The sequence below is a fragment of the Pseudomonas sp. AL03 genome, from assembly GCF_029960815.1.
Taxonomy (GTDB): Bacteria; Pseudomonadota; Gammaproteobacteria; order Pseudomonadales; family Pseudomonadaceae; genus Aquipseudomonas.
Genome location: NZ_JASBRE010000009.1, coordinates 57672 through 172316 on the forward strand (window position 1 = coordinate 57672; position 114645 = coordinate 172316).

107 protein-coding genes, 2 tRNA genes and 5 pseudogenes (2 of these 114 running past the window's edge) are annotated in these 114645 nt (G+C 58.9%); 48 read left to right on the forward strand and 66 right to left on the reverse strand.

The features are described 5' to 3' along the window. Positions 1–121, reverse strand: the 5' portion of a protein-coding gene (locus tag QK293_RS11180) for an OFA family MFS transporter (RefSeq protein WP_282377344.1). It extends 1544 nt beyond the left edge of the window; only the first 121 of its 1665 coding nucleotides appear in the window; its start codon is at positions 119–121; its stop codon lies beyond the left edge, outside the window. 223 nt (positions 122–344) lie between these two features. Here QK293_RS11180 and QK293_RS11185 point away from each other — a divergent pair, with 223 nt between their 5' ends. From QK293_RS11185 to QK293_RS11205, 5 genes are all read left to right on the forward strand, one after another. Beyond that, a complete protein-coding gene (locus tag QK293_RS11185; RefSeq protein WP_282377345.1) occupies positions 345–749 on the forward strand; it encodes an acetyl-CoA sensor PanZ family protein in 405 nt (134 codons plus the stop codon). Positions 750–827: 78 nt separating this feature from the next. After that, positions 828–3053 (forward strand): AsmA family protein, encoded by a 2226-nt coding sequence (locus QK293_RS11190; RefSeq protein WP_282377346.1) that lies wholly within the window; start codon positions 828–830, stop codon positions 3051–3053. Beyond that, positions 3050–4117, forward strand: a complete 1068-nt coding sequence (mutY, locus tag QK293_RS11195) for an A/G-specific adenine glycosylase (protein ID WP_282377347.1) — start codon at positions 3050–3052, stop codon at positions 4115–4117. The genes QK293_RS11190 and mutY overlap by 4 nt, the downstream gene beginning before the upstream one ends. Continuing rightward, entirely contained in the window at positions 4114–4386 is a 273-nt protein-coding gene (locus QK293_RS11200; protein WP_145309172.1) for an oxidative damage protection protein, read from the forward strand. The genes mutY and QK293_RS11200 overlap by 4 nt, the downstream gene beginning before the upstream one ends. Before the next feature lie 103 nt (positions 4387–4489). Continuing rightward, positions 4490–4565: transfer RNA gene (locus QK293_RS11205), tRNA-Phe, on the forward strand. A 65-nt stretch (positions 4566–4630) separates the two neighbouring features. On the opposite strand, the gene QK293_RS11210 is transcribed toward QK293_RS11205, so the two are convergent. After that, positions 4631–5080: a carboxypeptidase regulatory-like domain-containing protein gene (locus QK293_RS11210; protein ID WP_282377348.1), complete on the reverse strand. Its 450-nt coding sequence runs from the start codon at positions 5078–5080 to the stop codon at positions 4631–4633. A gap of 327 nt (positions 5081–5407) precedes the next feature. Here QK293_RS11210 and QK293_RS11215 point away from each other — a divergent pair, with 327 nt between their 5' ends. The 5 genes from QK293_RS11215 to vapC all read left to right on the forward strand — a co-directional run bounded on the left by QK293_RS11215 (position 5408) and on the right by vapC (position 8119). Continuing rightward, positions 5408–6382 carry an alpha/beta fold hydrolase gene (locus QK293_RS11215; RefSeq protein WP_282377451.1) on the forward strand — a complete coding sequence of 325 codons (975 nt, stop codon included), beginning with the start codon at positions 5408–5410 and terminating at the stop codon, positions 6380–6382. A 37-nt stretch (positions 6383–6419) separates the two neighbouring features. Then, entirely contained in the window at positions 6420–6836 is a 417-nt protein-coding gene (locus QK293_RS11220) for a hypothetical protein (protein ID WP_282377349.1), read from the forward strand. 6 nt (positions 6837–6842) lie between these two features. Beyond that, on the forward strand, positions 6843–7295 hold the full coding sequence (locus QK293_RS11225) for a hypothetical protein (RefSeq protein ID WP_282377350.1): 453 nt from the start codon (positions 6843–6845) through the stop codon (positions 7293–7295). A gap of 186 nt (positions 7296–7481) precedes the next feature. Continuing rightward, positions 7482–7712 (forward strand): type II toxin-antitoxin system VapB family antitoxin, encoded by a 231-nt coding sequence (gene vapB, locus QK293_RS11230; protein ID WP_282377351.1) that lies wholly within the window; start codon positions 7482–7484, stop codon positions 7710–7712. Then, complete coding sequence (vapC, locus tag QK293_RS11235) at positions 7712–8119, forward strand: tRNA(fMet)-specific endonuclease VapC (RefSeq protein ID WP_282377352.1); 408 nt, start codon at positions 7712–7714, stop codon at positions 8117–8119. Before vapB ends, vapC begins: the two co-directional genes overlap by 1 nt. Before the next feature lie 74 nt (positions 8120–8193). On the opposite strand, the pseudogene QK293_RS11240 reads toward vapC, so the two are convergent. Next, a pseudogene (locus tag QK293_RS11240) lies at positions 8194–8588 on the reverse strand (hypothetical protein); the annotation flags it as partial. A 316-nt stretch (positions 8589–8904) separates the two neighbouring features. On the opposite strand from QK293_RS11240, the gene QK293_RS11245 reads away from it, so the two are divergent. The 7 genes from QK293_RS11245 (at position 8905) to QK293_RS11275 (ending at position 14854) form a co-directional block, all read left to right on the forward strand. After that, a complete protein-coding gene (locus QK293_RS11245) occupies positions 8905–9678 on the forward strand; it encodes an ABC transporter ATP-binding protein (protein ID WP_007897462.1) in 774 nt (257 codons plus the stop codon). 13 nt (positions 9679–9691) lie between these two features. Next, positions 9692–10438, forward strand: a complete 747-nt coding sequence (locus tag QK293_RS11250) for an ABC transporter substrate-binding protein (RefSeq protein WP_282377353.1) — start codon at positions 9692–9694, stop codon at positions 10436–10438. A 78-nt stretch (positions 10439–10516) separates the two neighbouring features. Further along, on the forward strand, positions 10517–11212 hold the full coding sequence (locus QK293_RS11255; protein WP_282377354.1) for an ABC transporter permease: 696 nt from the start codon (positions 10517–10519) through the stop codon (positions 11210–11212). After that, positions 11209–11898, forward strand: coding sequence for an ABC transporter permease (locus QK293_RS11260; RefSeq protein ID WP_282377355.1), 690 nt, complete (start codon positions 11209–11211; stop codon positions 11896–11898). Before QK293_RS11255 ends, QK293_RS11260 begins: the two co-directional genes overlap by 4 nt. Next, positions 11879–13108 carry a methyltransferase gene (locus tag QK293_RS11265; RefSeq protein ID WP_282377356.1) on the forward strand — a complete coding sequence of 410 codons (1230 nt, stop codon included), beginning with the start codon at positions 11879–11881 and terminating at the stop codon, positions 13106–13108. Before QK293_RS11260 ends, QK293_RS11265 begins: the two co-directional genes overlap by 20 nt. A gap of 298 nt (positions 13109–13406) precedes the next feature. Further along, positions 13407–14648, forward strand: a complete 1242-nt coding sequence (locus tag QK293_RS11270) for a nucleoside deaminase (RefSeq protein ID WP_282377357.1) — start codon at positions 13407–13409, stop codon at positions 14646–14648. A 130-nt stretch (positions 14649–14778) separates the two neighbouring features. After that, positions 14779–14854 (forward strand) — tRNA-Thr (locus QK293_RS11275). 65 nt (positions 14855–14919) lie between these two features. Here the strand turns inward: QK293_RS11275 and QK293_RS11280 are convergent. Then, positions 14920–15630, reverse strand: a complete 711-nt coding sequence (locus QK293_RS11280; protein ID WP_282377358.1) for an SDR family oxidoreductase — start codon at positions 15628–15630, stop codon at positions 14920–14922. 152 nt (positions 15631–15782) lie between these two features. Then, the gene (locus QK293_RS11285) at positions 15783–16004 is read right to left on the reverse strand and encodes a 4-oxalocrotonate tautomerase family protein (RefSeq protein ID WP_282377359.1); all 222 of its coding nucleotides are present in this window, start codon (positions 16002–16004) and stop codon (positions 15783–15785) included. Positions 16005–16252: 248 nt separating this feature from the next. On the opposite strand from QK293_RS11285, the gene QK293_RS11290 reads away from it, so the two are divergent. Continuing rightward, positions 16253–17410 (forward strand): AAA family ATPase, encoded by a 1158-nt coding sequence (locus QK293_RS11290; protein ID WP_282377360.1) that lies wholly within the window; start codon positions 16253–16255, stop codon positions 17408–17410. Between the two features lie 58 nt (positions 17411–17468). Here the strand turns inward: QK293_RS11290 and QK293_RS11295 are convergent, their stop codons facing one another. Further along, a complete protein-coding gene (locus QK293_RS11295; RefSeq protein WP_282377361.1) occupies positions 17469–17702 on the reverse strand; it encodes a hypothetical protein in 234 nt (77 codons plus the stop codon). Positions 17703–17720: 18 nt separating this feature from the next. Then, positions 17721–18392 (reverse strand): annotated as a pseudogene (locus QK293_RS11300) (DsbA family protein). Between the two features lie 254 nt (positions 18393–18646). Here QK293_RS11300 and QK293_RS11305 point away from each other — a divergent pair. Next, entirely contained in the window at positions 18647–20737 is a 2091-nt protein-coding gene (locus tag QK293_RS11305) for a TonB-dependent siderophore receptor (RefSeq protein ID WP_282377362.1), read from the forward strand. Positions 20738–20967: 230 nt separating this feature from the next. Here QK293_RS11305 and QK293_RS11310 read toward each other — a convergent pair whose 3' ends face one another. The 4 genes from QK293_RS11310 to QK293_RS11325 all read right to left on the reverse strand — a co-directional run bounded on the left by QK293_RS11310 (position 20968) and on the right by QK293_RS11325 (position 26653). Further along, the gene (locus QK293_RS11310; protein WP_046045525.1) at positions 20968–21180 is read right to left on the reverse strand and encodes a hypothetical protein; all 213 of its coding nucleotides are present in this window, start codon (positions 21178–21180) and stop codon (positions 20968–20970) included. A 244-nt stretch (positions 21181–21424) separates the two neighbouring features. Beyond that, a complete protein-coding gene (aguA, locus tag QK293_RS11315; RefSeq protein ID WP_282377363.1) occupies positions 21425–22531 on the reverse strand; it encodes an agmatine deiminase in 1107 nt (368 codons plus the stop codon). Positions 22532–22536: 5 nt separating this feature from the next. Beyond that, positions 22537–23415: an N-carbamoylputrescine amidase gene (aguB, locus tag QK293_RS11320; RefSeq protein WP_282377364.1), complete on the reverse strand. Its 879-nt coding sequence runs from the start codon at positions 23413–23415 to the stop codon at positions 22537–22539. A 325-nt stretch (positions 23416–23740) separates the two neighbouring features. Next, the gene (locus QK293_RS11325) at positions 23741–26653 is read right to left on the reverse strand and encodes an aminotransferase (RefSeq protein ID WP_282377366.1); all 2913 of its coding nucleotides are present in this window, start codon (positions 26651–26653) and stop codon (positions 23741–23743) included. Between the two features lie 197 nt (positions 26654–26850). Between QK293_RS11325 and rfbC the strand changes: the two genes are divergently transcribed. From rfbC to QK293_RS11345, 4 genes are all read left to right on the forward strand, one after another. After that, on the forward strand, positions 26851–27396 hold the full coding sequence (rfbC, locus tag QK293_RS11330; protein WP_282377367.1) for a dTDP-4-dehydrorhamnose 3,5-epimerase: 546 nt from the start codon (positions 26851–26853) through the stop codon (positions 27394–27396). A gap of 73 nt (positions 27397–27469) precedes the next feature. Next, positions 27470–29278, forward strand: coding sequence for an ATP-binding protein (locus QK293_RS11335; RefSeq protein ID WP_282377368.1), 1809 nt, complete (start codon positions 27470–27472; stop codon positions 29276–29278). After that, positions 29275–30663 (forward strand): sigma-54 dependent transcriptional regulator, encoded by a 1389-nt coding sequence (locus tag QK293_RS11340; RefSeq protein WP_282377369.1) that lies wholly within the window; start codon positions 29275–29277, stop codon positions 30661–30663. The genes QK293_RS11335 and QK293_RS11340 overlap by 4 nt, the downstream gene beginning before the upstream one ends. A gap of 40 nt (positions 30664–30703) precedes the next feature. Continuing rightward, on the forward strand, positions 30704–31159 hold the full coding sequence (locus QK293_RS11345) for a thioesterase domain-containing protein (protein WP_282377370.1): 456 nt from the start codon (positions 30704–30706) through the stop codon (positions 31157–31159). Positions 31160–31257: 98 nt separating this feature from the next. On the opposite strand, the gene cysQ is transcribed toward QK293_RS11345, so the two are convergent. Next, on the reverse strand, positions 31258–32085 hold the full coding sequence (cysQ, locus tag QK293_RS11350; RefSeq protein WP_282377371.1) for a 3'(2'),5'-bisphosphate nucleotidase CysQ: 828 nt from the start codon (positions 32083–32085) through the stop codon (positions 31258–31260). Continuing rightward, positions 32082–32648: an ADP compounds hydrolase NudE gene (gene nudE, locus QK293_RS11355; protein WP_033058385.1), complete on the reverse strand. Its 567-nt coding sequence runs from the start codon at positions 32646–32648 to the stop codon at positions 32082–32084. Before nudE ends, cysQ begins: the two co-directional genes overlap by 4 nt. Before the next feature lie 89 nt (positions 32649–32737). Between nudE and yrfG the strand changes: the two genes are divergently transcribed. Both yrfG and QK293_RS11365 read left to right on the forward strand, forming a co-directional pair. After that, the gene (gene yrfG, locus QK293_RS11360; protein ID WP_129439346.1) at positions 32738–33400 is read left to right on the forward strand and encodes a GMP/IMP nucleotidase; all 663 of its coding nucleotides are present in this window, start codon (positions 32738–32740) and stop codon (positions 33398–33400) included. A gap of 256 nt (positions 33401–33656) precedes the next feature. Then, positions 33657–34091: a thiamine pyrophosphate-dependent enzyme gene (locus QK293_RS11365; RefSeq protein ID WP_282377376.1), complete on the forward strand. Its 435-nt coding sequence runs from the start codon at positions 33657–33659 to the stop codon at positions 34089–34091. A gap of 72 nt (positions 34092–34163) precedes the next feature. On the opposite strand, the gene QK293_RS11370 is transcribed toward QK293_RS11365, so the two are convergent. From QK293_RS11370 to QK293_RS11390, 5 genes are all read right to left on the reverse strand, one after another. After that, complete coding sequence (locus tag QK293_RS11370; protein ID WP_282377377.1) at positions 34164–34958, reverse strand: SDR family oxidoreductase; 795 nt, start codon at positions 34956–34958, stop codon at positions 34164–34166. Between the two features lie 82 nt (positions 34959–35040). Continuing rightward, positions 35041–36510 (reverse strand): efflux transporter outer membrane subunit, encoded by a 1470-nt coding sequence (locus QK293_RS11375; RefSeq protein ID WP_282377378.1) that lies wholly within the window; start codon positions 36508–36510, stop codon positions 35041–35043. Continuing rightward, complete coding sequence (locus QK293_RS11380) at positions 36507–37583, reverse strand: HlyD family secretion protein (protein WP_282377379.1); 1077 nt, start codon at positions 37581–37583, stop codon at positions 36507–36509. The genes QK293_RS11375 and QK293_RS11380 overlap by 4 nt, the downstream gene beginning before the upstream one ends. A gap of 25 nt (positions 37584–37608) precedes the next feature. Then, positions 37609–39129, reverse strand: coding sequence for an MFS transporter (locus QK293_RS11385; protein ID WP_282377452.1), 1521 nt, complete (start codon positions 39127–39129; stop codon positions 37609–37611). Between the two features lie 262 nt (positions 39130–39391). Beyond that, the gene (locus tag QK293_RS11390) at positions 39392–40306 is read right to left on the reverse strand and encodes a LysR family transcriptional regulator (protein ID WP_129439381.1); all 915 of its coding nucleotides are present in this window, start codon (positions 40304–40306) and stop codon (positions 39392–39394) included. Between the two features lie 179 nt (positions 40307–40485). On the opposite strand from QK293_RS11390, the gene QK293_RS11395 reads away from it, so the two are divergent. Both QK293_RS11395 and QK293_RS11400 read left to right on the forward strand, forming a co-directional pair. Next, on the forward strand, positions 40486–40716 hold the full coding sequence (locus QK293_RS11395) for a universal stress protein (protein ID WP_282377380.1): 231 nt from the start codon (positions 40486–40488) through the stop codon (positions 40714–40716). Beyond that, on the forward strand, positions 40713–41444 hold the full coding sequence (locus QK293_RS11400) for an enoyl-CoA hydratase (RefSeq protein ID WP_282377382.1): 732 nt from the start codon (positions 40713–40715) through the stop codon (positions 41442–41444). Before QK293_RS11395 ends, QK293_RS11400 begins: the two co-directional genes overlap by 4 nt. Positions 41445–41498: 54 nt before the next feature. On the opposite strand, the gene lysM is transcribed toward QK293_RS11400, so the two are convergent. After that, positions 41499–41939, reverse strand: coding sequence for a peptidoglycan-binding protein LysM (lysM, locus tag QK293_RS11405; RefSeq protein WP_282377383.1), 441 nt, complete (start codon positions 41937–41939; stop codon positions 41499–41501). Positions 41940–42079: 140 nt separating this feature from the next. Between lysM and QK293_RS11410 the strand changes: the two genes are divergently transcribed. The 4 genes from QK293_RS11410 (at position 42080) to QK293_RS11425 (ending at position 47011) form a co-directional block, all read left to right on the forward strand. Beyond that, on the forward strand, positions 42080–42967 hold the full coding sequence (locus tag QK293_RS11410; RefSeq protein ID WP_282377385.1) for a LysR substrate-binding domain-containing protein: 888 nt from the start codon (positions 42080–42082) through the stop codon (positions 42965–42967). A 92-nt stretch (positions 42968–43059) separates the two neighbouring features. Next, positions 43060–43914, forward strand: coding sequence for a formate dehydrogenase accessory sulfurtransferase FdhD (gene fdhD, locus QK293_RS11415; protein WP_282377386.1), 855 nt, complete (start codon positions 43060–43062; stop codon positions 43912–43914). Further along, the gene (locus QK293_RS11420) at positions 43911–46259 is read left to right on the forward strand and encodes an FdhF/YdeP family oxidoreductase (RefSeq protein ID WP_282377387.1); all 2349 of its coding nucleotides are present in this window, start codon (positions 43911–43913) and stop codon (positions 46257–46259) included. The genes fdhD and QK293_RS11420 overlap by 4 nt, the downstream gene beginning before the upstream one ends. A 266-nt stretch (positions 46260–46525) precedes the next feature. Next, positions 46526–47011, forward strand: a complete 486-nt coding sequence (locus QK293_RS11425) for a glycine zipper domain-containing protein (RefSeq protein WP_282377388.1) — start codon at positions 46526–46528, stop codon at positions 47009–47011. Between the two features lie 68 nt (positions 47012–47079). Here QK293_RS11425 and QK293_RS11430 read toward each other — a convergent pair whose 3' ends face one another. The 4 genes and pseudogenes from QK293_RS11430 to QK293_RS11445 all read right to left on the reverse strand — a co-directional run bounded on the left by QK293_RS11430 (position 47080) and on the right by QK293_RS11445 (position 51433). Continuing rightward, the gene (locus QK293_RS11430; protein WP_282377389.1) at positions 47080–47499 is read right to left on the reverse strand and encodes a thioesterase family protein; all 420 of its coding nucleotides are present in this window, start codon (positions 47497–47499) and stop codon (positions 47080–47082) included. A gap of 156 nt (positions 47500–47655) precedes the next feature. Beyond that, complete coding sequence (locus QK293_RS11435; RefSeq protein WP_282377390.1) at positions 47656–48882, reverse strand: 3-hydroxyacyl-CoA dehydrogenase; 1227 nt, start codon at positions 48880–48882, stop codon at positions 47656–47658. Positions 48883–48987: 105 nt separating this feature from the next. Further along, on the reverse strand, positions 48988–50922 hold the full coding sequence (locus QK293_RS11440; RefSeq protein ID WP_282377391.1) for an ATP-dependent DNA helicase RecQ: 1935 nt from the start codon (positions 50920–50922) through the stop codon (positions 48988–48990). A 249-nt stretch (positions 50923–51171) separates the two neighbouring features. Then, positions 51172–51433 (reverse strand): annotated as a pseudogene (locus tag QK293_RS11445) (hypothetical protein). 310 nt (positions 51434–51743) lie between these two features. Here QK293_RS11445 and QK293_RS11450 point away from each other — a divergent pair. Further along, complete coding sequence (locus QK293_RS11450; RefSeq protein WP_282377392.1) at positions 51744–52037, forward strand: hypothetical protein; 294 nt, start codon at positions 51744–51746, stop codon at positions 52035–52037. A gap of 389 nt (positions 52038–52426) precedes the next feature. Here the strand turns inward: QK293_RS11450 and QK293_RS11455 are convergent. After that, positions 52427–53315, reverse strand: a pseudogene (locus QK293_RS11455) (AAA family ATPase); the annotation flags it as partial. 304 nt (positions 53316–53619) lie between these two features. Between QK293_RS11455 and QK293_RS11460 the strand changes: the two are divergent. The 4 genes from QK293_RS11460 (at position 53620) to QK293_RS11475 (ending at position 61196) form a co-directional block, all read left to right on the forward strand. Beyond that, positions 53620–54723, forward strand: coding sequence for an efflux RND transporter periplasmic adaptor subunit (locus QK293_RS11460; RefSeq protein ID WP_282377393.1), 1104 nt, complete (start codon positions 53620–53622; stop codon positions 54721–54723). Continuing rightward, the gene (locus tag QK293_RS11465; RefSeq protein WP_282377394.1) at positions 54720–55787 is read left to right on the forward strand and encodes an efflux RND transporter periplasmic adaptor subunit; all 1068 of its coding nucleotides are present in this window, start codon (positions 54720–54722) and stop codon (positions 55785–55787) included. Before QK293_RS11460 ends, QK293_RS11465 begins: the two co-directional genes overlap by 4 nt. After that, positions 55784–58849: an efflux RND transporter permease subunit gene (locus QK293_RS11470; RefSeq protein ID WP_282377395.1), complete on the forward strand. Its 3066-nt coding sequence runs from the start codon at positions 55784–55786 to the stop codon at positions 58847–58849. The genes QK293_RS11465 and QK293_RS11470 overlap by 4 nt, the downstream gene beginning before the upstream one ends. Before the next feature lie 97 nt (positions 58850–58946). Next, positions 58947–61196, forward strand: a complete 2250-nt coding sequence (locus QK293_RS11475; RefSeq protein WP_282377453.1) for a glycoside hydrolase — start codon at positions 58947–58949, stop codon at positions 61194–61196. A gap of 40 nt (positions 61197–61236) precedes the next feature. On the opposite strand, the gene QK293_RS11480 is transcribed toward QK293_RS11475, so the two are convergent. From QK293_RS11480 to QK293_RS11535, 12 genes are all read right to left on the reverse strand, one after another. Further along, positions 61237–61866 (reverse strand): class I SAM-dependent methyltransferase, encoded by a 630-nt coding sequence (locus QK293_RS11480; RefSeq protein ID WP_282377396.1) that lies wholly within the window; start codon positions 61864–61866, stop codon positions 61237–61239. Between the two features lie 90 nt (positions 61867–61956). After that, positions 61957–62601: a methionine ABC transporter permease gene (locus QK293_RS11485; RefSeq protein ID WP_282377397.1), complete on the reverse strand. Its 645-nt coding sequence runs from the start codon at positions 62599–62601 to the stop codon at positions 61957–61959. After that, entirely contained in the window at positions 62591–63712 is a 1122-nt protein-coding gene (locus QK293_RS11490; RefSeq protein ID WP_282377398.1) for an ATP-binding cassette domain-containing protein, read from the reverse strand. Before QK293_RS11490 ends, QK293_RS11485 begins: the two co-directional genes overlap by 11 nt. Before the next feature lie 2 nt (positions 63713–63714). Continuing rightward, positions 63715–64524: a MetQ/NlpA family ABC transporter substrate-binding protein gene (locus tag QK293_RS11495; RefSeq protein WP_282377399.1), complete on the reverse strand. Its 810-nt coding sequence runs from the start codon at positions 64522–64524 to the stop codon at positions 63715–63717. Positions 64525–64643: 119 nt separating this feature from the next. Continuing rightward, a complete protein-coding gene (locus QK293_RS11500; RefSeq protein ID WP_282377400.1) occupies positions 64644–66002 on the reverse strand; it encodes an LLM class flavin-dependent oxidoreductase in 1359 nt (452 codons plus the stop codon). Then, positions 66002–67195 (reverse strand): SfnB family sulfur acquisition oxidoreductase, encoded by a 1194-nt coding sequence (locus QK293_RS11505; RefSeq protein WP_282377401.1) that lies wholly within the window; start codon positions 67193–67195, stop codon positions 66002–66004. Before QK293_RS11505 ends, QK293_RS11500 begins: the two co-directional genes overlap by 1 nt. A 23-nt stretch (positions 67196–67218) precedes the next feature. Further along, the gene (locus QK293_RS11510) at positions 67219–68460 is read right to left on the reverse strand and encodes an SfnB family sulfur acquisition oxidoreductase (RefSeq protein WP_282377402.1); all 1242 of its coding nucleotides are present in this window, start codon (positions 68458–68460) and stop codon (positions 67219–67221) included. A 379-nt stretch (positions 68461–68839) separates the two neighbouring features. After that, complete coding sequence (locus QK293_RS11515) at positions 68840–69604, reverse strand: hypothetical protein (protein ID WP_282377403.1); 765 nt, start codon at positions 69602–69604, stop codon at positions 68840–68842. Positions 69605–70080: 476 nt separating this feature from the next. Next, positions 70081–70836, reverse strand: coding sequence for an L-cystine ABC transporter ATP-binding protein TcyN (gene tcyN / locus QK293_RS11520; RefSeq protein ID WP_282377404.1), 756 nt, complete (start codon positions 70834–70836; stop codon positions 70081–70083). A gap of 4 nt (positions 70837–70840) precedes the next feature. Next, positions 70841–71506: a cystine ABC transporter permease gene (gene tcyL / locus QK293_RS11525; RefSeq protein WP_282377405.1), complete on the reverse strand. Its 666-nt coding sequence runs from the start codon at positions 71504–71506 to the stop codon at positions 70841–70843. Continuing rightward, positions 71506–72300, reverse strand: coding sequence for a cystine ABC transporter substrate-binding protein (gene tcyJ / locus QK293_RS11530; protein WP_282377406.1), 795 nt, complete (start codon positions 72298–72300; stop codon positions 71506–71508). Before tcyJ ends, tcyL begins: the two co-directional genes overlap by 1 nt. A 225-nt stretch (positions 72301–72525) precedes the next feature. Beyond that, positions 72526–73518: a D-cysteine desulfhydrase gene (locus tag QK293_RS11535; RefSeq protein WP_282377407.1), complete on the reverse strand. Its 993-nt coding sequence runs from the start codon at positions 73516–73518 to the stop codon at positions 72526–72528. 192 nt (positions 73519–73710) lie between these two features. Here QK293_RS11535 and epsC point away from each other — a divergent pair, with 192 nt between their 5' ends. Both epsC and betT read left to right on the forward strand, forming a co-directional pair. Beyond that, positions 73711–74637, forward strand: coding sequence for a serine O-acetyltransferase EpsC (gene epsC / locus QK293_RS11540; RefSeq protein ID WP_282377408.1), 927 nt, complete (start codon positions 73711–73713; stop codon positions 74635–74637). A 373-nt stretch (positions 74638–75010) separates the two neighbouring features. Beyond that, on the forward strand, positions 75011–76966 hold the full coding sequence (betT, locus tag QK293_RS11545) for a choline transporter BetT (RefSeq protein WP_282377454.1): 1956 nt from the start codon (positions 75011–75013) through the stop codon (positions 76964–76966). Between the two features lie 27 nt (positions 76967–76993). Here betT and QK293_RS11550 read toward each other — a convergent pair whose 3' ends face one another. Beyond that, on the reverse strand, positions 76994–77254 hold the full coding sequence (locus QK293_RS11550) for a hypothetical protein (RefSeq protein ID WP_282377409.1): 261 nt from the start codon (positions 77252–77254) through the stop codon (positions 76994–76996). A gap of 90 nt (positions 77255–77344) precedes the next feature. Further along, positions 77345–77470 (reverse strand): annotated as a pseudogene (locus QK293_RS11555) (3-ketoacyl-ACP reductase); the annotation flags it as partial. Positions 77471–77625: 155 nt separating this feature from the next. Here QK293_RS11555 and mgrA point away from each other — a divergent pair. Then, positions 77626–78663: an L-glyceraldehyde 3-phosphate reductase gene (mgrA, locus tag QK293_RS11560; RefSeq protein WP_282377410.1), complete on the forward strand. Its 1038-nt coding sequence runs from the start codon at positions 77626–77628 to the stop codon at positions 78661–78663. Between the two features lie 94 nt (positions 78664–78757). On the opposite strand, the gene QK293_RS11565 is transcribed toward mgrA, so the two are convergent. The 9 genes from QK293_RS11565 to QK293_RS11605 all read right to left on the reverse strand — a co-directional run bounded on the left by QK293_RS11565 (position 78758) and on the right by QK293_RS11605 (position 88907). Then, positions 78758–79960 carry an XRE family transcriptional regulator gene (locus tag QK293_RS11565; protein WP_282377411.1) on the reverse strand — a complete coding sequence of 401 codons (1203 nt, stop codon included), beginning with the start codon at positions 79958–79960 and terminating at the stop codon, positions 78758–78760. A 3-nt stretch (positions 79961–79963) separates the two neighbouring features. After that, on the reverse strand, positions 79964–80641 hold the full coding sequence (locus tag QK293_RS11570; RefSeq protein ID WP_282377412.1) for a hypothetical protein: 678 nt from the start codon (positions 80639–80641) through the stop codon (positions 79964–79966). 112 nt (positions 80642–80753) lie between these two features. Continuing rightward, complete coding sequence (gene tauD / locus QK293_RS11575) at positions 80754–81590, reverse strand: taurine dioxygenase (RefSeq protein WP_282377413.1); 837 nt, start codon at positions 81588–81590, stop codon at positions 80754–80756. A 55-nt stretch (positions 81591–81645) separates the two neighbouring features. Beyond that, entirely contained in the window at positions 81646–82485 is an 840-nt protein-coding gene (tauC, locus tag QK293_RS11580; protein WP_282377414.1) for a taurine ABC transporter permease TauC, read from the reverse strand. Further along, the gene (gene tauB / locus QK293_RS11585; protein ID WP_282377415.1) at positions 82482–83276 is read right to left on the reverse strand and encodes a taurine ABC transporter ATP-binding subunit; all 795 of its coding nucleotides are present in this window, start codon (positions 83274–83276) and stop codon (positions 82482–82484) included. The genes tauC and tauB overlap by 4 nt, the downstream gene beginning before the upstream one ends. Before the next feature lie 16 nt (positions 83277–83292). After that, positions 83293–84270 carry a taurine ABC transporter substrate-binding protein gene (gene tauA / locus QK293_RS11590; RefSeq protein ID WP_282377416.1) on the reverse strand — a complete coding sequence of 326 codons (978 nt, stop codon included), beginning with the start codon at positions 84268–84270 and terminating at the stop codon, positions 83293–83295. Positions 84271–84437: 167 nt separating this feature from the next. Then, complete coding sequence (gene gshA / locus QK293_RS11595) at positions 84438–86021, reverse strand: glutamate--cysteine ligase (RefSeq protein ID WP_282377417.1); 1584 nt, start codon at positions 86019–86021, stop codon at positions 84438–84440. Positions 86022–86199: 178 nt separating this feature from the next. After that, positions 86200–86583: a PaaI family thioesterase gene (locus QK293_RS11600; protein WP_282377418.1), complete on the reverse strand. Its 384-nt coding sequence runs from the start codon at positions 86581–86583 to the stop codon at positions 86200–86202. Beyond that, the gene (locus QK293_RS11605) at positions 86583–88907 is read right to left on the reverse strand and encodes a Tex family protein (RefSeq protein WP_282377419.1); all 2325 of its coding nucleotides are present in this window, start codon (positions 88905–88907) and stop codon (positions 86583–86585) included. Before QK293_RS11605 ends, QK293_RS11600 begins: the two co-directional genes overlap by 1 nt. Positions 88908–89268: 361 nt before the next feature. Here QK293_RS11605 and ompR point away from each other — a divergent pair, with 361 nt between their 5' ends. Next, positions 89269–90009, forward strand: coding sequence for a two-component system response regulator OmpR (gene ompR, locus QK293_RS11610; RefSeq protein WP_008149284.1), 741 nt, complete (start codon positions 89269–89271; stop codon positions 90007–90009). A 103-nt stretch (positions 90010–90112) separates the two neighbouring features. Further along, a complete protein-coding gene (locus tag QK293_RS11615; protein ID WP_282377420.1) occupies positions 90113–91426 on the forward strand; it encodes an ATP-binding protein in 1314 nt (437 codons plus the stop codon). Between the two features lie 44 nt (positions 91427–91470). On the opposite strand, the gene rimK is transcribed toward QK293_RS11615, so the two are convergent. Genes rimK through QK293_RS11630 form a run of 3 tightly spaced genes read right to left on the reverse strand, consistent with a single transcriptional unit; the run spans position 91471 to position 93648 of the window. Next, positions 91471–92376 (reverse strand): 30S ribosomal protein S6--L-glutamate ligase, encoded by a 906-nt coding sequence (gene rimK, locus QK293_RS11620; protein WP_134419496.1) that lies wholly within the window; start codon positions 92374–92376, stop codon positions 91471–91473. Then, on the reverse strand, positions 92373–92834 hold the full coding sequence (locus QK293_RS11625) for an ATP-dependent zinc protease (protein WP_173860444.1): 462 nt from the start codon (positions 92832–92834) through the stop codon (positions 92373–92375). Before QK293_RS11625 ends, rimK begins: the two co-directional genes overlap by 4 nt. A 34-nt stretch (positions 92835–92868) precedes the next feature. Next, positions 92869–93648 (reverse strand): EAL domain-containing protein, encoded by a 780-nt coding sequence (locus tag QK293_RS11630; RefSeq protein ID WP_282377421.1) that lies wholly within the window; start codon positions 93646–93648, stop codon positions 92869–92871. Positions 93649–93764: 116 nt separating this feature from the next. Here QK293_RS11630 and QK293_RS11635 point away from each other — a divergent pair, with 116 nt between their 5' ends. From QK293_RS11635 to QK293_RS11645, 3 genes are all read left to right on the forward strand, one after another. Beyond that, complete coding sequence (locus QK293_RS11635; RefSeq protein WP_282377422.1) at positions 93765–94172, forward strand: S4 domain-containing protein; 408 nt, start codon at positions 93765–93767, stop codon at positions 94170–94172. 165 nt (positions 94173–94337) lie between these two features. Next, entirely contained in the window at positions 94338–95240 is a 903-nt protein-coding gene (gene hslO / locus QK293_RS11640; protein WP_282377423.1) for an Hsp33 family molecular chaperone HslO, read from the forward strand. 182 nt (positions 95241–95422) lie between these two features. Then, the gene (locus QK293_RS11645; RefSeq protein WP_282377424.1) at positions 95423–96964 is read left to right on the forward strand and encodes a phosphoenolpyruvate carboxykinase; all 1542 of its coding nucleotides are present in this window, start codon (positions 95423–95425) and stop codon (positions 96962–96964) included. A 128-nt stretch (positions 96965–97092) separates the two neighbouring features. Here QK293_RS11645 and QK293_RS11650 read toward each other — a convergent pair whose 3' ends face one another. The 7 genes from QK293_RS11650 to QK293_RS11680 all read right to left on the reverse strand — a co-directional run bounded on the left by QK293_RS11650 (position 97093) and on the right by QK293_RS11680 (position 102832). Continuing rightward, entirely contained in the window at positions 97093–97458 is a 366-nt protein-coding gene (locus QK293_RS11650; RefSeq protein WP_282377425.1) for a DUF1493 family protein, read from the reverse strand. A gap of 50 nt (positions 97459–97508) precedes the next feature. After that, positions 97509–98123: a Fic family protein gene (locus QK293_RS11655; protein WP_282377426.1), complete on the reverse strand. Its 615-nt coding sequence runs from the start codon at positions 98121–98123 to the stop codon at positions 97509–97511. After that, on the reverse strand, positions 98123–98293 hold the full coding sequence (locus QK293_RS11660) for a YhfG family protein (protein WP_282377427.1): 171 nt from the start codon (positions 98291–98293) through the stop codon (positions 98123–98125). The genes QK293_RS11655 and QK293_RS11660 overlap by 1 nt, the downstream gene beginning before the upstream one ends. A gap of 594 nt (positions 98294–98887) precedes the next feature. Further along, positions 98888–99670, reverse strand: coding sequence for a MetQ/NlpA family ABC transporter substrate-binding protein (locus QK293_RS11665; protein ID WP_282377428.1), 783 nt, complete (start codon positions 99668–99670; stop codon positions 98888–98890). Between the two features lie 163 nt (positions 99671–99833). After that, positions 99834–100766 (reverse strand): sigma 54-interacting transcriptional regulator, encoded by a 933-nt coding sequence (locus QK293_RS11670; RefSeq protein WP_282377429.1) that lies wholly within the window; start codon positions 100764–100766, stop codon positions 99834–99836. A gap of 60 nt (positions 100767–100826) precedes the next feature. Next, positions 100827–101408 carry an alpha/beta hydrolase gene (locus QK293_RS11675; RefSeq protein ID WP_282377430.1) on the reverse strand — a complete coding sequence of 194 codons (582 nt, stop codon included), beginning with the start codon at positions 101406–101408 and terminating at the stop codon, positions 100827–100829. Between the two features lie 350 nt (positions 101409–101758). Then, positions 101759–102832 carry a fatty acid desaturase gene (locus QK293_RS11680; RefSeq protein WP_282377431.1) on the reverse strand — a complete coding sequence of 358 codons (1074 nt, stop codon included), beginning with the start codon at positions 102830–102832 and terminating at the stop codon, positions 101759–101761. Positions 102833–102932: 100 nt separating this feature from the next. Here QK293_RS11680 and QK293_RS11685 point away from each other — a divergent pair, with 100 nt between their 5' ends. After that, a complete protein-coding gene (locus tag QK293_RS11685) occupies positions 102933–103937 on the forward strand; it encodes an AraC family transcriptional regulator (RefSeq protein ID WP_282377432.1) in 1005 nt (334 codons plus the stop codon). Positions 103938–104097: 160 nt separating this feature from the next. On the opposite strand, the gene QK293_RS11690 is transcribed toward QK293_RS11685, so the two are convergent. Both QK293_RS11690 and QK293_RS11695 read right to left on the reverse strand, forming a co-directional pair. After that, complete coding sequence (locus QK293_RS11690; protein ID WP_282377433.1) at positions 104098–104463, reverse strand: response regulator; 366 nt, start codon at positions 104461–104463, stop codon at positions 104098–104100. Between the two features lie 70 nt (positions 104464–104533). Beyond that, the gene (locus QK293_RS11695) at positions 104534–105220 is read right to left on the reverse strand and encodes a Crp/Fnr family transcriptional regulator (protein ID WP_282377434.1); all 687 of its coding nucleotides are present in this window, start codon (positions 105218–105220) and stop codon (positions 104534–104536) included. An 84-nt stretch (positions 105221–105304) separates the two neighbouring features. On the opposite strand from QK293_RS11695, the gene QK293_RS11700 reads away from it, so the two are divergent. Beyond that, positions 105305–105829 carry an Mpo1-like protein gene (locus QK293_RS11700; protein ID WP_282377435.1) on the forward strand — a complete coding sequence of 175 codons (525 nt, stop codon included), beginning with the start codon at positions 105305–105307 and terminating at the stop codon, positions 105827–105829. 107 nt (positions 105830–105936) lie between these two features. Here QK293_RS11700 and QK293_RS11705 read toward each other — a convergent pair whose 3' ends face one another. The 6 genes from QK293_RS11705 to dibA all read right to left on the reverse strand — a co-directional run bounded on the left by QK293_RS11705 (position 105937) and on the right by dibA (position 112036). Then, positions 105937–106926: a sulfate ABC transporter ATP-binding protein gene (locus QK293_RS11705; protein ID WP_033058553.1), complete on the reverse strand. Its 990-nt coding sequence runs from the start codon at positions 106924–106926 to the stop codon at positions 105937–105939. Positions 106927–106929: 3 nt separating this feature from the next. Further along, positions 106930–107802, reverse strand: a complete 873-nt coding sequence (cysW, locus tag QK293_RS11710; protein WP_282377436.1) for a sulfate ABC transporter permease subunit CysW — start codon at positions 107800–107802, stop codon at positions 106930–106932. Positions 107803–107814: 12 nt separating this feature from the next. Then, positions 107815–108633, reverse strand: a complete 819-nt coding sequence (cysT, locus tag QK293_RS11715) for a sulfate ABC transporter permease subunit CysT (RefSeq protein ID WP_282377437.1) — start codon at positions 108631–108633, stop codon at positions 107815–107817. Positions 108634–108704: 71 nt separating this feature from the next. Then, positions 108705–109718 carry a sulfate ABC transporter substrate-binding protein gene (locus QK293_RS11720; protein WP_282377438.1) on the reverse strand — a complete coding sequence of 338 codons (1014 nt, stop codon included), beginning with the start codon at positions 109716–109718 and terminating at the stop codon, positions 108705–108707. A gap of 60 nt (positions 109719–109778) precedes the next feature. Beyond that, complete coding sequence (gene oscA, locus QK293_RS11725; protein ID WP_282377439.1) at positions 109779–109961, reverse strand: sulfur starvation response protein OscA; 183 nt, start codon at positions 109959–109961, stop codon at positions 109779–109781. A gap of 149 nt (positions 109962–110110) precedes the next feature. After that, positions 110111–112036: a phosphodiesterase DibA gene (gene dibA, locus QK293_RS11730; RefSeq protein ID WP_282377440.1), complete on the reverse strand. Its 1926-nt coding sequence runs from the start codon at positions 112034–112036 to the stop codon at positions 110111–110113. 147 nt (positions 112037–112183) lie between these two features. On the opposite strand from dibA, the gene desA reads away from it, so the two are divergent. Continuing rightward, complete coding sequence (gene desA / locus QK293_RS11735; protein WP_282377441.1) at positions 112184–113368, forward strand: delta-9 fatty acid desaturase DesA; 1185 nt, start codon at positions 112184–112186, stop codon at positions 113366–113368. 139 nt (positions 113369–113507) lie between these two features. Then, on the forward strand, positions 113508–114497 hold the full coding sequence (locus QK293_RS11740; protein ID WP_282377442.1) for a sensor domain-containing diguanylate cyclase: 990 nt from the start codon (positions 113508–113510) through the stop codon (positions 114495–114497). Between the two features lie 40 nt (positions 114498–114537). On the opposite strand, the gene QK293_RS11745 is transcribed toward QK293_RS11740, so the two are convergent. Continuing rightward, a protein-coding gene (locus tag QK293_RS11745; protein ID WP_282377443.1) for an HDOD domain-containing protein crosses the window boundary here: on the reverse strand, positions 114538–114645 show its 3' portion. It continues 1107 nt past the right edge of the window; only the last 108 of its 1215 coding nucleotides appear in the window; its start codon lies off the right edge, out of view — the gene reads right to left on this strand; the stop codon is at positions 114538–114540.

Consider the following 114645-nt stretch of genomic DNA (forward strand, 5'->3'; position numbering starts at 1 on the left):
TGGCCAGGGCGGCCGGTGGTACCAGCCAACGGTTGAAACCGGGCTTGGCGATGATGCGTTCCTTGGACAGGAACGAGGGCTGGTCAGCCGTGAGGCCGTCCGCCGTGATGCTCGTGGTCATTGTGTATCCCCCAATTATTAGTATTGTTCGCCTGCCACTCTTCACCCTCAGCCTTTATGCGCACGCACGACTGTTTTCTCGGGGTGAAGCTCCATTTTGCTGTGACATCAAGTCGCAGAAGGACGGACGAACCGGCAGAGGTTACCATCTGTACGTGACAGAAAAACCAAAGTGACATCACCTTTTGTACGTTGTCTGTTCTCGTACCACCGAAGGAGCCGCCATGCCGATCACAGTCGAGCCGCTTACCGAAGCCACTTACCAGGACCAGCAAGATCTACAAAAGATCTACCGCGATGCGCCGGAGTGGCTGTTTGCGCCGTTTGCCGGGGATGTGCAGTTGATCGCAGGCTGCCTGCTTGAGGGTTCGCTGATTGCCGGCCGCTTCAACGATCGCCTGTTGGGCGCAGCTCGTCTGCAACGTCATCAGGATGTCTGGCATCTGTCCCAACTATGCGTACGAAAAATCACCCGTCGTCGTGGCGTGGCCGAGCGCCTGGTGCACGAAGCGCAGAAAATGGCGTCGCAATCAGGCGCGACTTTGCGTCTGCTTGTGCCTGCCGGGCACCTGGAGGCACAAGCGCTGGCGGCCAAACTGAAAGTGCCGCTGGATGTGTTGCCGACGTGATCGCTGACCGGTCGTGCGCTGCGGAGCGCTATACTCCCCGGCTAAATTTCGAATTCGACTAACTACAAGGACTCGCCCATGAAAGCGTTCGGCAAAATCCTGGGTCTGGTACTTCTCGGGCTGTTGCTGATCATTGTGGCGCTGGGCTTTGCCCTGACCCACCTCTTTGATCCCAACGACTATAAAGACGAGATTCGCCAGATTGCCCGCGACAAAGCCCACATCGAGCTGACGCTCAATGGCGATATCGGCTGGAGCCTGTTCCCTTGGCTGGGACTGGAATTGCACGAAGCCAGTGTCGCGACCCTGGCCAAGCCCACCGAACCGTTCGCCGACTTGCAAATGCTCGGTCTGTCGGTTCGCGTGCTGCCGCTGCTGCGCCGTGAAGTGCAGATGAGCGATGTGCGCGTCGAAGGCCTGAACCTGCGCCTGAACCGTGACAAGGACGGTCACGGTAACTGGGAAGACATCGGCAAAGCTCCGGCCCCGGCCGCACCAGCCACACCGCCCGCGACCACCGGCGAACCAGCGCCTGAGGCCACTGCCCAAGCGGAAAAACCGGCCCAGCCGATCCGCCTGGACATCGACAGCCTGACCGTCAACAACGCCCGTGTTGAATACAGCGACGAAAAAACCGGCAAGCAGTTCAGCGCCGAAAGCATCCAGCTGAGTACCGGCCCGGTGCATGACTCCACCAACATCCCGGTCAAACTCACCGCGTTCTTGAGCACCAACCAGCCGGTCCTGCGCGTGCGTACCGAGCTCAACGGCGAACTGCGTTTCGAGCGCGCACTGCAGCGCTATAAACTCGAAGACATGAAACTCTCCGGTGAAGTCGCCGGCGATCCGCTGCAAGGCAAAACCATGACCTTCGCCGCCCAGGGCCAATTGCTGCTGGATAAAGCGGCGAACGTCGCCGAATGGAGCGGTATCAAGATCTCTGCCAACCAGCTGCGCGCATTGGGTGAGCTGAAGGTCAACGACCTCGACAAGACCCCGCAAATCAACGGCGGCCTGTCGATTGCCCAGTTTGATCTGGCGAAATTCGTCGACAGCATCGGCCAGAAACTTCCGGCCATGGCCGAAGGCAGCCTGAGTAAAGTCGAGCTGGTCAGCCGTCTTGCGGGAACGCCTACCAGCCTGTCGTTCGATCACATCAACCTGAAAATCGACGACAGCACCTTCAGCGGCCGCATTGCCGTCGAGGACTTCGCCAAGCAATCGCTGCGGGCGAACCTCAAGGCCGACACCTTTAACGTCGACCGTTACCTGCCGCCAAAATCTGCCGAAGCCAACAGCGCAACGCAGGTCCGTCAGGCCGAAGTCGCCAGCACCGAAGCCGATGCCATGGCCGGTGCGGGCAGCACACCGCTGCCGCAAGCACCGACCAAAGACGCGTGGAGCAACGAACGTCTGTTGCCAGTGGAACGGCTGAGCAAACTCGACGTGGACGCTGACCTCACCTTCGGCCAGTTGACCCTCGATAAACTGCCGATCCAGAACGCGGCGCTCAAGGCCACAGGCCAAGGCGGCCTGCTGACACTGGAAAACCTTCGCGGCGAGTTGTACGACGGTAACTTCGACGCCAAAGGTACGCTCGACGTGCGCCAACAGGTGCCGACGCTGAGCATGCAGACACAGATCAACAAAGTGCCGGTGGAAAAAATCCTCGAAAGCCAGGGTAAAAATCCGCCGATCAAAGGTCTGGTGACGCTCAACAGCAACCTGACCGGCAGCGGCAACAGCCAGAAAGCGCTGATCGAAAGCCTCAACGGCAACGCCAGTTTCGTCATCAACAACGGCGTCCTGCTCAATGCCAACCTCGAACAACAGTTGTGCAAAGGCATCGCCACCCTGAACCGTAAATCCCTCAGCGGCGAGCCACGGGGCAAGGACACACCGTTCCAGGAGCTCAAGGGCAACCTGACCTTCCGTAACGGCGTGGCCAGCAACCCGGACCTGAAAATGCGCATCCCGGGCATGACCGTCAACGGCGACGGCGATGTCGATTTGCGGGTGCTGGGCATGGATTACCGCGTGGGCATTATCGTCGAAGGCGACAAGAGCGACATGCCGGACCCGGCCTGTCAGGTCGGCGAGAAGTTCGTCGGCATCGAGTGGCCGCTGCGCTGCCGTGGCCCGCTGGAGCTAGGTGCCAAGGCTTGCCGCCTCGATAACGAACGCATGGGCCAGGTCGCGAGCAAAATGGCCGGCGAGCGGATCAGCGAAAAAATCGACGAAAAACTCGGCGACAAGGTCAGCCCGGAACTGAAAAATGCGCTGAAGGGGCTGTTCAAGCGATGAGAGCCGAGCAGTTTTCAACGGCGGTGCTGGACTGGTACGACCGCCACGGCCGTCACGACTTGCCCTGGCAACAAGGCATCACGCCGTATCGGGTGTGGGTGTCAGAAATCATGTTGCAGCAAACCCAGGTCAGCACCGTACTGAACTACTTCGACCGCTTCATGGCCTCGTTGCCGACCGTCGAAGCCCTGGCCGCCGCGCCGGAAGACGAAGTCCTGCACCTGTGGACCGGCCTCGGTTACTACACCCGCGCACGCAATCTGCAGAAGACCGCGAAAATCGTCGTCGCCGAGTACGGTGGCGAGTTTCCGTGCAATGTGGAGAAGCTCACTGATCTACCGGGAATCGGCCTGTCCACGGCGGGCGCCATCGCCAGCCTGAGCATGGGCCTGCGGGCGCCGATCCTCGACGGCAACGTCAAACGAGTCTTGGCGCGCTTTACCGCGCAAGAAGGCTATCCGGGCGAGCCCAAGGTCGCCAAACAGCTGTGGGCGAACGCTGAACGCTTTACGCCGCATGATCGGGTCAACGCCTACACCCAGGCGATGATGGATCTGGGCGCTACGCTCTGTACACGCAGCAAACCGAGCTGCCTGCTTTGCCCGCTTGAAAAGGGTTGCGAGGCGCACATGCTCGGCCTCGAAACCCGCTACCCGATCCCCAAACCGCGCAAAGCCGTGCCACAGAAGCGTACGTTGATGCCGATGCTCGCCAACGGCGAAGGCGCGATTCTGCTTTACCGTCGCCCTTCCACGGGCTTGTGGGGCGGTCTCTGGAGCCTGCCGGAACTCGACGACCTCGACGACCTGCAACATCTGGCTTCGCAGCATTCGCTGGAACTGGGCAGCCAACAGGCGCTGCCGAGCCTGGTGCACACCTTCAGTCACTTTCAGTTGTCCATCGAACCCTGGCTGGTTCAAGTTCAGGAGGTTGGCCATCACGTGGCCGAGGCCGACTGGCTCTGGTATAACCTCGCCACCCCGCCGCGCCTGGGCCTTGCCGCCCCGGTCAAAACCTTGCTCGAACGCGCGGCCGCCGTATTGAACGCAGGAGAGTCGTCATGACCCGCACCATCATGTGCCGCAAGTACAAAGAAGAATTGCCCGCCCTGGAACGCGCCCCATTCCCGGGTACAAAAGGTCAGGACATTTTTGACCATGTCTCGGCCAAGGCCTGGGCCGACTGGCAGAAACACCAGACCCTACTGATCAACGAAAAACGCCTGAACATGATGAACGCCGAAGACCGCAAATACCTTCAGGGCGAGATGGACAAGTACTTCTCCGGCGAGGAATACGCCAAAGCCGACGGCTACGTTCCGCCGGCTGAATAATCCCGATTTATCGGGGGGCGGAACGTAAGCGACGGTAATAATTAAAATTTTTTTGAAAACTTTCTTGACGACCCCCTGAAAAACCCGTTTAATGCGCCCCGTTGCCCAGATAGCTCAGTCGGTAGAGCAGGGGATTGAAAATCCCCGTGTCGGCGGTTCGATTCCGTCTCTGGGCACCAAATACCGAAAACCCTGAATCGCAAGATTCAGGGTTTTTTTATGCCTGCGATTTAGTAACGCCCAACTACTCATCAACATTCCAGTGAAAAACCAGATTGCGGGCGGTGCCGCTTCCGACATCCGTTGTGTCATGTTTCGCTTCACCATTACGGGTCGCGACAACGGAGTACTTGCCGGGAGGTAGCTGAACGTAAACCAACGGGCCAGCCTGGCTCAGCGTCAGTACCGTCTGCCCCGGTGCTTTCTGAATGACCACATCTACGTCGGGAACGTATTTATTTTCCGGCCCGATAGAGAAGGTCATGTGCAGGTTGTATCCAGTGGTTTGCTGGATAGCCTTCGACTCATCCTCGCCAATACCGCCGGACAGGTAAGTAATCCCGTTTTGCTCTTGCCTCTGGACTTGCACGCCCGAGTTGTCGATGGGCTCGAGGCTGCCAGCGCTCAGCATGACGGGAAACATCAATACGCCGACAGTGGCGATGGGCAACAGGAGTGAATGGAGGTACTTCATAGTGGCGACTCCCCGGGCTGCGAAGAACCCAATCGTTCTCCTGTTAGATTTCCTGCTGAATGGGCAAGTTTTAGATTGATTAGTACTTGGGCTCACTGCGAATCGGACTACACGTTGTATTCCTCAAGCGCGTATTGCCGTCGGCTTGATCCCGCAAAACCAATCGGACTTTCCTTCGGATTTACCAGCCGCGCCCGGCTTCGTCGACCACCCTGCCCCTGCAATCCTCTTCTGCCTGTTCAACCAGATCCCCAGATAATCATGGATGGATTGTTCATGGGCAGCGTGAAGACTATTGTTGGCAGCTACCCGCAAAGGTCAAAACCGATGAATTTGCAGGACATGTCCTCGTTGGCCTCCGCTCAAATGGAGTTGCCGCTGCCAGCCTACGCCCCCGGCGAGCCGTTCAAGGAAACCGCCGCAGACGGCTTCATGCTTGGCGGATTCACTTGGCGGCAGGCTCTATCGGACTCAACGCGCCCAGTCGTCATCATCAACGCCGCCACTTCCGTCCGCTGCCGTCATTACTCGCGTTTCGCCGATTACCTGTTTGCCAACGGCTTCGACGTGATCACTTTTGATTACCGCGGCATCGGCGAGTCGCGTCCGGCATCGCTGAAAGGGCTTCAGGCCTCATGGTCCGATTGGGGCGCGCTGGATTTTGAGGCGATGCTCAAGCGCGCTCAGCGGGAATTCCCCGGCCAGCCCATCGACGTCGTCGGTCACAGCTTCGGAGGCTGTGCAGCGGGGCTGGGAGCCTCCGGGCAGGTTATTCGGCGCCTGGTCACCGTAGGTGCTCAGTTCGCTTACTGGCGCGATTACGCCCCTGCCCATCGCTGGCGAATGTTCGGCAAGTGGCACCTGATGATGCCGTTGTTGACGATGATTTACGGCTACTTCCCCGGCAAACGCCTCGGCTGGCTGGAAGACACGCCCGCCGGTGTGGTCTGCGACTGGAGCACGCCCACCGCCCGCTACGAGAAACGCCCAAGCGGGCGCGTCATGCACGCAAAAAACGACCGACTGCCCTTCGCCGCCGTCACCGCGAAAACCCTGGCCATCAGCATCAGCGACGATCCTTACGGCACGATTCCAGCCATCGAACGCCTGCTCGGTTACTTCACCGGCGCAACGACCAGCCATCTGCGAATCGCCCCCGAAGACATCGGCGAACAAGAAGTCGGACATTTCGCCTTTTTTCGTAGCCCATACCAAGCCACACTATGGCCCATTGCATTGTCCTGGTTGCAGACCGGCGAACTGGCCCCCGACACACCCGGGCGGCTCGTGCCACGCTGCTGATTGACTTGCCCACTCAACGAAATACGGAACGACGCCCATGGCCTCCGCCAACAAGCAGAACAAACGCGCCACACGCGCCAAAGCCAAGGCCAAGCAGAACCGCACCCAACGGGCTGCCGCGCCGGTAGAGCTGGATCCGAACGACGATCGCATCGACTTCGAATCGGTGGACCTGACCGACATGTTCAAAGAAATGATCGATGCGCAAAAGATCAGCCAACAAGCAATGTGCGTGGCCTTTCTTGAGCACCCGCTTATCGCGCTGGTGCTGGTGCAGGAAGGCGAAGAAACAGCGACAGACTTTATCCTCGCCGCGCTGATCGAGTATCGGCAATGGTCCGCTGAAGTCGACGAAGCCGGCGCCTTGGCCTGGATCGAATCACCGGCCTTCCAGGCCGACTACGTGGCGGCGTCCGACGCCATCGCGGCTCAAACCCAACAGAAAGCAAACTGAGTTCCCATGGCATCCCTGAACAAGCAACAGAAACGCGCCAAACGCGCCAAGATCAAAGCCAAGCAAATCAACATTCACGGCAGAAAACCCGCCGCACTGGACGATGACCTGGGTGAAATCGGCGAACCGATTCCGGAATACACCCTGGCGATGTTCAGCAAAATGCGTGACGCGGAAGCCATCAGCCGCAACGACATGCTGCTGACCTTGCTGTCGAACCTCGCCGAAATCATCAGCGACCATCCAGAACTGCTGGACATGGAAAACGCCGACAACGAAGCCATGGCTGCCACTCACCTGGCCGCCGACATGCTGATCGACTATCGCATGTGGGCCGACGGCATGGACCGCGACGCCGCCCAGGCCTGGCTGACGGACCCGCAGTTCATCACCGACTTCGGCGATGCACTCGACAGCTATCGCGAGTCGCTGGATGCCCAAGTAGAAAAGGCTGAGTAAACACTCGCCTCAGAAACAAAAACGGCCGCTTGTCATTACTGACAGCGGCCGTTTTTGTTTGAGAAGCCAACAGCCTGAAACGATCTGACATGACCCCTCGTCAGCGGCCATGTATATCCCATTGACATATCCCTGAAGAAATCTATTCTTTGGACTCACAGCACTCACAAAAACGCAGGAGGCCAAATGGAACAGACAACCCTTTTCATGAGCAATCGAAGCCAGGCTGTTCGCCTCCCCAAAGCCGTAGCGATGCCAAGCGATGTGAAACGAGTCAACGTAATTGCCATCGGCAGGACCCGTATCATCACCCCCGCAGATGAAACATGGGACAGCTGGTTTGACGGGGATGGCGTGAGTGCAGATTTCATGACCGATCGTGAACAACCCGCCGACCAGGAGCGTGAGTCGTTCTGATGATCAAATACATGCTCGATACCAACATCTGCATCTTCACCATCAAGAACAAACCGCAAATCGTACGAGAAGCTTTCAACCGTCATAACGGGCAATTATGCATTAGTGCCGTCACGCTGATGGAGTTGATCTACGGTGCCGAAAAATCAGCGACACCCGAGAAGAACCTCGGGGTGATCGAGGGTTTTGCGGCACGCCTTGAGGTTTTGCCTTTCGACAACGAAGCGGCTACACATACCGGGATGATTCGATCCGAGCTGGCAAAGGCTGGAACGCCTATCGGACCCTACGACCACATGATTGCCGGCCACGCACGTTCACGCGGATTCATTGTGGTCACCAACAACCTAAGGGAATTTGAACGCGTTCCAGGGTTACGCGTAGAAGACTGGGTCCACCCCGGTTGAGCTCACTAATGACTCAAACAAAAACGGCCGCTTGTCATTACTGACAGCGGCCGTTTTGCGTTACGCGGTGTGAATCAGTTCAGCACCACCGCGCCACGCTTTTCCAGTTTGCGACGACGAGCCACGAACAAACCGGCAGCCACCACCAACACGCTCAGCAGACCGGTCGCGAGGATCTCCACGCGATGGGCTTCCTGGATCAGCATGATCGTCAGTATGCCAACGATGAACACGATCACCGCATAGGTCAAAACAGCATGCGCGAAGCGCTGTAGAGCGCCGAATTCAGGCAGCTTGTTACGGCAACCAGAACCACGATGTCGACGATCAGCTTGGCATTCGGGATGCCCATGCGCTCAAGCACGGTCTGGTAGGAACCGACAGCTGCCAGTACCGGATCATTCCCTGGCACCAGCGCCACGACGAGGAAGATCGACACGGGGTAAAACAAGCCGATCCGCCAGATCACCAGAAACGCACCCAAAAATGTGTCGGCGCACAATAAAAGTGCAGACCCGGAACGATTGGCCGGTTAGCGCTTCCAACACCCCGTCAAAGCTGGCAACATCGCGCCCTTTTTTACGCGACACCCGTGGGGCAGCGGGTTCAAACGGCTGTTCGGTTGATAGCAGCGCGACAGTCTGCTGCACCGATGCGACAACCTGCCACATGCCACCCGTTTACCGCCCGTAGTGCTGTTGGCTGCCGTTCGAACGCTATGCTAGCTTGGCCGCCTCGCCAGGAAGGCCGCCAACAGCAGGAGCGAAATACTATGAGGAACGCACATGGCTGAGGCCACGCCCGCGCTTGAAATCCGCAACTTGCACAAACGCTACGGACAGCTCGAGGTGCTCAAAGGCATCTCGCTGACCGCCCGCGACGGCGACGTGATCTCGATCCTGGGTTCTTCCGGTTCCGGCAAGTCCACATTCCTTCGTTGCATCAACCTGTTGGAAAACCCGCACCAGGGCCAAATCCTGGTGGCCGGCGAAGAACTCAAGCTCAAAGCCGCGAAAAACGGCGAACTGGTCGCTGCTGACGGCAAGCAGATCAACCGCCTGCGCAGCGAGATCGGTTTTGTGTTTCAAAACTTTAATCTCTGGCCGCACATGAGCGTGCTCGACAACATCATCGAAGCCCCGCGCCGGGTGCTCGGCCAGAGCAAGGCCGAGGCCATTGAAGTCGCCGAAGCCTTGTTGGCCAAGGTCGGCATCGCCGACAAGCGCCACGCCTACCCGGCGCAACTCTCCGGCGGTCAGCAACAACGCGCGGCCATCGCTCGGACGTTGGCGATGCAGCCCAAGGTGATCCTGTTCGACGAGCCCACCTCCGCCCTTGACCCGGAAATGGTTCAGGAAGTACTTAATGTCATCCGAGCATTGGCCGAAGAAGGCCGCACCATGCTGCTGGTCACCCATGAAATGGGCTTCGCTCGTCAGGTTTCCAGCGAAGTGGTGTTCCTCCACCAGGGCCTGGTAGAAGAGCAAGGATCGCCACAGCAGGTGTTCGAAAACCCGCTTTCGGCGCGCTGCAAACAATTCATGTCCAGCAACCGCTAACGGAGCTACCCGCATGCAGAACTACAAAAAAATCTTCCTGGCTGCCGCCGTCACCCTGGCCTTCAGCGCCGGTGCCATGGCCGAAACCTTGAAGATGGGCATCGAAGCGGCCTACCCGCCGTTCAACAACAAAGATGCCAGCGGCAATGTCGTCGGCTTCGACAAAGAAATCGGCGACGCCCTGTGCGCCAAGATGAAAGTCGACTGCACCGTGGTCACGTCCGACTGGGACGGCATCATTCCGGCCCTGAACGCCAAGAAGTTCGACTTCCTGATCTCCTCGATGTCGATCACCGACGAGCGCAAGCAGGCGGTAGATTTCACCGACCCGTACTACTCCAACAAGCTGCAATTCATCGCCAAGAAAGACGTCGACTTCAAAACCGACAAGGCCTCCCTGCAAGGCAAAGTGATCGGCGCACAACGCGCGACCCTCGCTGGCACCTGGCTGGAAGACAACATGGAAGGCGTTGAAATCAAACTCTACGACACCCAGGAAAACGCCTACCTCGACCTGACCTCCGGTCGTCTGGACGGCATCCTGGCGGACAAATACGTCAACTATGAGTGGCTGAAAAGCGACGCCGGTCGGTCCTACGAGTTCAAGGGCGATCCGGTGGAAGAGAGCGACAAGATCGGTATCGCCGTACGTAAAGGCGACCCGATCCGCGCGAAGCTGAACCTTGCCCTGAAAGAAATCGTCGAGGACGGCACTTACAAAAAGATCAATGACAAGTACTTCCCGTTCAGCATTTATTGATTCTGACCTGCCTGACCGGCGCCGTTCGCTGACGGCGCCAGTCCCTGGCATTGCCTGCCGCGATTTGAAAAGAAATCCATGACTATCGATCTCTACGGATTCGGCCCGGCGCTCGCCGCTGGCGCGCTGATGACTGTGAAACTGGCACTCTCGGCTTTGTGCGTGGGGCTGGTGCTCGGTCTGCTCGGCGCCTTGGCCAAGACTTCCCCGTACAAGCCGCTGCAATGGCTTGGCGGCACTTACTCGACGCTGGTTCGCGGCATCCCGGAATTGCTCTGGGTGCTGTTGATCTACTTCGGCACGGTCAACCTGATGCGTGCCTTGGGCGAGTTCTTCGGCAACCCCGACCTCGAACTCAATGCCTTTGCCGCGGGTGTGATTGCGCTGGGACTGTGCTTCGGCGCCTATGCCACAGAGGTTTTTCGCGGTGCAATTTTGGCCATCCCCAAAGGTCACCGTGAAGCGGGTGTGGCGTTGGGCCTGTCGAAGTTTCGCATCTTCACCAAGCTGATCATGCCGCAGATGTGGCGCATCGCCCTGCCCGGCCTGGGCAACCTGTTCATGATCCTGATGAAAGACACCGCGCTGGTGTCGGTGATTGGCCTGGAAGAAATCATGCGTCACGCGCAAATCGGCGTGACCGTGTCCAAACAGCCGTTCACCTTCTACATGGTGGCCGCGTTCATGTACCTGGGTCTGACTATTCTCGCCATGACGGGCATGTACTTTATGGAAAAACGTGCCGCTCGCGGCTTCGCGAGGAGCACCCAATGAACTGGGAAATCATCATCAAGTGGCTGCCGAAACTGGCTCAGGGCGCGACGCTGACCCTGGAGCTGGTGGCCATCGCCGTGATCGCCGGGCTGCTGCTGGCAATTCCGCTAGGCATCGCCCGTTCATCGCGACTCTGGTACGTGCGGGCATTCCCCTACGGCTACATCTTCTTCTTCCGTGGCACACCGTTGCTGGTTCAGCTGTTCCTGGTCTACTACGGCCTGGCGCAGTTCGACGCGGTCCGTAACAGCTCGATGTGGCCGTACCTGCGCGATCCGTTCTGGTGTGCCACAGCGACCATGACGTTGCACACCGCGGCCTACATCGCCGAGATCCTGCGCGGCGCGATCCAGGCGATTCCACCGGGCGAGATCGAAGCAGCGCGGGCGCTGGGCATGTCCCGGCCCAAGGCGCTGTTCTACATCATCCTGCCCCGTGCCGCCCGCATCGGCCTGCCGGCCTACAGCAACGAAGTGATCCTGATGCTCAAGGCGAGTGCCCTGGCCAGCACTGTGACCCTGATGGAACTGACCGGCATGGCCCGCACCATCATTGCCCGGACCTACCTGCCAGTGGAGATCTTCTTCGCCGCGGGCATGTTCTATCTGCTGATGGCTTATGTGCTGGTACGCGGTTTCAAGCTGCTGGAGCGCTGGCTGCGCGTCGATGCCTGCCAAGGTCGATGATTCCCACGTGCTGACGGGTGAGACCCTACTCGCCCGTTTCGCGGCGCTGGATGCTTTTCTGATCAAGCACCAGGCGCTGTGGAAGCCTCGACCGTTTACTCATCGGCAGCTTCCTTGGGAAGCGTCCTACCCGGAGCTGGCCGAATGGCTACGCGGGCGGTCGCTGGAAGAGGCGGAACAGAGCCACAATCAACCTTGCTTGCTGGATGCGCCGGAGCCTTTTGCCTCGCTGGCGGCGTTGTCCCTTGAACTGAGCACAGTGGGTGAATTGCCGGCTCATGCCCTCGAAGCGTCAGGCCATCGGTTGAATGTCGATGTGCCGGGGCGCAAGTGGCAGCAGATCGAAGCCTTCGCCAGTCGCTTGCAGTTTGCTGACGCGCCGAGTCATTGGCTGGACTGGTGCTCAGGCAAAGGACACTTGGGACGACGTCTGCTGCAAACCGGGCAACAACTGACCTGCCTGGAATACGACCCGGCGCTGGTTTTCAGCGGCCAGGCACTCAGCCAACGTCATCAAATGCATGCGCTGCATGTCGAGCAAGACGTGCTCGCTGCGGACGCCGCTTCTTTCTTGAATGCCGATCACACTCCGGTAGCGTTGCACGCCTGCGGTGATCTGCATGTGCGGCTGATCCAGCTCGCCAGTGCGGAAGGCTGCAAACAACTGGCCATCGCGCCTTGCTGCTACAACCGGATCCGTCTGAGCGAGTATCAGCCGCTTTCCTCGTCGGCCAAGCGCTCCGACCTACAGCTGTCCCTCGAAAATCTTTCGCTACCGACGAGCGAAACTGTCACCGCCGGCGCTCGCGTCCGACGTCAACGCGACACTTCCATGGCCAGACGCCTGGCCTTCGACCTGCTGCAGCGGCAACTGCGCGGCATGGACGAATACCTGCCCACCCCGTCCCTGCCCAGTGCCTGGCTGGATAAGTCATTCGCCGATTACTGCCATCATTTGGCCGCGCTTAAAGAGTTATCCACAATCGGTCCGCAGGATTGGTCAGCACTCGAAGGCGCTGGTTGGCAGCGATTGGCCGAAGTACGCAATCTGGAGCTGTTGCGCGGCCTTTTCCGACGCCCGTTGGAGCTTTGGCTGGTACTCGATCGGGCACTTTTCCTGTTCGAGCAGGGTTATGCGGTGCGCCTCGGCACCTTCTGCGAAACCCCACTTACACCGCGTAATTTCCTGATCCTGGCTGAGCGCCCTTAAAACACCTCATCCTGTGGATAACTCTGTTGATGAAATTATCGTGGATCCAATATATACGGCTGTTTCGAGGCTGAAACACTACTGTTCAATTTTCGTACACTTGTAAAAAAAGCGGAAAAACAGGCATTTGCGAGCAAATGAGAACGGATCCACAAATTTGCCTCTAAGCAGGTGCGGTACAGATCCCGTTGTGCATAAGCGTTCAGCCAAAACAACATAAACGACCTGCGAAACCTCAACTATCTTTGCCAAACGCCAGAATTGTCTGGTGTTCAAACAGCAAGGAGCTGGGAAAAACATGAGCACATTGAACAGTGCACAGGAAGCCGTCGATACCGTCGCCAAGCAAGCCATTGATGCTGCGCTGCAGCAAACCTTCGCGGTGGGTGGCGCCATCATCAACAACGCAACGGGCGAGGTCATCGCCGCGCTGCACAACAACGTGCTGATGCCTTTCCCCGGCAGTGGCACCACGTACTTTCTACCTCATGATCCGACCGCCCACGGCGAGCGGCAATTGGTGGACTGGTACTACGAAAACGTCGCGCCATTGAACTTGCCACCGCCCAATCAGTTGACCGTCGTCACCACCCTGGACCCATGCGCCATGTGCGCCGGTTCGCTGCTGACTGCTGGATTTAACGTCGCCGTCAGTGCGATCGATGACTATGCAGGCATCAACTACAACAGTCAGTTCACCTTTCCGTCGCTGCCACCACAGATCCGCCAACAGGCGCAGGACACCTGGGGTTATTACGCGATTGCGGCGCCTGTCAGCCGGGCCTATCAGGGTTCGACCAGCCCGGTGTTCGGCGGCCAGACCATCGACTCGGCGGTTTACTTCCTCACCAGCTCGATCTTCTCCGCCAGCGTCAACACCGTGCGCGAGGCCAGCAACAACAGCGGTTTGCCGCCGGATCAACTGCAAAACCCTGCAAACCTCCCGGCCGACAGCAAAGTCCGCCAGGCACTGACTGCGCTCAGCCCGTTTGCGCTGACCGTGCAATCGGCCAACCCACGCGACCCCGGCGCAGAACTCGCCCCGCCACTGTTACAAACCGCACAGCACAGCCCGGTGTTCAACTCGGTGGCCCTCATCGATCCGTTCGGCAACCTGCTGGTGTGCCTGGGAGGCGTCGAGAACCAGTCGCCGATTCGTACAGCGTTCATGGAAACCACCCGCAACTACGCGGTCATGCGCTGGACCCTGATGAACGACCCCGACCCGACGGTTCGCGCCCAGGCCGAGCAATACCTGACGCACCCGAAGTACGGCACCTTCGTCTTCCTCTACGCCCCCGACCCCACCACCCCACAGGCCGTAATGACCTTCGGCGCGTACGGTTCGACCATGGAAGGCCCCGTGCCCCAGAGCTATCCGTCCAACCTCCAATACGTGCTGCTGCCGGGCAACACCACCGCACAAGCGCTGTCGACCCTGGCCCAAAACCTGCCGCCGTTCTACACGCAAAGCGTGCAAGTGGCGCCCGCGCAGGTGTTGAGTCAGGACCTGATCAACGCGGTCAAAAACGGCGTGTAACGCTTTAAAGCAATCGCTCAGGCCGGCCCCGCAGAAGCGTCCGCGGGGCCGGCCTGACGCCTACGCAAAAATAGTCTGAATTCAGGGGTTTACAGAACCAATCCAATCGCTATAATCGTCGCCCTAACACGCCGGTATAGCTCAGTTGGTAGAGCAACTGACTTGTAATCAGTAGGTCCCGGGTTCGACTCCTGGTGCCGGCACCATACAAAACAAAGCCCTCGTAGAAATACGAGGGCTTTGTTGTTTCTGGAGTTTGGAAAAGCAGGCCTTAGTGACCCGCGCTCTGACCACCATCAACGTGCAGGATCTCGCCGGTGACAAAATTGGCGCTGTCCAGATACACGACTGCCTGAGCAATGTCGCTGATCTCGCCCATGTGCCCGACCGGGTGCAGATTCCCCAGCGCTTCATGGGTTTCTTCGCCGTGCATTGGGGTCTTGATGATGCCCGGGGAAACCGCATTCACCCGAATCCCGCGCTTGGCGTATTCGATGGCCAGGGATTTGGTCGCCGCATTCAGGCCACCTTTGGTCAACGACGCCAGTACCGACGGCACACCATCGATGGCGTGGTCCACCAGGCTGGTGGTGATGTTGACGACGTGGCCGCTGCCTTGTTTTTCCATCTCGGTGATCGCGAGTTGGGTGATGTAGAAGAAACCATTCAGGTTCACCGACAGCACCGCAGCGTAATCTTCCTGGGTATATGCGGTGAACGGCTTGGCGACGAAGATCCCGGCGTTGTTGACCAGGGTGTCGATACGGCCAAAACGTTCGATGGCTTCACGAATAACCCGCTGAGCGACCGCAGGGTCGCCAATGTCGCCGGCCACGGTGAGAATGTCCGCGTCGGTAGACGGTTTGATCGAACGCGAAGTGGCGACAACCTTGTAATCCAGATCACGGAAGGCCTTGACCATGCCTGCGCCGAGACCTTGGGAGGCGCCAGTAATAACGATGACTTTTTTCGAACTGCTCATGATCAACCTCGACTAATAAATGATCGTTTAAATAAAGTAAGAAAGGCTTCGGCGGGGGTCTTCGCCATTTGTCTCAACATCTGTTCGTAGTACTCGACCGACAGCGAACCGGACACCAGGTGACGACCGAAAATCGATGGAAACCGCCGCGGTCATGACTGCCCCTCCGCCTCAGCCAACTGCTTGCGGTACTGGGTGGTGGTGATACCGGCGTAACCCCAGTTATCGGTGTCGACTTCTTCGATCACGATGTGGGTCAGTTCAGGACGCTTGTTAAGGACGCGTTCCAGGGTTTCAGTGATTTCGGCGATCACCTGAGCTTTCTGCTCTGAGGTAACGCCATCGCGGGTGATGCGTACGCTTACGAAAGGCATGAGGAATCTCCAGTGACCTGCTCATCGGGATGATGGGGAGGCGTTGGAGCTCAATGTATGGAGTTCGCTGGAGGGGATAAAGGTGGGGGCGGGAACATCATTAGTTACGTGGTGTAATAGGTGCGCGATCTCACGCCTGCTAGCGTCGAAACTCCAGCGATCAAACTGGCTTCAGGCTGTATTTGAACCTTTATGCTAAATTATGGCTGGCCAATAATTATGGCGTATCCATAAAAAGAGGTAATTGCATGAGCAGTATTTTTCAGCGCCCTGAATTGGCCGAAGAGATGGCGAACCAGCTTCTCAATCCAGGCGTTCTCGATGAAGGTTTGCGCTCAGGTCTGTTTTTATCCGGCCTGCGCAGGACTGGTAAAACGACATTCCTGAGGAGCGACCTCATCCCTGCGCTGAAAGATGCGGGTGCTCTGGTCATTTACGTCGACCTATGGAGTGACACGCTGGCCAATCCAGCGACACTGGTGCATGACGCCATCCGTAAAACCCTGCAGGAGCTCCAAACACCGGGCTCCGGTTTGCTCGAAATGCTCAAGCGTGTCAGCGGTGCTGATGTAGGCGTTGCAGGATTCAAGTTTGGTTTCAAACTCGACAGCATCGGGAACTCAGGTGGGCCAACCCTGGCGCAGGCGCTGACAGAGGTTGTTGATCAAGCGAACACCAACTTGGTGCTGATCATCGACGAAGTGCAGCATGCCATTTCTTCCGACGATGGTAATCAGCTGCTTCTGGCACTCAAAGCTGCTCGTGATGCGATCAATCCTCGACCAGATACACCGGGTTACTTTCTGTTTATTGGAACGGGATCGCACAGGGCGCAAGTCAGCGAACTCACGGCAAAGAGGAACCAGGCGTTTTCTGGTGCGACATCGACAGCGTATCCGGTACTGAAAGGGGATTACGTTGAATACTTGCTTAACCGGCTCGTTGCGACGGTGAAGAAAGAAAAGCTACCTTCACTCGAAGTCGCCATCGAAGCATTCAATACCTTGGGAAACCGGCCCGAGGAAATGCTCAAAGCGTTGCGACAACTCATGCAGCAAGAAGGTGACCCTGATCTTTTCCTACCGGTTATTGCCAGCACATTGCGCTCGGCGGCGGCCAGCATCGAACTTGCAAAAGTGGAGCTGTTAGGCAGCCTGGCTCAGGCGATTTTCAATAAAATCGCGTCAACGGAAGGCGATTCCCGCGGCATTTTTTCCATCGATGCTGCAGCTGAGTATTCGAAGACTGTGGGACGGGAGGTGCGTGTAGAAGAGATTCAGCCGGTGGTGATTGCGCTGGTTGCCGAGAACATCATCATGCGGCGCGGGCATGGAATTTATGCGATTACGGACCAGTTTGTTCAGGAGATTTGGTTGGAAGAACGAGCGTTGATTGAAGCTAGCTAGCCGTGCCCTTAACCCTGTGTAAATTTCATGAATAAATAGGCGAAAAACGTCTAAGAAATCACTTGTCGACGATAGCCAGTTGCACAGTATGGCTGTCCACCAACTGTTCAAAGTGGGTGACCTTGCCGTTGGCCAGGGTCCACAAATGGGCGACACGGGCATTCATCGCACGACCAGTAGCTTTGTAGACGCCGCTGTAATTGCCGTAGGCAAACACCTTGTCACTGTTGCGCGCGTTTTCCTGAGAGTTGGCGCCTTCGTAGGTGCTTTTGATCAGGCTCAGATTATCCATGGGTAACTCCCGATTAATTCAGTGGGCACAGCCATCAAGGCCACAGGCTTGAAACGCCGATGGAGACGCTTGTGCGGGAAGCGACTGACTCAGTCATGCCGCAAAGGCTTGCGGCTTGCCGAGCCACGGGCCGATATCGATCAGGGTGAATTGGCCGTTGTGTTCCAGGGCGAAGGTGGGGAAACCCTGGCCGCCGACCTTGGCCAAGAGTGCTCGACTGTCCTTGATGTGGCGATCGGTTTCCGCTTCATTGAAAACAGCCTGAAACGCTTGGGGCTCCAGACCGATGTCTTGTGCGAGTTCAAACAGGACCGCTTCATCGGCAATGCGTTCGCCGTTCTCGTAGTGAGCACTCTGCAAACGCCCCAACAACTCGAGTCCGCGGCCGGCGATCTGCTCGGCTGCCAGCACAGCGGCAATCGGCGGTGCGGAATCGAAAACCGCCGTCTCGTCGCGCAGTAAACCTTCGAAATACGCCTCGCCGAACGGCTGGCCGGTGTATTCGGCAATACGCTGATCGTGGGGTATCACGTAGTTGCGCAGTTGTGGCGAGACGGTCTGGCGGTTGGCGCCGGCCATCATGCCGCCGCCGTGGGCAATCACTGGCAACACAACCTGGGCGGCTTGCACGAGCGGTTTTGCGCCATAGCACCAGCCGCACAATGGGTCGTAAATGTAGTGAAGGATCATGGAAAGGCTCCGGCAAAAACGTAGGAAAACTAGATGCCGGCAGACTAGTCCTCCACCTGTTTCTGAAAAACGCTGGAATAGCTTTCAGTCTGTTTCATGAATCGGTCGAATGACCTTCCAGGTCCGTTTTAACTCCTTCGACACAATTCGAAATAATCAAACAGTCAAACTTTTCAAGAATAATTAACGGAAGTAAATAGCAAGCATTACCATTCGCGACCTCAAATTACTTCACCCTTTCGGATGCGCTTCAGATGCCTGCCCCCTTTCGCCTCACGCCCGTCACCCTTGGGCTCTGCGCATTTCTCTCTGCCGGTTTTACCTGCGCCACCACCACCGTCTTACCCGAGACGTCGATCAGCGCCGAAGCCGAAGCTGATGACCCGCGCGTGAAAGAAACCAGCACCGCGACCCGCACCGCCACGCCGGTGCGCTACGTTCCACAAGCCATCGACTCGATAAAAACCGCGAACGTCGTGGATTACGGCACTAACGATCTGGGCACCGCGCTGAGCGGCATCCCCAACGTCAGCAGCGGCGCCGACACTCGTTTCGACAGCCTGCGCATCCGCGGTTTCGACGCCAGCAACGACTTCTACCTCGACGGCATCCGTGACGACAGCCAATACGTGCGCGATTTGCACAATATCGAACGCATCGAAGTCCTCAAAGGCCCGGCCGCTGTTTTGTATGGTCGTGGCAGTCAGGGCGGGATCGTCAATCGGGTCAGCAAGCTGCCTGAATTCGGTCGCCGCTCGACTATCGAAGCCCAGGGCGGCAGCGATGATTTGCGCAGCCTCTACGCCGACCTCAGCACCGACCCGAGCGAGAACATCAGCCTGCGCCTGAACATGGGCAACATGGATCAAAACAGCTTCCGCGACGGCGTGAGCGGCAATCGCCAACTGTTCGCACCGTCGATGAGCTGGCAACTGACGCCGGACCTGAACTGGCTGGTGCAGTACGAATACAGCCGCTACAACCGTACGCCGGATCGCGGCATCCCCGGTGTAAAGGGGCGCCCGGCGGACGTAGGACGCGATACGACCTACGGCAGCGAGCACGATTTCATCGACGACAAGTCGCAATCCCTGCGTTCGAAACTCAGTTATGAGCTCAGCGACAACTGGCAGTTGCGCCACACTCTGGGCGTGTTCAAGCTCGACAGCGATTTCGACAACACCTACCTGACCGGTTACACCCCGGCGACCAACAAGGTCACGCGCCAGCACTGGCAACAGGACCTGACCACCCGCAACGTCTACAACAACGTCGAACTGGAAGGCGGTTTCGACACGTTCGGCCTTGAGCATCGCTTGCTGACCGGCATCGAAATCGGCAGCCAGCGCCGCGATCCGACGTTGTACAACGCGGCCACCGGGCGCGGGACTCAGCCGGTGCCGGCACTGGACCTGTACAACCCTGACCGCGATTTGCGCCACACCGGACGGATGCAGGTTTCGAGCAGCACTCACACCGAAGTCGAAAGCCGTGCGGTGTACGTGCAAGATCAGCTGCGCCTGAACGATCAATGGCAACTGCTGGCCGGCCTGCGTTACGACACCTTCGACATCGAGTCGACCAACAAACTGCGGGACATTTCCGAAGATCGTGACAGCCACAGCACCAGCCCGCGAGTAGGACTGGTGTGGACGCCGCTGCAGAATCACTCCTTCTACGCCTCCTGGACCAAGACCTTTTCCCCGGTCGGTGGTGGTTTGATCGGCATCACCCCGGGCGCCGCCGGCAACAGCAACGACCTGAGCCCCGAGCTGACCAAGCAAAAGGAAATCGGCGTGAAGAGCGACTGGCTCGATGATCGTCTGAGTACCACGCTGGCGATCTACGAACTGGAACTCTACAACCGCCGCACCAGCGACCCGAACGATCCGAGCGTAACCTTGCTCACCGGCCTGCAACGTTCCCGCGGCGTCGAGCTGACCGGTACCGGCAAGATTGCCGGCAACTGGTACGTGCGCGGTGGCGTGGGTGTGCAGGACGCGACAGTCGAGAAGGACAACAACGGCTTTGAAGGCAAACGCATCAGTAACGTGGCCAAGCACAATGGCAGCCTGTTCCTGACCTGGAAACCGGAAATGGGCTGGTACGCTGAAACCGGTCTGACCCTGGTGGGCCAGCGTTATGCCGACAACCTCAACACCACCGTCCTTCCGGGTTATGGCCGTTGGGATGCACTGGCCGGGTTCCGGCAGAAGGATTGGGATTTGCGCGCGGCGCTGAACAACATCAGCGATAAGACCTATTACTCGTCGGCCACCAGTGCGGCGCAGATTCAACCGGGAGCACCGCGCAGCCTGGTCTTGACCGGAACCTACAGCTTCTAATCACCACAGATTCGGCCGCCACCGACTGATCGTTCCCACGCTCTGCGTGGGAATGCAGCCCGGGACGCTCCGCGTCCCAAGAGCGGACGCAGAGCGTCCGTTGAGGCATTCCCACGCGGAGCGTGGGAACGATCATCGACAAGGGTCAGCGGCGATCACGAAAAAAACCTTCGCCCATAAAAAAGCGCCGCCATCCCGGCAGCGCTTTTACCAATCCGTTGTTTTTCTTCTTATCCTTCCATCACATCCCACAACGCTTCCAGCTCCGCTTCGCTGAACAAACCAGCGGGGTAGCGCTCGATCATCATCCGGCGCGGATCAGGTTCTCTGATCTGACGCGTTCCATTGGACTTCAACCAGTGCGCCAGGACCTGGAGCGATTCGCTGTTTACTGCCAGGGGATGCAACGCCCGTTCGCTCACTACATTCATTTCGGCGTTCATTTCCGCGCTCTCTCCTGGTGTGTGAGCGGCTAACTTATCCAAGGTTTATGACAGAACATCGCAGTTCTCCCCTCCCTGTTTTACACCAGGAGAGATACAAGAGCTGTGCCAAGGTTTCGGAACTGTCGACAAGCGGATACAAAAAAGCCCGCAGTCCTGAAGGGCTGCGGGCTTCCTATAACGCGGGAAGGGAAAACGGTTGCTGAGCCGATTCTGCAATCAACTCAAGCTGTTACAACCCCACTCACTCCTTGTGCGGCGCTGGCTGTTGTTGGGTAAGGCAGTGGATGTTACCGCCTCCCAGTAACAGTTCGCGGCCGGGCACCATCACCACTTCGTGCTGCGGGAACAGACTCTGCAAAATCTCTTTTGCCGGGCCATCCAACGGGTCGTCGAAGCTCGGCGCGATGATGCCGCCGTTAACGATGAGGAAGTTCACGTAGGAACCCGCCAAACGCACGGTCGGATTACGTTCCTGAGTACCGTCCACCGGATCCACGCCGGCGCACTCGTCTTCGGTCGCATACAGCGGCCCCGGAATCGGCATTTTGTGCACCGTGAATGGGCGGCCCTTGGCGTCGGTGCTGCTTTCCAGCACTTTCATCGCCGCCTGGCAACGCGAGTAGTTCGGGTCTTGCGGATCGTCGGTCCAGGCCAGCAATACTTCACCCGGACGCACGTAGCAGCAGAAGTTATCCACATGACCGTCGGTTTCGTCGTTGAACAAACCGTCCGGCAGCCAAATGATTTTATCCACAGCCAGATTCGCACTGAGCACCGCTTCGATTTCTGCACGGTTCATGTGCGGATTACGATTGCGGTTGAGCAGGCATTCTTCGGTGGTGATCAGCGTGCCCTCGCCATCGACGTGAATCGAACCGCCTTCGAGCACGAAGCCCTCGGTGCGGTAGCGCTGGCTGCGCTCGATCTCGAGGATCTTGCCGCCGACCTGCGAATCGCGATTCCACGGCGAGTACAGACCCCCGTCGAACCCGCCCCACGCGTTGAAGTCCCAGTTCACACCACGGACTTCACCGCTGTTATTGATGACGAATGTCGGGCCGGTGTCGCGAACCCAGGCGTCGTCGCTGGACATTTCCACCACACGAATATTCGGCACGTCCAGACGGGCACGGGCGTTTTCGTATTGGCCGGTGGAAACCGCAACAGTCACCGGTTCGAAACGTGCGATGGCTTTCGCTACAGCGACGTGCGCGGCTTGCGCCGGTTTGCCACCCAGGCGCCAGTTGTCCGGGCGCTCGGGCCAGATCATCCAGGTCTGGGTTTGCGGCGCCCACTCGGCGGGCATGTAGAAGCCGTCGACGCGAGGCGTGCTATTTAAGGCGGTCATGGTGATCAGGACTCCAGGGAACCGTCGAGGGTTTTGATGGCGCCGTACAGGTTCGGCCGACGGTCACGGAACGAACCCCACGCGCTGCGGATGTGCTCCAACTCGTCGAGGTCGAAGCTCTGAACCAGTACGCCTTCTTCGGTTTCGTTGAGTTCCTGAACCTTCTCGCCGAACTGGTTGGCGATGAAAGACGAACCATAGAACGTAATGTCGTAACCGTCCTGCTCTTCGTTGCCGATGCGGTTGCTGGCGATCAGCGGCATCAGGTTGGCGCCGGCATGGCCCTGTTGCACACGCTGCCAGTGATCACGGGACGAAATGGTCTTGTCGTGTGGCTCGCTACCGATCGCGGTCGGGTAGAACAGGATTTCCGCGCCTTGCAACGCCATGCTGCGAGCGCATTCCGGGAACCATTGGTCCCAGCAGATACCCACGCCGATTTTTGCGTAACGGGTGTTCCAGACTTTGAAGCCGGTATCGCCAGGGTTGAAGTAGTACTTTTCGTGGTAGCCAGGGCCGTCCGGGATATGGCTTTTACGATAAATACCGAGGTTGCTGCCGTCGGCATCGATGATCGCGATGCTGTTGAAACGCGCGCGACCCGCCCGTTCATAGAAGCTGATCGGCAGTACGACTTGCAGTTCTTTGGCGACTTTCTGGAAGTGCTTGATGGCGACGTTGTCTTCAACGGTCGTAGCCAGTTGCAAGTAATCCGGGTTTGGTTTCTGGCAGAAGTACGGCGCCTCGAACAGTTCCTGGATCAGGATGATCTGTGCGCCTTTGGCCGCGGCCTCACGGACCAGCTTCTCAGCGGTCTCGATGTTGGCTTCAAGGTCCCAGGAACAGGCCATCTGGGTGGCGGCGACGGTAACGATACGGCTCATGAATCGGCTCCTGAGCAAGTGCTTGAGGGTCGAGTGTGGCTTCGACCGATGACAGAAATGGGAAGCACCGGGCGTGGTGGGTCCACACCGTGGGCAGTGGTGACTTTATAGCCGATAAAAATCGGCTTTTAAAGCAACAAATACTCCATCTGTCTAAAAATCATCAATTAATCCCGATAACAATCGATATTTTAGCCCTATTACTGATCGTTCCCACGCTCCGCGTGGGAATGCAGCCGGGGACGCTCCGCGTCCCAAGAGCGGACGCAGAGCGTCCAGTGAGGCATACCCACGCAGAGCGTGGGAACGATCAGTACGGTGATGTTTACAGTCCTTCTCCCAACACCTTCGACAGCATGTCGACAAAGAAATCCACGCTCTGACGCGAGGTCACCATCGGCGGTTTGATCTTGAGGATGTTCAGGTAATCGCCGGTCGGCTGCATGAAGATCCCCAACTCGCGCAACCGATCACACAGCGCCGTGGTTTCTTCGGTCGCCGGCTCCAGGGTTTCGCGATTGCGGATCAACTCGACGCCCAGATAGAAGCCGGAACCATGCACCGCGCCCACCAGCGGATGAATATCGATCAGCGCTTCAAGCCGCTCCTTGAAATACCCGCCCACGACCTGAGCATTTTCCCAAAGCTTTTCTTCTTCCATCACATCCAGCACTGCCATGCCGATCTGGCAACTGACCGGGCTGCCGCCGGCCGACGAGAAGAAATAACCTTCGGCTTCCAGCGCTTCGGCGATTTCCCTACGGGTGATCACCGCGCCCAGTGGCTGACCGTTGCCCATGCCTTTGGCCATGGTGATGATGTCCGGCACCACGCCTTGCTCTTCAAAACCCCAGAAAAATTTGCCCATGCGGCCGTAGCCGACCTGCACTTCGTCGGCAATACACACGCCGCCCTGGGCACGAACCAACGCGTAAACCTGCTTCAAGTAACCCGGCGGCAACGAGATACCGCCGGCATTGCCGTACACCGGTTCACAGATGAAACCGGCCAGCTGACGTTTCTGCTCGGCCATTTTCGTCAGGTTGTGTTCGACGCTGCGCACGTAGTCCGGCGCGCTGTCCGGTCCACGGAATTCGCCGCGATAGGTGTTCGGTGCGGTGACCGGATGCACCCAGTCCGGACGGCTGCTCAAGGCCTTCGGGTTGTCGGCAATCGAGGTCGAGACCGCATCGGCTGCCACCGACCAGCCGTGATACGCCTCAAGCACACTGAGCATGTCGCGACCGCCGCTGTAGGCCCACGCCAAGCGGATCGCGAGGTCGTTGGCCTCGGTGCCGCTGTTGACCAGGAACACTCTGTCCATGGAATCCGGCGACAGTTTCAGCAAACGCTCGGAAAACTCGGCAATCGCTGCGTAGTTGAACCGCGAGTTGGTATTGAGCAGCGACCACTGACGACTCGCGACAGCGGCCATGCGCGGATGACCGTGGCCAAGCACCGCGACGTTGTTGAGCATGTCGAGGTAGGAGCGGCCCTGCATGTCGATCAGGTGATTGCGCCAGCCACGTTCGATGCGCGGTGGGTCGACGTAATAGTGCTTCTGGGTCCGGGCGAAACTGGCGTCGCGGCGGGCCAGCAACGTCTGCGAATCGAGTTCTTCTTCGGCGTCACAGGCCAGTCCCAGCAGCACCGCCGGTGACGGGCACAACGCTTGCCAGGCGGCGGCGCGAGACGGTGTGCAAAACAAGGGAGCATTGAACGAAGCGCCTCGGCACAACTGCACCACCAATGGCCCGTTGACCGAACCCAGCACCTGTCCTTTGACCAGCGCTGCGCCCGTGTGCAGCGACGGGGTCACGCCCCACAGACGCACACTCAGTTGCGGGCCATCCAATTGCAGCACACCCACCGCCGGCTGATGGACCACGCCGGCAAACGGCGACTCGACTGCCGTGCCGTGGGGCACTCGCAACTCGACATGCAACGGGCAAGTGTCCGGCTCAGTGGCGCTGTCCGGCCGGGTGCGGGACAAGCGATATTGCCCATAACGACTGGCCGCCAGACCGTGAGTCGCGGCAGCCTCGGTCAGCAGGCGCTGATCGATCCCCTCCTGCTCCCAGTTACCGGCCTCGAAATGCGCACTGAGCACGCCCAAATCGATCAACGCAAACTCACGCCCGACCAGACTCGGCAACAGCGGCGCAAATCCTTCGCTGCCGATACTTGGCAGGCTCTGGCCGACCGAGGCAAGGATCGCTGCTTCCATCAACGCCAACGGCACCGATGTAGCGACGCGGAAAATCTCCCACTCGTGGGTGAGGTTGTCGCGGCTGTACTCGTTGCCAGGATCGATACTGACCTGCTGTTCGCCGCTGAGCACCAACACCGCCGCACGGGCGACGATCAGCGGCCAGAGCGCCAGTAGCTCTTCATGCGTGAGCGGATTGACAGCGTGATAGGCCTGAACCGCCGGCAAAATGTAGAACGGATCGCCATCAGCGTGGTGCAGTAGCGCCGCGCAGGTCACCGACAGATCAGTAATGCGCCAGGTACGAACCAGGTCGCCGAAATCGATCACACCCTGCAATTGCCACTGGCGTTGCGAATCTCGCTGCCACACCACGTTGTCGTCGGTGACGTCCATGTGAATCGCCTGCACCGGCAACTTATCCACAAGCGGCAGCAAATGACGCTCGGCCCGTTCAGCCGCATCAGCGATCAGCAGGCGCTGCTGGTCATCCTTGATGACCGGCAGCAAATGCGCGATCAACGCGCTGGCGTGGCGGGCGTCCCATTGAAGGGTGCGCTCGAGGCCCGGATGGTCGAAACCGGCCAGGGCCAGATCCATTTTTCCGCAGAGACGACCAAATCCGGCCACCACTGAACCGGGCAGATGATCAAGGTGTGTAAGCGACTGGCCTTCGATGTAATCGAGCAGGCGCACGTGCACCGGTTGGCCGCCGACTTCCAGAGAGAGCAGCTCTGCACCGTTTTTGGCCGCAATCACTCGCGGCACTTGCACATCGGGGTGTTCACCCAAATGCTTGAGCCCGGCGTGCTGGGCGTGCAGCTCCAGCGCCGAGTAGTCGCCACGGCAGATTTTCAGGACAAAACGCCCCTGGTCGCTGTCGACCCGATAGTTAAGATCCTGCTGGCTGCCGAGGGCCTGCAACCTTCCACTCAGCCCGTAATGCCCCTTCAACAGCTCAAGCGCTTGCTCCGCAGACACTTGCGGGCTGGGCAAACTGGCGCGATGAATCAACGTGGCGAGCGGCATACAACGACCCCTGAAATTTTACTAGGCGCTTATAACGCCACTGCTTGGGGCGATACGCAACCCCCTTCGCCTGCCTGACACCTACCGGATGCTCGACAAAATCAGTGAACGGATCAGGAAAAAAAACACTCCACTCGCACCGGCCGGCACTTTGCGCAAGAATGTCGCCCATCAACGCCTATTGCTGGAGAAAGACCATGAAAGTAGTCACCACCGAGCTGCCCGGTGTTCTGATCATCGAACCCAAGGTATTTGGTGACGAGCGCGGTTTCTTCTATGAAAGCTTCAATGCCAAGACTTTCAAAAAAGCGACTGGCCTTGAGACGAATTTTGTTCAAGACAACCATTCCCGCTCGCAAAAAGGCGTATTGCGCGGCCTGCATTACCAGCTGGAAAACACCCAGGGCAAACTGGTTCGCGTCACAGTCGGCGAAGTACTTGACGTGGCTGTGGACATTCGCCGCAGTTCGCCACATTTCGGCAAATGGGTGGCCGTGCGTCTGTCCGCCGAGAACCATCGCCAACTCTGGGTCCCGGAGGGTTTCGCCCACGGTTTTGTAGTACTGAGCGAGTTCGCCGAATTCCTCTACAAAACCACCGACTACTACACCCCGTCCGCCGAGCGCTGCATTCGCTGGGACGACCCGGACCTGGCCATTGATTGGCAACTGGACGAAGCACCGCAATTGTCTGGCAAAGATCAGGCTGCCGCGTTCTTCAAGGACGCTGACGTCTTTTCCTGAAACACCCACGGTGCGCAGACTGCGCCCGCAAGCCTAGGCATAATGCGCCTGTACCCACAGGCGCTCGATGCTCATGACTCCGACCCTCCCCCGCAGACCCCGCTGGCGCAGCCTGGCCCTGCTGGCACTGTGCCTGGCGCCGTTGCTGTGGCCGCTGGAGCATCTGGCCGAGCGTTATTACCGCAGCGAACTGGCCGGGCAGAACCGTCAGACGCTCGACCTTTACGTTGCCAACCTGCTGGGCACCCTGCACCGTTATGAAGTGTTGCCGCAGATCCTCGGCGATCTGCCGGCGCTGCGAGCCGTCCTTGGCGCGCCCGACGATGGTGTCACTCAGGGCAACGCCAACCGTTTGTTGAAAAACATCAGTGCCCAGACCGGCGCCGAAGTCATGTACCTGATGGACACCACGGGCAAGACCCTGGCCGCGTCCAATTGGGACAAACACGACAGTTTCGTCGGGCGTAATTTTTCCTTCCGGCCGTATTTCAGCGAAGCCATGGCCGGGCGGCTTGGGCGTTTTTTCGGCTTGGGAACGACATCGGCCAAGCGCGGCTATTTCTTCGCCGCCGCCGTGCGTAACGGCGAAAAGATCATCGGTGTGCTGGTGGTCAAGGTCGACCTGGACCATACCGAAAGCCTCTGGGGCAAAACCCCGGAACAACTGCTGCTGACTGACCATAACGGCGTGGTCATTCTCACGTCGCGGCCCGAGTGGCGATTCCGCTCGACCCGTCCGTTGGGCGAGGAAGAACGCAAGGCTATCACCGCCATTCAACCCTATCCGACCCGCGATCCCAAACCATTGAGGCTCAACCCCAATGCCTGGCTGACACAGACCCAACAAATCGCAGAAACCGGTTGGAACGTCAGCATCCTCGCCCCACGCACCTTGATCGATCGCCCGGTGCGCACGGTCGTCGCCATCGGGGGCGCGACGTTGTTGGTGTTGATGTTGCTGCTGGGCCTGATGATGCAGCGCCGCCGACATTACCTCGAACGGATCGCCTTCGAAGCCAAGGCCCGTCATGAACTGGAAGGCCGGGTAGCCGAGCGGACCAGCGACCTCGAAGGTCTCAACCGTCGATTGAAACAGGAAGTGCTGGAACGCGAACAGGCCCAGCAAGAGTTGGTTCGCGCTCAGGATGATCTGGTGCAGGCCGGTAAACTGTCGGCCCTTGGCACCATGTCGGCGAGCATCAGCCACGAGTTGAATCAACCGCTGGCGGCGATCCGCAGCTACGCGGAAAACGCCGAAGTGCTGCTCGATCATCAGCGCACCGACGATGCGCGCGGCAACCTCAAGCTGATCAGCGAACTGACCGGGCGAATGGCGTCAATCATCGCCCACCTTCGCGCCTTCGCCCGGCGCGATCGCCACGCCCCGGAAAGCGTCGCCCTGCAACCGGCGCTGGACGATGCGCTGGCGTTGCTGGCCAAACGCCGGCGCAGCATGGAAGTCGAACTGATCCGCGACTTGCCCGCCGCCACCCTGTGGGTCGAGGCCGGGGAAACCCGTCTGCGTCAGGTGCTCGGCAATCTGCTGGCCAACGCCCTGGACGCCCTGACGGAAAAAGGCCCGCCGCGTAAGCTCTGGTTGAGTGCCCAATCCACCGCCGACGGCGTCAATCTGTACATTCGCGACAATGGCCCCGGGTTTTGCATGGAAGCCCTTGGTCGTGCCAGCGAGCCTTTCTACACCACCAAGACCCGCACTCAGGGGCTTGGTCTGGGGTTGGCGATTTGCGAAACCCTGATGCGTGCCTTCGGGGGTGAACTGTCGTTCGCCAACCACAAGGAAGGCGGCGCCCTGATTACCCTGAAGCTGCGTGCAGGCGCACCGGGTGTGAGCCTGCAACCGTCCGAGGACCGAAGTGCATGACCATCGACAACCGCATCCAGGTCGTGCTGATCGACGACGATCCGCATCTGCGTCAGGCCCTGAGCCAGACCCTGGACCTCGCCGGCCTGAAAATTCTGCCACTGGCCGAAGCCAAGGGCCTGGCCGTAAAACTGGAGCGCGACTGGCCCGGCGTGGTGGTCAGTGACATCCGCATGCCGGGCATGGACGGTCTCGAACTGCTGACCGAACTGCATGCCCAGGACCCGGATCTGCCAGTGCTATTGATTACCGGGCACGGCGATGTGCCGCTGGCCGTGCAAGCGATGCGCGCCGGGGCTTATGACTTTCTGGAAAAGCCCTTCGCCAGCGACGCCCTGCTCGACAGCGTGCGCCGTGCCCTGGCCTTGCGCCGGCTGGTGCTGGACAACCGCAGCCTGCGTCTGGCCCTGAGCGATCGCAATGAACTGAGTACCCGACTGGTCGGGCAATCGGCATCGATGCTGCGCCTGCGCGAGCAGATCGGAGCATTGGCGGCGACCAAGGCTGATGTGCTGATCCTGGGTGAAACCGGTGCGGGTAAAGAAGTGGTCGCACGTGCTTTGCATGATCTGTCGAGCCGTCGTAACGGTCCGTTCGTGGCGATCAATGCCGGCGCCCTGGCCGAGTCGGTGGTAGAAAGCGAGCTGTTCGGGCACGAGCCAGGCGCCTTTACCGGCGCGCAAAAGCGCCGCATCGGCAAGTTCGAATTCGCCAATGGCGGCACGTTGTTCCTCGATGAAATCGAAAGCATGAGCCTGGATGTACAGGTGAAATTGCTGCGTTTGCTGCAGGAGCGCGTCGTCGAGCGTTTGGGCGGCAATCAGCTGATCCCGCTGGACATCCGCATCATCGCCGCGACCAAGGAAGACCTGCGTCAATCCGCCGATCAGGGCCGCTTCCGTGCCGATTTGTATTACCGTCTGAACGTCGCACCGCTGCGTATTCCACCGCTGCGCGAGCGCGGCGAAGATGCGCTGATGCTGTTCCAGTATTTCGCCGACGAAGCCAGCACCCGCCACGGCTTACCGCCCCATGAACTGCAACCGGGACAACGCGCCCTGCTGCTGCGCCACACCTGGCCGGGCAACGTGCGCGAACTGCAAAACGCCGCCGAACGCTTTGCCCTGGGCCTGGAACTGGCGCTGGACAACAGCGCGCCGGCTGCGGGCATGACGGTCGAAGGGGTCAGCGGCGGTCTCAGCGAACAAGTGGAAAACTTCGAAAAAACCTTGATCGCCGCCGAACTGGCGCGCTCTCACAGTTCCGTGCGCAGCCTCGCCGAAGCCCTCGGTATCCCGCGCAAAACCTTGCACGACAAACTGCGCAAGCACGGGTTGAACTTCGCCGACGGTGGTGTCAGCAGCCACACCGACGAACTCGATTGAGCTACCGTCAAATCATCATCCTCATACAAGAGATCCGTGCATGAGCCGCGACAGTCGTCACCTGGAATCGATTCTCCATCACGACATCCCCCTTACGCGGGACATGGGCCTCAAGGTGCTCGACTGGCACGACCAGCAACTGCGCCTGCACTTGCCGCTGGAGGCCAACGTCAACCACAAGAGCACCATGTTCGGCGGCAGCCTGTATTGCGGCGCGGTGCTGGCGGGTTGGGGCTGGCTGCATTTGCGATTGCGTGAAGAAGGGGTTAAAGGCGGGCACATCGTGATTCATGAAGGGCATATCAGCTATCCATTGCCGGTGACCATGGACGCGACAGCGATCTGCCAGGCGCCGAGTGCGGCGGTGTGGAAGAAGTTTTTGGCGATGTATGAGCGGTATGGACGGGCGCGGTTGAAGCTGCATTCAAGGATTGTGAATGTGGGGAGTGAGGAAGATGCGGTGACGTTTACCGGGCAGTACGTCCTTCACCGTTGAAGCAAAAGATCGCAGCCTCGTTTCACTCGACAGCTGCTACAAGGGCGCGCTTCTCTGTAGCAGCTGTCGAGTGAAACGAGGCTGCGATCCCTTGATCTTCAGGCCCGCGCCAACGTCAACAACTTCTCCCGCCAAGCAGCCTTCGCCGGCAGCGCCAAAAAAAACTCATTCAACAACGATTCCCGCGCCGGATAACAAAACGGCGCACCGCTCAAATCCAGCACCTCACCGCCAGCCCCTTCCAGCACGCCTTGCGCAGCGGCCGTGTCCCACTGCGAAGTCGGCGCCAACCGCGGATAACAATCCGCCGCCCCTTCCGCCAGCAAACAAAACTTCAACGAACTGCCGATATTGGCCAAGTGCAGCTCACCCAGACTGTCGCTCAACCCGGCCAGCAAGCGCTCCTGCTCAGGACTTGAATGCCGACGACTGGCAACCACGGTAAATGCCTCGCCCGCCGCTGGCACGTCGCGCACCTGAATTGGCAGCGGCGTTGCGCCTTTATCGCCACGCCACGCGCCCAAATCAGCACCACCGACGTAGAAGCGCTCGTTGGTCGGCATCGACACCACGCCAAACACCACTCGCCCCTGCTCGATCAGCGCAATGTTGACGGTAAATTCTTCGCTACCGGAAATGAACTCCTTGGTCCCGTCCAGCGGGTCGACCAACCACCAACGCTGCCACCCGGCGCGCACGCTCTGGGGAATGTTGGCGTCTTCTTCGGACAGCACCGGGATGCTCGGGTCCAGCGCCGTCAGCCCGGCCAGGATCACATGGTGGGCTGCCATGTCGGCGGCCGTCACCGGAGAATCATCGGATTTTGCTGTCACGACGACGTTCGCACGCCAAAACGGCAGAATGGCTTCACCGGCTTTCAGCGCCAGCTCAACAACAGGCGCCATCAACGGATGGGGGAAATTCATGGCTGGAACACTCCACGCTGAGTCAGCAGATCACGGGCCAGATAAAGCGCTGCCAATGCACGGCCCTCAGTGAATCGCGGGTTCTGGGCCAGGGCCGACAACTCACGCAGGTTAATTTTATCCACACCCATTGGCTCGGGCTCATCGCCTTCAAGGCTTTCTTCGTACAGATCGGTGGCCAACACCACCTGGATCTTCTGGCTCATGTAACCGGGCGACAACGACAACTCAGTCAGATGCTCCAGTTGCCGCGCGCCATACCCGGCCTCTTCCTTGAGTTCACGTTCGGCCGCCGCCAGCACGTCTTCACCCGGCTCGATCAAGCCTTTGGGCAAGGAAAGCTCGTATTCATCGGTGCCGCCGCAATACTCTTCGACCAACACCGCGTGGTCTGCATCCAGCATCGCCACGATCATCACCGCGCCATAACCGGCGCCCTTGCCCACCAGTCGTTCATACGTGCGCTCCACGCCATTGGAAAAGCGCAACTTCAGCTCTTCGACGCAGAACAAACGGCTGGTGGCGACGATCTCGCGGGCGAGGATGGTGGGTTTCTGGCGCATGAAAAGCTCCTTGGCGTGAACGCGTTACTATACCCGGCCTATCCTGATTGTTGACCTCGGATATCTTTTTTACCGCTGGAGAAGTTTTTATGTCCCTGCTGCCCTGGCGCGACATCGACACCGTACTGCTAGATATGGACGGTACGCTGCTGGACCTGCACTACGACAACCATTTCTGGATGGAGCACCTGCCCCAGCGTTACGCTGAGTTGCACGGGGTGAGCCGGGCCATGGCCGAGATGGAATTGCAGCCACTGTTCGAGCGCAATGCCGGCCAGTTGCAATGGTATTGCCTGGATTTCTGGAGCGCCGAGCTCAAACTGCCGGTGCGCGAATTGAAACTGGAAACGGCGCACCTGATCGCCTTGCGACCGGACGCAGACACTTTTTTGGCGGCGATCAAACAGGCCGGCAAACGCGTGGTGCTGATCACCAATGCACACCGCGATTCGCTGTCACTGAAGCTGGAAAGAATCGAACTGGCGCCGTACTTCGAGCGGTTGATCAGCTCGCATGATTACGGTTTCGCCAAGGAAAACCCGCAGTTTTGGGATGCCCTGCAGGCGGACATCGGCTTTGATCCGGCGCGCAGTCTGTTTATCGACGACACCTTGCCGATTCTGCGTAGCGCCCGCGACTTCGGGGTTGCGCATCTATTGGCCGTGAGCGAACCGGACAGCCGCAAAGGGCCGAAAGACACCGCTGAATTCGCGGCGGTGGGGGATTATCGAGAATTGATCGAAGGCCTTTAGAACTGTCCGTAAACGAAAAAAGCCGCCGCGCTGACCGCCAAAGGCCAGCACGCCGACGCTACTGGTGGATGCAGAAGGCCATGCTGCCGGAATCGCATCGCCTGTTTCTCGGGACCTACGTCGGCGCTGGTTCGGCTCCGAGCGTACGTGAAGCGATTGAAAACTCAGACTGCGTGATCAGCATCGGCGCTCGATTTACCAACACGAGCACGGGTCTGTTTTCAGTTTCACTCTGCCGACCCTGCTCGGCTCGCTGGTGGCCCAACCGCAACGCCGGCAGATGCTGTTCATCGGCGACGGTTCGATCCAGATGACCGTGCAGGAGCTGTCATCGATTCTGCGTCGTGACCTCAAGCCGATTATTTTCCTGATCAACAACGACGGCTATACCATCGAGCGCCTGATACTCGGCGAGAACTCCAGCTACAACGACGTCAACCGCTGGCGTTACGCCGAGCTGCCGTATGTACTGGACACGCGCAATCGCTCTCGACGGCTGATCGTGCACACCGAAGATCAATTGGAGGCCGCTGTCGAACAGGCAGCGACAGCCAACGAGCTGGTGTTTATCGAAGTGATGATGGAGCGGACGGATGCCCCTGAGTCGCTCAAGCGTTTCGCGAAGATGTTTGCCGATTTCGATTTCGGTCCCAGTCCCAAAGCGACCGAAACGTTGTCCATGGCGGTCTGAGCCAAAGGCATCGGCGGTGGTCACCGCCCATGCCTTCTTGCCTCCAGTGACCTTCAACGGTCTCCCTCTGCATCAGGCGATGGAGCGAACCACGCCACCATCGACACGCATCGCCGCACCGGTGGTTGCACTGGCTTGAAGCGACGCCAGATAGACCACCAGATTCGCCACTTCTTCAGTCGTCGCCAAACGCTTGATCAGCGAGCTTGCGCGATGTTGCGCGATGAAGCTCTTCTCCAACTGCTCAGACGGCACGCCTTGTTCTTCGGCCATCTGCGCGAAGAAACCGCCGACACCTTCAGAGCGCGTTGGCCCCGGCAGTACTGCGTTGACCGTCACACCGGTGCCGGCCAGCGTTTCCGCCAGGCCACGAGAGATTGCCAGCAGCGCGGTTTTGGTGGTGCCGTAATGGACCATTTCAGCCGGAATCTGCAACGCCGATTCACTGGACAGGAACAACACGCGACCCCAGCCACGTTCAGCCATGGCCGGCGCATAGTGACGTGACAGACGCACTGCGCTCATCACGTTGACGTCGAAAAAACGCTGCCAGTCGGCATCGGTAATATCAAAGAAACCCTTGGGCTCGAAGATCCCCAGGTTGTTCACCAGGATGTCGACATTCGAGATTTTGGAGAACAGTTCCTGCGCGCCTTCCACGGTTCCCAGATCGGCTGCAAGACCGATCAGCCGAGCACCCGGCAGTCGGCTCAGAATGTGCTCGATAGCCTTGCGCACCCTCTCCTCGCTACGCCCGTTGATGACCACTTCAGCACCCGCCTCGGCCAGACCGAAAGCAATAGCCAGACCAATACCGGCCGTGGAACCACTGACGATCGCGCGCTTTCCGTGCAACGATATGTTCATGCTTACTTCCTCCGATGGATGATGTAACGACACAAAAGGCGGACTCAAGGTCCGCCGTAATTGATTCGAAAAGCCTGGCGCCTCAACGCGTGATACCGGCATCAGCCGTTGCCAGCGGATAAATCGACTGCCAGCCGCCACCTAGTGATTTATAGAGCCCAACCATGGCCAACGAGACCGTGGTCGAGCTTTCCACCAGTTGTTCCTGATTCGCCAACAAGGCGCTCTGAACCGTCAGCACGTTGAGGAAATCCACCACCCCTTCGACGTACTGGCTTTGCGCAGTTTCCAGCGCAATCCGATTCTGCCGCACCGCTTCGGCCAGTCGGTCACGTCGCAGTTGGCTGGCGTTGTACAAGGTCAGCACATCATCAATTTCATGCCAGGCCCGAAGCACCACCTGTTGGTAATCGAGCGCCGCTTCCTGTTGTTGCGCCTCGCGCAACTTGACCATCCCACGCAAACGTCCACCCTCGAAAATCGGCAGGCTCAACTGTGGGCCGATAGCAAATTGGCGCGAGCCCCAGGATCCGAAATCCGATAGCTGCATCGACTGGAAACCCACGTTGCCGGACAGACGAATGCGCGGATAGAAATCACCCTTGGCCACTCCGATCCCAGCCGTCGCGGCATGCAGACGGGCTTCGGCCTGACGAATATCCGGGCGACGCTCGGCCAGCTCCGACGGCAAGCCAATTGCGAAGTTTTGTGGGGTTTGCGGTACTGGCGCCGGTCGTTCCAGTTCGGCCTGCAAGGCTCTTGGTGGCTCGGCCAACAGCAGGCTCAATGCATTGATCAACTGTGCCTGACGCTGTTCGAGCAACGGTAAGCGAGCTTCGACTGCCGCGACCTGCGCAGCGGCTTCAGCCACATCCAGATTGGTCGCGATGCCATCAGCCAAACGCATCTGCGACAGCTTCAGGCTGTGCCGGGAAACATCCAGGTTCTCGCGAGTGACCGCGAGGGTGCTCTGCACGCCGCGCAGCTGAATGTAATCGCGAGCGGTCTCGGCCAGAGTCGACAGCAGGACCATGCGCCGGTCGTTCTCAGCCACCTCGACCGATGCATCGGCCACTTCCACTTCGCGTTTGACCCGGCCCCACAAGTCTAGCTCCCAGGCAGCGGTGAAATCGCCCTCCCAGAGATTGAAGGCAGACTTGCCGCCCTTGCCCGAAGGGTCACTCAGGCCCTTGCTGCTGTTGCGTGCCCGCTCATAGCCGACACCGGCATCAAGGCTCGGATATTGATCGGCGGCGATGGTCTGGCGCGCCGCTCGACTCTGCTGCAGACGAGCACTGGCGATTTTTATATCGAGGCTGCTGGTGACAGCACGGCGAGCCAGGGCAGACAACTGCGTATCGTGAAAGATGTCCCACCAGCGTTCTTCAACCGGCGAAGCCTCTGGGCGACTGGCGGCAGCCTGGCCTTGCAGCACGGACCACTTTGCGTTGCCTGGCCCCTGAGGCTTCTGAAAGTCCGGACCGACGCTGCAAGCCGAGAGCATCAACACGCTCGACAACAATAATGGCTGAACAGGGAAAGTCCGACTCATCGAAGGGTGACCTCTTTACGTGCGTCGTTTCCCTGCGGGTCCTGCGTCTCGATACTGGCTTCCACCGACATGCCCACACGCAGGCGGTTCGCCAACGGTTGATCGGGATCCAGCGCAATCTTCACCGGTATCCGCTGCACGACTTTGGTGAAGTTGCCCGTCGCATTGTCCGGTTTGACCGAAGCAAAGGTCACCCCGGTCGCCGGCGCAATACTTTCGACCCGACCGGTGAGGCTCTCGCCACTAAAGGTGTCGACGCGAATCTTCACGGGCTGCCCTGGCTGCACATGCGTCAACTGGGTTTCCTGGAAGTTGCCAACCACATAGGCCCGCTCCAGAGGAACAATCGCCATGATCTTCGCGCCTGGATTGACATAGGCCCCGACACGCGCAGCACGTTCACCGACGACACCATCCATCGGTGCCACAAGACGGGTGTAGGACAGATCAAAACGGGCCCGCTCCAAGGATGCCAACGCATGTTTGTGGCCTCCGTCGGCACTGTCGAGCTGGGCCTTGAGGATATCCACCTGTTTGCGCGAAGCGGCCAAGGCAGCGGTCGAATTGGCCAAGCGGGCGCTGGCTTGATCCACCCGGCTGCGGGCCTGCTGAGCATTTTGCACGGTGCCGGCGCCCTGGCCTGCGAGATGGTTGTAGCGCGTCAGTTCGTGCTCCGCGAAAGCTTGCTCAGCCTTGTCGGCAGCCATCATGGCCTGCGCCTGAGCGATCAATGACGACTGGCGTTCCAGCGTAGCTTTCGCGTTTTGAAACTGCGCCTGCGAAACCAGTGACTGTGCCTCGGCCGCCTGGAGCGCAGCCTGGTAGTCACGATCATCGATTACCACCAGCAATTGACCGGCCTTCACCGGCTGGTTGTCCTCCACCAGCACCTGACTGATAAAACCCGAAACCTTCGGCGCCACCAACGTGTAGTCCGCCGTGATAAACGCATCGTTAGTGGTTTGCAGCGAGCCGGAACCAAACAGGCGCGGCGCTGCCAGGTAGATGACCCCGCCAAGAGCAACCAAGGCAACCGTGTACAAGGCAATTTTCTGATTTTTACGCGTAGTCATAACGACTTTCTCTCTGAATGGAACGCTATGCCACCGCACGAGGTGGATAGATCCGGGAAGGCATCAACGGGATCAACAGAATCAAGGCCAGTGCCAGCAGCGCCATGCAGTAGTACAAGTCCGAAGACATCAGTACGACCGCCTGTTCGTGGATGCGATGGGCAAGCCCTGCAGCGTCGCTGTCTGCCAGAGGCGAGTTGCCCAGGTGATCGACCAGCATGGTTGAGTGGAAATGCAGCCGCGCCGTGGTCAGCGCCTCCAGCACGCCGGTAGCAAGGACCGCCGAAAAACCTTTGACGGTGTTGAACCAGGCGGAAGCGAATGGGCCGTCTTGCGGCGCCAGGCCACCGGTAGCGAGCATCAGCAACGGGATCACCGCCATCGGCTGACCAAACACCTGGAACAGCTGCAAGATGTAGAAGTTGTCACGAATCCACTCGGAAGTGATTTGCGTGCCGCCAGCACAGGCCAGCGCCAGCAATCCAAGACCGATTGCCAGCACCCATCGGCAGTCGACCCGACGGATGTTGCACAAGGCCGCCACCATCGGTAACGCCAGCAACTGTGGCAAGGCCACCATCAGCAATACCGGCGCAGTTTGTACCGGGCGATAACCCTGCACCTGAGCCAGGTAGCTGGAAGGGATGATGATCACCGCCAGCAATACGATCAGTACCCCGCCAAGGGTTAGCAACGAGTGCGACAGGTTCAGGTTGGTCAGCATCTGCAATTTGAAGAACGGCAGCGGGTGCGACCATTCATTAATAAAGAACAACACCAACAGCACCAGACCGCCGCCAAGCAGCCAGCAGATCAGCGTGGACTCGAACCAGTCCAGACGATTGCCCTGGGACAGACCGATCACCAGCGCACAAATCGCCGGCAAACCGAGCAACAGGCCACGCCAGTCAAACTGTTTGAAACGCTCAAAGCGCATCGGGTCCTGCGGCAAGCCATATGCAACCGCGACCATCGCCAACAAGCAGGGCGGGACGATCTGCCAGAACGCCCATTGCCAACCGACGTATTCGGTCCACAACGCGGCCAACGGAGTCCCCAGGCTCGGGCCGAAGGTGGCAGTCAACGCATAACTTGCCAGCCCGTAAAGCTTGACGCCGGGCGGGAGGAAACGCAGCGCGACGGTCATCAGCATCGGCGGCAAACTGCCCCCTGCCAGCCCCTGCAAAGTTCGTAACACCATCAGGCTTTCGAGGTTCGGAGCGAACGGGCAGAGAATCCCAAGCACGGTAAACGCACCGATGGCGCTGAGCGTGAAGCGACGCAGGGAGAAGGTGACCGAACACCAGGGCGCAAACGCCATGGCCGAGACTGAGGTGGCAGCGTAAGTGGCGATCAACCAGGTACCTTCATCCGCACCGATATACAGCGCGCCACGAATGTCAGGCATGGCCACTTTGGTGACCATCTCGTTGAGACCGGCCACCAATACGGCAATCAGCACCCCGATCAGCCCAATCACAATACGCAGGCCAAACACTGGCGCAGCGGCCGGTGCGGGTTTCGTCACCTCCAGCGCCGGGGCCATAACAGCAGAGGCTGCGAGCGAACTCACGGGTTCACCCGTCGGCCAGCGCCCCGAAAGATAGAAAACAACACACGGCACATTGAGTCATGACTCCAGGTATAAGGGTTACCTGGATAGTTTATGAAGACGCAATAGTTCCGAAAACTGACATATGGGAAGCTTTAAGCTGCACCCAACGCACGTATCAATCCACAGGCTGCGATAAGCCGGGGTCGTGCTCGGCCCGAAGGGGCTTGCGGCGATCCTGGAAGCGCAAGCTGCTTCAAACCCGTGGCGAGGAGTACTTGGCGCAGCTCTCTTTCAACGTCTGACGCAGCCAGCGATGGGCCGAGTCGTTATCAAAGCGTGGATGCCAGGCCTGCATGACCACCACCGTCTCCAGCGCCATAGGGATACGGAACGAACGCAACGGCAACCCCAGCCGCGAGACGCTCCACAACACATGCTCCGGCAGCGGCAGCAACAGGTCGGAATCGGGCAAGGCGAACATCGCCGAGTGAAAGCTAGGAGTGATCAACGCGACACGCCGCTGCAAGCCCATCCCGGCCAAAGCGGTATCGATCGGCCCGGTTGCACGACCGCGTCGCGACACGCTGACCTGCGCATAGGAGGCGAAACGTTTTGGCGTGATTTCTTCCTGAAAGATTGGGTGATCCACCCGGGCCAGGCCGACAAAGGTCGTGGTGAACAGGCTCTGAACTTTGATTTCCGGCCCAAGATTGCGCGTCGCACTGATATAAAGATCGATCCGCCCTTCGCGCAACGCGTCATCCTCGCCCTCGCCTTCCGGTACGAAGCGCAGCACGGTACGTGGGGCCTTTTTGCGCATGATTTCCAGCAGCTGCGCACCAAAGGCCGCGACAAATACGTCATTCGCCCGCAAGTTGTAGCAGCGTTCCAGCGTCGTCAGATCGACCTCGTCACCCGAAAGGAACACCTGCGCAGCTTGTTCGACCAAGCTGCGCACCTGAGCCCGTAATGCCAGCGCCTTGGGTGTCGGCACCAGGCCACGCCCGGCGCGCACCAGAATCGGGTCACCGACTGCGCTACGTATCCGGGTCAAGGTCCGGCTCATCGCCGCAGGGCTCAAGCTCATGCGCCGGGCGGCACCGACCACACTGCCCTCGTCCAGCAGCGCATCCAGGGCCACCAGCAGATTCATATCTGGAAGATGCACAACAAACACTCCTTGTGAAAATCAATTGATCCTGGCGCAATCCTAGCAGTTTCTGACCAAACACCAATGCGCGCGAAGCCTGCGCCGTATGCAACTATTAAGTGCGCGACGAACCATTTACCTAAACGTACGATTTTCCAAGAATACCTGCTTTCCGTTAACTCCCGGTTGGAACAGACATGCTTCGCTCCTTACTCGCTGCTATTGATGGTTCGCCCCAGAGCCGATCGGTCCTGGACCTGGCCGCACAGTATTCCAAGCTGGATGCCGCTCGACTCTACGTCCTGCTTTCCGTCGACAGTGCGTACACCCTGCCTTCGGAAAATGGGCACATCAAGCCTGCAGATGAGCAGGAATATCCTGCGGCCAGCAGTGAGCTTTATTGGAAAAGCATGGCCATGTGGCGATGATCACCCTCAACCGCCCCGAGGGGCTGAATGCGCTTTCAGCCGGACTGAATGCCGAATTGGCGCGTCTGCTCGATCATCTGGAAACAGATGACGAAACTCACGTAGTGGTAATTACCGGCAATGAAAAGGCCTTCGCCGCCGGTGCCGATATCAAGCTAATGAAGGATTGGAGCTACATGGATGTGTACAAGGCTGACTTCATCACCCTTGACTGGGAACGCCTGAGTACCTTTCGCAAGCCGAGCATCGCTGCGGTTGCTGGCTATGCGCTGGGCGGAGGCTGCGAGCTGGCGATGATGTGCGATTTCATTATCGCAGCGCAAAATGCCCGCTTCGGCCAGCCAGAGATCACCCTCGGTACCATCCCCGGCGCCGGTGGCAGCCAACGACTGGCAAGGTTTGTCGGCAAATCCAAGGCCATGGACATGGTTCTGACCGGGCGCACCATGGATGCCGTCGAAGCCGAACGCTGCGGTCTGGTTAGCCGTTTAGTGCCGACTGCCTCGCTGCTCGACGAGGCACTGAAGATAGCCTCACGCATCGCTGGCTTCTCATCCCCGGTAACACTACTGGCCAAGGAAGCGGTAAACCGCGCCTTCGAAACCAGCCTGGCAGAGGGCGTACGCTTTGAACGCCGGCTGTTCCATTCGACCTTTGCTATCGAAGATCAGAAAGAAGGCATGAACGCGTTCAGTGAAAAACGCCCGCCGCAGTTCAAACATCGCTAAGCAGGCAAGCAGGAATCGGGATTCAGCCAGGCTCGAAAGCCTGGCTGAAAAGCATTACTCAGGAATACGCAATACCTGGCCGGGATAGATCTTGTCCGGGTGCGACAGCAGCGGTTTGTTGGCTTCGAAGATTTTCTGATACTTGTTGGCGTCTTTGTACTCAGCCTTGGCAATCGCGCTGAGGGTGTCGCCTTTTTTCACGGTGACGAAACGCGCCGCCTGAGCGACCGGGCCGGTCACGGTGATCTGGTCGTCAACGCTGCCGATACCGGCAATGTTGCCCACGGCCAGCAGAATCTTCTCTTTCTCTTCCTGGCTGGCGACTTCACCGGTCACTATGACTTTATCGCCATCTACTGTCGCCTGAACATTCGGATTGCCCAGGCCGACCTTGGTGATGTGTTCCTTCAACTGCTCGCTCGCATTGGCATTACCCGGCGTTAACAGGTCAATAAGCTTTTCGCCCGCTTCTTTCACAAAGCTAAAAATACTCATGATGCACTCTCCTTGGGTTTATGAGGTCCAGACGCGAAAGACTAGACCAACAGCAAAGAACGAGGTTGCGATCCGACCAATGACTCAAGTGCTCTGCAAGCGCGTTAGAATCTCGAGCCTGACCGCGCTCTGGAGAGAAGATGGACATCAAGCAACTGAAATTCCTCATCGCCCTCGACGAAACCCGGCATTTCGGCCAGGCCGCCGCGCGTTGTCACATCACCCAACCGACCCTCTCCATGCGCCTGCGCAGCCTCGAAGAAGAACTCGAGTTGCCCCTGGTCAATCGCGGTCAGCGCTTCGAGGGTTTCACCGCACCGGGTGAACGGGTGCTGGCCTGGGCGCGCACCGTGCTGGCAGCCTACGACGGCTTGCAGGCCGAAGCGGCTGCCTGTCGCGGTAATCTGGTCGGTACGTTGCGCCTGGGCGTGGTGCCACTGTCGAGCTTCGATCCGCTGCCACTGATGCAACGCCTGCACGCCGAGCACCCGAATCTGCGCTTCGAACTCTCAGCGCTGAGTTCCGAACAGATCCTCGAACAACTGGCGAACAATCGCCTGGATCTGGGCGTGTCGTACCTGGAGCGACTGGACGGCGAACGCTTCGACTCCCTGGCGTTCAGCGAAACCCGCATGGGTCTGCTCTACGATCAGCGCTTCTTCAGTTTCGGCGAGGCGCCGCTGAGCTGGGAATCGCTGATCGAGCTGCCGCTGGGCATGCTCACCAGCGGCATGCATTTTCGCCAGTCCATCGACCACAACTTCCACAGTCGCGGCCTCACCCCACAACCCTTGTTGCAGACCGATGCCGTCCACCAACTGTTACAAGCGGTATACGGGGGACTCTGCTGCGCCGTGATGCCGCTGGACGGCGGCCTGGAAAAACTGACCGATCATTTGCGCCTGCAACCCATCGAAAATGCCCAGACCCTCGCACGGCTGGGCCTGATCATGCGTCGCAGCGCCCCGCGTTCAGCGCTCGCAGAAGCCTGTTTTGCGATTCTTCAGCAATCGCTGCCGAGCTCTTGATCGACGCCATCTATCAGCAGATCAGTATTAGCGATTAGACGCGACAACTTGACGCGCCTAGGCTTAAAGCTAATCAAACCGTTGGTGATGCCATGAACGCCAAGCGCCCTGCCTGCGCGGCGCCTGCCCTCGAAACGCCAGAGCCCGCTGCCAGCCAGACCTACAGCTACTGCGATCTTCGCCACACCGAAACGCAAAGCGCCGAATCGGCCAGCACGGCGCTAGCCGAGGAAGTTGCGTTGGCGATTGCCTATAACGGCATCAGCCAGGCTGTGATGCTGGTGACGCCGACGGATCTGGAAGACTTCATCGTCGGTTTCAGCCTCGGTAGCGGCATCATCGAAGACGCTTGCGACATTTATGACCTGCAACTCAGCGGCTCGGGGTCGGCGCAGTACGCGCAAGTGACCATCGCCAACCGCGCCTTCTGGAACCTCAAGCAACAACGTCGGCAAATGGCGGGCACCAGCGGTTGCGGGCTTTGCGGTGTCGAAGCGGTGGAACAGGCGTTGCCAGACCTCAAGGTTCTGCCCGGCGCACCCTTGCCGCCCGCCGAATGGCTCGATGGTTTGCGTCAGCGCATCAGTGCGTTCCAGCCGCTGGGCCAGTACTCCGGCGCGGTGCACGCCGCCGTGTTTATGAACAGTCAGGGCCGATTGCTGCTGGGTCGCGAAGACATCGGCCGACACAACGCCCTCGACAAGCTGATCGGCGGGCTGATCCGGCAGAAGATCCCGACGACCGGCGGGCTGGCGATTGTCACCAGCCGTTGCAGCCTCGAATTGATCCAGAAAGTATTGCGCGCAGGCATCCAGACCTTGGTCAGCCTGTCGTCGCCCACGGGCCTTGCCGTGCAATGGGCCCGTCGTCACAACCTCAATCTCATCCACCTGCCGCAGAAAAGTGCACCGCGGGTCTACAGCCCAGCGTTGGAGAATCAAGCGTGAGTCAACATCGTCAAGCCGACCAGAAACCCGTCCCCCGCTACAAGCCCTACAAAGGCCCAGCCGGTGGCTGGGGCGCGCTGATCAGCGTCGCCCAGGCCTGGCTGACCAGCGACAACGCGCTGAAAAACATCCGCATAATGCTCAAGACCAACCAGAACGGCGGCTTCGACTGCCCCGGTTGCGCCTGGGGCGATTCTCCGGAAAAGGGCATGGTGATGTTCTGCGAGAACGGCGCCAAAGCGGTGAACTGGGAAGCAACCAAACGCCGTGTCGACGGTGCGTTTTTCGCGAGGCACAGCGTCAGTTCATTGTTGGAGCAGAGCGACTATTGGCTGGAATATCAGGGCCGCCTGACCGAGCCGATGAGCTACAACGCCGAAACCGATCGCTACCAACCCATCAGCTGGGATGATGCCTTTACCCTGATCGCCAAGCATCTGCGCGGCCTGTCGAGCCCGGATCAGGCCGAGTTCTACACCTCGGGCCGCGCCAGCAACGAAGCGGCGTACCTGTATCAATTGTTCGTGCGCGCCTACGGCACCAACAACTTCCCCGACTGCTCGAACATGTGCCACGAGGCCAGCGGTGTGGCCATGGCGCAAAGTGTCGGTGTTGGTAAGGGCACGGTAACCTTCGACGATTTCGAACACGCTGATGCGATTTTCGTCTGGGGTCAGAACCCTGGCACCAACCACCCACGGATGCTCGAACCGTTGCGCGAAGCGGTGAAACGCGGCGCTCAAGTGGTGTGCGTCAACCCGCTCAAGGAACGCGGCCTGGAACGCTTCCAGCATCCGCAGCACCCGTTCGAAATGCTCACCAACGGCGACAAGCCGACCAACACCGCGTTCTTCCGTCCGGCCCTCGGTGGCGACATGGCGATCCTGCGCGGCATGGCGAAATTCCTGCTGCAATGGGAGCGCGAGGCGCAGAAGACTGGTGCACCCGCGGTGTTCGATCACGACTTCCTCAATGAACACAGCGTCAACGTGCTGGACTATCTTGCCGCCATCGACGATACCCCGTGGGAGCAGATCGTCGAGCAGTCCGGCCTGCCGCTGGTGGAGATCGAGCAAGCGGCGCGCATGTACGCCAAAAGCAAGAACGTCATCATGTGCTGGGCCATGGGCATCACCCAGCATCGCCATTCGGTGTCGACCATCCAGGAAATCGCCAACCTGATGCTGCTGCGCGGCAACATCGGCCGGCCGGGTGCCGGTCTGTGCCCGGTGCGTGGCCACAGTAACGTGCAGGGCGACCGGACCATGGGCATCAACGAACGTCCGCCGGTGGCGTTCCTCGATTCCCTGGAACGCCGCTTCCAGTTCAAGGTGCCACGTAAAAATGGCCACAACGTGGTCGAGGCGATTCATGCCATGGCCGACGGTCGGGCGAAAGTCTTTATCGGGCTGGGCGGCAACTTCGCCCAAGCCACTCCGGACAGCCCACGGACCTTCCAGGCCCTGAGCAACTGCGACCTGACCGTGCAAATCAGCACCAAGCTCAACCGCAGCCATTTGGCTCACGGTAAAGACGCGCTGATCCTGCCGTGCCTGGGCCGCACCGACATCGATATCCAGACCGAAGGCCCGCAAGCGGTGACCGTCGAAGACTCGTTCAGCATGGTTCACGCCTCCAACGGCCAGTTGCAGCCGCTGTCGAACCAGATGCGCTCGGAGCCGTCGATCATTGCCGGCATCGCCGCCGCGACCCTGGGCAGCAAACCGGTGGACTGGAACTGGCTGGTGGCCGATTACGACCGCATCCGCGACCTGATCGCCGAGACCATTCCGGGCTTTCGCGACTTCAACGAGAAGCTCAAGAACCCGGGTGGTTTCCATCTGGGCAACAGCGCCGGCACGCGACGCTGGAACACGCCGTCGGGGCGCGCAAATTTCCGTCCGAACATCCTGCCTAAAGATCTGGTGCACGAACGCACTCGCGCCACCGGCGTATTGCCGGACCTGATCATGCAGTCAATGCGTTCCCACGATCAGTACAACACCACGATTTATGGGCTCGATGACCGCTATCGCGGAGTCAAAGGTCAGCGTGATGTGGTGTTCGTCAATGAAGCCGACATCATTCGCCTGGGGTTCAAGCCGGGGCAAAAGGCTGACATCGTTTCGATCTGGGATGATGGCCGTGAGCGTCGGGTGAAGGGCTTTACGCTGCTGGCATTTGATATTCCTGCCGGGCAAGCGGCGGCTTACTATCCGGAAGTGAATCCGCTGGTGCCGCTGGAAAGCATCGGGGATGGCAGCCATACGCCGACGTCGAAGTTCGTGGCGATCCGGTTGGAAGCGGCGAGTGAGACGGGGTTGATTATGGCCAAGTCGGCTTAACGCGGCAGCAGGCCCGCGAAGGCGTCCGACTTGACAACACCTGTATCGGCACCATTCGAACGCTTTCCAATCGCCCACAAAAAAGGCCGTTTCTGCATGGAAACGGCCTGTCTGAAGTAACTAAAGACCGGCAAAAAACCCTTAAGTTCCGCCCGGAAAACAGCAACTTATAGAATTGTGTACAAGTCGTGTTACTCGTCGGATTTCGATTGTCACAACCATGACACAGCCTCAGGATCGCGCCGTCATCCCCTTGAGGTTCCTCTATGAAGTTCTCCTCGATTCTCTTGTTGTCCCTTGGCCTGGTCAGTGGCATCGCTTCTGCCGGCGGCACCACCGAAGCAGGTGTGGGCGGCGCATTGGGCGGGGTTCTGGGCTCGGTCGTCGGTCAGTCATTAGGCGGCAATACAGGTTCCACCATTGGCGCGGCCCTGGGCGGCGCGGGTGGTAGCGCTGTTGGCGCAGACAAACGCAGCCGTGGCGAAGCAGCCATTGGCGGTGCGTTGGGCGCAGCAGGCGGTAACGTGGTCGGCCGCAGCATGGGCGGCACCACCGGCAGCCTGATCGGCTCCGCAGCAGGCGGCGGCGCCGGTGGCGCGCTGGGTAACTACATGGGCAACAAGAGCGATGACGATGATGATCGTCGCTCCTATCGTCGTGGTCATGATGATCGTCGCTACTACCGTGACGGCCATCGGGGTCGCGGCCATGCCTACGGCCATCGCAAGCATAAACATCGCCATGACGACTGAGGCTTGAATCGCCTCGTGGACCGGTAAATCAAAAAATCGCAGCCCTCGGGCTGCGATTTTTTTACCTGTCAAACTACCAAGCGCTCCATTGCTTCGCGCAACCCGGCAGGAATCGCCACCGGCTGATTCGACGCCCGATCCACAAACACATGCACGAAACGCCCCGCCGCGCAGGCTTCGTCTTCCCCGGCCTTGAACACTGCCAGCTCATACTGCACCGAGCTGTTTCCCAACTTGCCCACCCGCAAACCGATCTCGATCCGATCGGGGAAGGCAATGGAAGCAAAGTAATCGCAGGCCGAACTCACCACAAAACCCACCACCTCGCCGTCATGAATATCCAGGCCGCCGACTTCGATCAGATAGGTATTCACCGCCGTGTCGAAGAAGCTGTAGTAGGTGACGTTGTTGACGTGACCGTAGACATCATTGTCGTGCCAGCGGGTGGTGATGGGTTGGAAGTGAAGATAGTCGGTGCGTTGATTCATGGGAGCTTCCCGTTTCGAAAGATTGTTCCCACGTCGAGGCGTCGAGCCGTCTGCGTGGGAATGCCTCAATGGACGCTCTGCGTCCGCAGTTGGGACGCGGAGCGTCCCGGGCTGCATTCCCACGCAGAGCGTGAAAACGATCACCCGCCGTAGAGTCTACCGATCCGCAAACCCTTTACCCACCGCCGCCAACTCCCCAATTAACCGCGCCGGTTTCCACTGATCACCCTGCTTCGTCTCAAGCGCCAGCAACCGCTGGTGAATATCCGCCAGCCCTTGCTGATCCGCCCAGGCCATGGGCCCACCCTTGTCCGCCGGGAAGCCGTAGCCATTGAGGTACACCAAATCGATGTCATGCGCTGACTCGGCGATGCCTTCCTGAAGGATCTTCGCCCCTTCATTGACCAGTGCCAGCAAACAGCGCTCAAGAATCTCCTCGGGGCTTATCTCGCGACGCTGAAACCCCAACTCTTCGCTGACCTTCAGCACCAGAGCATCGACTTCCACATCGTGCTCAGCCTGGCGACTGCCCGGTTCATAGTGGTAATACCCATCGCCACTCTTCTGGCCGAAACGACCCAATTCACACAGACGGTTGTCCACTTGAACCTCGGGTGCATCCTGCCCTTTGCCAGCCAATTCCCGAGCCCGCCAACCCAGGTCGACGCCAACCACGTCGTACATGCGGAACGGCCCCATGGCAAAGCCAAAACCTTGCAGCACCGCATCGACCTTATGTGGATAAGCGCCTTCGAGCAGCATCTTGCGCGCTTCAAGGACGTAGGTATTGAGCATGCGGTTGCCGATGAAACCATCGCAGTTGCCCGCCACCACGCTGACCTTGCCCATGCGCTTGCCCAGCTCGAGCGCCGCATCGAGCACCGCCGGGGCGGTTTGGGCACCGCGGACGATTTCCAGCAGTTTCATGATGTGCGCCGGGCTGAAGAAGTGCAGGCCCAGGACCTGTTCCGGACGGCGAGTGGCCGCGGCGATGGCGTCGATATCCAGCGCCGAGGTATTGCTGGCCAAAATCGCTTCAGGTTTGAGCAGACCGTCCAGTTCACGGAAGATTTTCTGCTTGAGTTCGAGGTTTTCGTACACCGCTTCGATCACCAGATCGACATCGCGGATCGCCGCGTAGTCAGCCGCCGCCGTTATCCGTGCAATGCGAGCGTCTGCCTCGGTCTGATCGAACCGGCCCTGACGCACGTTGTGGGCGTAGGTGTCCGCCACGGCGGCCAGCGCCTGTTCAAGCATCTGTGGATTGTTATCGACCCACTGCACCGGGACGCCGGCGTTGGCTAGGCACATGACAATCCCACGGCCCATGGTGCCCGCGCCAATGATGGCGGCGCACTGAATAGTGAACGGTGTCTCGCTCATAGTTGTTGTTCTCTTGTTGGCGATCCAAAGACAGCCTTCACCCTAGTCAGCCACCGGGCTTTTTTGAAATTTATTCCTGTGATGGGCGACATTCAGCGGATGGATCTACGCAGGTAAATGCGCCTGGGCCCATGCCCGCACCTCGCCATACGGATAACCCTCCAGCGCCGCAAACCCGGGAATCGACCGCGCCTTGAGCTTGGTAAACAGCGGCACGCTGATACCGCATAAAAACCGCGTCACGCGCTCCGCCGACGGAGCGTTGCCGGTGTGCTGCTCATGCCTGTGGATAAAATCACCGCACAACGCTTCGAAGTTTTTATCCACAAACGCTGACAATTCCGGTGGTGCGGGCAATCGCGCCACATCCCCGTGACACACCGAACAATGCCCACACTGCTGCGGCGCGTTTTCATCGCCGAAGTACTCGGCCAGGCGATAGCCCAGGCAATGCTCTGTGGCGAACAGCTCCAGCATGGCGTGAATCCGCGCGATCTCGGTCCGCTCGTGCTGGGTGAAATAGGCATGTAACTCGACGCTCAGGGCTTGGCTGTTGAAGTCCGTTTGCAGCAGGCTGTAGACCTCGGTCATCTGCTTGCTTTCGAGCTCGACCCAGCCCTTCTCCTGGAAATAATCCAGCGCCTTGACCACCCGATTGCGCTCGGCCTGATGCTGCTCATACAGCGCGTCGAAATTCACCGTGGCCCAAGTGCGCGCACGGTTTGAGGTCTGAATGATCGCTGCGACGAAGTCTTTGCGCTCTCCCTCGAAGCGGGCCAGCAAGGCCTCGGGCTCCTGCAAGTACTTGAAGCGGTATTCAGCGTAATAGGCGTAACGCGGAGCGATGATCCCGCGCAGTTCCAACTGCACCAGTAAGGTCTTGAGCGGCAATTGTCGGATGTTGCTTTGGTCCGCCAGCGGCCCCAATAGAAACTCCCACTGCCCCTCGGGCGCGGCGGCTTGCAACTCGTCGAGCACGTAGCGGATGCCATCCCGCTCAGGCGTATCGCCGTAGACGAAGTTTTCCAGCACGTTGAGGCTGTCGCGGTTGGCCAGTACCAGGCAGTCGGATGGCTGCCCGTCACGCCCGGCGCGGCCGATTTCCTGGCTGTAGTTTTCGATCGATTTGGGCAGGTCGAAATGCACCACGTTGCGGATGTCACTCTTGTCGATACCCATGCCGAACGCGATGGTGGCAACGATGCAATTGGACTGCCCGCCCATGAACCGACGCTGGATTGCTTCGCGTTGTTCATGGGGCAGACCGGCGTGATAGGCCTCAGCCTGAATGCCGTTGCGAGTCAGATGATCGGCAATGTGCTCGGCAGTTTTCTGCAGGGTGACGTAGACGATGCTCGGCTGGTCGGGACGCTGACTCATCCATTCGACAAGGCGTCGGCGTTTATCCTGCCCGCGTACCGGCTCGACCAACAGATTGAGGTTCGGCCGATAGAAACCGGTGGTCACCACATCGTCGGGGGCGATAGCGAACTTGGCTTCCATGTCAGCGATCACCTTGGGTGTCGCGGTGGCGGTCAGCAGCAGCGCCTGTGGGATGTTGAACTGGCGCTGATAATCCGGGAGCTTGAGGTAGTCGGGACGGAAGTTGTGGCCCCATTCCGAGATGCAGTGCGCCTCATCCACCACCAGCAACGAGATCGGCACTTGCTGCAAGAAATTGCGGAAACGCTCGTTCTTCAGGCGCTCCACCGAGATCATCAAAATCTTCAGCTCGCCAGACTTGGCCCGAGCCATCACGTCGCTGGCGTCATCGCGGCTCTGGGCCGAATCGATACTGCCCGCCGCAATGCCATGGCGCTGCAGGAACGCGAGTTGATCTTGCATCAAGGCCAGTAGCGGTGAGACCACCAGTGTCAGGTGCGGTAGCAACAAGGCCGGCAATTGATAACAAAGGGACTTGCCTGAACCGGTGGGGAAAATCGCCGCCGCCGAGCGACCGGCCAACACCGCGCTAATCGCCGCTTCCTGGCCGGGCCGAAACTGTGGATAACCGAAAACCTGTTCCAGGGTGTTGTGCATAAGCTGTCACTCCGTTGACTGCTGCCATGCCAAAAGCCTAGTCGGCAAATGCAGCGAGTCGAGAAAAGGTCGGGGACCAAAACGATACGGGATGATACAGCCTCGCCCCAGAATCCTTTGCCACAGGACACTTCAATTTTCGCCCTCGTTCTTGCCTCCCTGTTGCTGAGCGGATGCATGAAACTCCCTGACGAGCCACCGCTGCTCGCCGCGCTGCAAACCCCGGCGCATCCTGCCGTCGCCACCTGACTACGGCACTAACACCGCCACCCGCAGAGGCTCATTCAAAGCCTGCTCATGAAACACCCGGCCCTTGCTCGCCTATGCCGCATGAGCCGGGCTGATTTCGCCGGTGAACGCCGCCGCCAACTGACGCAAATCAGCGACGCTTCGCACGCGGGGGCAAAAGGGTTCGCCGTTGGACCATCGAGTTACCGGCGTCAGCAGCACCCGCCGTGCGACAAAACCCGGCCCACAGCAACAAAATCGAGGCCATACATGGCCATTGCATACCTAATTCCCTTTAAGCGTTGGACGGACGTTTCGAAACGTCCTACTGATTCTGGCGCGCACCATACAGAGGTTTAGCGCGTCCCGCCTGACAAACCCGTAGGAAATTTGCCGGCTAAGGGTTTAGGCGTAAAAAACCTCGAAAAACGCGTAGGCCCGGTCCGAAACGGCAGGTAAACCCCCTACAAAACCTGTCCATCGAAGCCGTATTGCCGCACGGCGTCATGCCCTTCTATAGTCTGCGGCGCGGCTGAAAACAGTGTCTCGGCCTGCCGGGAGCCACCTCCCGATTTCGTACAGGACGAACCTCGATGACCACATTCCACACGTTTACAGAACGCTATCGCCCGCTCAAATCCCGCTACAGCGACACCCCCGTGCTGGTCATCGACACAGAATCCGACCCTCACGAAATCCTCGACGCCGCCCGCCAACGCATCCGCGCCGCCAGCGACCTGCTCGAAACGCTGTATTGCCTGTGCTTCAAACAAGCCGATGCGAGCGACATTCCCAACATCGTCAATGCGCTGTACCTGTTGACCCAGGACGGTAATGAATTGCTCGACATCGCCCGGCAACGACTCCCGAAAACCACTACTGGTTGATGCACAAACACAACCCCATGTAGGAGCGAGGCTTGCCCGCGAAGAACGATAACTCGGTGTGCCTGATGAAGAAGCCAAACACCTGATGGCAATCAAACGCGAGAAATTACGGCAGAGATAAGTCAGTAAGTAACGGCCTATCAAGCTTCATTCCGTTCCTACAACCGAAGGCACCTTGTCGCCTATCGCCGCCCAGTGACTTGTTCCTACAGCCCTGACTGTCGCTGCCAATTCAGCGACTCGGGCTTGGTCACCCGAATGGCTCATATCTACGCCTCCGTTGTATGCTGCCGGCACTTCATGTGCCTGCACGCTATATGGTGGCTGTGTTTGGGACGTCCTCGGGCGTGCCGGGATGTGAGCCTCATCGGTTGACCAATCCGAACACAGCGCAACGTCCCGTCCGACAACTCGGCCGCCGACAATGGCCTCAACAATCCTTCCTGATAAAACTCGATCGCAAACCGACCGCCCTGAAGCGGCGCGTTGTTCAACCTCGCCCCAGGGAAGGCGTCACTGATCGCAGTCTGCAAGGCATCTGGATCGCCAATCTCGCGAATCGTCTGCAACGCTGCCGCCAGGTCTCGACCATCGTGGTGCAACACGGGCGTGCGAGTACCCAGTTGTGGCTGGCGAACCGGGTGGCTGGCGAACCGGCGCATCAGCGTCGCTGCGAAAGTGATCATAGAAGCGCCACCGCCGAATAAATTCGCGCCGCTGCAAGACTTCCAGCGAGGTGCGAAAGCTGCCGACCTGATCGAACAAACTGTCGAAATTCGGCGTGTGCTGGGCCAGCACTTCCCACGCACGACCGACCCGGGCGCGGATGATCGGGCCGTTGCGGTCCACCAACAGGCTGGCTGGACGATAGAACGGCCCGGACCAGATACATTCCTTCTTGATTTCCGGGTCGAGGGAAAAGTACGACTGTGTGGGCTCCGGCAGGCCCAGCGCGATCGAGTAGCTGAAATCTTCCCCGGCAAACCCCAGGCGCAGGCGTTTGGCGCCGTGTCGTACGGTCGCTTCGATAGGGACTTCGCCATTACGCATGCGCCGGCTGTTGTTTTCCGGCCCGGTCCAGAAGGTCGAATCCAGCCCACCCTCGCGGGCCAATGCATTGACCACGCCGCCCTGAGCGGTTTCCGCCAGCAGGCGCAACGCGCGGTAGAGGTTGGATTTTCCGCTGCCGTTGGGACCCGTGATCAGGTTCAATCGGCCCAGCGGAATCACCAATTTATTGATCGAGCGGTAATTGGCTACCGCGAGGGTTTTGAGCATTGGAAGCTTCCTGCTGCATGGTCCAGCAGTTTGCCTTATTGTCGGGAACACTGTGATCCCCTGTAGCAGCTGGCGAAGCCTGCGTTCGGCTGCGCAGCAGTCGTCAATCCGGCTTTCACAGTTTGTCTGATGCACCGCGAGCGCTGATATTACGACTGCTGCGCAGCCGAACGCAGGCTCCGCCAGCTGCTACAAGGATTGTGGTGTGATCGCTTTATTGAAACCGTCATGCAGACACGGAACCCTGTTCTAAGCTCGTAGTCGTATCGCCATTGGCACGTCCGTACAACGCAAAGGAGTCTGCATGGTGGGTCCCGGGTTGAAAACAATGGTTGGCCTGAGCCTCCTTATCCTGCTGAGCGCTTGTGGCGATAAAAAACCGGTCGAGAAGGACCGGCCGCGGGTGTTCGTGCAAGAGGTCAAATCGGCTGATTACGCAGCGTCTGTGACACTCACCGGCGATGTTCAGGCGCGAGTCCAGACTGAGTTGTCGTTCCGCGTTGGCGGCAAGATCATCCAGCGCATGGTCGATGTCGGTGACCGGGTATCGGCCAAACAAGTGCTGGCCAAGCTCGATCCCAAGGACTTGCAAACCAACGTCGACTCGGCTCAGGCACAGGTCGTCGCCGAGCAGGCCCGCGTCAAACAGACCGCTGCCGCTTTCGTTCGCCAGCAAAAACTCCTGCCCAAGGGCTACACCAGCCAGAGCGAATACGATTCCGCCCAAGCCGCCTTGCGCAGCAGCCAAAGCGCCCTGACGGCCGCCCAGGCGCAACTGGCCAATGCCCGTGAACAACTGAGCTACACCGCGTTGGTCGCCGACGCGCCGGGAGTGATTACTGCCCGTCAGGCCGAAGTCGGCCAAGTGGTGCAGGCCACGGTGCCGATTTTCAGCCTGGCCCGGGACGGTGAGCGCGATGCCGTATTCAACGTCTACGAATCGCTGCTGGCGGAGGCGCCGGAAGATAAAACGATCGTAGTCAGCCTGCTCGACAACCCGGCTATCAAAACCACCGGCACCGTTCGGGAAATCACCCCGGCCGTCTCCGCGCAGACCGGCACGGTGCAGGTCAAAGTCACTCTCAACAGTCTGCCGGAAGGTATGCAGCTCGGTTCGGTGGTGAGTGCCACGGCCAAGACGCCGGGCAAATCGGCGGTCGAACTGCCCTGGTCGGCGCTGACCAAAAACCTCAGCGACCCGGCCGTGTGGCTAGTGGACGACGAAGGCAAGGCACAGCTGCACACCGTCACTGTCGGTCGCTACCTGACTGGCAAAGTCATCATCAGCGCCGGCCTCAAGGGTGGCGAAAAAGTCGTCATCGCCGGCGGCCAGTTACTGCACCCCGGTGTGAAGGTGGAAATCGCCGAAAACACCTATAAGGATTTAGCCGCGGGAGCCCAGCCATGAAGCGTCTGTTGCTGGTTTTCGCCGGTGTGATCCTAGTGGCCTGCTCGAAAGAAGAACCGCCTCCGGAGCCTGTACGCCCAGTGTTGTCCATCAAGGTCCAGGCCCTTGACGAGGAAAATCTTGGCCGCTTCGCCGGCAGCATCCAGGCCCGTTATGAAAGCAATGTCGGCTTCCGGGTGCCGGGCCGCATCGCCAGCCGTAACGTCGATGTCGGTGCCGAAGTCAAGAAGGGTGCCTTGCTCGCAACACTCGACCCCACTGACCAGCAAAACCAGTTGCGCTCGGCCCAGGGCGATCTGGCCCGTGTGCAGGCGCAGTTGATCAATGCCCAGGCCAACGCCCGGCGCCAGCAGGAACTGTTCGATCGCGGGGTCGGTGCGCAGGCACAACTGGACATCGCCCAGACCGATCTCAAAACCACTCAGGCCTCCCTTGATCAGGCCAAGGCGGCGGTCGACCAGGCCAAGGACCAACTCAACTACGTCGAACTGCGCACCGACCACAAAGCTATCGTCACCGCATGGAACGCCGAAGCCGGGCAAGTGGTGACCGCCGGCCAGCAAGTGGTGACCCTGGCGCAGCCGGACATCAAGGAAGCGGTGATCGACCTTCCCGACACGCTGGTCGACCAGTTGCCGGCGGATGTGGTGTTTCAAGTCGCCGTGCAACTGGACCCGAGCATTACCACCACCGCCATCGTTCGCGAAATCGAACCCCAGGCCCAAAGCGCGACCCGCACCCGTCGCGCCCGCCTGAGCCTGACTGATACGCCACCGGGTTTTCGCCTCGGTACGGCGATCAGCGTGACCCTCAGCTCCGCGATCAAATCGCGCATCGAATTGCCGGTGAGCGTGCTGCAAGAGGTTGATGGCAAATCGCGAATCTGGGTCGTCGATCCTCAGACGCAAACCGTTGCCCCGCGAGACGTCAGCCTGATCAGCCGTACTGACAGCACAGTGGTGCTGGCTGACGGAGTGAAGTCTGGCGAGCGGGTGGTCAGTGCGGGTGTGAACAGCCTGAAACCTGGGCAAAAAGTGAAAATCGATGAGGACAGCCCGCAATGAAAGGGAGTTTCAACTTATCCGAATGGGCCCTCAAGCATCAGTCGTTTGTCTGGTATTTGATGTTCGTTGCGCTGCTGATGGGCGTGTTCTCGTACATGAACCTTGGCCGTGAGGAAGACCCGTCATTCACCATCAAAACCATGGTGATCCAGACCCGCTGGCCGGGCGCGACCCAGGAAGAAACCCTCAAGCAGGTCACTGACCGCATCGAGAAAAAACTCGAAGAGCTCGACTCCCTCGACTACGTGAAAAGCTACACCCGCCCCGGTGAGTCAACGGTCTTCGTTAACTTGCGTGACACCACCAGTGCCAAAGAGATTCCGGAAATCTGGTACCAGGTGCGCAAGAAGATCAACGACATTCGTGGCGACTTCCCCAAAGGACTTCAAGGGCCGGGGTTCAACGACGAATTTGGTGACGTGTTCGGCTCGGTGTACGCCTTTACTGCTGATGGTTTGTCGATGCGTCAGTTGCGCGATTACGTCGAGCAGGTCCGCGCCGAGATCCGCGAAGTACCGGGGCTGGGCAAGGTCGAGATGGTCGGCGAGCAAGACGAAGTCCTCTACCTGAACTTCTCGACCCGCAAACTGGCGGCGCTGGGCATCGATCAGCGTCAGGTGGTGCAGAGCCTGCAATCGCAAAACGCGGTGACCCCGGCCGGGGTGATCGAAGCCGGTCCCGAGCGGATTTCCGTGCGTACGTCGGGGCAGTTTGCCTCCGAGAAAGACTTGGCCAACGTCAACCTGCGACTCAACGACCGCTTCTACCGATTGGCCGACGTCGCTCAGATCAGTCGTGGCTATGTCGACCCGGCGACACCGGAATTCCGCTTTAACGGCCACCCTGCTATCGGCCTGGCCATCGCTATGAAGAAGGGTGGCAACATCCAGGTGTTCGGCAAGGCTTTGCACCAGCGCATGACCGAACTGACCGCGGACTTGCCGGTGGGCGTCGGTGTGCACACGGTTTCCGACCAGGCCGAAGTGGTAGAAAAAGCCGTCGGCGGCTTCACCAGCGCACTGTTCGAAGCGGTGGTGATCGTGCTGATCGTCAGCTTCATCAGCCTCGGCGTGCGCGCCGGATTGGTGGTGGCCTGCTCGATTCCGCTGGTGCTGGCGATGGTCTTCGTCTTCATGGAATACAGCGGCATCACCATGCAACGGATCTCCCTCGGCGCCCTGATCATCGCCCTCGGCCTGTTGGTGGACGACGCGATGATCACCGTCGAGATGATGGTCACGCGCCTGGAAATGGGCGAGACCAAGGAGCAAGCGGCCACGTTCGCTTACACCTCGACGGCGTTCCCGATGCTCACCGGTACGTTGGTGACGGTGGCCGGTTTCGTGCCCATCGGCCTGAACGCCAGCTCGGCCGGCGAGTACACCTTCACGCTGTTCGCGGTGATCGCGGTGGCCATGATCGTGTCGTGGATCGTTGCGGTGCTGTTCGCCCCGGTGATCGGCGTGCACATCCTCAGCGCCAACGTGAAACCTCACGACGCAGAACCGGGGCGCATCGGCCGTGCGTTCAATTACGGCATGCTCTGGGCCATGCGCAATCGCTGGTGGGCGATCGGCATCACCATTGCACTGTTCGTGGCGTCGGTGTTCTCCATGCAGTTTGTGCAGAGCCAGTTCTTCCCGTCCTCGGACCGCCCGGAAATTCTCGTCGACCTGAACCTGCCGCAAAACGCCTCGATCGCCGAGACCCGCAAGGCTGTGGACAAGCTCGAAGAAACCCTCAAGGGCGACCCGGACATCGTGCGCTGGAGCACGTACATCGGCGAAGGTGCGATCCGCTTCTACCTGCCCCTCGACCAGCAATTGCAGAACCCGTATTACGCCCAACTGGTGATCGTCAGCAAAGGCCTGGAATCGCGCGAGGCCCTGAGTCAACGCTTGCGTGAGCGGTTGCGCAAAGATTTTGTCGGCATCGGCAGCTACGTCCAGGCGCTGGAAATGGGTCCACCGGTGGGTCGGCCCATTCAGTACCGGGTCAGCGGCAAAGACGTCGATCAGGTGCGTAAACACGCCATCGCCCTGGCCACCGAATTGGATAAAAACTCGCACATTGGCGAGATCATTTACGACTGGAACGAACCGGGCAAAGTCCTGCGTATCGACATCGCGCAGGACAAGGCACGGCAATTGGGACTGTCGTCGGAAGACGTCGCCAACCTGATGAACAGCATTGTGGTGGGTGCGCCGGTGACGCAGGTCGACGACGATATCTACCTGATCAACGTGGTGGGTCGTGCCGAAGACGCGGAACGCGGCACCCCGGAAACCCTGCAGAATTTGCAGATCGTCACGCCGGGCGGCACGTCGATTCCGCTGCTGGCTTTTGCCACCGTGCGTTATGAACTTGAGCAACCGCTGGTCTGGCGTCGCGACCGCAAGCCGACCATTACCATCAAAGCTGCGGTGCGTGACGAAATCCAACCGACCGATCTGGTGAAACAGCTCCAACCTGACATCGACAAATTCGCCGCCAGTTTGCCGGTGGGCTACAAGGTCGCCACCGGGGGTACGGTGGAGGAAAGCGGCAAGGCCCAAGGGCCGATTGCCAAGGTCGTGCCGTTGATGCTGTTTTTGATGGCGACTTTCCTGATGATCCAGTTGCACAGCGTGCAGAAGCTGTTCCTGGTGGCCAGCGTCGCGCCGCTCGGGCTGATCGGCGTGGTGCTGGCGCTGATCCCGACGGGCACGCCAATGGGCTTCGTGGCGATCCTCGGCATTCTGGCGCTGATCGGCATCATCATCCGCAACTCGGTGATCCTGGTGACGCAGATCGAGACCTTGGAGAAGGACGGTCATGCACCGTGGGATGCCGTGGTGCAAGCCACGGAGCATCGTCGTCGACCGATTCTGCTGACGGCAGCGGCGGCGAGCCTGGGGATGATTCCGATCGCCCGGGAAGTGTTCTGGGGGCCGATGGCTTACGCGATGATTGGCGGGATTATTATTGCGACGTTGCTGACGCTGCTGTTTTTGCCGGCGTTGTATGTGGCTTGGTACAAGATTCGGGAGCCGAAAAAAGAAGCGCAGTCATTGATGCGTTGATCGTTCCCGAGTGACGTTTGGGAACGGTCCTACTTACATGGCCGGTGCCTTGCTGTACGGTCCCTTTCCAAATGGAGGAGGGACTTCGATGTTACCGATGACCTATTGTCTGCGCTATGTGCTGTTGCTCGGCGCTCTGTTGTTTTCACCCCCGACACTGGCCAGCAGTGTGCTGGAAAATTCGCTGTGGCGCGTCGAACTCGATCCCGCCACGCTGGCGATCCGCGTCATCCCCGCAAAAAATTCGCCAGTGCAAGCCTCGTCGGGCGTTACTGGGCATGAGGTCAGCGACCTCAAACAAAGCGCCAATCGCATGGACTGGCAGTGGGATGACGGCGCCTGGACGCTGAGTGCCGCCCTCGATCAGCGTGACCTGTCCCTGTCCATCACGGCCCGCGATCCCGGTGAGCTGATCTTTCTGAAACAGCCCGGCAGTGCCATGGGCAAAGGACTGATCTGGCCGCTGGCCGAGGGGCGTTACGTGCCAGCCGGTGATCCGCTGTGGCAAACCTTTCTGCTCGATCAGGGGGCGTTCAACACCACCCAAGACCTGAGTTTGCCGCTGTGGGGCGTTGATCACGGTGGTTTCACGCTGAACTGGCTGATGACCAATCCTTACAACAATCGCCTGACCTTCAGCGCCGAAAACAACAACACCCTTGCTCTGGCTGTCCATCATCAATTCACGTCCCTTGAGCCCAATGCACCGCTAACCTTCAAGCTGTCGTTGGGTGATGCCGATCTGTTGGCGGGTGCCAAGCGCTATCGGAAATGGTTGGTCGATAACGGGCAATACGAAACCTTGAGCGACAAACTGCTGAAAACACCCGAAGCCAAAAAGCTCCTGGGGGCCAGTCATGTTTATCTGTGGGGTAACGACCTGCTCGGACCAGACGATGTTCGAAGCTGGCCAGCCTTGCTGAAAGGGTTGCGCGGTAACGGCGTATTGGCCAGCGAGTTACGTAACAGTTTTGACGCTGAAAGCACGCAGTTACTGGCCCGGGCTGAGCCGCCGCTTGATCGTTACCAGCAAGTCACGTTGCTCCGCAGCCTCAATGCTGCGCTCAACAAGAAGGCACGCAGCGGCTGGCAATCTGTCGTCGAACCGGACATGCAAAAATTGGCTGACGGCTACGGCTTGTTACGTGGAGAGCTGGCAGTGGCGTTCTCCGATGCTCTGACAGCAATACCGGAACGCTGGGGCAACACCTTGTCACCAACGACTATCGAACAACTGAAAGCTGCCGGATTGTCGCGATTATGGTTAGGCCTTGGCGAGGGTTGGGAAGGTGGTCTCTGGCACCCTGAAGCGGTGCGTCAAGGCGTTGCAGCAGGCTACCTGGTGGCGCCTTATGATTCCTATCAGACGGCGTTGACCATCACTGAAAATCCGGACTGGACCACCGCGCATCTGGGCTCCAAAGCCAATCAGGAATGTGCAGTCGTGTTGGAAACCGGGACGTTAAAAAGCGGGTTTCAGCAATCGGGGCATTACACCGATCCGCGTTGTGTTCGGCCATTGCTTGAGGCGCGCATCAGGGCTGTACATAGCAAGGCCGGGTTCAATAGCTGGTTTCTAGATGCCTATGCCACCGGTATGCTGTTCGACAGCTACCGTGTGGGGGCGACCATGACTCAGGCGCAAAATGCCGAGGACAACATCGACGGCTCGCGCTGGGTCAACGAGACGTTGAAGCTACCGACCGGTTCCGAGGATGGCAACGCCACCACGGCCCAAGGCGTACTGTTTGCCCACGGGATGCAGACACCGGTGATCGGCTGGGGGGATCCCGATATGAGCAAGAATCCGAAGTCGCCCTATTACCTGGGCCGCTGGTTTCCCAATGAGCAGCCGCAGGTTTTCTTCAAAACCGTGCCGATCAAGGAACCCTACCGCACGGTTCACTTTGCTCCGCAAACGCGCTTGCCGCTTTATCAGGCAGTGTTCCATGGCTCGGTCATCACCACCCATCATTGGCTGTTCGACAGCCTTAAGTTGAGCAATGTGCGCGCCGAGAATGAGCTGACTCAATTGCTCTACAACGTGCCGCCGCTGTATCACCTGAGTGCGGCGACGTTGAAGCAGCGGTTACCGGTGATTGCTCGGCAGGATGTTTTCTTCCGCCCGCTGCATGAGCGTCTGGCGACTCAGGCGATGACAGACTTCCGTTGGCTGACCGAGGATCGTCAGGTACAGCAGACAACGTTCGCCGATGGCACCAGACTGGTGGCAAATTTTGATTTACGCGAACGTGAAGTTGATGGGCGACAGCTGGCCGATCAAAGTATCACCGCGTTTGACGCGAATGGGGGAGTGGCAACCTATCAAGTCGCTGCGCAACGTTAGAAAACCTTCGCGACCTTGTTCGCGATAGCGTCCTGACAGGCTACGCCGGCTTACGCCAAACACTCGCCAACCAAGGCTGCTGCTCTCGCGGCAGCCCCTCCGGCCGGTAGTAATGCTCCAATTCCACAAACCCCGCCGCCGTCAGCAATTGCTGCCACGCCTCAAGATCGTGATAAGCCGCATAACGCGACCCATTCCACCCCTCCTGATTCTCGCCACGCGGATTGGAACTGAACAACACTCCTCCCGGCTTCAAAGCCCCGCGCAACTGCTTCAACACCCGAGGCAACTCCTGACGCGGAATATGAAACAACACCGCATTGGCAAAAATCCCATCGAAGCGTTCAGCCGGTAGATCGAGTTTCAAGAAGTCCTGCTGCCAGACCTCGCAACCGCTGTCCTCGCGCGCCATGTGCGTGAACTTCTCTGAACCATCGAGGCCGACCGCCGTGTGGCCCATTCGGGTGAAGGTCTGCAGGTCGCGGCCGGGACCGCAGCCAAAGTCGAGAATGTCGAACGGAGCCTGGCCCTGAATATGCCGCAACAGAGCATCAATGTTCTGGCTGACATCATGATCGCGAGTCCCTTCGCGGAAACCTTCGGCCACCGAGTTGTAATGGCCCAGGGTGGTGGCAGTGATCTGCTCGAGGTCGGTGGGAGTCTGTTTCATGGTCGGCTGCGCAGGCAATTGGGGTTTGCCGAATATACGCCATGAGGCCGGGGACTTGCCTCCTCGTCACAATAAGCGTTCGCAACTTGCCTAGCGCTTATTCAATCCACGCGCCAACCGATCCCCGCCCAATTGAATCACCGCCACCAACACCACCAGCAACACAATCACCGTCAACATGATCTGGCTATCAAACCGCTGATACCCGTAGCGATAAGCGATGTCCCCCAACCCACCGGCACCAATCGCCCCGGCCATGGCCGACGAGTTGATCATCGTCACCAACGTAATCGTGAAACCGCCGACAATCCCCGGCAACGCCTCAGGCAGCAGCACATGCCAAACGATGTGTCGGCGCCGGCAACCCATCGCTTGCGCGGCTTCGATCAGCCCGTGATCGACCTCCCGCAAACTGACTTCGGCGATGCGCGCAAAGAACGGCGTGGCAGCAATCGTCAGCGGCACCACGGCGGCCCAGACACCGTACGTGGTGCCGACGATCAACCGTGTAAACGGAATCAACGCCACCATCAGAATCAGAAACGGAATCGAGCGAAACAGGTTCACGAACGCACCCAATGCGCGGTTCAGCGCCGTTGCTTCGTAGATCCCACCCTTGGAACTGGTGACCAGGATCACCGCCAGCGGAATGCCCGCCAGCAGCGCGATCAATGATGAAACGCCGACCATCAGGAAGGTGTCGATGAAGCCTTGCAGCAAGCGATCAAACCACATAACCCAGCACCTCCACCTGTTGCGCCCAGTTGCCGGCGCGTTGGCGCAGTTCCTCAGCACCGAGGGACGAACCGGTCACCGCCAACAGCAGTTGCCCGAGCGCATGGCCCTGAATCCGCTCCACACCACCTTGCAGCAAGCGCACGCGACCGCCGAGGGCACCGAACAGCGCCGCCAGATCTGGCTCGTCATGAGCCGCACCAGTGAATTGCAGTCGCAGTACCACCGCGTCATCCGAGGACTGCGGCTGCACACGCAAACGGCTTTGCAGTTCTTCTGGCAGGCCGTGTTGCAATGGCGCCAGCAAGGTTTTGCTGACCTCGTGCTGCGGGTTGCCAAAGACTTCCCAGACCGGCCCTTGTTCGACGATTCGCCCGTGCTCCAGCACGACGACCCGATCACAGATATCGCGAATCACTGCCATCTCGTGAGTGATCAGCACAATGGTCAGGCCCAGGCGCTGATTGATCTCGCGCAGCAGGCCGAGGATTGATTGCGTGGTTTGCGGGTCCAGCGCCGAAGTGGCTTCGTCGCACAGTAGTATCGCCGGGTCGTGCACCAGTGCCCGAGCGATGCCGACGCGCTGTTTCTGCCCACCGGAAAGCTGCGCCGGGTAGGCCTTGTGCTTCTCTTGCAGTCCTACCAGTTCGAGCAATTCGCGGACTTTGTGCTCGCGTTTGTCCTTCGGCACACCGGCGACTTTCAGTGGCAACTCGACGTTCTGCCAAACCGTCTTGGCTGACATCAGGTTGAAGTGCTGGAAGATCATGCCGATGCGCCGACGCAGCGCTACCAGGCGGTCTTCGTCGAATTCACGGATGTCGACCTGATCGATCAGCACACGGCCTGTGCTCGGTTGTTCCAGACGGTTGATGGTGCGGATCAGCGACGATTTGCCGGCGCCGCTGCGGCCGATGATGCCGAACACTTCGCCGCGCTGGATCGCCAGGTCGATGCCGTGCAGGGCGGCCACCGGACCTTGCTGGCCGTTGTAGGTTTTGCCCAGGCCGATGAAGCGCACGTGGGCGCGGTTGAGTTCTGGATGCAGTTCGGTGTGTTCAGCTTGCTGAGGCTCCGGAACATCCAGTCGCCGTTGGATCGCGGCCGTCATGTTCAACTTTCCCAACCGGCTTGGTAAAGCTTGCCGTGGGCTTTATCCAAGGCTGCGCGCACGGCCGGCGAATGCTGGTAGATGTCGACGAATTTGATCAGGCGCGGGTCGGTTTTGCTTTTCGGCTGGATCACGAACTGGATCACGTATTCCTTGTGATCGAGGCCGTCGAACAGCAGGGCAGAGCTGGCATCGAAGGTCTTCGACAAGCGAATGTAGGCCGGGTAGCCCTGGACCAGATCGGCGTCGTCATAGGCTCGTACCAGTTGCACGGCTTCGACCTGAAGGATTTTGAGCTTCTTCGGATTGGCGATGATGTCTTCTTCGGTGGCGTTGTAGCCGACACCCGGTTTGAGCGTGATCAGCCCGGCCTTGGCCAACAGTTGCAAACCACGACCGCTGTTGATCGGGTCGTTGGCAATCGCCACGCTGGCGCCTTCTGGCAGTTCTTCGAAGCTTTTGTATTTCTTCGAGTAGAGGCCGACGTTGTTGATGATCCCCGGTGCGAACGGCACCAGGTCGAAACCGGCGGCGGCCTTGGCGTTTTCCAGGAACGGGATGTGCTGGAAGTAATTTACGTCGATGTCACCGGCGGCGAGGCTGACGTTGGGCGCGATCCAGTCGCTGAACTCCACGAGTTCGACTTTCAGGCCTTGTTTGTTGGCTTCTTCGACGGCGGCTTCCAAGGGAATGGCGAAGGCGGCGGTGGTACCGACTTTCAACGCTGCATCGGCAGCGAAGGTGACGGAGCTGAAAAGGCCGAGGGCCAGGGCCAGTGCTTTGACTGGGTGGGTTAAGAGTTTCTTGGTCATGATGAGTTTTCCAGTCAGTGCATAGAGGTGTGGTGTTTGTTAGGGCCTCTTCGCGGGCAAGCCTCGCTCCTACAGGAGATTGCGTGCTCTTGTAGGAGCGAGGCTCGCCCGCGAAGCTTTTAACGGCGGAACGCAGAACCAGTGTGTTGCTTGGGCAAATGCGCCTCGCCGTGAAACAGCTTCTCCCGCAGGCTGCCGGTGTCGTAAGCGGTCTTGTACGACCCTCTGCGTTGCAATTCGGGAATCACCCGTTCAATGAAGTCCACGTAACTTTCCGGCGTGACAATCCGCGTCAGGTTGAAGCCATCCAGCCCGGTTTCTGCGATCCACGATTCCAGCTCATCGGCTACTTGCTCGGGCGAACCGACCACGGTGATGTAGCGTCCTCCGAGGGCGTGTTGCTCGAGTAATTTGCGGCGGGTCCAGTCGTTGTTTTGCAGGTTCCTGGTGGCGGACTGGATCGCGTTGCTCTTCACGTACTGGATCGGTTCGTCGATGGTGTATTCGGAGAAATCGATCCCGGTGGACGCCGAGAAATGCGCCACGCCGGCCTCGGCACTGGCGTAGCTCAAGTATTCGGCATGCTTGGCCCAGGCCGCCTCTTCGGATTCGCCGACAATCACGTTCAGCCCCATGAACACCTTGATGTCCTCGGGGTTGCGCCCGGCCTCGACGGCACTGGCGCGAACCTTGTCCACTTGAACTTTGGTCGACGGTTTGTTCTGGCCGCTGATGAACACGCATTCGGCATGACGCCCGGCGAACAGCAAACCGCGATCCGAACTGCCGGCCTGGAACAGCACCGGCGTGCGCTGCGGCGAGGGTTCGCAGAGGTGATAACCCTCGACCTGATAGAACTCGCCCTTGTGCTCGACCTTGTGCACTTTCTCGGGCTGCGCGTAGATCCGCTGCTGCGGATCGTTAAGCACCGCGCCGTTTTCCCAACTGCCTTCCCAGAGTTTGTAGAGCACTTGCAGGTATTCATCGGCCTGGTCGTAACGACGGTCGTGTTCCACCTGTTCGCTCAAGCCCATGGCCTTGGCGGCGCTGTCGAGGTAGCCGGTGACGATGTTCCAGCCGACCCGGCCGCGACTCAGGTGATCGAGCGTGGACAGGCGTCGGGCGAACAGATACGGCGGTTCGTAAGTCAGGTTGGCAGTGAGTCCGAAGCCGAGGTTTTTGGTGACCGCAGCCATCGCCGAAACCAGCAGCAGCGGATCATTGACCGGCAATTGAATTGACTCTTTGAGCGGCACATCCACTGAGTTTTGGTAGACGTCGTAAACCCCGACGATGTCAGCGATGAACAGACCATCGAACAGGCCACGCTCCAGCAGTTGCGCCAGTTCGGTCCAGTATTCGATCGTTTTGTACTGAGTGGAGTTGTCCCGTGGGTGCGTCCACAGACCATGGTTGATGTGCCCGATGCAGTTCATGTTGAACGCGTTGAGCAGAATCTTCTTTTTGGGGTCGGCCATCAGATAGTCCCTCGCAACGGAGGGTTTTCATCGTTGAGGTAGTAATTGCCGACCGCGTGATACTTCCAGCGCACCGGGTCGTGCAGCGTGTGCACCCGAGCGTTGCGCCAGTGGCGATCCAGGCCGTGTTCGATCAGGGTTGCCTGGCTGCCCGCCAGTTCAAACAGCGTGCTGCCAGCGGCGAGGGAAATCTCGGTGCTGATAGCGCGGGCTTCGGCGACGGCAATTGAAGCAGCGGCGACGGTCTCGGCGTTGGTGTCGGCCTGCGCTTTGTCGAGGAATTCGCCGGAGCGTTCCAGCAAGGCTTCGGCGGCGTGCAGACGAATGCTCAAGTGGCCGAAGCTCTTGATGGTCAGCGGGTCCTCGGTGGCGTTGTCGTTGCCGGAATCGATCCACGGCCGAGTCTTGGTGCGCACGAAATGCAGCGCATCTTCATAGGCAGCCCGGGCGATGCCGGTGTCGATGGCGGCGTGAAGAATCTGCGCCAACGGGCCGACGGTGGTCGGGCGCTCGAACGCACTTTGAAACGGAATCACGTCTTCGGCGGCGACGTAGACATCTTCAAACACCACCGAACCGCTGCCGGTGGTGCGCTGGCCGAAGCCGCTCCAGTCGTCGATCACCGTCAAGCCTTTGCTGTTGCGCGGCACGAACGCCAATTGCTGCACGCCGTTTTCATCCACTACCGAGGTCGGAATGCGCTGGGCGTAAATCGCCCCGGTGGCGTAGAACTTGCGGCCGTTGATGCGATAGCCGCTGCTGTCACGGGTCAGGCTGGTGACGCGGTCATGGGCGGTTTTAGTGCCCAGTTCCGCGAGGGCATTGCCGAAACGTTGGCCGGCCAGTACCTCGGCGTATAGGCGCTTTTTCTGTTCGGCGCTGCCGTTCACGCGGAGCACTTCGAGTGCATAGAAATGGTTCTGCGGGATTTGTCCGAGAGAGCCGTCAGCCTGGGCAATCAGCGCGATCACTTTGGCCAGGGTGACGTTGGAAACCCCGGCGCCGCCGTATTCTTTTGGCACGCTGATGCCCCAAAGTCCCGAGCGGGAAAACACTTCCAGTTCCGGGTGCGGCAAACGGCGTTCGCGGTCGCGCAGGGCGCTGTCGCGTTTGAAGTCTTCGGCCAGGTCACTGGCGACAATCAGGGCTTGCTCATCGCTGGTTATGACCGCGACGTGGTGAGAAAGAGTCATGTGTTTCTCCAGAGATCTGGTCGTTAAATCCAGGAGTGGCGAGCGGGTAGCGTGCCATTGAGGTGGTAAGTCCCGACCGCGTGATATTTCCAGCGCACCGGGTCGTGCAGCGTGTGCACGCGGGCGTTGCGCCAGTGGCGGTCGAGGTTGAATTCGGCGAGGGTGGCGCGGCTGCCGGCCAGTTCGAAAAGCTTTTCGCTGGCCAGCAGCGAGATCTCGGTGGTCAGCACTTTGGCTTCGGCCACGGCAATCGAGGCGCGGGCGGCAGACTCGGCGGTGAGCGGCGCGGCGCTGACCTGATCGAGCACTTGCCCGGCCTTGCGCAGCAGCGCTTCGGCGGCGTGCAATTCGATCTTCAGTTTGCCGATGTCGGCAATCACATAGAGATCGTCGCTGGCCCGTTCGACCTTGGCGTCGATCCACGGTCGTGCACGGGTTTTCACGAATTCGATGGCGTCGTCGATGGCGCCTCGGGCGATGCCGGCGTCAATGGCTGCTTGTATCAACTGCGACACGGCGCCCTGAGTGTTCGGGCTGTCATTGATCTTCCAGTTTTCCACCACCAGCTCGGCGTCGACCTGCACGTTATTGAGCAAAAGGGTGCCGCTGGCGGTGGTGCGTTGGCCGAAGCCCGACCAGTCATCAACGATGCGCAGGCCCGGTGTACCGCGGCGGACGAAGGCCAGCACTTGCTTGCCGTCGTCGTTCAGCGCCTTGACGGCAACCCAGTGGGCGAACAGCGCGCCGGTGGAATAAAACTTCTGCCCGTTGAGGACGAAGCCGTCACCGTCAGCGGTGATTCGTGCCTTGAGTTCAAGGGTGTTTTTGGTGCCGCGCTCAGGTCCTGCGTTACCGATCCGCCAGCCGTCGAGCACGCTTTTGAACAGCTGTTTTTTTTGCGATTCGGTGGCGCTGCCGAGCACCAGATTGAGAATGCCGAACTGGTTCTGCGGGATCTGTCCCAAGGCCGGGTCGGCCGCGGAAATGATCGCGAATACTTCGGCAAGGGTGACGAACGAAACCTGTGGGCCACCGTACTCACGCGGGATCGCAATGCTGCCCAGGCCGCTGCGGGTGAACTGTTCGATTTCCGACCACGGCAGCTTGCGCTGCTGGTCGCGTTTGGCTGCTTGCAGGCGGGCGACTTGCGCCAGCTCATGGGCAGCCTTGATGGCTTGTGCGTCGTTGCGCAAGACCTGCGCGGGCAACAACAGCGGGGCGATGTCCAGATCACTCTGGACGATTGCATCTGCCAGACTGGACATCAGTGCCGCTCCTTGGCTGCACGCAATGCCCTGGCGATCTGCACTGGGGTGATTGTGTTCCGGACCATACCTACCTCACATCTCATGGAAACGCCGCGAGGGTTGCGGCGAACGAAAACAAGAATGTCCGGTGGTCCGGTGCATATACCCTAAGCGCGCATAAAAAATAAATAAACTAACTTTTAGGAATATGCATAGAAGGTACGTCTCACACCCGATGGATGAGTTGGCACGCGCCCTTGTAGCAGCTGGCGAAGCCTGCGTTCAGCTGCGCAGCAGTCGTAAATCCTGAATCCGCGATTAACCTGAATGACCGCGGCGACTGGTTTCACGACTGCTGCGCAGCTGAACGCAGGCTTCGCCAGCGGCTACAGGGATCTCAGAATTTGCGGGGTTCGGCAGCCATTAACATTTCCTTCGGCCGAGCCTTCAAGTAGGGATTGGCGCAACCAATCTTCAGCCTGCGTGGCGGTGCCCAGCGGGAGTTGTTACCCACCCGGTCGAGGATGCAGTAAGTCACTTCCAGCCGCAGGTCTTCGCCGGCTTCGAGAATGATCGCCGCAGGCACCCAGACCTGTATCGGCTGGCCGACATCACCTGCCTTGAGTCGTGGCAGATCCATGCGCACATCGCCCCAGCGCAGGGTGATTTCGTCGTCGGCGGCCATGTTCAGGTAAGGCTCGATGGTCAGCGGAACCCCGCGCTTGATCTGGTTCGGATTGACCCCCTGACGGCGAATGGTCTCGGGAATGTTCACGGGCTCCAGACTCTGGTTTTCATCGCCGCACAGCGCAGACGGTTGGCCACCGGGGCAGTCGAGTTTGATCTGCACCCGTCTGGCGACTGACAGGGTTGGCCCTTGCCCGATCTGCATGATCCGGTAGTGAACGCGCGAGGTGCCATTGGCGATGAAGCTCTCGGGGACACGCAGTTGGACCGGTTGGCCGACATCGTTGGCCGTAAGCACTCTGGAAGCCACGTAGCAGTGGTCCCAGAACAGTTCGATCAAGTCGCCTTCGTCCATGCAGGGGTAAGGCGCCACGTCGATCAGCAGGTGAGCCGCCGAGGTGATGTTGATGCAGGTCTTGTGAGATTGCGCCAGGGTCGGGGCCGCAAGTTCGGGTTTGTTCGAAGTGTTTGTCATGGGTTTCTCCTTGAAGCCTGCAGCGAAGTCCGTTTCTGAAAGTTCGAAAGGCGTGAATTGCCGAGCAACAAGATTATTCACTATTTACGAGTTTAAATAATGAATGAGTGCGGGATTCGACGCCTGTTGGAGACTAGATAAGAGTTCGCTTGAACAGGTGTCAATAGAGCTGGCTAGTTAAGTAGGGTATCTAGGGTTATTCAGAAAGATCCTACGCATTGACGTTAATAAGCTGCACCGCTCTGTCGAACTTTACCCAGATTTTATGGGCTTTGAGCGCGTTGTTGGCGGCGAGATCAGTTCGGTTGGGAGGCTGGATTTGACGGATTATAGGCGAGGTTAATCTGTTGCTGGACATATATATGTACCGCGCGCAGCGTTGAGTAAATATCTATTATTCGGAAGGGCCGAGAGATTCTATTAGCGGAGTAGTTGTCACTTCCATCCATGGAAGTTAATAAGGGTGAGCTGATGTTTCAGTGGTGAGCGTTATTCAAGAACTTGCTGAGGAACTGTTTAGTCCGCTCTTCTTTCGGATTGGCAAACAGCGCCTTGGCTTCGCCTTGCTCGACGATCACACCCTTGTCGAAAAACACCACGCGGTTCGCCACGTCCCGGGCAAAGCCCATTTCGTGGGTGACGATGACCATGGTGCGTTTCTCCTCGGCCAGGCTGCGGATGGTCGCCAGCACTTCACCGACCAGCTCTGGGTCGAGCGCTGAGGTCGGTTCATCAAACAGGATGACTTCCGGTTCCATCGCCAGTGCACGGGCAATCGCCACACGCTGTTGCTGACCACCGGAAAGGCGTCGTGGGTAAGCGTCTTCCTTGCCCGCCAGGCCAACCCTGGCCAAGAGCTTTTTACCCAAGGCAACGGCTTCGGCATGTGGGATTTTTTTCACCACGATCGGGCCTTCGATGACGTTTTCCAGGGCCGTGCGATGAGGAAACAGGTTGAAGTTCTGGAACACGAAACCTACGTGCTGGCGTAACCGTCGTACCAGACCTTGCTGCTGGTTCAGCGGACGACTGCCATCGATCTCGATGTCACCGACCTTGATCCGGCCGCTGGTGGGCTCTTCCAGAAAATTCAGGCAACGCAGGAACGTGGTCTTGCCCGAGCCGCTAGGCCCGATGATTGCCACCACCTCGCCTTCCTTCACCTGCAGATCGATGCCGTTGAGCACCACTTGACCCTTGAACTGCTTTGTCAGTTTTTCCACGACAATCATTGGGTCAGGACTCCTGGTCGTGCCGATTGACCCGCGCTTCCAACTGATTCTGGAAGTGCGACAGCACCGTTGCCAGAATCCAGTAGATCACCGCGGCGGCAAGATACATGGTGAAAATTTCGAAGGTGCGAGCGGTGATCAGCTGCGCCTGACGGAACAGCTCCGGCACCTGAATGGTGGCTGCCAGCGCGGTGTCCTTGACCAGCGAAATGAAGCTGTTGCCCAGCGGCGGCAACGCCGTGCGCATCGCTTGCGGCAGGATGGCCCGGCGCAGGGTCTGCGCGCGAGTCATGCCGATACTCGCAGCAGCTTCCCACTGGCCGCGTTCAATCGAACTGATCGCGGAACGGAGGATTTCACAGGCATAAGCGGCCATGTTCAGCGAGAGGCCGATCAGGGCTGCCGGTATCGGATCCAGTTCGAGACCCAATTGCGGCAAGCCGAAATAGATCATGAACAGTTGCACCAGCAACGGCGTGCCGCGAAAGAACGACACGTAGATGCGGGCCAGCCAGCTCACCAGTTTGAGGCGCGACAGGCGCATCAACGCCAGGCCGAAGCCCAACAGCAAGCCGAAGAACATGCCGCCCAGGCTGAGGATGACCGTAAAGTACACGCCCTTCAGCAGGAAGGGCACGGACTCCAGTACGAGTTGGAAAGCCGCTTCCATTATTTAGTGACGTCAGCGCTGAAGTATTTTTCCGAAAGCTTGGTCAGCGTACCGTCGGCACGCAGCTTGTCGATCGCCTTGTTCACGGCAGCCAGCAGCTCTGGCTCGCCTTTGCGCAGGGCAATACCGGCTTCCTGACGGGAGAACGCTTCGCCGGCGGCGGTAGTGTCCTTGGCCTTCTTGGCGTATTCCAGCGCGGCGAGACGGTCGATCAGAATGGCGTCAATGCGGCCGACGCGCAGGTCCTGGAACTTGGTCGGGTCATCTTCGTAGGTGCGGATGTCAGCGCCCGGCACATTGGCTTTCACCCACTGCTCGTAGTTGGTGCCCAGGCCCACACCGACTTTCTTGCCAGCCAGATCGGCGGCGGTCTTGATGCTGTCTTTGTTCTTGGTCAGAACCAGCGCCTGAATCCCGGAAACGGTGTACGGCTCGGAGAAGTCATACTTCTTCTTGCGCTCGTCCGAGATGGTCACCTGGTTGATCACCGCGTCCAGACGCTTGGATTCCAGCGCTGCGAGGATGCCGTCCCATTTGGTCGGTTGCAGTTTGACCTTCACGCCCAGCTCTTTGGCCAGGGCTTCGGAGAACTCGACTTCGAAGCCAGCCAGCTTGCCGTCGGCGTCGACGAAACTGAACGGTGGGTAAGTGCCTTCCAGGCCGACGTTGATCACGCCAGCGTCTTTGATTTTTTGCAGCTGCTCACCGGCAATTGCTTGCCCCAACAGACCGGCGCTCAGCGCCAGGCCCAGCGAACCAACCAGCAGATTTCGACGTAGTGCGGAAAAATTCATGACAAGCCCCTGTGTTTTCTTATGGAAGACGCTTTAGGAAAGTTGGCAAATTCGGGATTTAAACGACTGCGATATCCTGCCCTAAAGCAGCGTATGCGTCTCGCTGCAAATTCGCCTGCGGCGTGACTATATGACGAGGCTTTTAGATAGGAAAATAATAAATATTATGTTTGTTATTTTTTTTTGGAATAAGTGTAATTCCACACTCCCGCGTGGAATCCTCGGTCAAAGAAAGTCTTTGTAGGCAAACAATGCCGGTGCCCCACCGGTGTGCAAGAAGATGATCGGGCCGTCATCGAACCGCTGACGACCGATTCCGTCGAGCAACCCGGCCATGGCCTTGCCGGTGTAGACCGGATCGAGCAACAGCCCTTCCTGGCTCGCCACCAGCTTCACCGCCGACAGTGTCCCGGCATTCGGCTCGCCATAGCGCGGGCCGAAATACTCGTCCCACAACTCGACCTTGAAACTGTCTGGCAGGCTCATACCCAGCAGCTCGGCAGTACGTTCGGCGAGGTCTTGGACTTTCGGGCGCTGATCTTCATCGCTGCGGGAAACCGTGACACCAATCACTGGCAAATCCGGCAGTACTTCGCTCAACGCCAGTGCCAGACCGCTGTGGGTCCCGGCACTGCCCGAGGCCAGGACCACGGCGGCGAATGCCAGCCCGGTGTCCTTGATCTGCTCGGCCAGCTCCAGCCCGGCGCGCACATAACCTAACGCGCCCAATGCATTCGAGCCACCAATCGGCACCCGATACGGCTTCTTGCCGTTGTTGCGTAGACGGTCGGCCAAGGCTTGCAGTTGGTCGTCAGCGTTGTCGAGGTTCTCCACCAACTCGACCTTGGCATCGAACAGGTCCAGCAACAGTCGATTGCCGTTGCCGACATAGTTAGCGTCGTCGGTACCCAAGGGGTTTTCCAGCAGCGCTATGCAGCCCAGGCCGAGCTTGGCCGCAATGGCGGCAGTCTGGCGCACGTGGTTGGACTGAAGCGCACCCGCGGTGATCAAGGTGTCGGCACCTTGTGCCAGCGCATCGGCCGCCAGGTACTCGAGTTTGCGCAGCTTGTTGCCGCCCATGGCCAGCGGCGTCAGGTCATCGCGCTTGACGTACACATCGCGGCCCAGCCAGGTCGACAAGCGTTCGAGTTTTTCCAGGGCGGTAGGATGACCGAGAAGGTCGAGGCGATTAAAGCGGGCAAGCTGTTGTTTGATCATGGGGTCCGTACTGGCGGAGGGAGATGACAGGACTATAGGCACGCCAATTTAGCGGGGCAACCGGCATTCGACTTATACCCAAAAGTGCTGAGCACAGCACAATCGGTTCTTAATTCGCCTTCCAGGCCATGCCGTAGAGTAATTGCCAATAACGCGGCCAGGCAGTCCGGCCGCCCGTGAGGAGTTTTTACCGTGAGCGAGCGTTCCAGTCATTGGCAACTGCAGACCATCGTCAGTCAACTGCGCACGGCGCGTGACCAGTGGCGCGCACAAAATGGCCGAGCCAGCACCGAACAGGGCGGTCGCGAGTTGCCTTCCCGAGCGGCCATGGCAGAGATTCTCGAAGCCCTCTGTGGCGCGTTGTTCCCAATGCGCCTGGGACCGGTGGATTTGCGCGAGGAGAGTGAAGACTTCTACGTCGGCCATACGCTGGACGTTGCGTTGAACGCGTTGCTGGCTCAGGCGCGACTCGAATTGCGCTACGCCGCTCGCCACAGTGACCAGGCCGACACCGAAGTCGAGGCCAAAACGATTCAGATCATTCAGGACTTCGCCCTCGCATTACCGGGGCTGCGCAGTCTGCTCGACACCGATGTGCTGGCGGCCTATCACGGCGATCCGGCGGCTCGCAGTGTCGATGAAGTGTTGCTGTGCTATCCGGGGATTCTGGCGGTGATTCACCATCGCCTGGCCCATCATTTGTACCGCGCCGGATTGCCGTTGCTGGCACGGATCAGCGCGGAAATCGCCCACTCGGCCACCGGCATCGACATTCACCCTGGCGCGCAGATTGGTCGCAGCTTCTTCATCGATCACGGGACGGGCGTGGTGATCGGCGAGACAGCAATTATTGGTGAGCGTGTGCGGATTTATCAGGCCGTGACCTTGGGCGCCAAACGCTTCCCGGCGGATGAGGACGGCCAATTGCAGAAGGGCCATCCACGGCATCCAATTGTTGAGGATGATGTGGTGATCTATGCCGGGGCGACGATTCTGGGCCGAATCACCATCGGCAAGGGTTCGACCATTGGCGGTAATGTCTGGATGACCCGCAGCGTGCCGGCGGGGAGCAACCTGACTCAGGCGAATCTGCAGCATGATGATGGGACGCAGAAGTAAGCCCAGAAATTTCTGCTGACTGTTCTGCCCTCATCGTCGGAGCGCCGCCCGGAGCGAGCTTGCTCGCGATTGATTTCAAGCCGAACCGGGATAATGGCATTTAGTTAATTTCCCACTGAACGAATCCTCCAAATCCCACCTCATACCCTTCCTTGAGCTAGCGTACAAAACACACCGCCGAGCCTTGCGATTAGTCCTTAGCGCCCTATCCATGTTTAACTTGAACGCTCATTCAAGTTAAACCGCCGGTTTGCTGCCCGCTCACAACAGGAGGCTTGCCCTTGCCGAGTCCGTTATTGATTGCCCTGCTTTACCCCCTTGAGGTGCACTGTTCATGAGTGCACCGTCCACCCCTCCAAGCGGCCAGGTCCGCATGAATCCGCCGGTGTTCTACTTTGCCGCGGGTTTCATTTTGTTGTTCGGCATTGTGGTTATTGCCTTGCCTGAACAGGCCGGTGCCTGGCTGCTGGAAGCGCAAAACTGGGCGGCCAACACGGTCGGCTGGTACTACATGCTCGCGATGACCCTGTATCTGGTCTTCGTGGTGGTCACCGCCTTGTCTGGCTACGGCAAGATCAAGCTCGGTGCCGACCACGACGAACCCGAATTCAGTTACCTGTCCTGGGCCGGCATGCTGTTCGCCGCCGGGATCAGCATCACGCTGTTTTTCTTTTGCGTGTCCGAACCGCTGACCCATTTGTCGCAACCACCGCAAGGCGAGGCAGGCACGGCGGATGCGGCGCGTCAGGCGATGCAGATTCTGTTTCTGCACTGGGGCCTGCATGGCTGGGGTGTGTTCGCCTTCGTCGGCATGGCACTGGCCTACTTCGCTTATCGACATAACCTGCCACTGGCCCTGCGTTCGGCGCTCTATCCGCTGATTGGCAAGCGCATCAACGGCCCCATCGGTTACGCGGTGGATGGCTTCGGCATCATCGCCACGGTGTTCGGCCTCGGTGCCGACATGGGTTTTGGCGTGTTGCACCTCAACTCGGGTCTGGACTACCTGTTCGGCATCGCTCACACGCAGTGGATTCAGGTCGGCCTGATCACGCTGATGATGGGCGCGGCGATCATCGTTGCAGTGTCTGGCGTCGATAAAGGCGTGCGGGTGATGTCCGACATCAACATGCTGCTGGCCTGCGCGCTACTGCTGTTCGTGCTGTTCGCCGGCCCCACTCAGCACCTGCTCAACACGCTGATCCAGAACATCGGCGACTACCTCGGCGCGTTGCCGATGAAGAGTTTCGACCTGTACGCCTACGACAAACCCAGTGACTGGCTGGGCGGCTGGACGGTGTTCTACTGGGCCTGGTGGATTGCATGGTCGCCGTTCGTGGGCCTGTTCATCGCACGGATTTCCCGTGGCCGGACCATCCGCGAATTCGTCTTCGGCGTGCTGTTGATTCCGCTCGGTTTCACCCTGGCGTGGATGTCGATCTTCGGCAACAGCGCCATCGATCAAGTCCTCAACCACGGCATGAGCGCCCTCGGCATGTCGGCCATCGACAACCCGTCGATGACCCTTTACCTGCTGCTGGAAACCTATCCGTGGAGCAAAACGGTCATCGCAGTGACGGTGTTCATCAGCTTCGTATTCTTCGTCACTTCGGCCGACTCTGGCACGGTGGTGTTGTCGACGCTGTCCGCCAAGGGCGGCAACCCGGATGAAGATGGGCCGAAATGGCTGCGGGTGTTCTGGGGCGCGATGACGGCGCTGGTGACCAGTGCGCTGCTGTTCTCCGGCAGCATCGATGCGCTGAAGTCGGCGGTGGTGCTGACTTCGTTGCCGTTCTCCATGATTTTGCTGCTGATGATGTGGGGGCTGCACAAAGCGTTCTATCTGGAGTCGCAGAAGCAGATCGCGCAGATGCATTCCCTGGCACCGGTATCCGGATCGAGACGTGGCGGCTGGCGTCAACGCTTGACTCAGGCCGTGCATTTCCCATCTCGCGATGAGGTTTACCGCTTCCTCGATACGACGGTGCGCCCGGCGATTGAAGACGTCTCGGCGGTGTTCGTCGAGAAGGGTTTGAACGTGGTCACTCAGCCGGACCCGGCCAACGACAACGTCAGCCTGGAAATCGGTCACGGCGAGGAGCATCCGTTTATCTATCAGGTGCAGATGCGTGGCTACTTCACGCCGTCCTTCGCCCGTGGCGGCATGGGCTCCAAGGAACTCAACAACCGTCGTTACTACCGCGCCGAAGTGCATTTGAGCGAGGGCAGTCAGGACTACGATCTGGTGGGTTACACCAAGGAGCAGATCATCAACGACATCCTCGATCAGTACGAACGGCACATGCAGTTTCTGCATTTGGTGCGTTGATCGAGAACCGGTGCCGCCGGGCCCTTTTCAGGTCTCGGCGCTCAACACCATGAACAGCACCATCGCCGCCACCGGCACGCCGAATACGGCGCTGCCGACTACCAGCTCCGTGCTAAAGGGCTGGCCAGCACTGACCATGCCGACTGCACCGTTGATTAACGTCAGCGCGAACCACAGCACGACAAAGCTGTAGGTCAGGGTCTGGCGGCTGAAACCGATTTCCTCGCCGATGAACAGCATCAGCGCCAGCAGGATCAGGCCGAAGGTGATGATAATCGTAGTGTGCATGGTGTGTTCCGCCCTTCAATTGTGTGTTGCCTGATCGTTCCCACGCTCTGCGTGGGAACGATCAAGATTGCGGTGTCAGTGTGGGCCTAGTTAAACCAGCCCGCCATTAACCCGCAAAATCTGCCCGTTGACCCAGGTCGCTTCCGAGCTGACCAAGGACACGACGCGGGAGATGTCTTCTGGCTGAGCCAGACGTTCCAGCGGCGGCATCTTGGCGCCTGCGCAAATACGGCGAACCGAAAAGTCTCGATCATCTATGAAACGTTTCAGCATTCTCTCGAGTCAGAGGTTTATCGGCGTTTGTCTGGGCGTATGCTGGGCAACTTGCGAAGCAGTCGATACCAACTTCAAGACAGACAAGAGAGGATTCGATGACCTACACCGCTGCCGAAAACCGCTATGACTCCATCCCTTACCGCCGCGTGGGGCGCAGCGGGCTGGTGCTGCCGGCACTGTCTTTGGGCCTGTGGCACAACTTCGGCGACAGCACGCCGATCGACACCCAGCGTTCATTGCTGCGTACCGCGTTTGATCTCGGCATCAACCATTTCGACCTGGCCAACAACTACGGCCCGCCGTATGGCAGCGCCGAGACCAATTTCGGTCGTTTGCTGCGCGAAGACTTCAAGCAGCATCGCGACGAGCTGATTATCTCGAGCAAGGCCGGTTGGGACATGTGGGCCGGTCCTTATGGTCAGGGCGGCGGTTCGCGCAAATACGTGCTGGCCAGCCTTGATCAGAGCCTGCAACGCCTGGGTCTCGACTACGTGGACATCTTCTACTCCCATCGCTTCGACCCGGACACGCCGCTGGAAGAAACCGCCAGCGCACTGGCCACCGCCGTGCAACAGGGCAAGGCGCTGTACATCGGCATCTCGTCCTACTCGGGGGTTAAAACCCGTGAAATGGCCGCGTTGCTGAAAGAGTGGAAAGTCCCGTTGCTGATCCACCAACCGGCTTACAACCTGCTCAATCGATGGGTGGAAAAGGACCTGCTGGATACGACGGACGAACTCGGTACGGGCGTGATTGCGTTCACGCCGCTGGCTCAGGGTTTGTTGACTGACAAGTACCTCAACGGTGTGCCGGCGGATGCGCGGGTCAATCGTCCGGGCGGTGGTTCGTTGCAGGCGGCGCACCTGTCCGAAGCCAACATCGCTCATGTGCGTGCGCTGAATGAGATCGCCAAGCGTCGCGGTCAGAGTCTGGCGCAGCTGGCATTGGCGTGGACGTTGCGCGATCCGCGGGTGACTTCGGCGCTGATCGGTGCGAGCCGGCCCGAGCAGATTGTCGAGAACGTCGGGGCGTTGAAGAATTTGAGCTTTAGCGCGGAGGAATTGGCGGAGATTGACCGGTTTGCTCAGGAGGGTGAGATTAATCTTTGGGAGAAGCCTTCGACGGCGGAGTAAATCTATTCGAAGGACGAGGACCGAATCACGGATAAGCCCTCCTCACATGAAGTGGCTTGTCCGTGATTATTTTTAAGTGGCGCTTACGATGTCGTTATTTTTTGCTTGGGAAACCGAGTATTTCAGCGGTTTCGCTGAAAAACGTATCCCTTGCAGATCTCTTTCTTAGCTGCATATCGATCACTTGTGACTGGTCTGGGAGAGTGAAATAACCCTTATCCAAACTACATAGGGTTTCTAGAATGGGAAGCGGCAGCCCCAGCAACTGTCTGACTTGGGATCGGGAAAGTACCTTGTTTTCCACGAGCATCTTCACACCTCGCGCGATCAACAGCGGCCGTTCAAAATCGAAGTCGGCGTCCATAGGCTCGCCCTTGACCCAGCCTCTGGCGGACCTTGCTTTCCACAGCCTTGTCGTCGTGGTGTCATTAATGATTTCAAGATCTAGACATCGACGAACCATCGCCGCAACAGAAACCTTCCAGCGCGGCTTAAGTGCCAACAAGGTATCCAAAGTCGGCCAGCGAATCTCCCTTAGAAAGCTTTCCGCTGGCATCAAAAATGCGCTGGCAAATCGGTGAGCCTGTGATTCAAGCAGCGTGTAATTCGATTCGTATTGTTCGTTGGAAATATGTCGATGGAGAACTACATGTCCCAGTTCATGGGCCGCATCGAATCGGTTTCTTATTCCGTTAGCCTTATCTGCAACGAGAAGTACATAAGGGCGCTGATCCAACTCGTACCAGTTTGATACGCCATCCATTTTGAGGTGCCCAAGCGTGGTTCGAGCACAGATGATGCCAGCGTTTTCCAACACCTGAACCACATTGGGTATCGGAGCAACCCCTAGTCCCCACGCTTGACGGCATTCACTCGCCATTCTCTCGATCTCTTGATCAGAAATCAGCTGGCAATTTCTTTCTTCCAGGTGAGGAACGTTAACAGTGACGAACTCAAGACTTTCCTGAAGTTTGTAGGAGATGTCTTGAAGCCACTCCAGACGGACTTCCGCTATTTCTCTCGCGTTGGTGGTAGCACTCACCTGAGAGCGGAAGAAGAATGGAGTGGTTTCACTCGTTACGATTTGCTCCTCTAACAGCCAGTTTTCACTGACGCCAAAAACCTCGCATAACCGTTGGAAGGCATCGGCCTCAGGTACCTGAAGCCCGTTCTCCCATTTAGAGATGTTTCCCGAGGCACGCCCCACCATTTCGGCCAAAGCTGTTTGGGTGATACCAAACGTGAGCCGTAACTGCTTGAGGCGCTCAGACTGAAAGCCCGCGACTCCAGTTCTCATGGTTCACCTCTTGGAATTTTGCTCGTCATCAGTGTTGTCTTCGATTTCTTCAGCGCGGCGCATCTTATCCCGCAATTTCACCAATTCAATCGGTTTCTGATCAACAGCTTCATTATCAGAGTAGCTCTGAAGAAGGTCTTCGAACGTGCAATTCATATGGAAGCCTTTGCCGTTGAAATAAGGCACGGCCATCATGATCGCCCGCGGCTCTGATTGATCCTCTGAGCGTGATGGTGGTGCATGGACTACGACTAGCGCATGAATCAATTGATCGGTGACTGTCTGCGTCAACCCATCAATCCAGTCCATCTGTGTGGATGCTAAAGATTCGTTCAGCGTTTTCAGTTCGCTTCGGTGTTTCGCCGTGCGAATTTCTTTTTGCCAGGGCAGGACGACAGATGTGATGCGCAAATTTCCCAGCTCCAATAGGACGTAATTGTGTCCTTTTGGGTCGGTTGTTTTGATGATTGGATTCCAGCGTTTCATTCCCGCTAAGGCGTCTTGAACGAGCGAATGCCGTAAATGGCCACGCAGATCTCCAGGAGGGGTATGAATCAGGAGTTCTTCTGTCTCCTTCAATGCCTTTTGAAAGGTTTGAGGAATAAGAATCCCTAGTTCATCAAAAAACTCTCTATCGACTTGCGCGCGAATGAAGCCTTGGATTTCTTCTTTTGTGATCATGCTGTCACCACTCACTATTCGGTAAGCGGATTTTTACGCCATTTTTATTCGTTATGGAAGCGACTAGCTGTTTTTTTATCCAGTTAAAGCTAAGCAAATTTCTCTGTGGTGCTTAAAACGGCACATCCCCCAGCACCGTCGCCCGCTGCATCACCCGCCGCGCCGGCCGGTAATCATCCACCGCGTAATGCTGTGTCACGCGGTTATCCCAAAACGCCACGTCATCCTTCTGCCAACGCCAGCGAATGGTAAATTCCGGTCGCGTCGCATGAGCAAACAACAACTTCAAAATCACCTCGCTCTCAGTCTCCGACAACTCATTGATCTTCGACGTGAACCCTTCATTAACGAACAACGACCGGCGCCCGCTCACGGGGTGCGTGCGGATCACCGGGTGTGACAGCGGCGGATTCTTGCGGCGCGCTTCTTCCCACTGGGCCAACGCTTCAGGCGTGTTGCCATAACGCTCCAGCGGAAACGAGCGGGTAAAGTCGTGGGTAGCCGTCAGCCCTTCGAGCAAGGTTTTCATCGGCGCGGACAACGCTTCATACGCCGCGATGCCGCTGGCCCACAGTGTGTCGCCACCGAACTCCGGCAGCAGCTTGGCGCTGAGTACCGCGCCCATGGCCGGAGTCGGCAGGAAGGTCACGTCGGTGTGCCAGATGGCGTTGTCGCGTACGTCGGTGACGGCGGTGTCGAGGATCAGCACTTCGGGCTGTTCCGGCACATTCGGGTAGATCGGGTGAATATGCAGGTCGCCGAAATGGGCGGCGAATCGCGCTTGTTGCTGTGGCTCGATTGGCTGGTCGCGGAAGAACAGCACCTGATGCTTGAGCAACGCCTGCTCGATGGCGTCGCGCTGTTCCAGGTTCAGCGGCTGGCTGATGTCGACTCCGCTGATTTGCGCGCCGAGGGCCGAGCTGAGGGGGACGATTGTCAGGTGGCTCATGGTGGTTCTCTTCAATCCGGGGTGCCGAGCTGTCGACATGGTCAATGACAAGTCTTTAGTGAGCCTGGCCATGCCACGGCACCAGTTTGCGTTGCAGGGCGCGCAAGCCCATTTCCATGGCGAAGGCGATCAGCGCGATCACCAGAATCCCCAGCACCACCACATCGGTGACCAGGAACTGCGCGGCCGACTGCACCATGAAGCCCAGCCCGCTGGTGGCGGCGATCAATTCGGCGGCGACCAGCGTCGACCAACCCACACCCAGGCCAATGCGCACACCGGTCAAGATGTCCGGCAAGGCGCTGGGCAGAATCACATGGCGAATCAACTGCGCCCGGGTTGCGCCCAAAGACTGCGCAGCGCGCAATTTCACCGGGTCAACGGTACGCACACCGGTGGCGGTGGCAATGGCAATCGGGGCGAAGATCGCGAGGTAGATCAGCAAGACTTTCGACAGCTCACCGATGCCGCACCAAATCACGATCAGCGGCAGATAAGCCAAGGGCGGGATAGGCCGGTAAAACTCGATCAGCGGATCGAGAATGCCGCAAGCGATACGGTTGTAGCCGATGGAGATGCCGACCGGCACGGCAGTCAGCACCGCGAAACCCAGGCCCAAACCGATTCGGCTGAGACTCGCGCCCAAGTGCTGCCACAAGGTCGAATCCATGTAGCCGGCGGTCACCAGCAGCCAGCCTTTTTGCAGCACGGCAGACGGGGGAGGCAGGAACAGCGGTTCGATCATTCCCGTGGCGGTGACGGCCCACCAAATGACCACGAGCGCGACCAGCGTCAGCAGGCTGATCCACCGAGTGCTGAGGCTGCGACGTACTGGAATGACCACCGATTGGCCGTTGGTGTTTACCGTCGCGGCCGGAATTTCAAAACTGCTCATGCGCGCTCCTGCCGCTGGGCGGTGCTGCGTTGAGAGAACACTTTGGCGAGCACGTGTTCGCGGGTTTCGATAAATCGCGGGTCGGCCTTGATCGAGCGTGCCGACTCACCAGCGGCGTAACGCTGACCGAAGTCCAGGCTCAGGCGCTCGACGATTTGCCCAGGGTTTGGCGCCAACAGAATCAGGTCAGTGGCGAGGAACACCGCTTCTTCAATGTCGTGGGTAATCAGAAACACCGGCTTGGCGGTGCGCTGCCAGACTTGCAGCAGCAGCTCCTGCATTTGTTCACGGGTGAAAGCATCGAGGGCGCCGAAGGGTTCGTCCATCAGCAAAACCCGAGGGTCGGCTGCCAGGGCGCGGGCCAGACCGACACGTTGTTTCTGGCCGCCCGAGAGTTGCCAGATTCGGCGACTTTCGAAACCGGAAAGGTCCACCAGGGCGAGCATTTCCCGCGCGCGGATTTCGCGTTTGTCCCGGGAAATGCCGGCCAGTTCCAGACCGAAACCGACATTGGCCAACACGTCCTGCCAGGGCAGCAGCGCGTCGTCCTGGAACACCACGCCACGTTCGGCGCTCGGGCCTTTGACCGACACGCCATCGAGGGTGATCCGCCCGGCGCTAGGTTCGACGAAACCGGCAATCAGGTTCAACAGCGAGGTCTTGCCACTGCCGGAAGGGCCGAGAGCGACCAGCAATTGTTGGGGTCCAAGACTCAGGGAAATATCCGCCAGCACAGGTTCGGCGGCACCGGGGTACTGTGCGCTGATGCGCTCCAGCTGTAGCAAAGCCATCGCAGTTAACTCCCGATCAGTTGGTGATGTACTTGGCGCTGACGTAGGGGGCGTAATCCGGCAGCACGGCCTCGACCTTGCCCTGTTCCTTGAGAAACGCGGCGGTGTCGGTAATGGCCTTGGTGGTCGGCGCGCCGAGGGTGATCACCTGATCAGCCGCCAGCGGGAAGACGTTGCCTTGCAACAGCAATGGAATGTCGCTGGCCTTGGCGCCGGACAGCTTCACCAGTTTGTCGACGTTGGATTGATTGGCGAGCCAGGTTTTCGGGTCTTTGCGGTAATCGGCGTAGGCGTCGAGGGTGACTTTAGCGAACGCGGTGACGATTTCCGGGTGCTTCTCGGCGAAGTCTTTGCGCACGATCCACGCATCGAAGGTCGGCGCACCGAATTTGGCCAGTTCGCCGGAGGTGATCAGCACTTTGCCGTTTTCCTTGGCCACACCGAGCGCTGGGTCCCAGACGTAAGTGGCGTCGATGTCACCGCGTTTCCAGGCGGCGACGATTGCGGGCGGAGCGAGGTTGAGGACGGTGACTTTCGACGGATCGATGTTCCAGTGCTTTAGCGCGGCTAGCAGGCTGTAGTGGCCGGTGGAAACGAACGGCACGGCGATTTTCTTGCCGACCAGGTCCTGCGGAGTTTTGATCCCGGAACCGTCGCGAGCGACCAGGGCTTCAGCGGCGCCGATCTGGGTGGCGATGAGAAAGGTTTCTACCGGGACTTTGCGGGTGATTGCAGCCGTCAGAGGGCTGGAACCGAGGTAGCCGATCTGCACGTCGCCGGAAGCGATGGCGGCGATGATGTCGGCACCGTTATCGAATTTGCGCCAGTGGATTTTGGCGTTGGTGGCTTTTTCGTACGCGCCGTCGGCCTGGGCGACTTTCGCCGGGTCAACGGTGGTCTGGTAGGCGACGGTGACGTCAGCCGCCTGGGCAAAGAAACTCACCGCAGCCAGAGACGCGGCCGCCAGCAGGCGAAGGGGGAAAGTCAGTTTCATTGAGAAGCTCCTTGTCAGACGACCGAGAGTCGGCGTGAAAAGAGACTAAATGATCTAAGAATCCGAAAATAAATAACTTTTTCGAATGAGCTTATGAGCGGAAAATTCTAAGCAGGCAACCTGATCGTTCCCACGCTCCGGGGTGGGAATAATCAGTGCCAAGGAGGTTAGTTGCTAATCGCCAAAATGCTCGCCTGATACGACCCGACAAACACATCGAAATCGCCCACCTCGTTCTGCTCCTGCTCAACCTGCTCAGCCAGCGACGAACGCGCTCGCGCTTCAAATTTCGCCTGATCATCACCATTCAACGGCTCACTACGGAAAAACTCCGCATGCGCGCGGCTCTGACGCAGGGAGAACTGACTGAAGCTCTCCTTGTGCTCAGCCATCGCCGCCAGCACCTGGGCGGATGGCGTCAGGGAAGGATCCTTGACCTTGGCCAGCTGCGCATCCAACGCCTTGCTATGCGCATCGCCGCCATGGCTCTGATCCAGCATCGCAGCCAGTGGTGCAAGCTTCTCCAGCAACTCGCTGGCCCACTCTTTCAGGTCCACCGGATGACCGTCGCGTTGCAGTTGCAGGCCCGGGCGGCGACCTTCCTTGACCACGCTGAGGAAGTTCGAGGTCGCGTTGCCGCAAGAGGTATTGGTCAGCAGCGGGCTGTCGTTCAGCGCGCAATACAGCAGGAACGCGTCGAGGAAGCGCGACTCTGGCAGGTCGATGCCCATCGGCAGGAACGGGTTGATGTCCAGGCAACGCACTTCGACGTACTGAATGCCGCGGGCCACCAGCGCCTGGATCGGCCGTTCGCCGGTGTAAGTCACGCGTTTGGGGCGGATGTTGGAGTAGTACTCGTTCTCTATTTGCAGGATGTTGGTGTTGAGCTGAACCCACTCACCGTCCTGATGCGTGCCGATTTCAACGTACGGCGCATAAGGCGTGGCGACCGCTTTGCGCAGGCTGTCAGTGTAACTGGCCAGATCGTTGTAGCACGGGGTCAAACCGGCCTGGGCGTTGCTCTGGTAACCCAGGTCACTCATGCGCAGGCTGGTGGCGTACGGCAAGTACAAGGTGTCCGGGTCCAGTTGTTCCAACTGGTGCGAACGACCGCGCAGGAAACCGGCGTCCAGCGCAGGTGATGCGCCGAACAGGTACATCAGCAGCCAGCTGTAGCGGCGGAAGTTGCGGATCAGCGCGATGTAGGCCGACGACTGATAGTCACGGTCGGTGCCGACAAAGTCTTCCGCGGCTTTGAGCAGCGGCCAAAGCTTTTCCGGCAGGGAAAAGTTGTAGTGAATCCCGGCGATGCACTGCATGGTCTTGCCGTACCGCAGGGCCAGGCCCTTGCGGTAGACGTACTTGAGCTGACCGATGTTGGAGGTGCCGTAATAGGCGATCGGGATGTCTTCCTCGGCCGGCAACGGGCACGGCATCGATGGACTCCACAGGTACTCGTTGCCGAGCTTGCTGTAGGCAAAACGGTGAATGCTGTCCAGGCTCGCCAGGGTGTCTGCCGGGTCGGGCAGGGCCGGGGTGATGAACTCCAGCAGCGATTCCGAATAGTCGGTGGTGATTTGTTCGTTGGTCAGCGCGGAACCCAACTCTTCCGGGTGCGGCGTTTGCGCCAGGCGACCTTCGCCGGTCACGCGCAGGCATTCACGTTCGATGCCGTGAAGGCACTGTTCGAGCAGAGAGAGGTTAGCGCGCTCGCCGAGCAGAGCCAGGCGGCGGTTGAGAAGTTCGCTCAAGTTGGATTCCTTCACGCGTCAGTCGCCCCAATATGGGGGTGGGCAAGACGGTCTACAAGGGTGAAGTTGAAACTGGCGTTTTCGCCTGGTTTTTGAGCCGTACAGGCATTATGCCGGTCAGTCAGAACTGCCCACAGGTTTCGTAGCGCCGAAATTAACTCAAATTGATGACCGCTAGCTACAGGACAGCGAACGTGCCTTGTGCTTTTGCGACCAGTTTGTCGCCCTGCATCACGTCAGCCTCGACCACCAACGTGCGGCGGCCCGGGTGAATGACCCGCGCCGTGCACATCACTTCACCGTCAGAAACGGCGCGAATGTAGTTGATCTTGGACTCGATGGTCGCACTCTGCTGGTCAAAGCCGTGGGTGCTGGAACAGGCCAGCCCCATGGCAATGTCCACCAGGCTGAACAAGGCCCCGCCGTGCAGCTTACCGCCGCGATTGCGCAGCTCTGGCGCAAGCCCGAGGGCGACTTGCGCCACCCCGGCCTCCAGACGGTGCAAACGACACCCCAGCAACTTGAAAAAAGCGCTTTCGGTCAGCCCGGCAGGGATGTCCATCAGTGTTTCTTCAACTGCTTGGCGTTGGCGAACAGCGAAGCCATGGCGTTGTTGGCCGGGGCCGCCGCCGTGGTTTCCTTACGCGGTGCAGTGTTCTGGGATTGGCGCGAAGACGAGCCGGGACGTGCGCCACGGGCACCGTCGATTTTCTCGCCCGGGGTGTCGCTCATGCGCATCGACAGGCCAACGCGTTTGCGCGGAATGTCGATTTCCATGACTTTCACTTTCACCACGTCACCGGCCTTCACCGCTTCACGCGGGTCCTTGATGAACTTCTCCGAAAGCGCAGAGATGTGCACCAAACCGTCTTGATGCACGCCGATGTCGACGAATGCGCCAAAGTTGGTCACGTTGGTGACCACGCCTTCGAGGATCATGCCCAGTTGCAGGTCCTTGAGGTCTTCGACGCCTTCCTGGAACTCTGCGGTCTTGAACTCAGGACGTGGATCGCGGCCAGGTTTTTCCAGTTCTTGCAGGATGTCGGTGACCGTTGGCAAACCGAACGTCTCGTCGGTGTACTTCTTCGGATCGAGGCGTTTGAGGAAGCTGGCATCGCCGATCAGCGAACGGATGTCACGGTCGGTTTCAGCGGCAATGCGCTGGACCAGCGGATAGGCTTCCGGGTGAACCGCGGACGAATCCAGCGGGTTGTCGCCGTTCATCACGCGCAGGAAACCGGCAGCCTGTTCGAAGGTTTTTTCGCCCAGGCGAGCGACTTTCTTCAACGCGGCGCGGGTTTTGAAGGCGCCGTGCTCGTCGCGGTGGCTGACGATGTTCTGCGCCAGCGTCGCGTTGAGGCCGGAGATGCGGGCCAGCAGCGCCACGGAAGCGGTGTTCACGTCCACGCCCACGGCGTTCACGCAGTCCTCGACCACGGCGTCCAGGCCGCGCGCCAGTTTCAGCTGCGACACGTCGTGCTGGTACTGGCCGACGCCGATGGATTTCGGATCGATCTTCACCAGCTCGGCCAGCGGATCCTGCAAGCGACGGGCAATCGACACCGCGCCACGGATCGACACGTCGAGGTCCGGGAACTCCTTGGAAGCCAGTTCCGACGCCGAGTAAACCGATGCGCCGGCCTCGGAGACCATGACCTTGGTCATCTTCATCGCTGGGTATTTTTTGATCAGCTCAGCAGCCAGCTTGTCGGTTTCGCGGCTGGCGGTGCCGTTGCCGATGGCAATCAGGTCCACCGCATGCTTGGCGCACAGCGCGGCAAGAATCGCGAGGGTCTGGTCCCACTTGTTGTGCGGTACGTGCGGGTAAACCGTGGCGTGATCCAGCAGCTTGCCAGTGGAATCGACCACGGCGACCTTGCAACCGGTGCGCAGGCCCGGGTCGAGGCCCAGCGTGGCGCGCGGGCCGGCCGGGGCCGACAGCAGCAAGTCGTGCAGGTTGTGCGCGAACACGTTGATTGCTTCGGTTTCCGCGCCATCGCGCAGTTCGCCCAGCAGGTCGGTTTCCAGGTGGGTATAGAGCTTGACCTTCCAGGTCCAGCGCACCACTTCGCCCAGCCATTTGTCGGCGGCGCGATTCTGGTTCTGGATGCCGAATTGCTGACCGATCATGCCTTCGCACGGGTGCATGGTGCCCGGCAGTTCGTCGCCGATTTTCAGCGCAGAACTCAGAATGCCTTCGTTGCGGCCACGGAAAATGGCGAGCGCGCGGTGCGACGGCATGCTTTTCAGTGGTTCATCGTGTTCGAAATAGTCGCGGAACTTGGCGCCTTCCTCTTCTTTGCCAGCGATGACGCGGGCACTCAGAGTGGCTTCCTGCTTGAGGTAGCTGCGCAGTTTTTCGAGCAAGCCGGCGTCTTCGGCGAAACGCTCCATGAGGATGTACTTGGCGCCTTCGAGGGCAGCCTTCACATCGGCGACGCCTTTTTCGGCGTTGACGAAGCGCGCGGCTTCGACCTCTGGCGTCAGGGTCGGGTCGTTGAACAGGCCGTCGGCCAGCTCGCCGAGGCCGGCTTCCAGGGCGATCTGGCCCTTGGTGCGGCGCTTCTGCTTGTACGGCAGGTACAAGTCTTCGAGCCGGGTTTTGGTGTCGGCGAGTTTGATGTCGCGTTCAAGTTGCGGGGTCAGCTTGCCTTGTTCCTGGATGCTGGCAAGGATGCTGATACGCCGTTCGTCGAGTTCTCGCAGGTAGCGCAGACGCTCTTCCAGATGACGCAACTGGATGTCATCGAGGCTGCCGGTCACTTCTTTCCGGTAACGGGCGATGAAGGGCACCGTGGAGCCTTCATCAAGTAGCGCGACGGCCGCTTCGACCTGTTGTGGGCGTACGCCGAGTTCCTCGGCGATGCGGCTGTTGATGCTGTCCATAAAACCACCTGACAAATTGTGAAAGCAGGCTCGCAGGCGCAGAGATAAGGGCTCGGCGAGTCTGGTTGAGCGGCCTGGCCTGCGCCGCTACCTGGATCAACAGGCATTCCGTTGACCCGTGAAATCGAACAATGACTGCTGCGGCCGTGAAAATAAATATCGGCCACTCGCAGCAATGATCAGACATTGCCTGACACAAAAGGCCGCGCATTATAACCAGCGTTCTGTCATTCGGGGGCATCGCAGGTTATAGGCAGAAAGGCCGGATTTCTGGCGGTGAAGGAAAAATCTGCTAACAATGCACACGGTGCGTATAACGGCAGCTACGCCATAATGCGCGCCGAGATCAAAGGAGCATCTAATGAGCAGCACTGCAAACATTGCTGAAGGCGAAAAAATTCTTATTGTTGACGACGATCCAGGGCTCAGCAGCCTGTTGGAACGCTTTTTCGTCAGCAAGGGCTACCGCGCCCGCGCCGTTCCGAACACTGAACAAATGGATCGCCTCCTGGCGCGTGAAGTGTTCAACCTGGTCGTCCTCGACCTGATGCTGCCCGGCGAAGACGGCTTGACCGCCTGCCGCCGCCTGCGCACCGCGAACAACCAGATTCCAATCATCATGCTGACCGCCAAGGGCGATGAGCTGAGCCGCATCAAGGGCCTCGAACTGGGCGCTGACGATTACCTCGCCAAGCCGTTCAACCCGGATGAGCTGATGGCGCGCGTCAAAGCGGTCCTGCGTCGTCAGTCCGCTCCGGTGCCGGGTGCTCCGGGCAGCGAAGACGAAAGCGTGACCTTCGGTGACTACGAGCTGTCCCTGGCCACCCGCGAACTCAAGCGCGGCGACGAAGTGCACATGCTCACTACGGGTGAGTTTGCGGTGCTCAAGGCGTTGGTGATGAACGCCCGCCAGCCTCTGACGCGCGACAAACTGATGAACCTGGCCCGTGGCCGCGAGTGGGACGCCCTGGAGCGTTCCATCGACGTACAAATCTCGCGTCTGCGCCGGATGATCGAGCCCGATCCATCCAAGCCGCGTTACATCCAGACAGTCTGGGGCGTGGGTTACGTGTTCGTTCCGGATGGCGCCGCCACCAAGTGATCGGCGATTTGTAGGAGCGGGTCTTGCGGATCATGTTGTCCGCAGACTCGCGATCCGCAATATGCGAGCATCGCTCGCTCCTGCAAGTGTGTAGCGGTTATCCATGAAAACCCCCGTTTGGTTCCCCCAGAGTTTCTTCTCCCGCACCCTGTGGCTGGTGCTGATCGTCGTCCTGTTCTCCAAGGCGCTGACCCTGGTTTATCTGTTGATGAACGAAGACGTGCTGGTGGACCGCCAATACAGCCACGGTGTCGCCCTGACGCTACGCGCCTATTGGTCGGCCGATGAAGAAAACCGCACAAAGATTGCCGATGCCGCGACCCTGATCCGGGTAGTGGGCGCTGGCGTGCCGGAAGGTGAGCAACACTGGCCTTACAGCGAGATCTACCAGCGGCAGATGCAGGCGGAGCTGGGGGCCGACACCGAAGTCCGATTACGCATGCATTCGCCGCCGGCCCTGTGGGTGCGGGCGCCAAGCCTGGGTGATGGCTGGCTGAAAGTGCCCCTGTATCCGCATCCGCTGCGTGGCCAGAAAATCTGGAACGTACTCGGCTGGTTCCTCGCCATCGGCTTGCTGTCCACTGCGTCGGCATGGATCTTCGTCAGCCAGCTCAATCAACCGTTGAAACGTCTGGTGTATGCCGCGCGGCAACTCGGCCAGGGCCGCAGTGTGCGCCTGCCGATCAGCGACACGCCGAGTGAAATGACCGAGGTCTATCGCGCCTTCAACCAGATGGCCGAAGACGTCGAGCAGGCCGGTCGCGAGCGTGAGTTGATGCTCGCCGGGGTCTCCCATGACTTGCGCACACCCTTGACCCGTTTGCGGCTGTCTCTGGAGTTGATGGGTGACCATAGCGACCTGACAGACGACATGGTCCGCGACATCGAAGACATGGACGCGATTCTCGACCAGTTCCTGGCGTTTATCCGCGATGGTCGCGACGAGTCAGTGGAAGAGGTGGATCTCAGCGATCTGGTGCGCGAAGTCGCGGCGCCGTACAACCAGAACGAAGAGAAAGTGCGCCTGCGCCTGGAGCCGATTCAGCCGTTTCCGTTGCGTCGGGTGTCGATGAAGCGATTGTTGAACAACCTGATTGGCAACGCCTTGCATCACGCAGGCAGCGGGGTTGAGGTGGCGGCTTATGTGTCCGGGGATACCAGCGCGCCGTATGTGGTGCTGAGTGTGATGGACCGTGGGGCGGGGATCGATCCGTCGGAGCTGGAGGCGATTTTCAACCCGTTTACTCGTGGTGATCGTGCCCGCGGGGGCAAGGGGACAGGGTTGGGCTTGGCGATCGTGAAGCGGATTGCTTCGATGCATGGTGGGAATGTTGAGCTGCGTAACCGTTCTGGTGGTGGGTTGGAAGCGCGGGTGCGGTTGCCGCTGGGGTTGATGCTTCCGAGGGATGCGGTCTAACCCGATCGTTCCCATGCAGAGTGAGAACGATCACCGAGTCAGCTTTAGCCTTTACCTTTGGTCCGCGTCATATTTGGCCCACCATTCTTTTCAAGATGCTCAATGATGATTCCCGCCACGTTTTTGCTAGTGGTGGTTTCAATCCCTTCCAACCCTGGCGACGAATTCACTTCCATCACCAGCGGGCCATGATTGGAACGCAGGATGTCCACGCCCGCCACTGCCAAACCCATCACCTTCGCCGCACGCAATGCCGTCATGCGTTCTTCCGGCGTGATCTTGATCAGGCTGGCGGTGCCACCACGATGAAGGTTGGAGCGAAACTCCCCAGGCTTGGCCTGGCGCTTCATCGCCGCGATCACTTTATCGCCGACCACGAAGCAGCGAATGTCCGCCCCGCCGGCTTCCTTGATGTATTCCTGAACCATGATGTTCTGCTTCAGGCCCATGAACGCCTCGATCACCGACTCCGCCGCCGTCGCCGTTTCACACATCACCACGCCGATGCCCTGAGTGCCTTCCAGCACCTTGATCACCAGCGGCGCGCCATTGACCATCTCGATCAAGTCGGGAATGTCGTCCGGGGAGTGCGCAAAACCAGTGACCGGCAAACCAATTCCCCGGCGCGACAGCAACTGCAGGGACCGCAGTTTGTCTCGCGAGCGAGCGATGGCCACCGATTCGTTGAGTGGAAAAACGCCCATCATTTCGAACTGGCGCAACACCGCGCAGCCATAAAACGTCACCGACGCGCCAATCCGCGGTATCACCGCATCGAAACCTTCCAACGGCTTGCCGCGGTAGTGGATCTGCGGCTTGTGGCTGGCAATGTTCATGTAGGCGCGCAAGGTGTCGATCACCACCATTTCATGGCCACGCTCGGTACCGGCTTCGACCAGACGACGAGTGGAATACAGACGCGGGTTCCGCGACAGCACAGCGATCTTCATGCAACACCTGTGGAAAAGGTAGATACCGGGAACACCGGCTTGTCTTGTACGTATTTAATGCCCGGATTGACGACTAACTGGCCGTCGATCAAGGCTTTGGAACCGAGTAGCAGGCGATAACGCATGGACTTGCGGCAGGCGAGGGTGAACTCGACCCGCCAGACCCGATCACCAAGGGCCAGGGTGGTGCTGACCACGTAACGCATCTGCGCGTGACCGTTAGAGCTTTTGATAGTTTTCATTGTCACCAGGGGTGCTTCGCAGCGCCGGTGACGCAGTTGCACCACCGTGCCCAAGTGCGCAGTAAAGCGCACCCACTGTTCCCCGTCGCGCTCGAATGGCTCGATATCGGTGGCATGCAGGCTGGAGGTGCTGGCACCGGTGTCGATTTTTGCGCGCAGGCCCGCGACTCCCAAATCCGGGAGCGCCACCCACTCGCGCAGACCGACAACGGTCAAATGGTCAAATGTCTTCAATAGAAAAAACCGGCGATTAACGCGTCCAGGTCCCAGGCGTTACCTGGGCCAACGCTTTGAATGCGGGCTTGGCGAACCAGTAACCCTGCATCAGAAAAATTCCACAGTCCGCCAGGAAATCCCGTTCTCCGGCGCTTTCGATCCCTTCGGCAATGACTGTAACGTTCAGCTCCGCACAGATTGTGACAACCCCTCGAACGATAGCCTGACGAACACGATCGCGGTCGACATCGCGGATCAGTGCCATGTCGAGTTTGATCAGGTCCGGTTGGAAATCAGCAAGTAGATTGAGCCCCGAGTAGCCCGCGCCGAAATCGTCGATGGCGGTCTTGAAGCCGAATTCGCGGTATTCACGCAGAATATTGGTCAAATGGCGATAGTTATCTACGTGCTGGCTTTCCAGGGTTTCGAAAATTAGCCGGTCGATGGGGAAGTTGTGTTTGTTCGCTGCTTCCAGCGTGCTTCGAATACACAGTTCCGGGCGGTACACGGCGTTGGGCATGAAGTTGATCGACAGATGCGTCTGCATCCCTAGATTCGCCGCGCCTTCAATGGCTCGGGTCCGGCAGAGCTGGTCGAAGCGGTAGCGGTTGTCCTCAGTGATCTGATCGAGAACCGACAGTGCACCCTCACCCTTTACACCGCGCACGAGTGCCTCATGGGCGAAAATCGACTGATCTCGCAAATCGACGATGGGTTGGTAGGCAAAGGTAAAATCGAAGCCCAGGGGCTCACTTTGCTGGCAACCCTGGCAACCGCCGTTGGGCGAGGTCAATGAAGACGGAAATATAGTCACTCGATCACTCCATGCCGGTGAGCCGGCCAAGTCGACATTCTATCTGGAGGGCCGAGTTCTTGCGCCCGACAGAAACGGTAGTACAGTTCCGACTATGGGCTAAAAGAGGAATTCAAGTGGCACAAAAACAGGAAGAGGACGACAAGGTCCGTCTCGATAAATGGTTGTGGGCCGCGCGTTTTTATAAAACACGTGCCTTGGCCAAAGCGGCGATAGAAAGCGGCAAGGTGCATTGCCGGGGGGAGCGCTGCAAACCGGGCAAGGAGCCGAGGATCGGCGACGAGTTTCAGATTCGCGCAGGGTTCGAGGAGCGCACGGTGGTGGTTAAGGCGTTATCGATCGTACGCCGAGGCGCGCCAGAGGCTCAGGCGCTCTATTCTGAAACCGAAGCCAGCATCGCCAAGCGCGAGGCGGCTGCGGCCATGCGTAAAACCGGTTCGCTGGGCGTGAGCACCGATGGCAAACCGAGCAAGAAGCAGCGACGGGATTTGTTCAAGTTTCGTGGAAGCAGCAACGACGAGTAGGGCTATTGTTTCTGTGAACCAGCCTTCGCGAGCAAGGCTTGGAACAATCCCGGATTGTTCATAAAATGCCTCCCATGGCTGAACATCGCGCACCCAAAGGGTTTTGCAGAGGCGCAATTTTCACTTTTAAAAATCATCTTGTTATTACTTCAGATACCCAGACCTATGACCGATTTACCGGATACCGACTACACCCAACGCTTCATCTTCGATGACAGCGACACCCGCGGCGAGCTGGTTGCGTTGGAGCGTAGCTACGCCGAAGTCCTCGCTAAACACCCCTATCCGGAGCCGGTTGCACAATTGCTCGGCGAGCTGATGGCGGCGGCGTCTTTGTTGGTCGGCACCTTGAAGTTCGATGGCTTGCTGATTCTCCAGGCCCGTTCCGAAGGCCCGATCCCGCTGCTGATGATCGAGTGCTCCAGCGAGCGAGAAATCCGTGGTCTGGCCCGATACGAAGCCGACCAGATCGCTCCCGACGCGACCCTCGCCGACCTGATGCCCAATGGCGTATTGGCGCTGACCGTCGACCCGACCCAGGGCCAGCGTTACCAAGGCATCGTCGACCTCGATGGCGAAACTCTGTCGGAGTGCTTCACTAACTACTTCGTGATGTCCCAGCAAGTCGGTACGCGTTTCTGGCTGTACGCCGATGGTCGCCGCGCCCGGGGCCTGTTGCTGCAGCAATTGCCTGCCGACCGTCTGAGAGACGAAGAAGAACGCGCCGCCAGCTGGCAGCACATCACCGCGCTGGGCAGCACCCTGACCGCCGATGAATTGCTGAGCCTGGACAACGAAACCGTGCTCCATCGCCTCTACCACGAAGAGCAGGTTCGTCTGTTCGATGTGCAGAAACTGCGCTTCCGTTGCAGCTGCTCGCGCGAACGTTCTGCCAATGCGCTGGTCAGCTTGGGTCTGGAAGATGCCCAGTCGCTGGTGATCGAACACGGCGGCAACATCGAAATCGATTGCCAGTTCTGCAACCAGCGCTACCTGTTTGATGCCGCGGATATGACTCAATTGTTCGCGGGTGCGGGTGTCGATACGCCGTCAGATACCCGGCACTAAAACGGTTCAGCGCAGGTAAATTCACTGCTTAACGCCGGAATAACGCCGTTACGACGGGAGGGCCCTACTATTTTTGGGCGTTTCTGGCATAATCCGGCCCACTTTTTGTCGCGGTAGTAGTGCACGACTTTCTACTACAAAACGTTTGGAGCACACTCGGCCACTGGCCGACGGGGAATCTCATGACGCAAGCCAATAACGCCGTGTACACCGATCTGAGTGTTGATGATCTGGTCAAAGAAGCCCTGAGTCGCGGTGAAGGCGAGCTTGCCGATACCGGCGCGCTGGTTGTTCGCACTGGTCACCGCACCGGTCGTTCGCCCGTCGATCGTTTCATCGTAGAAGAGCCTTCCACCCAGGCAGCCATTGCCTGGGGCCCGATCAACCGCAAGTTCCCGGCCGACAAGTTCGACGCCCTGTGGGCTCGCGTCGAGGCGTTTAACAACGCGCAAGAGCATTTCGTTTCCCACGTGCATGTAGGTGCGGCTGAAGACCACTACCTGGCTGTGAAGATGACCACCCAGACTGCCTGGCAGAACCTGTTCGGCCGTTGTCTGTTCATCAACCCGGAAAAGTACAACCCGGCTGGTCGTGATGAGTGGCAAGTGCTCAACGTTGCCAACTTCGAGTGCGTGCCAGAGCGTGACGGCACCCACTCCGACGGTTGCGTAATCCTCAACTTCGCTCAGAAGAAAGTGCTGATCGCTGGCATGCGTTACGCCGGTGAAATGAAGAAAGCCATGTTCTCGGTGCAGAACTTCCTGCTGCCGGCTGCCGACGTGCTGCCAATGCACTGTGCTGCCAACATCGGCGAAGAGGGCGACGTAACCCTGTTCTTCGGCCTGTCCGGCACCGGCAAGACCACCCTGTCCGCCGATGAAAGCCGTTACCTGATCGGTGACGACGAGCATGGCTGGGGTGAAGGCGTTGTCTTCAACATCGAAGGCGGCTGCTACGCCAAGTGCATCGACCTGTCCGAGAAGAACGAGCCGGTCATCTGGAAAGCCATCAAACACGGCGCAGTCCTGGAAAACGTTGTTGTCGATGACGCCAAGCACGCCGATTACGCTGATGTCAGCCTGACCCAGAACAGCCGCGCCGCCTACCCGCTGGAGCACGTTGCCAAGCGTTCCGAGAAGAACCTCGGTGGCGAGCCGAACGCGGTCATCTTCCTGACCTGCGACCTGACCGGCGTACTGCCGCCCGTGTCGATCCTCAGCGAAGAACAAGCGGCCTACCACTTCCTGTCCGGCTACACCGCACTGGTGGGCTCGACCGAAATGGGTTCCGGCAGCGGCATCAAATCGACCTTCTCCACCTGCTTCGGCGCACCGTTCTTCCCGCGTCCGGCTGGCGAATACGCAGAACTGCTGATCAAGCGCATCCGCGGCTTCGGCTCCAAGGTCTACCTGGTCAACACCGGCTGGACCGGCGGTGGCTACGGCGTCGGCAAACGTTTCAACATCCCGACCACTCGTGGCGTGATCGCAGCGATCCAGAGCGGCGCGTTGATCGGTGCTGAAACCGAGCACCTCGACACCATCAACCTCGACGTGCCGTTGGCTGTGCCAGGTGTTGAGACTGGCCTGTTGAACCCACGTAACACTTGGGCTGACAAGGCTGCTTACGATGAAGCGGCTAAAGCATTGGCTGGGTTGTTTGTTGAGAACTTTAAAAAGTTTGAAGTGAGCGACGCGATCAAGGCGGCTGGGCCGAAGTTGTAAGCGTTGGTTTGATGGCGTGAGAAAGCCGCCCTTTTGGGCGGCTTTTTTATCCGCGCAATTCGGGTCATCAAAGACACAACTGCCATTATTCCAGCTGAAAAGACGTCAAACGGCCAAAATAATGGCACTTACGCGTACAGCTGGATCCCTTCCAATTTCTGTGTATCCCACCGTTGCAACTTGATCGCTTGGTAAATCATTCCGATAGTCAGCGGGACCTTGTCACCACGCCCCTTGGCCCGGTGCTTGAGGAATACGTCACAGTTTTCGGACTGGAAGTAGCGATAGGCATCGTAATCGATGAAGTCGATGGCGAACTGTTCTTCCAGCGCTTCTATCAGGTTTCGCGCATCCGCACCGTCGCAGCCTAGATCGAAGTTGATTGAAGTGGTGAGGCTGATGGTTTTGCGTTCGGGCAGGCCGAGTTCTTCGTGCAGCAGCTGCATGAGCAGGTGCATGGCGTGGTCGTCGGGAAAGTTGGGGGCGAGGTTCATTGCGGGTATATCCGATTTGTCCGTGTAGGCGCCTTTTGAGGTCAGAACTCTCAGTTCTGTGATAACGACGCGTCCAGCGGATCACCGATACAACGCTCGAAAATAGCTTCCAAGCCTCGGTAGTCGCACGTTACGGCGTCGATGTTAGCCGGGATCCACGCGGCATCTTTTACAAGCCACCAATCGACTGCAAATCCTGCGTTGATGATGATCTGTTCAAACAAAATACGTTGAGTTCGACCGTTTCCTTCGCGAAAAGGATGGATAACGTTTAGATCACCGTAGGTCTCAGCAACCTTAGCGACTAACTCACTTTTACTGGTGTCTGCGAACCAAGCGGCACGCTCCATAACACGAAAGATTTTTTCGGCTTCCGGGATGATTCGTTCTGCCGTACAAAAAAGCGTGTCGCCTTTCCGGATATTAACCGTTCTCGGCAGTCCGGCCCATTCGTAGATGTCACGAAACAAGGACTTATGAATATGCTGTAAAAGGCTGAGGTCATACGGAGGGGGGAGGAGACGAAATTTGCTGACGGCGATTTCTGAGAGTTCTCGCTCTGCTTTTTGTAGCTGCTCTTCATCATGGATGTTGAGCAGGTTACGCAGAACGTCGCTATCGGGGTAGCAATAGGGGTCTTGGCCGACCCCGTATTTATCCACCATTAACGTGGATTCTGACGATATTTTCTGAGTACCGATTCCCGCGTGGGGAGCGGCTTTTCAGCATCGGCACGCGTGGTGTCAAAGCCTTCAAGATGCAAGCTCGCCAAGTAGTTTGATCGGCGGACCTTGTCGTAATAATCCTGCTTTTGCCGAAACGTCAGTTCGCTCATCACATCTGCCTCTTTGCGCAATGTTCAAGTGTAGCTCACACGACCCAGCCGATGGGTCGGTATTTTTGATGCTTTGGGCTTCAGAGCCACTGGTGAGCGCGCGGGCTAAGATTCTGAGGTGAACAGCTTGAAGACTTTGTCTTTACTGACGTTCGTAGGTTACACGTGCTGCCTAGATGGCCATTAATTTGATTGCCACAATTTCGATAACTGAAAAGACTCACGCTTAGTACCAACGGGCTCGCTTAGTGCAATCCGTGTTATGACACTTGCAACCCGAAGGGCGGAATCCGAAGCGGGACAATCATGTCGTATGGCCAGTATTTTAGCCCTGGTGCCCACTCCCCGGCCAAACCCTCACAAGGAAGAGAAAATGGCTGACGTAAAAGTGCCACAGCGGTTGGATCCGCAGGACATCGTGAAGTTGTTGGTCGCGTTGCGCAGGGCGTTGAACCTCTCTCCTCTGGGGCGAGGGCGAGGGGTGGCTCTAAAGCCGAACTCACATTCCAATTAATTACCAACACCCAATAAGAAAAACGCCGACGCTCTACAAGCCGTCGGCGTTTGCAACCTTGGAGGGGTTTACCTCGCGAATCAGAACGCCGGCAATACCGCGCCGCTGTACTTCTTCTCTATGAATGCTTTCACTTCAGGACTGGTCAACGCCTTGGCCAGTTTCTGGATGGCAACGCTGTCCTTGTTGTCCGGACGAGCCACCAGGAAGTTCACGTAAGGCGAATCTGCACCTTCGATCACCAGCGCGTCTTTAGCCGGGTTCAGACCTGCTTCCAGTGCGTAGTTAGTGTTGATCATGTCCAGGTCAACCTGGTCCAGAACACGCGGCAGCATGGCCGATTCCAGTTCCTTGAACTTGAAGTTGTGCGGGTTCTTGGCGATGTCTTTCGGGGTGGCCAGAGCGTTTTTCGGGTCTTTCAACTCGATCAGGCCAGCCTTCTGCAGCAGGATCAGGGCACGGCCGCTGTTGCTGCCTTCGTTAGGGATCGCGATGGTTGCGCCGTCTTTCAGCTCAGCCAGGGTTTTGACTTTTTTCGAGTAGCCGCCGAACGGTTCGACGTGCACGCCGATCACGGTCACCAAGTGAGTGCCTTTGCCTTCGTTGAAGCTTTTCAGGTACGGCAGGGTCTGGAAGTAGTTGGCGTCCAGACGCTTCTGGTCGACCTGTACGTTCGGCTGAACGTAGTCGGTGAAGACTTTGATTTCCAGGTCCACGCCTTCTTTGGCGAGGGTTGGCTTGATCAATTCAAGAATCTCGGCGTGTGGGACCGGGGTCGCCGCAACCACCAGTTTCTCGCCAGCCTGAGCCAGGCTCGCGGTCAGGGCAGCCGCCAATGCGGTGAACAACAGAACCTTTTTCATGCAGTGTCCTTATCGAAAATCACGGTCGTCATCGACGACGGCTTATTGAGTACGAGTGCCAGTGAAGTGCTACCGCTGGCGTGAGGCGGACAATACCGGGATTTTTTATTCCCGAACAATATCTTTTATTCACGTTCATATTCCATTTTGTTCATACAGATCGCTATAGCGTCTGTGTCAGGCTTTCGAGCAAATGCTTGAGTGCAGATCGCTCTGCAGCGCTGCCGTTTTTGATCGTTTGAGCCACTTGCCGCTCGATCTGCGCCAGCGAGGTGGGCGCTTCAGGCAGATTCAAATGCTCCGGCAAAATCTCATCGCCGGTACTGACCAACAACGCAAAGTGAATGACGTTCTCCAGCTCCCGGGTGTTGCCCGGCCAACTGTGTTGCTCTAACAAATGCTGCGCGGCTTCGCTGATCAGCGGCACCGGCAGGTCCAGGCGCTGGCTATAGATGCCGAGGAAATATTCGGACAGCGACAAAATATCGCCCACCCGTTCACGCAAGGCCGGCAGTTCGAGCTGGCCTTCGCTGAGGTAGTGGTAGAGACGCTCATGGAATTTTCCGGCGGCCACCGCTTGGGCCAGGTCGATGCTGGTAGCCGCCACCAGGCGCACATCCACCGGGCTGGGTTGATGAGCGCCTACACGAGTGACTTCGTGGTTTTCCAGCGCCGCGAGCAATTTGATCTGGATCGGCAGCGGCAGGTCGCCGATTTCATCCAGATAAAGCGTCCCGCCGTTGGCAGAACCGAACCAGCCAGCGCGACTGCTGGCCGATCCGCTATAACTGCCAGCGGCATAACCGAACAATTCCGCATCGGCGTAAGTCGGACTAATCGCGCCACAGTTGACCGACACGAACAACCCGCCGCGATCACTCGCACGATGGATGTGCCGCGCGAGCAACTCCTTGCCGCTGCCGGTTTCGCCACGGATCAACACCGAGATCGAGCGCGGCGCCAATAGCTCCAGCGCCTGGCGCAACTGACGCGAACGCGGATCGACAAACACCAGCGCCTTGGCGCGAATGCTCAGAGGACTTTTTTCTGCGTCGGGGAACGTCAGCAGCGGCTGACCGAAGGCTTCAAAACTCATGGCAGACTCCCGCCCAAAACCGCTGGGAGACGGGGGCGATTTTAAAAAGAAAGAAATGGTTTAAGCACGTCGCAGGGCGTGGTGCTCCATTCGGTTTTGCAGGCGATAGAGATAAGCAAAACCCTGCTCCCAGCGTTGGTGACCGGACTTCACATTGATGTGCCCGGCACCCGACAAAATCCCCGCCTCGGCGCCCCAGTTACGTGCCAGTTCCAACGCCCGCGGTGTGCTCACGGCGCTGTCGTTGTCGGAGCTGACAACCTGACTCGGGAACGGCAGCAGGTGGGTCGGAATCGGTGCGAAGTTGCGCAGAGCCGGTGCGCAGGCCGCACGCTCGACGTCCGCAGGGGCGACCAGCAAGGCGCCGCGGACCTGACGCAAAAACTGCACGGGCGCACTGGCAGCCCAATGCGCGACCGTGATGCAACCCAGGCTATGGGCGATCAGGATCACCGGCGTGCTGTCGGCGGCAATCGCCTCGGCCAGCGCCGCCACCCAGTCTTCACGGCGCGGCGTCAGCCAGTCGGCCTGCTCCACCCGCGCGCTGTTCGGCAGGCTGTCCTGCCAATGGCTTTGCCAATGATCTTCTGGCGACCCTTGCCAGCCCGGCACAATCAGGTAGCGAATTGATTCGTTGCGCATGGGGAAACTCTCCTGCTGCGTGTCTGTTCCTGAGCCAGTATAGGGAGGAGAGTTATATTCGTTAAGGAATAAGAAGGTATTTATTAAGATCTATAAAGAATATGCAGCAGTTTGGTACAGGCAAAAAAAGGGACCGCACCCTGCCAAGGAGACGGCCCCGGAAACTCAAAATCTGCTAGCGCTGATCAACATCACTGGGTGCGATGATTGGTTGAAACGGTTATCTAATAAAGGAATATTTAATTACTTTATTAGGCCAAAATCGCATATATCAATCACTCCTTGCGTCATAACGTAGCGTCCCTTTGGGTCAAATTGATGACCAGCGTTTGAGTTTCCGGGTACATCCACTAAACCTGGGCGGCACGCACCTCCTGCGGTGCTGTCGCTTCCTTGCGCACAAATCGGTTCGCCCGCCCAAACGTCCCGAAATCATTGAACCGCACACCCATCTCGCGCATGACCTTATGCGCCACCGGCACGGTCATCTGACGGATGTAAAACGGTTCCTTCACCACAAAATGATGGATGCCGTGGCTGCTGCCGAAGTTGAAGCAGAACGCCTGCAACGGCCACATCCACCACGGGTTCAGCACTTGGGTCTGCTGGATCACGTTGCCCGGTTCCACATCACCGTAGTAGTGCATGTTCGAGCTGACGAAATGCAGGCAAAAGGTACGCAACACATTCGGCCCGATGATCACGACCGCCGCGATATCGATGACGTGCATCACCGACAACGTGGTCGCCGACCATTCGATGGGCGTGCCCAGCAGATGAGCGATGCCGTTAGCCGCGTGAAAGCCGAGAAACAGGTACCACGCCCCCCAATGCACCAGCGCCAGTGGCGCGTAGACCTTCAGGGCGCGCTTGATGATGCTGATCTTGTGAGCCCAGATCTTGGCCCGTAGCATACGAATGAACGCCGACATCACGTTGTCGCCGACCATCAACAGCCGCGCGAAACCCCACGGCTCGCCGTTGGTGATGGCGCGCTCTTCCATGTCGGACTCGGTGCCGGAGACTTTGTGGTGATTGAGGTGCAGATGCCGGCGAATCCATGGATTGATCGTGCTCGGCCGCGCCAGCCACACCAAGCCCATCATCAGGTTGTGCGGCACGCGCTGTTTGCGAAAGTACATGCTATGAATCAGGTCGTGTTCCAGCTCGTGAGTCAACGAGGCGAAAAACGCATTGAGCAACAGACATGCCCACCACGCCATGTGCCCAGTCATGTAGAGCGTCGCCGAGCCAATCATGCCGACCAGAGCGAAGGCCAGAATGCCCGCGCCCATAACGTCCTGATGGTTGAGAGTCGGGTAGCGCTGACGCAGTTCAACGCCCTTGGCCAGCACCACTTCACGAATATGCGCTGATCGTTGTGCTGCATTCAGTCGCTGGGGACTTGCAGAAGTACCGTGCATGCTTCCATCCTCTGGTTATTGATGTTCGCATCCTGCCTTGTGAACCCTCGCAAAGCGGTAGCCGTGAACGCCAATCTGTTGACCGGAAGCGCCAATCAGCATGACTGAACCGACCTCCCTCGCCAGCTGGACCCGCGCCCTGCGCAAGCAACTCGATGCGCTGGGCCTCGACAGCACCGCCCTGTGCCAACAGGCGGGGCTCGATCCGCAACTGATGGATGACCCGAACGCCCGTTACCCGTTGTCGGGCACCACGCGTTTGTGGGAAATCGCGGTGCAAGTCAGCGGCGACCCGGCGATTGGTTTGCGGGTATCGCGCTTCGTCAGCCCCACCACGTTTCACGCGCTGGGTTATGCGTTGGTGGCCAGCGGCAGTCTGCGAGAAGTGTTCGAGCGCATCGTGCGTTATCACCAAGTGGTCAGCGACGCCCTGGAACTGGAACTGACCCGCGCCGAGGACCGCTACCACTTCCGCCTGAAAATCCCGCCAGGCAATCCGCCCCCCGCCTTCGAAGCCATCGATGCCTTCACGGCGATTTACGTACGCACTTGCCGCAATCGCCTGGGCCGAGATTACGCCCCGCTGGCGGTGTACCTGCGCCGCCCGGAACCGGCGGATCCGCATCAATGGCACAAAGTCTTCCGCTCACCGGTGTACTTCGCCGCCGATGAAGACCGACTGGAATTCGCCGTCGTGGACTTCGACAGCCACCTGGACGACGCCAACCCGGAACTGGCCGAGCACAACGAAGCCGTGCTCAAACGCACCCTTGCCCAACTCAAACCGCTGACCTGGGAGCGTAAGGTTCGCGACGCCATTGAGGAACAATTGCCGGAAGGCGAGCCCAGCGCCGAACACATCGCCCAGGCCCTGCACCTGAGTTTGCGCAGCCTGCAACGGCATCTGGCAGACGAGGGTTGCCGATTCGATACATTGCTCAATGAAAGCCGCGAGAATCTGGCGCTGCTGCATTTACGCGATCCGCAATGCTCGTTGAGCGAGATCAGCTACCTGCTGGGATTTGCGGATACGAGCAGCTTCAGCCGCGCGTTCAAGCGCTGGACGGGGATGACACCCGGGCAGTTTCGGGATGGGTTGCGGTGACAGATCCGGAAGCTGTGTTGCCTCGTCCGGCCTCATCGCGAGCAAGCTCGCTCCCACATTATTTGTTCTCCAACGGATACGAAAATCGGTGAACACCACAGAACCCATGTCGGAGCGAGCTTGCTCGCGATGAGGCCAGACTAGGCACTCCAGAAACGCCTCAGCGCCCCCGATCCCGCCGCAACAACTTGCGCACCCGCTTCACCAGTTCACTCACAGCAAACGGCTTGAGCAGGTAATCCTCCTCATGCAACTCCAGATCACGCAGGCGATCCTCGATGCCGTCCTTGGTGGTCAGGAACAGCACCGGCGTGTCACCGAGCTTGCGGATCTGTTGCTGCAACTGCCAGCCGTTGAGCCCTGGCAGCATGACGTCGAGGATGATCAGCTCATATTCGCCGGACTCAATAAAGCGCCGGCCGTCCATACCATTGAGCGCCACATCCACCGAATAACTTGCCTCGCTCAGGCCCTTGGCCAGAAGTTTGGCGATCTCGGGTTCGTCTTCCACTAACAGCACACGCATGGCACACCTCAATTGTCGTCATCACAGGCTAGGCGCCTTCGCGTCCAAAGCCCACCACTAACGCCGGGTTTTAAATAATTGCCAGCATCCGCAACCGCTCCGCATCCAGAATCTCGATCTCGCCGTACTTAAGATTCACAACCCCCTGCCCCTGCAAGTCCTTGAGAATTTGATTGGTGGTCTGGCGCGACAGAGACAACATCGACGCCAATTGCTCCTGAGGCAGTTGCAGCACCCGTCGTGGCGGATCGATCTCGCCATAACCTTCGGCGATCATCAGCAGGCGATGAGCCAGTCGAGCGGCGGCTGGCATGAGGCTCAGCTGTTCAAGATTGATGAAAGTCAGGCGCAGTTTCTGGCTCATCAGCAATGCCAGTTGCCGCCAGTACACCGGCTGTTCATCAAGCAACGCCAGCAGTGCGGTTTGCGGGATGTGCAACAGGGTGCAATGGCCCAGACCGAATGCATCATGAGTACGCGGCTGACCATCGAACAGGCAGATTTCGCCGAACCAGTGGGGCGACTCTACCAGGCTCAGCAACGCCTCCTTGCCCTGTTCGCTCACCGCGCCGATGCGCACCGAACCTTCGAGCACCGCGTACAGGCCGCACGCAGGATCGCCGCGCTTGAACAGCCGCTGGCCCGGCGACAACCGCCGCACCCTGGCGGCGGCCAGCAAACTATCCTGCAAGGGAGCAGGTAAATGGCTGAACCACTGGCCGCTCATCAGGCGTGGACGCCAGACCTGCTTATCCATGAAAACTCCTAGAGATTGTCGCCTGGCTGACAGAGCGAGATGTGGGCCCGGGGCATGATCCATCACCCAACAGGAGGAACAACAATGAAAAGCCTCGTCGACCATCTCAGTCAATACGCCGCCTACCACCGTGACCCGCGCAATATTGCCACCCACTTTATCGGTATTCCGCTGATCGTCGTCGCGGTTGCGGTGCTGCTGTCACGGCCCGAATGGCCGCTGGCCGGGGTTTGGGTGTCACCGGCGGTGCTTTTGGCGCTGGCTTCGGCGTGGTTTTATCTGCGATTGGAGCGACGGTTGGGCGTGCTGATGACGGTGTTGCTGGGCCTTTGCGTTTGGCTGGGTCATGTGCTCGCGCAGCAAAGCACGCTGGTCTGGCTTGCCAGTGGCATCGGGATGTTTGTGGTGGGTTGGGCGATTCAGTTTGTCGGTCATCACTACGAAGGCCGCAAGCCGGCGTTTGTCGATGACGTGACGGGGTTGATTGTCGGGCCGTTATTTGTGGTGGTTGAGTTGGCATTTTTGCTGGGGTTGCGGCATGACTTGAAAGAGCAGATCGAGACGCGGGTGGGGGTGGTGCGTCTGCGTCAGAAAAACGCAGCGGCGTAGATCGCTTTCGCGAGCAGGCTCGCTCCCACAGGGTTTCCGGTTAGCCACATATTTTGTGTTCAACACCGGTCCACTGTGGGAGCGAGCCTGCTCGCGAAGCTTTTGCTTTAGATGTTGGCGACTTTCTGCCAGACCTTCGGTTTGAAGAACAGCGTCTCGCCCTTCGCCAGCCCGATCAGGCTGTCGTGATCCTTCACCACTTCAGCTTCGATCAATTCGCTCTGGCCTTCGACCTTCAACGTCACTCGCGTCGTCGCGCCCAATGGACGAATATCCCGCACCTCGGCCGCGTGGTGATCCTCCAGCTCATGACGTGACAGCGACACTTCGTGCGGACGGAACAGCACGTGATTGTCTTCGCCCAGATGCAGCCGGTTCGAATCGCCCAGGAAGTGATAAACAAAATCGCTGGCCGGGTTTTCGTAGACGTCGCCCGGTGAGCCAATCTGCTCGATCACACCCTTGTTCATCACCACAATGCGGTCGGCGACTTCCATCGCTTCTTCCTGGTCGTGGGTCACAAACACCGAGGTCAGGTTGATGTCTTCGTGCAGGCGCGCGAGCCAGCGACGCAGTTCTTTACGGACCTTGGCGTCGAGGGCACCGAAGGGTTCATCGAGCAGCAGGACTTTCGGTTCCACCGCCAGCGCGCGGGCCAACGCGATACGTTGACGCTGACCGCCGGAGAGTTGTTCCGGGTAGCGATCCGACAGCCAATCGAGTTGCACCATGTTCAGCAGTTCGTGGACCTTCACCGCGATCTGGCTTTCGCTCGGGCGCTGGTTTTTCGGCTTCATGCGCAGGCCGAACGCGACGTTGTCGAACACCGTCATGTGGCGGAACAGCGCGTAGTGCTGGAACACGAAACCGACGTTGCGATCACGCACGTCGTGGCCGGAGACGTCTTCACCGTGGAACACGATGCTGCCCTGATCCGGCGTTTCGAGACCGGCGATAATTCGCAACAGCGTGGTCTTGCCGCAACCGGACGGGCCAAGCAGCGCCACGAGTTCGCCGCTTTGAATGTCCAGGCTGATGTTGTCCAGCGCCTTGAACGCGTGAAAATTCTTGCTGACGTTACGCACTTCGATCGACATGACTTATTCCTCCGCAGCGCTGGCGCGCAGGCGGTTAATTCGAGATTCGCTCCACTGCTTGAGCAGCAGGATGAAGAGCGCCAGGATCAGCAACAGGCTCGCCACGGCGAACGCGGCCACGTGGTTGTATTCGTTGTAGAGGATCTCGACGTGCAGCGGCAGGGTGTTGGTCACCCCGCGAATATGCCCGGAAACCACCGACACCGCACCGAATTCACCCATCGCCCGCGCAGTACACAGCACCACGCCGTAGATCAGGCCCCATTTGATATTGGGAACGGTGACGTGCCAGAACATCTGCCAGCCATTGGCCCCAAGCAGACGCGCGGCCTCTTCTTCCTGGGTGCCTTGTTCCTGCATCAGCGGAATCAGCTCGCGCGCCACGAACGGCACCGTGACGAAAATCGTCGCCAGCACGATGCCCGGCAAGGCGAAGACGATCTGGATGTCGTGGTCCTGCAGCCACGGGCCAAACAGACCCTGGGCGCCGAACATCAGCACGTAGACCAGACCGGCGATCACCGGCGACACCGAAAACGGCAGGTCGATCAGCGTCACCAGCATGCTCTTGCCGCGGAACGAGTACTTGCTCACGCACCACGCGGCGCTGACACCGAACACCAGGTTCAGCGGCACTGAAATCAGCACGGCGATCACCGTGAGTTTCAGGGCCGACAACGCGTCGGGTTCGAAGATCGCGGTGAAGAACGCACCGAGGCCAAGCTTCAGGCCCTGGGACACCACGATAAACAGTGGAAGCAACAGAAACAGCGCAAAAATCAGCCAGCCAAGGCTGATCAGGATTCGCCGCGAAGTGGCACTGCCACGGCGGGCAGCGTTGGCCGAGGAAGCGGCGCTAATAGACGATTGGGACATTTTCGCGCCTCCTTATGGGGTTTCGATGCGTCGCTGCAGCAAGTTGATCAGCAGCAACAGGACGAAAGAAACCACCAGCATCAGTACACCAATGGACGTTGCGCCGGTGTAATCGTACTGGTCGAGTTTGACCATGATCAGCAGCGGCAGAATCTCGGTTTTCATCGGCATGTTGCCGGCGATAAAAATCACCGAACCGTACTCGCCGACCCCGCGGGCAAAGGCCAACGCGAAACCGGTCAACCAGGCCGGCAGCAGCGCTGGCACCAGAATATGGCGGAAAACCTGCAACGGTTTTGCACCGAGGCACGCCGCCGCTTCTTCCACCTCACGAGGGATATCGGCCAATACTGGCTGTACGGTACGTACCACGAATGGAAGTGTAACGAACGTCAGTGCGAGCGTGATGCCGAGGGGGGTATACGCAATCTTGAAACCCAGGTCCGCCGCGAACTGACCGACCAAACCGTTAGGGGCGTACAGCGCGGTGAGTGCGATACCGGCCACGGCAGTGGGCAGCGCGAACGGCAGATCGATCATTGCATCGATGATCTTGCGCCCCGGGAAGGTGTAGCGCACCAGCACCCAGGCCAGCAGCGTGCCGATGATGCCGTTGATGATCGCGGCGCACAGCGCAGTGCCGAAGCTCAGCTTCAATGCCGCCAGCACGCGAGGCGCCGAAATGATCGCCCAGAACTGATCCCAGGTGAGTTGGGCGGCATGGACGAACATCGCCGCCAGTGGAATGAGCACAATCAGGCTGAGGTACACCAAGGTGTAGCCCAGCGTCAGCCCGAAGCCGGGTATGACGGGGGAGATACGACGCGACATAAAAGTCCTTGGTTGAGAACGCGCAAAGCCTCGAATGGCAATTCGAGGCTCGTTTTATGGCTTATTTCAGGTTATTGCGCCTGATAAATCTGGTCGAACACGCCACCGTCGTTGAAGAATTTCGGTTGAGCCGTTTTCCAGCCGCCAAAGTCCTTGTCGATGGTCACCAGGTCCAGGGTCGGGAACTGCTTGGCGTACTTGGCGGCCACGTCCTTGTCACGAGGACGATAGAAGTTTTTCGCCGCGATGTCCTGACCGGCCGGGCTGTACAGGTGCTTGAGGTACGCTTCGGCGATTTCGGTGTTGCCCTTTTTCTCGGCGTTCTTGTCCACCACGGCTACCGGAGGTTCGGCGAGGATCGACAGCGAAGGCACCACAATTTCGAACTTGTCAGCGCCGCCGTCTTCTTTCAGGGCCAGGAACGCTTCGTTTTCCCAAGCCAGCAACACATCGCCCTGACCGTTGTTGACGAAGGTGATGGTCGAACCGCGAGCGCCGGTGTCCAGCACAGGAACGTGCTTGAACAGGGTTTGCACGTATTCCTTGGCCTTGGCTTCGTTACCGCCGTTGGCTTTCAGACCATAGGCCCAGGCCGCGAGGAAGTTCCAGCGCGCACCGCCAGAGGTTTTCGGATTCGGCGTGATCACCGACACATCGTTTTTGACCAGGTCACCCCAATCCTTGATGCCTTTAGGGTTGCCCTTGCGCACCAGGAATACGATGGTCGAGGTGTAAGGCGTGCTCGCTTCCGGTAGACGCTTCTGCCAGTCAGCCGGCAGGGTCTTGCCGAGTTTGGCGATTTCATCGATGTCACCGGCCAGGGCCAGGGTCACCACATCGGCGCGCAGGCCGTCGATTACTGCACGGCCCTGCTTGCCCGATCCACCATGGGACTGCTGGATTTTCACGCTGTCGCCCGCATGATCCTTCTGCCAGAACTTGACGAATTCGGCGTTGTAGTCCTGATACAGCTCGCGAGTCGGGTCGTACGACACATTGAGCAGTTCGTAATCCTTGGCAACCGCGGAACCCGCAAAAAGGGCACTGGCCAGGGCGGCCAAAGCCAAATGACGAATCGACGACATGGTGAAAGCTCCTGAAATTCTGATTTTCTTATGGTGTTCTGGAATCGGGTTGCCGGTTTTTTAGCTCGGTTTGTTGCTCGGGCTCTGCAGACGGAATTTCTCTTTGCGCTCGATCTGGACCACCTGGGCGTTATGCACGGTGATTTCCACCGCACCAAAACGCAGGTCGCGCAAGGCGCTCTGGATCTCACGCAAAATGGTTGATTCGTCCTGGCCGTCAACGCTACATAGGGATGCGCTCATGGTGCTGCTCCTTCGACTAGAGATTGCCTGGCAGTGGCGGGACTGCTTACGGCGTGAGAGCAATAGTAGATAAGCGCGGATATTCTTAAAAAGACTATTTAAGAATGTTTATATAACCAGAATACTGAACATTTCCACCGTGGGAACGATCAGTGCTGGAGAATCTGTGGAACACGATCCCACTCCAGCTGCCCGGCCGGCACTGGCCGTCCAAACCAGTACCCCTGCCCCAGATTGCAGGTGTGTTCGAGCAGGAAACTCGCCTGCTCGACCTGCTCGATCCCCTCGGCATGAACCTGCATCCCCATGCTCTGGGCCAGCGCAATGATCACCCGCACAATCGCCGCGTCATCCTCATCCCACGGCAACCCGGCAACGAAACCCTGATCGATCTTGAGTTTCTGTACCGGCAATCGCTTGAGGCGCAGCAGCGACGAATACCCCGTGCCGAAGTCATCGATGGCCAGCCGTACACCTAATTCACGCAACCTGTGCATTTGCTCCAGCGCGATTTCCGGGTCATCCATCACAGCGCTCTCGGTGACTTCCAGCTCCAGACAGGCAGGATCCAGCCCGGTTTCGTGCAGCACCTTCGCCACCTGCTGAAACAGCTCACGGCGGGCAAACAATCGAGAAGAAACATTCACCGCGACAAACGACAACACCTCCCCGGCCTGCTGCCACTGGCACATCTGCTCACAAGCCTGGCGCATAACCCAGGCATCAATTTCGGCGATCAGACCAGTGCGCTCGGCAATGGGAATGAATTCTGCCGGCGACACCAACCCTCGCTGTGGATGCTCCCAGCGCACCAATGCCTCGACGCCGATCAGGCGACTGGTCTTGAGGTCGTGAACTGGCTGGTAGTAAACCCGCAACTCCTGCTGCTCCAGCGCACGGCGCAATTCGAATGCAGTCTCGACCCGCTGCTGGGCATGGGCGGTCAATTCTTCGGTATAGAGGGCGTAGCCGTTACGGCCAGCACTCTTGGCCTTGAACAGCGCCGAGTCGGAATTGCGCAACAGCTGCTCGGAGCTCAAGGCGTCGTCGGGGAATAGGCTGATGCCGACGCTGATATTGACGAACAACTGATGCCCGTCGATCTGGAACGGCTCTTTGAGGCCATCGATGATCCGCTGAGCCAGCGCCGCAGCGTGCACCATTTGCAGACAGTTTTCAGCGAGCACGGCGAACTCGTCACCGCCAAGGCGCGCCAGCGTGATTCCCGGAACGACCATCGCTTTTAAACGCTCGGCCACGCCCTTGAGCAACTGGTCCCCAATGCTATGCCCGAGACTGTCGTTGATCATTTTAAAGTGATCCAGATCGATCAACAGTAACGCGCAGCCGCGCTTGTGAATCTGCGCTGCAGCCAGTGCCTGCTCGGCGCGATCAGTAAACAACAGGCGGTTAGGCAGATCGGTCAGCGGATCGTAATGAGCCAAATGCGTCAGTTCATGCTCGGAATTCTTGATCGCGCTGATGTCGGAAAACACCGCGACGTAATGGCTAACCCGCTGCCGGTCGTCGTGAATGATGCGGATAGTTTGCCACTGCGGGTAAATCTCGCCGCTTTTGCGGCGGTTCCAGATTTCCCCACTCCACTCGCCCATGCTGTTGAGTGTCGCGAACATCGCTTGGTAGAAAGCCGGCGGGTGATGACCGGACTTGAACAAACTGGGCCGCTGACCCAGCACTTCCTCACGCTGATAGCCGGTGATTACCATGAAGGCCCGGTTCACATGAACGATCAAGCCTTTGCAATCAGTGACCAGCACCCCTTCACGGGTGCAATCGAACACCGCGGCCGCCTGACGCAAACGCTCGCGGTCTTCGGCGCGTTCACGCAACTTGGCGCCGATCCCCAGGCAACGGAACAATCGCGCCCGAGCTAGGAAAATCAACCCGGCGCTGAACACCACCCAGGCATAACCGTTGATCAGTTGCCAGCGCATTAGCGCTGCTGAGCTATCGAAGAAACTGTTCAATAAATGGCCACTGAACTGCAGCCAAGCTACGGAAACCAGAAGGTAAAGCAGTGCTGCGCGCAAAGCATCGCGATAGGTAGCAGACATTCGGCTGTCCATGTCCCTTCAAAAAGGATGGAATTATAGTTTAAAGAAACATCCAGCCACTCTTATCTGAAAGGGCGACTGGTTTTATCTGTGAGCTTAGTGATAATGCAACGGCTGTTTTTTTCTTTATCGAGGGCCCAATAGCCTATGTGGTACGAAGGTTTTCTCGGCTTGTCGCCCTGGTCACTGGTGGCAGTCACCCTGCTGATGACCCACGTGACGATTATTGGCGTCACGGTCTATCTGCATCGTTATTCAGCCCATCGCTCCCTGGAGCTCAATGCTGGCCTGAAACATTTCTTCCGCTTCTGGCTGTGGCTGACCACGGCGCAGAACACCCGTGAGTGGACCGCTATCCACCGCAAGCACCACGCCAAATGCGAAACCGTCGATGACCCGCACAGCCCGGTCATCAAGGGTCTCTCCACCGTTCTGCGCAAAGGCGCCGAGCTGTACCGTGCCGAAGCGGAAAACCCCGAGACCCTGCGCATCTACGGCAAGAACTGCCCCGACGACTGGATCGAACGTAACCTGTACAGCCGCTTTCCGCTGCTGGGCGTGGCGATCATGGGCGTCATCGACCTGCTGCTGTTCGGCACCATTGGCATCACCATCTGGGCCATCCAGATGATGTGGATCCCGGTGTGGGCCGCCGGCGTGGTCAATGGGCTTGGCCATGCTATCGGCTACCGCAACTTCGAATGCCGCGATGCGGCGACCAATCTGGTGCCCTGGGGCATCCTGATCGGCGGCGAAGAACTGCATAACAACCATCACACCTACCCTAATTCGGCAAAACTGTCGGTGAAGAAGTGGGAATTCGATCTCGGCTGGGCCTGGATCCAGGTCTTCAGCTTCCTGCATCTGGCCAAGGTTCAGCGGGTTGCGCCAATCGCTCACCGGGTCGAAGGCAAAGGCAACCTGGACATGGACACCGCCATGGCGATCCTCAACAACCGCTTCCAGATCATGGCCCAGTACCGCAAATTGGTGATCGCACCGCTGGTCAAACAAGAGCTGGACAAGGTCGATCACTCGGTCCGTCACCAGTTCCACCGTGCCAAGCGCCTGCTCTCGCGAGAAACCAGCCTGCTGGATGACAAACACCACCTTCGCATCCAGACCATGCTCGAGCACAGTCAGGCGCTGAAGGTAATTTACGAGAAACGCCTGGCCTTGCAGCAGATCTGGGTCAAGACCAGCTCAAATGGTCACGATATGCTGGCCGCCATCAAGGATTGGGTACACGAAGCCGAAGCCAGCGGGATTCAATCCCTGCGCGACTTCGCCGATCAGCTGAAAACCTACTCCCTGCGCCCCGCCGCTGTCTGACGCCGTTGATCGGTGCGCCCCGTTCGTGGGCGCACCCTTCGGAACTTAGCTCCAAATCCCCTATCTCAAAGACACTTCGCCATCCAGGCGGGCCGCTTTCGAACCTCGAACGGCACACGCCCTTTGAGACTTTGTGTCGATGGTCAATAAAAACCTACAGGACTCATCCCTACCGCAGTGGCCCGAGGCCGCGCAAACCTTGCTGGCGCTGATGCATGCACAGGGCGAAGTGGCGCGCCTGAGCGAACGCGAGCAGCTGTTCAGCGCTCTGCTGGTGAGCGTCAACGCGGTGCTTTGGGCCTTCGACTGGGAATCCCGTCAGGTGCTCTATGTCAGCCCCGCGTATGAACGGATTTTCGGCCGCTCCGCAGGCCTGTTGCTGTCCGACTACAACCAATGGCGCGACAGCATTTACCCCGACGACCTGGACTATGCCGAACGCAGCCTGGCCGAAGTGCTGGTCCAAGGCGCCGTTGAAGACCGCGAGTACCGAATCATTGCCGCCGACGGCCAGGTCCGCTGGCTCAGTGACAAGTGCTTCATCAACCGCCAGGCCGAGCCGGGGCACCCCGTGATCATCGTCGGCATTGCCGAAGACATTACGGACAAGAAGCAGATGGAAACCGAGCTACAACGCTTGGCCACCACCGACGTGCTGACCCAGAGCAGCAACCGCCGACACTTCTTCGAATGTGCCCACCGTGAATTCGAACAGGCACGGCTCCAAGGCACGCCGCTGGCGTTCCTGCTGCTGGACATCGATGATTTCAAAGTGATCAATGATACCTACGGCCACCTGGAGGGCGACAACGTGCTGCAGCGGATCGCCGAGAGCGGTCGCGCGGCGTTGCGTCGCGGTGATGTGTTCGGGCGAATTGGCGGTGAGGAATTCGCAGCGGTGTTTCCCGGCTGCGCGCCGAACATGGCCATGCAGGTGGCCGAGCGCCTGCAACGGGAGATTCAGCGATTAAGCTTCACCCATGACGAACAGACGTTCGGCATCACCGTCAGCCAGGGCCTGACCAGCCTCACCATTGCGGACGAAAGCGTCGACAGCCTGTTTGCCCGCGCGGATGCGGCGATGTACGAAGCCAAACGCCAGGGCAAGAACCGCATCATCTCCGGTTGAGTTATTTGGATCGTTCCCACTCTGCATGGGAACAATCTATTCACTTTTTGCGCAAACGCATCAATTCCGGCAATCCGATCTTGAGCAACCGCGCCGTCCGGCTCTTCGCCAGCTCCTCAATGCCTTCATGCTCGGTCAGACGCGCCAA

Coding starts and splice junctions, on each gene's coding strand:
- QK293_RS11280 (WP_282377358.1), bottom strand. CDS start 15,630: ATGAGCAGTTCGAAAAAAGTCATCGTTATTACTGGCGCCTCCCAAGGT.
- QK293_RS11495 (WP_282377399.1), bottom strand. CDS start 64,524: ATGACCAAGAAACTCTTAACCCACCCAGTCAAAGCACTGGCCCTGGCC.
- QK293_RS11650 (WP_282377425.1), bottom strand. CDS start 97,458: ATGAACCTCGCCCCCAACTTTCCCGACGACCACGCCATGCACCTGCTC.
- QK293_RS11185 (WP_282377345.1), top strand. CDS start 345: ATGCCGATCACAGTCGAGCCGCTTACCGAAGCCACTTACCAGGACCAG.
- QK293_RS11295 (WP_282377361.1), bottom strand. CDS start 17,702: ATGGATAATCTGAGCCTGATCAAAAGCACCTACGAAGGCGCCAACTCT.
- QK293_RS11435 (WP_282377390.1), bottom strand. CDS start 48,882: ATGAGCGAGACACCGTTCACTATTCAGTGCGCCGCCATCATTGGCGCG.
- tcyN (WP_282377404.1), bottom strand. CDS start 70,836: ATGATTGTCGTGGAAAAACTGACAAAGCAGTTCAAGGGTCAAGTGGTG.
- cysW (WP_282377436.1), bottom strand. CDS start 107,802: ATGTCCCAATCGTCTATTAGCGCCGCTTCCTCGGCCAACGCTGCCCGC.
- oscA (WP_282377439.1), bottom strand. CDS start 109,961: ATGAGCGCATCCCTATGTAGCGTTGACGGCCAGGACGAATCAACCATT.
- QK293_RS11680 (WP_282377431.1), bottom strand. CDS start 102,832: ATGCACGGTACTTCTGCAAGTCCCCAGCGACTGAATGCAGCACAACGA.
- QK293_RS11335 (WP_282377368.1), top strand. CDS start 27,470: ATGACTCCGACCCTCCCCCGCAGACCCCGCTGGCGCAGCCTGGCCCTG.
- QK293_RS11410 (WP_282377385.1), top strand. CDS start 42,080: ATGGACATCAAGCAACTGAAATTCCTCATCGCCCTCGACGAAACCCGG.
- QK293_RS11290 (WP_282377360.1), top strand. CDS start 16,253: ATGAGCAGTATTTTTCAGCGCCCTGAATTGGCCGAAGAGATGGCGAAC.
- QK293_RS11260 (WP_282377355.1), top strand. CDS start 11,209: ATGAACTGGGAAATCATCATCAAGTGGCTGCCGAAACTGGCTCAGGGC.
- QK293_RS11250 (WP_282377353.1), top strand. CDS start 9,692: ATGCAGAACTACAAAAAAATCTTCCTGGCTGCCGCCGTCACCCTGGCC.
- QK293_RS11340 (WP_282377369.1), top strand. CDS start 29,275: ATGACCATCGACAACCGCATCCAGGTCGTGCTGATCGACGACGATCCG.
- QK293_RS11345 (WP_282377370.1), top strand. CDS start 30,704: ATGAGCCGCGACAGTCGTCACCTGGAATCGATTCTCCATCACGACATC.
- QK293_RS11505 (WP_282377401.1), bottom strand. CDS start 67,195: ATGACTCTTTCTCACCACGTCGCGGTCATAACCAGCGATGAGCAAGCC.
- QK293_RS11400 (WP_282377382.1), top strand. CDS start 40,713: ATGATCACCCTCAACCGCCCCGAGGGGCTGAATGCGCTTTCAGCCGGA.
- QK293_RS11550 (WP_282377409.1), bottom strand. CDS start 77,254: ATGCACACTACGATTATCATCACCTTCGGCCTGATCCTGCTGGCGCTG.
- QK293_RS11460 (WP_282377393.1), top strand. CDS start 53,620: ATGGTGGGTCCCGGGTTGAAAACAATGGTTGGCCTGAGCCTCCTTATC.
- QK293_RS11200 (WP_145309172.1), top strand. CDS start 4,114: ATGACCCGCACCATCATGTGCCGCAAGTACAAAGAAGAATTGCCCGCC.
- QK293_RS11570 (WP_282377412.1), bottom strand. CDS start 80,641: ATGATCACAAAAGAAGAAATCCAAGGCTTCATTCGCGCGCAAGTCGAT.
- QK293_RS11385 (WP_282377452.1), bottom strand. CDS start 39,129: ATGGCCCCGGCGCTGGAGGTGACGAAACCCGCACCGGCCGCTGCGCCA.
- QK293_RS11510 (WP_282377402.1), bottom strand. CDS start 68,460: ATGTCCAGTCTGGCAGATGCAATCGTCCAGAGTGATCTGGACATCGCC.
- tauC (WP_282377414.1), bottom strand. CDS start 82,485: ATGAGCAGTTTTGAAATTCCGGCCGCGACGGTAAACACCAACGGCCAA.
- yrfG (WP_129439346.1), top strand. CDS start 32,738: ATGTCCCTGCTGCCCTGGCGCGACATCGACACCGTACTGCTAGATATG.
- mutY (WP_282377347.1), top strand. CDS start 3,050: ATGAGAGCCGAGCAGTTTTCAACGGCGGTGCTGGACTGGTACGACCGC.
- QK293_RS11565 (WP_282377411.1), bottom strand. CDS start 79,960: ATGAGAACTGGAGTCGCGGGCTTTCAGTCTGAGCGCCTCAAGCAGTTA.
- QK293_RS11430 (WP_282377389.1), bottom strand. CDS start 47,499: ATGAATCAACGCACCGACTATCTTCACTTCCAACCCATCACCACCCGC.
- QK293_RS11670 (WP_282377429.1), bottom strand. CDS start 100,766: ATGAGTTTTGAAGCCTTCGGTCAGCCGCTGCTGACGTTCCCCGACGCA.
- vapC (WP_282377352.1), top strand. CDS start 7,712: ATGATCAAATACATGCTCGATACCAACATCTGCATCTTCACCATCAAG.
- QK293_RS11695 (WP_282377434.1), bottom strand. CDS start 105,220: ATGGATAAGCAGGTCTGGCGTCCACGCCTGATGAGCGGCCAGTGGTTC.
- vapB (WP_282377351.1), top strand. CDS start 7,482: ATGGAACAGACAACCCTTTTCATGAGCAATCGAAGCCAGGCTGTTCGC.
- QK293_RS11535 (WP_282377407.1), bottom strand. CDS start 73,518: ATGATCAAACAACAGCTTGCCCGCTTTAATCGCCTCGACCTTCTCGGT.
- hslO (WP_282377423.1), top strand. CDS start 94,338: ATGACCGATTTACCGGATACCGACTACACCCAACGCTTCATCTTCGAT.
- QK293_RS11270 (WP_282377357.1), top strand. CDS start 13,407: ATGAGCACATTGAACAGTGCACAGGAAGCCGTCGATACCGTCGCCAAG.
- desA (WP_282377441.1), top strand. CDS start 112,184: ATGTGGTACGAAGGTTTTCTCGGCTTGTCGCCCTGGTCACTGGTGGCA.
- aguB (WP_282377364.1), bottom strand. CDS start 23,415: ATGAGCCGTATCGTTACCGTCGCCGCCACCCAGATGGCCTGTTCCTGG.
- QK293_RS11605 (WP_282377419.1), bottom strand. CDS start 88,907: ATGGACAGCATCAACAGCCGCATCGCCGAGGAACTCGGCGTACGCCCA.
- QK293_RS11440 (WP_282377391.1), bottom strand. CDS start 50,922: ATGCACAACACCCTGGAACAGGTTTTCGGTTATCCACAGTTTCGGCCC.
- QK293_RS11645 (WP_282377424.1), top strand. CDS start 95,423: ATGACGCAAGCCAATAACGCCGTGTACACCGATCTGAGTGTTGATGAT.
- QK293_RS11220 (WP_282377349.1), top strand. CDS start 6,420: ATGGCCTCCGCCAACAAGCAGAACAAACGCGCCACACGCGCCAAAGCC.
- QK293_RS11700 (WP_282377435.1), top strand. CDS start 105,305: ATGAAAAGCCTCGTCGACCATCTCAGTCAATACGCCGCCTACCACCGT.
- tauA (WP_282377416.1), bottom strand. CDS start 84,270: ATGAAACTGACTTTCCCCCTTCGCCTGCTGGCGGCCGCGTCTCTGGCT.
- cysT (WP_282377437.1), bottom strand. CDS start 108,633: ATGTCGCGTCGTATCTCCCCCGTCATACCCGGCTTCGGGCTGACGCTG.
- QK293_RS11480 (WP_282377396.1), bottom strand. CDS start 61,866: ATGAAACAGACTCCCACCGACCTCGAGCAGATCACTGCCACCACCCTG.
- QK293_RS11285 (WP_282377359.1), bottom strand. CDS start 16,004: ATGCCTTTCGTAAGCGTACGCATCACCCGCGATGGCGTTACCTCAGAG.
- QK293_RS11325 (WP_282377366.1), bottom strand. CDS start 26,653: ATGCCGCTCGCCACGTTGATTCATCGCGCCAGTTTGCCCAGCCCGCAA.
- QK293_RS11740 (WP_282377442.1), top strand. CDS start 113,508: ATGGTCAATAAAAACCTACAGGACTCATCCCTACCGCAGTGGCCCGAG.
- QK293_RS11465 (WP_282377394.1), top strand. CDS start 54,720: ATGAAGCGTCTGTTGCTGGTTTTCGCCGGTGTGATCCTAGTGGCCTGC.
- QK293_RS11615 (WP_282377420.1), top strand. CDS start 90,113: ATGAAAACCCCCGTTTGGTTCCCCCAGAGTTTCTTCTCCCGCACCCTG.
- QK293_RS11450 (WP_282377392.1), top strand. CDS start 51,744: ATGACCACATTCCACACGTTTACAGAACGCTATCGCCCGCTCAAATCC.
- QK293_RS11225 (WP_282377350.1), top strand. CDS start 6,843: ATGGCATCCCTGAACAAGCAACAGAAACGCGCCAAACGCGCCAAGATC.
- QK293_RS11475 (WP_282377453.1), top strand. CDS start 58,947: ATGACCTATTGTCTGCGCTATGTGCTGTTGCTCGGCGCTCTGTTGTTT.
- tauB (WP_282377415.1), bottom strand. CDS start 83,276: ATGGCTTTGCTACAGCTGGAGCGCATCAGCGCACAGTACCCCGGTGCC.
- QK293_RS11245 (WP_007897462.1), top strand. CDS start 8,905: ATGGCTGAGGCCACGCCCGCGCTTGAAATCCGCAACTTGCACAAACGC.
- QK293_RS11500 (WP_282377400.1), bottom strand. CDS start 66,002: ATGGCCGACCCCAAAAAGAAGATTCTGCTCAACGCGTTCAACATGAAC.
- QK293_RS11395 (WP_282377380.1), top strand. CDS start 40,486: ATGCTTCGCTCCTTACTCGCTGCTATTGATGGTTCGCCCCAGAGCCGA.
- rfbC (WP_282377367.1), top strand. CDS start 26,851: ATGAAAGTAGTCACCACCGAGCTGCCCGGTGTTCTGATCATCGAACCC.
- nudE (WP_033058385.1), bottom strand. CDS start 32,648: ATGCGCCAGAAACCCACCATCCTCGCCCGCGAGATCGTCGCCACCAGC.
- mgrA (WP_282377410.1), top strand. CDS start 77,626: ATGACCTACACCGCTGCCGAAAACCGCTATGACTCCATCCCTTACCGC.
- QK293_RS11215 (WP_282377451.1), top strand. CDS start 5,408: ATGAATTTGCAGGACATGTCCTCGTTGGCCTCCGCTCAAATGGAGTTG.
- QK293_RS11470 (WP_282377395.1), top strand. CDS start 55,784: ATGAAAGGGAGTTTCAACTTATCCGAATGGGCCCTCAAGCATCAGTCG.
- cysQ (WP_282377371.1), bottom strand. CDS start 32,085: ATGAATTTCCCCCATCCGTTGATGGCGCCTGTTGTTGAGCTGGCGCTG.
- QK293_RS11665 (WP_282377428.1), bottom strand. CDS start 99,670: ATGAAAAAGGTTCTGTTGTTCACCGCATTGGCGGCTGCCCTGACCGCG.
- QK293_RS11690 (WP_282377433.1), bottom strand. CDS start 104,463: ATGCGTGTGCTGTTAGTGGAAGACGAACCCGAGATCGCCAAACTTCTG.
- QK293_RS11655 (WP_282377426.1), bottom strand. CDS start 98,123: ATGGTGGATAAATACGGGGTCGGCCAAGACCCCTATTGCTACCCCGAT.
- QK293_RS11675 (WP_282377430.1), bottom strand. CDS start 101,408: ATGCGCAACGAATCAATTCGCTACCTGATTGTGCCGGGCTGGCAAGGG.
- tcyJ (WP_282377406.1), bottom strand. CDS start 72,300: ATGAATTTTTCCGCACTACGTCGAAATCTGCTGGTTGGTTCGCTGGGC.
- QK293_RS11600 (WP_282377418.1), bottom strand. CDS start 86,583: ATGGACATCCCTGCCGGGCTGACCGAAAGCGCTTTTTTCAAGTTGCTG.
- QK293_RS11720 (WP_282377438.1), bottom strand. CDS start 109,718: ATGTCGTCGATTCGTCATTTGGCTTTGGCCGCCCTGGCCAGTGCCCTT.
- fdhD (WP_282377386.1), top strand. CDS start 43,060: ATGAACGCCAAGCGCCCTGCCTGCGCGGCGCCTGCCCTCGAAACGCCA.
- dibA (WP_282377440.1), bottom strand. CDS start 112,036: ATGTCTGCTACCTATCGCGATGCTTTGCGCGCAGCACTGCTTTACCTT.
- QK293_RS11685 (WP_282377432.1), top strand. CDS start 102,933: ATGACTGAACCGACCTCCCTCGCCAGCTGGACCCGCGCCCTGCGCAAG.
- QK293_RS11310 (WP_046045525.1), bottom strand. CDS start 21,180: ATGAACGCCGAAATGAATGTAGTGAGCGAACGGGCGTTGCATCCCCTG.
- ompR (WP_008149284.1), top strand. CDS start 89,269: ATGAGCAGCACTGCAAACATTGCTGAAGGCGAAAAAATTCTTATTGTT.
- QK293_RS11190 (WP_282377346.1), top strand. CDS start 828: ATGAAAGCGTTCGGCAAAATCCTGGGTCTGGTACTTCTCGGGCTGTTG.
- QK293_RS11425 (WP_282377388.1), top strand. CDS start 46,526: ATGAAGTTCTCCTCGATTCTCTTGTTGTCCCTTGGCCTGGTCAGTGGC.
- lysM (WP_282377383.1), bottom strand. CDS start 41,939: ATGAGTATTTTTAGCTTTGTGAAAGAAGCGGGCGAAAAGCTTATTGAC.
- QK293_RS11210 (WP_282377348.1), bottom strand. CDS start 5,080: ATGAAGTACCTCCATTCACTCCTGTTGCCCATCGCCACTGTCGGCGTA.
- QK293_RS11490 (WP_282377398.1), bottom strand. CDS start 63,712: ATGACGGCCGCGATCCAACGGCGACTGGATGTTCCGGAGCCTCAGCAA.
- QK293_RS11375 (WP_282377378.1), bottom strand. CDS start 36,510: ATGAGTCGGACTTTCCCTGTTCAGCCATTATTGTTGTCGAGCGTGTTG.
- QK293_RS11515 (WP_282377403.1), bottom strand. CDS start 69,604: ATGACAAACACTTCGAACAAACCCGAACTTGCGGCCCCGACCCTGGCG.
- QK293_RS11265 (WP_282377356.1), top strand. CDS start 11,879: ATGCCTGCCAAGGTCGATGATTCCCACGTGCTGACGGGTGAGACCCTA.
- aguA (WP_282377363.1), bottom strand. CDS start 22,531: ATGACCGCCTTAAATAGCACGCCTCGCGTCGACGGCTTCTACATGCCC.
- QK293_RS11485 (WP_282377397.1), bottom strand. CDS start 62,601: ATGTGGTTTGATCGCTTGCTGCAAGGCTTCATCGACACCTTCCTGATG.
- QK293_RS11705 (WP_033058553.1), bottom strand. CDS start 106,926: ATGTCGATCGAAGTGCGTAACGTCAGCAAGAATTTTCACGCGTTCAAG.
- QK293_RS11370 (WP_282377377.1), bottom strand. CDS start 34,958: ATGAACATATCGTTGCACGGAAAGCGCGCGATCGTCAGTGGTTCCACG.
- betT (WP_282377454.1), top strand. CDS start 75,011: ATGAATCCGCCGGTGTTCTACTTTGCCGCGGGTTTCATTTTGTTGTTC.
- QK293_RS11380 (WP_282377379.1), bottom strand. CDS start 37,583: ATGACTACGCGTAAAAATCAGAAAATTGCCTTGTACACGGTTGCCTTG.
- QK293_RS11660 (WP_282377427.1), bottom strand. CDS start 98,293: ATGAGCGAACTGACGTTTCGGCAAAAGCAGGATTATTACGACAAGGTC.
- QK293_RS11255 (WP_282377354.1), top strand. CDS start 10,517: ATGACTATCGATCTCTACGGATTCGGCCCGGCGCTCGCCGCTGGCGCG.
- rimK (WP_134419496.1), bottom strand. CDS start 92,376: ATGAAGATCGCTGTGCTGTCGCGGAACCCGCGTCTGTATTCCACTCGT.
- tcyL (WP_282377405.1), bottom strand. CDS start 71,506: ATGGAAGCGGCTTTCCAACTCGTACTGGAGTCCGTGCCCTTCCTGCTG.
- tauD (WP_282377413.1), bottom strand. CDS start 81,590: ATGAGCCACCTGACAATCGTCCCCCTCAGCTCGGCCCTCGGCGCGCAA.
- QK293_RS11305 (WP_282377362.1), top strand. CDS start 18,647: ATGCCTGCCCCCTTTCGCCTCACGCCCGTCACCCTTGGGCTCTGCGCA.